Source organism: Pseudomonas guariconensis (genome assembly GCF_024127895.1).
GTDB classification, from domain to species: Bacteria; Pseudomonadota; Gammaproteobacteria; order Pseudomonadales; family Pseudomonadaceae; genus Aquipseudomonas; species Aquipseudomonas guariconensis_B.
The window spans coordinates 1-105,670 of sequence record NZ_JAMYBK010000018.1 but is presented as its reverse complement, the minus strand read 5'-3'; the positions used below and the strand labels follow the sequence as shown (position 1 = coordinate 105,670).

General features: G+C 65.4%; 102 protein-coding genes and 4 pseudogenes. 49 read left to right on the top strand and 57 right to left on the bottom strand.

Annotation, left to right across the window (positions count from 1 at the left end):
- A pseudogene (locus NJF35_RS18030) lies at positions 1-439 on the top strand (PAAR domain-containing protein); the annotation flags it as partial.
- A complete protein-coding gene (locus NJF35_RS18025) occupies positions 432-830 on the top strand; it encodes a hypothetical protein (protein WP_225790830.1) in 399 nt (132 codons plus the stop codon). The pseudogene NJF35_RS18030 and the gene NJF35_RS18025, both read left to right, overlap by 8 nt.
- A gap of 167 nt (positions 831-997) precedes the next feature.
- On the opposite strand, the gene NJF35_RS18020 is transcribed toward NJF35_RS18025, so the two are convergent.
- Both NJF35_RS18020 and ribBA read right to left on the bottom strand, forming a co-directional pair.
- On the bottom strand, positions 998-2,287 hold the full coding sequence (locus NJF35_RS18020) for a hemolysin family protein (protein WP_225790829.1): 1,290 nt from the start codon (positions 2,285-2,287) through the stop codon (positions 998-1,000).
- A 397-nt stretch (positions 2,288-2,684) separates the two neighbouring features.
- Positions 2,685-3,797, bottom strand: coding sequence for a bifunctional 3,4-dihydroxy-2-butanone-4-phosphate synthase/GTP cyclohydrolase II (ribBA, locus tag NJF35_RS18015; RefSeq protein WP_225790828.1), 1,113 nt, complete (start codon positions 3,795-3,797; stop codon positions 2,685-2,687).
- A 77-nt stretch (positions 3,798-3,874) separates the two neighbouring features.
- Between ribBA and NJF35_RS18010 the strand changes: the two genes are divergently transcribed.
- Positions 3,875-4,168 (top strand): DUF1330 domain-containing protein, encoded by a 294-nt coding sequence (locus NJF35_RS18010; protein WP_253091340.1) that lies wholly within the window; start codon positions 3,875-3,877, stop codon positions 4,166-4,168.
- 49 nt (positions 4,169-4,217) lie between these two features.
- Here the strand turns inward: NJF35_RS18010 and NJF35_RS18005 are convergent.
- Positions 4,218-5,572 (bottom strand): annotated as a pseudogene (locus NJF35_RS18005) (SPFH domain-containing protein).
- Positions 5,573-5,752: 180 nt separating this feature from the next.
- Positions 5,753-7,165, bottom strand: a complete 1,413-nt coding sequence (locus tag NJF35_RS18000; RefSeq protein ID WP_253091339.1) for a purine-cytosine permease family protein — start codon at positions 7,163-7,165, stop codon at positions 5,753-5,755.
- Between the two features lie 239 nt (positions 7,166-7,404).
- On the opposite strand from NJF35_RS18000, the gene NJF35_RS17995 reads away from it, so the two are divergent.
- Both NJF35_RS17995 and NJF35_RS17990 read left to right on the top strand, forming a co-directional pair.
- On the top strand, positions 7,405-7,938 hold the full coding sequence (locus NJF35_RS17995) for an antitoxin Xre/MbcA/ParS toxin-binding domain-containing protein (protein ID WP_225790824.1): 534 nt from the start codon (positions 7,405-7,407) through the stop codon (positions 7,936-7,938).
- Positions 7,938-8,408, top strand: a complete 471-nt coding sequence (locus tag NJF35_RS17990) for an RES family NAD+ phosphorylase (protein WP_253081625.1) — start codon at positions 7,938-7,940, stop codon at positions 8,406-8,408. Before NJF35_RS17995 ends, NJF35_RS17990 begins: the two co-directional genes overlap by 1 nt.
- Before the next feature lie 46 nt (positions 8,409-8,454).
- On the opposite strand, the gene NJF35_RS17985 is transcribed toward NJF35_RS17990, so the two are convergent.
- The 10 genes from NJF35_RS17985 to NJF35_RS17940 form a co-directional block, all read right to left on the bottom strand.
- Positions 8,455-10,641, bottom strand: coding sequence for a response regulator (locus NJF35_RS17985; protein ID WP_253091338.1), 2,187 nt, complete (start codon positions 10,639-10,641; stop codon positions 8,455-8,457).
- Between the two features lie 243 nt (positions 10,642-10,884).
- Positions 10,885-11,448 (bottom strand): NUDIX hydrolase, encoded by a 564-nt coding sequence (locus NJF35_RS17980; RefSeq protein WP_225790821.1) that lies wholly within the window; start codon positions 11,446-11,448, stop codon positions 10,885-10,887.
- Between the two features lie 2 nt (positions 11,449-11,450).
- Positions 11,451-12,203, bottom strand: a complete 753-nt coding sequence (locus NJF35_RS17975) for a GntR family transcriptional regulator (protein ID WP_225790820.1) — start codon at positions 12,201-12,203, stop codon at positions 11,451-11,453.
- 90 nt (positions 12,204-12,293) lie between these two features.
- A complete protein-coding gene (locus NJF35_RS17970) occupies positions 12,294-12,683 on the bottom strand; it encodes a carboxymuconolactone decarboxylase family protein (RefSeq protein ID WP_253091337.1) in 390 nt (129 codons plus the stop codon).
- Between the two features lie 102 nt (positions 12,684-12,785).
- Positions 12,786-13,271 (bottom strand): flavin reductase family protein, encoded by a 486-nt coding sequence (locus NJF35_RS17965; protein WP_225790818.1) that lies wholly within the window; start codon positions 13,269-13,271, stop codon positions 12,786-12,788.
- A 15-nt stretch (positions 13,272-13,286) separates the two neighbouring features.
- Positions 13,287-14,768, bottom strand: coding sequence for an aldehyde dehydrogenase (locus NJF35_RS17960; RefSeq protein WP_225790817.1), 1,482 nt, complete (start codon positions 14,766-14,768; stop codon positions 13,287-13,289).
- Complete coding sequence (locus tag NJF35_RS17955; RefSeq protein WP_253091336.1) at positions 14,765-15,598, bottom strand: alpha/beta fold hydrolase; 834 nt, start codon at positions 15,596-15,598, stop codon at positions 14,765-14,767. Before NJF35_RS17955 ends, NJF35_RS17960 begins: the two co-directional genes overlap by 4 nt.
- Positions 15,599-15,668: 70 nt before the next feature.
- The gene (locus NJF35_RS17950; RefSeq protein ID WP_225790815.1) at positions 15,669-16,265 is read right to left on the bottom strand and encodes an amino acid synthesis family protein; all 597 of its coding nucleotides are present in this window, start codon (positions 16,263-16,265) and stop codon (positions 15,669-15,671) included.
- Positions 16,266-16,548: 283 nt separating this feature from the next.
- Positions 16,549-17,592, bottom strand: a complete 1,044-nt coding sequence (locus tag NJF35_RS17945) for an LLM class flavin-dependent oxidoreductase (protein ID WP_225790814.1) — start codon at positions 17,590-17,592, stop codon at positions 16,549-16,551.
- Positions 17,593-17,681: 89 nt separating this feature from the next.
- Positions 17,682-18,167, bottom strand: coding sequence for a flavin reductase family protein (locus NJF35_RS17940; RefSeq protein WP_225790813.1), 486 nt, complete (start codon positions 18,165-18,167; stop codon positions 17,682-17,684).
- Positions 18,168-18,483: 316 nt separating this feature from the next.
- Here NJF35_RS17940 and NJF35_RS17935 point away from each other — a divergent pair, with 316 nt between their 5' ends.
- The 4 genes from NJF35_RS17935 to NJF35_RS17920 all read left to right on the top strand — a co-directional run bounded on the left by NJF35_RS17935 (position 18,484) and on the right by NJF35_RS17920 (position 21,796).
- A complete protein-coding gene (locus NJF35_RS17935) occupies positions 18,484-19,887 on the top strand; it encodes a purine-cytosine permease family protein (protein WP_225790812.1) in 1,404 nt (467 codons plus the stop codon).
- A gap of 93 nt (positions 19,888-19,980) precedes the next feature.
- Entirely contained in the window at positions 19,981-20,460 is a 480-nt protein-coding gene (locus NJF35_RS17930; protein ID WP_225790811.1) for a VOC family protein, read from the top strand.
- A 108-nt stretch (positions 20,461-20,568) separates the two neighbouring features.
- Positions 20,569-21,495: a universal stress protein gene (locus NJF35_RS17925; RefSeq protein WP_253081620.1), complete on the top strand. Its 927-nt coding sequence runs from the start codon at positions 20,569-20,571 to the stop codon at positions 21,493-21,495.
- Between the two features lie 88 nt (positions 21,496-21,583).
- Positions 21,584-21,796 (top strand): PLD nuclease N-terminal domain-containing protein, encoded by a 213-nt coding sequence (locus tag NJF35_RS17920; protein WP_225790809.1) that lies wholly within the window; start codon positions 21,584-21,586, stop codon positions 21,794-21,796.
- Positions 21,797-21,800: 4 nt separating this feature from the next.
- Here the strand turns inward: NJF35_RS17920 and NJF35_RS17915 are convergent, their stop codons facing one another.
- Positions 21,801-22,487: a GNAT family N-acetyltransferase gene (locus NJF35_RS17915; protein WP_225790808.1), complete on the bottom strand. Its 687-nt coding sequence runs from the start codon at positions 22,485-22,487 to the stop codon at positions 21,801-21,803.
- A gap of 177 nt (positions 22,488-22,664) precedes the next feature.
- Between NJF35_RS17915 and NJF35_RS17910 the strand changes: the two genes are divergently transcribed.
- Together NJF35_RS17910 and NJF35_RS17905 are read left to right on the top strand one after the other, a co-directional pair.
- Positions 22,665-23,363 carry an MOSC domain-containing protein gene (locus tag NJF35_RS17910; protein ID WP_253091335.1) on the top strand — a complete coding sequence of 233 codons (699 nt, stop codon included), beginning with the start codon at positions 22,665-22,667 and terminating at the stop codon, positions 23,361-23,363.
- 42 nt (positions 23,364-23,405) lie between these two features.
- Positions 23,406-24,341, top strand: coding sequence for a 5'-nucleotidase (locus NJF35_RS17905; RefSeq protein ID WP_225790806.1), 936 nt, complete (start codon positions 23,406-23,408; stop codon positions 24,339-24,341).
- 3 nt (positions 24,342-24,344) lie between these two features.
- On the opposite strand, the gene NJF35_RS17900 is transcribed toward NJF35_RS17905, so the two are convergent.
- The 3 genes from NJF35_RS17900 to NJF35_RS17890 form a co-directional block, all read right to left on the bottom strand.
- Positions 24,345-24,995 carry a TIGR04211 family SH3 domain-containing protein gene (locus NJF35_RS17900; protein WP_253091334.1) on the bottom strand — a complete coding sequence of 217 codons (651 nt, stop codon included), beginning with the start codon at positions 24,993-24,995 and terminating at the stop codon, positions 24,345-24,347.
- A gap of 187 nt (positions 24,996-25,182) precedes the next feature.
- Positions 25,183-26,556 (bottom strand): nucleotide 5'-monophosphate nucleosidase PpnN, encoded by a 1,374-nt coding sequence (ppnN, locus tag NJF35_RS17895; RefSeq protein ID WP_225790804.1) that lies wholly within the window; start codon positions 26,554-26,556, stop codon positions 25,183-25,185.
- Between the two features lie 105 nt (positions 26,557-26,661).
- Positions 26,662-27,723 carry a YeiH family protein gene (locus NJF35_RS17890; protein ID WP_253091333.1) on the bottom strand — a complete coding sequence of 354 codons (1,062 nt, stop codon included), beginning with the start codon at positions 27,721-27,723 and terminating at the stop codon, positions 26,662-26,664.
- Between the two features lie 109 nt (positions 27,724-27,832).
- Between NJF35_RS17890 and NJF35_RS17885 the strand changes: the two genes are divergently transcribed.
- Complete coding sequence (locus NJF35_RS17885; RefSeq protein WP_225790802.1) at positions 27,833-28,723, top strand: LysR substrate-binding domain-containing protein; 891 nt, start codon at positions 27,833-27,835, stop codon at positions 28,721-28,723.
- A 31-nt stretch (positions 28,724-28,754) separates the two neighbouring features.
- On the opposite strand, the gene NJF35_RS17880 is transcribed toward NJF35_RS17885, so the two are convergent.
- Together NJF35_RS17880 and NJF35_RS17875 are read right to left on the bottom strand one after the other, a co-directional pair.
- Positions 28,755-29,297 (bottom strand): cytochrome b, encoded by a 543-nt coding sequence (locus NJF35_RS17880; protein WP_225790801.1) that lies wholly within the window; start codon positions 29,295-29,297, stop codon positions 28,755-28,757.
- The gene (locus NJF35_RS17875) at positions 29,294-30,346 is read right to left on the bottom strand and encodes a catalase family peroxidase (RefSeq protein WP_225790831.1); all 1,053 of its coding nucleotides are present in this window, start codon (positions 30,344-30,346) and stop codon (positions 29,294-29,296) included. Before NJF35_RS17875 ends, NJF35_RS17880 begins: the two co-directional genes overlap by 4 nt.
- A gap of 123 nt (positions 30,347-30,469) precedes the next feature.
- On the opposite strand from NJF35_RS17875, the gene NJF35_RS17870 reads away from it, so the two are divergent.
- Entirely contained in the window at positions 30,470-30,985 is a 516-nt protein-coding gene (locus NJF35_RS17870; protein ID WP_225790800.1) for a sigma-70 family RNA polymerase sigma factor, read from the top strand.
- Positions 30,982-31,734: an anti-sigma factor family protein gene (locus tag NJF35_RS17865; protein ID WP_253091332.1), complete on the top strand. Its 753-nt coding sequence runs from the start codon at positions 30,982-30,984 to the stop codon at positions 31,732-31,734. The genes NJF35_RS17870 and NJF35_RS17865 overlap by 4 nt, the downstream gene beginning before the upstream one ends.
- Positions 31,735-31,797: 63 nt before the next feature.
- Here NJF35_RS17865 and NJF35_RS17860 read toward each other — a convergent pair whose 3' ends face one another.
- The 5 genes from NJF35_RS17860 to NJF35_RS17840 all read right to left on the bottom strand — a co-directional run bounded on the left by NJF35_RS17860 (position 31,798) and on the right by NJF35_RS17840 (position 38,532).
- Positions 31,798-32,685: a hypothetical protein gene (locus tag NJF35_RS17860; RefSeq protein ID WP_225790798.1), complete on the bottom strand. Its 888-nt coding sequence runs from the start codon at positions 32,683-32,685 to the stop codon at positions 31,798-31,800.
- A 3-nt stretch (positions 32,686-32,688) separates the two neighbouring features.
- Positions 32,689-35,676, bottom strand: coding sequence for a T6SS effector BTH_I2691 family protein (locus NJF35_RS17855; protein WP_253091331.1), 2,988 nt, complete (start codon positions 35,674-35,676; stop codon positions 32,689-32,691).
- A 214-nt stretch (positions 35,677-35,890) separates the two neighbouring features.
- On the bottom strand, positions 35,891-36,475 hold the full coding sequence (locus tag NJF35_RS17850; protein WP_225790297.1) for a TetR/AcrR family transcriptional regulator: 585 nt from the start codon (positions 36,473-36,475) through the stop codon (positions 35,891-35,893).
- Positions 36,476-36,487: 12 nt separating this feature from the next.
- Positions 36,488-37,336: a 3-hydroxybutyryl-CoA dehydrogenase gene (locus NJF35_RS17845; protein WP_225790298.1), complete on the bottom strand. Its 849-nt coding sequence runs from the start codon at positions 37,334-37,336 to the stop codon at positions 36,488-36,490.
- Positions 37,337-37,347: 11 nt separating this feature from the next.
- Entirely contained in the window at positions 37,348-38,532 is a 1,185-nt protein-coding gene (locus NJF35_RS17840; RefSeq protein ID WP_225790299.1) for an acetyl-CoA C-acyltransferase family protein, read from the bottom strand.
- 169 nt (positions 38,533-38,701) lie between these two features.
- Here NJF35_RS17840 and NJF35_RS17835 point away from each other — a divergent pair, with 169 nt between their 5' ends.
- The gene (locus NJF35_RS17835) at positions 38,702-39,712 is read left to right on the top strand and encodes an AraC family transcriptional regulator (protein ID WP_253081073.1); all 1,011 of its coding nucleotides are present in this window, start codon (positions 38,702-38,704) and stop codon (positions 39,710-39,712) included.
- 129 nt (positions 39,713-39,841) lie between these two features.
- Here NJF35_RS17835 and NJF35_RS17830 read toward each other — a convergent pair whose 3' ends face one another.
- Complete coding sequence (locus NJF35_RS17830) at positions 39,842-40,279, bottom strand: carboxymuconolactone decarboxylase family protein (RefSeq protein WP_225790301.1); 438 nt, start codon at positions 40,277-40,279, stop codon at positions 39,842-39,844.
- Between the two features lie 208 nt (positions 40,280-40,487).
- Here NJF35_RS17830 and NJF35_RS17825 point away from each other — a divergent pair, with 208 nt between their 5' ends.
- Both NJF35_RS17825 and NJF35_RS17820 read left to right on the top strand, forming a co-directional pair.
- Entirely contained in the window at positions 40,488-40,946 is a 459-nt protein-coding gene (locus NJF35_RS17825; protein WP_225790302.1) for a nucleoside deaminase, read from the top strand.
- Positions 40,943-42,136 (top strand): cyanate transporter, encoded by a 1,194-nt coding sequence (locus NJF35_RS17820; RefSeq protein WP_225790303.1) that lies wholly within the window; start codon positions 40,943-40,945, stop codon positions 42,134-42,136. Before NJF35_RS17825 ends, NJF35_RS17820 begins: the two co-directional genes overlap by 4 nt.
- Here NJF35_RS17820 and NJF35_RS17815 read toward each other — a convergent pair.
- From NJF35_RS17815 to NJF35_RS17795, 5 genes are all read right to left on the bottom strand, one after another.
- Positions 42,129-43,562: a PLP-dependent aminotransferase family protein gene (locus NJF35_RS17815; protein ID WP_225790304.1), complete on the bottom strand. Its 1,434-nt coding sequence runs from the start codon at positions 43,560-43,562 to the stop codon at positions 42,129-42,131. The two genes, NJF35_RS17820 and NJF35_RS17815, sit on opposite strands and share 8 nt — an antisense overlap.
- A 90-nt stretch (positions 43,563-43,652) precedes the next feature.
- Positions 43,653-43,991: a hypothetical protein gene (locus NJF35_RS17810; protein ID WP_225790305.1), complete on the bottom strand. Its 339-nt coding sequence runs from the start codon at positions 43,989-43,991 to the stop codon at positions 43,653-43,655.
- A gap of 233 nt (positions 43,992-44,224) precedes the next feature.
- Entirely contained in the window at positions 44,225-45,457 is a 1,233-nt protein-coding gene (locus tag NJF35_RS17805; protein ID WP_225790306.1) for a M20/M25/M40 family metallo-hydrolase, read from the bottom strand.
- A 72-nt stretch (positions 45,458-45,529) separates the two neighbouring features.
- Complete coding sequence (locus tag NJF35_RS17800) at positions 45,530-45,847, bottom strand: DUF2388 domain-containing protein (protein ID WP_225790307.1); 318 nt, start codon at positions 45,845-45,847, stop codon at positions 45,530-45,532.
- A 146-nt stretch (positions 45,848-45,993) separates the two neighbouring features.
- Positions 45,994-46,653, bottom strand: coding sequence for an HAD family hydrolase (locus NJF35_RS17795; RefSeq protein WP_225790308.1), 660 nt, complete (start codon positions 46,651-46,653; stop codon positions 45,994-45,996).
- 93 nt (positions 46,654-46,746) lie between these two features.
- Here NJF35_RS17795 and lexA point away from each other — a divergent pair, with 93 nt between their 5' ends.
- Genes lexA through NJF35_RS17775 form a run of 4 tightly spaced genes read left to right on the top strand, consistent with a single transcriptional unit; the run spans position 46,747 to position 52,487 of the window.
- Complete coding sequence (gene lexA / locus NJF35_RS17790; protein ID WP_225790309.1) at positions 46,747-47,364, top strand: transcriptional repressor LexA; 618 nt, start codon at positions 46,747-46,749, stop codon at positions 47,362-47,364.
- A complete protein-coding gene (gene imuA, locus NJF35_RS17785; RefSeq protein WP_225790310.1) occupies positions 47,364-47,984 on the top strand; it encodes a translesion DNA synthesis-associated protein ImuA in 621 nt (206 codons plus the stop codon). Before lexA ends, imuA begins: the two co-directional genes overlap by 1 nt.
- A 7-nt stretch (positions 47,985-47,991) precedes the next feature.
- Positions 47,992-49,410: a Y-family DNA polymerase gene (locus NJF35_RS17780; RefSeq protein WP_225790311.1), complete on the top strand. Its 1,419-nt coding sequence runs from the start codon at positions 47,992-47,994 to the stop codon at positions 49,408-49,410.
- Positions 49,407-52,487: an error-prone DNA polymerase gene (locus NJF35_RS17775; RefSeq protein WP_253081076.1), complete on the top strand. Its 3,081-nt coding sequence runs from the start codon at positions 49,407-49,409 to the stop codon at positions 52,485-52,487. Before NJF35_RS17780 ends, NJF35_RS17775 begins: the two co-directional genes overlap by 4 nt.
- 75 nt (positions 52,488-52,562) lie before the next feature.
- Here the strand turns inward: NJF35_RS17775 and NJF35_RS17770 are convergent, their stop codons facing one another.
- Together NJF35_RS17770 and NJF35_RS17765 are read right to left on the bottom strand one after the other, a co-directional pair.
- The gene (locus tag NJF35_RS17770) at positions 52,563-53,384 is read right to left on the bottom strand and encodes an aldo/keto reductase (protein WP_225790313.1); all 822 of its coding nucleotides are present in this window, start codon (positions 53,382-53,384) and stop codon (positions 52,563-52,565) included.
- The gene (locus NJF35_RS17765) at positions 53,372-54,277 is read right to left on the bottom strand and encodes a LysR family transcriptional regulator (protein WP_225790314.1); all 906 of its coding nucleotides are present in this window, start codon (positions 54,275-54,277) and stop codon (positions 53,372-53,374) included. The genes NJF35_RS17770 and NJF35_RS17765 overlap by 13 nt, the downstream gene beginning before the upstream one ends.
- Before the next feature lie 123 nt (positions 54,278-54,400).
- On the opposite strand from NJF35_RS17765, the gene NJF35_RS17760 reads away from it, so the two are divergent.
- The 5 genes and pseudogenes from NJF35_RS17760 to NJF35_RS17740 all read left to right on the top strand — a co-directional run.
- Positions 54,401-55,099 (top strand): CoA transferase subunit A, encoded by a 699-nt coding sequence (locus NJF35_RS17760; protein WP_225790315.1) that lies wholly within the window; start codon positions 54,401-54,403, stop codon positions 55,097-55,099.
- A gap of 34 nt (positions 55,100-55,133) precedes the next feature.
- Positions 55,134-55,790, top strand: a complete 657-nt coding sequence (locus NJF35_RS17755) for a CoA transferase subunit B (protein ID WP_253081077.1) — start codon at positions 55,134-55,136, stop codon at positions 55,788-55,790.
- An 88-nt stretch (positions 55,791-55,878) separates the two neighbouring features.
- Complete coding sequence (locus NJF35_RS17750; RefSeq protein ID WP_253081078.1) at positions 55,879-57,345, top strand: short-chain fatty acid transporter; 1,467 nt, start codon at positions 55,879-55,881, stop codon at positions 57,343-57,345.
- 234 nt (positions 57,346-57,579) lie between these two features.
- Positions 57,580-59,805 carry a TonB-dependent siderophore receptor gene (locus tag NJF35_RS17745; protein WP_225790318.1) on the top strand — a complete coding sequence of 742 codons (2,226 nt, stop codon included), beginning with the start codon at positions 57,580-57,582 and terminating at the stop codon, positions 59,803-59,805.
- 51 nt (positions 59,806-59,856) lie between these two features.
- Positions 59,857-60,222: pseudogene (locus NJF35_RS17740) on the top strand (AraC family ligand binding domain-containing protein); the annotation flags it as partial.
- A gap of 1 nt (position 60,223) precedes the next feature.
- On the opposite strand, the pseudogene NJF35_RS17735 reads toward NJF35_RS17740, so the two are convergent.
- A pseudogene (locus NJF35_RS17735) lies at positions 60,224-60,403 on the bottom strand (LysE family translocator); the annotation flags it as partial.
- Positions 60,404-60,662: 259 nt separating this feature from the next.
- Between NJF35_RS17735 and NJF35_RS17730 the strand changes: the two are divergent.
- The gene (locus tag NJF35_RS17730) at positions 60,663-62,234 is read left to right on the top strand and encodes a TerC family protein (protein ID WP_225790319.1); all 1,572 of its coding nucleotides are present in this window, start codon (positions 60,663-60,665) and stop codon (positions 62,232-62,234) included.
- Here the strand turns inward: NJF35_RS17730 and rarD are convergent.
- Both rarD and NJF35_RS17720 read right to left on the bottom strand, forming a co-directional pair.
- Positions 62,197-63,084 (bottom strand): EamA family transporter RarD, encoded by an 888-nt coding sequence (rarD, locus tag NJF35_RS17725; protein WP_225790320.1) that lies wholly within the window; start codon positions 63,082-63,084, stop codon positions 62,197-62,199. The genes NJF35_RS17730 and rarD overlap by 38 nt on opposite strands.
- 33 nt (positions 63,085-63,117) lie before the next feature.
- Positions 63,118-64,701 carry an EAL domain-containing protein gene (locus tag NJF35_RS17720; RefSeq protein ID WP_253091330.1) on the bottom strand — a complete coding sequence of 528 codons (1,584 nt, stop codon included), beginning with the start codon at positions 64,699-64,701 and terminating at the stop codon, positions 63,118-63,120.
- Between the two features lie 304 nt (positions 64,702-65,005).
- On the opposite strand from NJF35_RS17720, the gene hppD reads away from it, so the two are divergent.
- The gene (gene hppD, locus NJF35_RS17715; protein ID WP_225790322.1) at positions 65,006-66,082 is read left to right on the top strand and encodes a 4-hydroxyphenylpyruvate dioxygenase; all 1,077 of its coding nucleotides are present in this window, start codon (positions 65,006-65,008) and stop codon (positions 66,080-66,082) included.
- Between the two features lie 18 nt (positions 66,083-66,100).
- Here the strand turns inward: hppD and NJF35_RS17710 are convergent, their stop codons facing one another.
- Positions 66,101-66,907 carry a CSS-motif domain-containing protein gene (locus tag NJF35_RS17710; protein ID WP_253081079.1) on the bottom strand — a complete coding sequence of 269 codons (807 nt, stop codon included), beginning with the start codon at positions 66,905-66,907 and terminating at the stop codon, positions 66,101-66,103.
- Positions 66,908-67,035: 128 nt separating this feature from the next.
- Complete coding sequence (locus NJF35_RS17705; RefSeq protein ID WP_253091329.1) at positions 67,036-67,725, bottom strand: type 1 glutamine amidotransferase domain-containing protein; 690 nt, start codon at positions 67,723-67,725, stop codon at positions 67,036-67,038.
- Positions 67,726-67,888: 163 nt separating this feature from the next.
- Between NJF35_RS17705 and NJF35_RS17700 the strand changes: the two genes are divergently transcribed.
- The gene (locus tag NJF35_RS17700) at positions 67,889-68,332 is read left to right on the top strand and encodes a nucleoside deaminase (RefSeq protein WP_225790325.1); all 444 of its coding nucleotides are present in this window, start codon (positions 67,889-67,891) and stop codon (positions 68,330-68,332) included.
- A gap of 9 nt (positions 68,333-68,341) precedes the next feature.
- On the opposite strand, the gene NJF35_RS17695 is transcribed toward NJF35_RS17700, so the two are convergent.
- Together NJF35_RS17695 and NJF35_RS17690 are read right to left on the bottom strand one after the other, a co-directional pair.
- Positions 68,342-69,946 (bottom strand): ATP-binding protein, encoded by a 1,605-nt coding sequence (locus NJF35_RS17695; RefSeq protein ID WP_225790326.1) that lies wholly within the window; start codon positions 69,944-69,946, stop codon positions 68,342-68,344.
- 90 nt (positions 69,947-70,036) lie between these two features.
- A complete protein-coding gene (locus NJF35_RS17690; protein WP_225790327.1) occupies positions 70,037-71,092 on the bottom strand; it encodes a hypothetical protein in 1,056 nt (351 codons plus the stop codon).
- Positions 71,093-71,228: 136 nt separating this feature from the next.
- Here NJF35_RS17690 and NJF35_RS17685 point away from each other — a divergent pair, with 136 nt between their 5' ends.
- Positions 71,229-71,630: a hypothetical protein gene (locus NJF35_RS17685; RefSeq protein WP_225790328.1), complete on the top strand. Its 402-nt coding sequence runs from the start codon at positions 71,229-71,231 to the stop codon at positions 71,628-71,630.
- A 3-nt stretch (positions 71,631-71,633) separates the two neighbouring features.
- On the opposite strand, the gene NJF35_RS17680 is transcribed toward NJF35_RS17685, so the two are convergent.
- Positions 71,634-72,251 (bottom strand): LysE family transporter, encoded by a 618-nt coding sequence (locus NJF35_RS17680; protein ID WP_225790329.1) that lies wholly within the window; start codon positions 72,249-72,251, stop codon positions 71,634-71,636.
- Between the two features lie 168 nt (positions 72,252-72,419).
- Here NJF35_RS17680 and NJF35_RS17675 point away from each other — a divergent pair, with 168 nt between their 5' ends.
- The 4 genes from NJF35_RS17675 (at position 72,420) to NJF35_RS17660 (ending at position 75,087) form a co-directional block, all read left to right on the top strand.
- Entirely contained in the window at positions 72,420-72,641 is a 222-nt protein-coding gene (locus tag NJF35_RS17675) for an MbtH family protein (RefSeq protein ID WP_225790330.1), read from the top strand.
- Between the two features lie 9 nt (positions 72,642-72,650).
- Entirely contained in the window at positions 72,651-73,370 is a 720-nt protein-coding gene (locus NJF35_RS17670) for a thioesterase II family protein (RefSeq protein ID WP_225790331.1), read from the top strand.
- Positions 73,371-73,447: 77 nt separating this feature from the next.
- Positions 73,448-73,999, top strand: a complete 552-nt coding sequence (locus tag NJF35_RS17665) for a hydrolase (RefSeq protein ID WP_225790332.1) — start codon at positions 73,448-73,450, stop codon at positions 73,997-73,999.
- Positions 73,996-75,087, top strand: coding sequence for a DUF1615 domain-containing protein (locus tag NJF35_RS17660; protein WP_317235058.1), 1,092 nt, complete (start codon positions 73,996-73,998; stop codon positions 75,085-75,087). Before NJF35_RS17665 ends, NJF35_RS17660 begins: the two co-directional genes overlap by 4 nt.
- A gap of 68 nt (positions 75,088-75,155) precedes the next feature.
- On the opposite strand, the gene NJF35_RS17655 is transcribed toward NJF35_RS17660, so the two are convergent.
- The 9 genes from NJF35_RS17655 to NJF35_RS17615 all read right to left on the bottom strand — a co-directional run bounded on the left by NJF35_RS17655 (position 75,156) and on the right by NJF35_RS17615 (position 82,877).
- Positions 75,156-76,058, bottom strand: a complete 903-nt coding sequence (locus tag NJF35_RS17655; protein ID WP_253091342.1) for a metal ABC transporter substrate-binding protein — start codon at positions 76,056-76,058, stop codon at positions 75,156-75,158.
- A gap of 2 nt (positions 76,059-76,060) precedes the next feature.
- Positions 76,061-76,960, bottom strand: coding sequence for a metal ABC transporter permease (locus NJF35_RS17650; RefSeq protein ID WP_225790333.1), 900 nt, complete (start codon positions 76,958-76,960; stop codon positions 76,061-76,063).
- Complete coding sequence (locus tag NJF35_RS17645) at positions 76,960-77,706, bottom strand: metal ABC transporter ATP-binding protein (RefSeq protein ID WP_253091328.1); 747 nt, start codon at positions 77,704-77,706, stop codon at positions 76,960-76,962. Before NJF35_RS17645 ends, NJF35_RS17650 begins: the two co-directional genes overlap by 1 nt.
- Entirely contained in the window at positions 77,703-78,620 is a 918-nt protein-coding gene (locus tag NJF35_RS17640) for a metal ABC transporter substrate-binding protein (protein ID WP_253091327.1), read from the bottom strand. Before NJF35_RS17640 ends, NJF35_RS17645 begins: the two co-directional genes overlap by 4 nt.
- Positions 78,621-78,636: 16 nt before the next feature.
- Entirely contained in the window at positions 78,637-79,206 is a 570-nt protein-coding gene (locus NJF35_RS17635) for a DUF6162 family protein (protein ID WP_225790336.1), read from the bottom strand.
- Complete coding sequence (locus NJF35_RS17630) at positions 79,203-79,523, bottom strand: hypothetical protein (protein WP_225790337.1); 321 nt, start codon at positions 79,521-79,523, stop codon at positions 79,203-79,205. Before NJF35_RS17630 ends, NJF35_RS17635 begins: the two co-directional genes overlap by 4 nt.
- Positions 79,520-80,059 carry a thiamine pyrophosphate-binding protein gene (locus tag NJF35_RS17625; protein ID WP_253091326.1) on the bottom strand — a complete coding sequence of 180 codons (540 nt, stop codon included), beginning with the start codon at positions 80,057-80,059 and terminating at the stop codon, positions 79,520-79,522. Before NJF35_RS17625 ends, NJF35_RS17630 begins: the two co-directional genes overlap by 4 nt.
- Positions 80,056-81,255: a PepSY-associated TM helix domain-containing protein gene (locus NJF35_RS17620; RefSeq protein WP_225790339.1), complete on the bottom strand. Its 1,200-nt coding sequence runs from the start codon at positions 81,253-81,255 to the stop codon at positions 80,056-80,058. The genes NJF35_RS17625 and NJF35_RS17620 overlap by 4 nt, the downstream gene beginning before the upstream one ends.
- 287 nt (positions 81,256-81,542) lie before the next feature.
- The gene (locus tag NJF35_RS17615; protein ID WP_225790340.1) at positions 81,543-82,877 is read right to left on the bottom strand and encodes a lysine N(6)-hydroxylase/L-ornithine N(5)-oxygenase family protein; all 1,335 of its coding nucleotides are present in this window, start codon (positions 82,875-82,877) and stop codon (positions 81,543-81,545) included.
- A 193-nt stretch (positions 82,878-83,070) separates the two neighbouring features.
- Here NJF35_RS17615 and NJF35_RS17610 point away from each other — a divergent pair, with 193 nt between their 5' ends.
- On the top strand, positions 83,071-83,493 hold the full coding sequence (locus tag NJF35_RS17610) for a hypothetical protein (RefSeq protein ID WP_225790341.1): 423 nt from the start codon (positions 83,071-83,073) through the stop codon (positions 83,491-83,493).
- Positions 83,494-83,542: 49 nt separating this feature from the next.
- Here the strand turns inward: NJF35_RS17610 and pbpG are convergent, their stop codons facing one another.
- Positions 83,543-84,469 (bottom strand): D-alanyl-D-alanine endopeptidase, encoded by a 927-nt coding sequence (gene pbpG / locus NJF35_RS17605; RefSeq protein ID WP_225790342.1) that lies wholly within the window; start codon positions 84,467-84,469, stop codon positions 83,543-83,545.
- Positions 84,470-84,710: 241 nt separating this feature from the next.
- Positions 84,711-84,893: a hypothetical protein gene (locus NJF35_RS17600; RefSeq protein ID WP_225790343.1), complete on the bottom strand. Its 183-nt coding sequence runs from the start codon at positions 84,891-84,893 to the stop codon at positions 84,711-84,713.
- A gap of 231 nt (positions 84,894-85,124) precedes the next feature.
- On the opposite strand from NJF35_RS17600, the gene NJF35_RS17595 reads away from it, so the two are divergent.
- Positions 85,125-85,949: a shikimate 5-dehydrogenase gene (locus NJF35_RS17595; protein ID WP_225790344.1), complete on the top strand. Its 825-nt coding sequence runs from the start codon at positions 85,125-85,127 to the stop codon at positions 85,947-85,949.
- Positions 85,950-85,984: 35 nt separating this feature from the next.
- Here NJF35_RS17595 and NJF35_RS17590 read toward each other — a convergent pair whose 3' ends face one another.
- The 3 genes from NJF35_RS17590 to NJF35_RS17580 all read right to left on the bottom strand — a co-directional run bounded on the left by NJF35_RS17590 (position 85,985) and on the right by NJF35_RS17580 (position 87,442).
- Positions 85,985-86,233 (bottom strand): hypothetical protein, encoded by a 249-nt coding sequence (locus NJF35_RS17590; protein ID WP_225790345.1) that lies wholly within the window; start codon positions 86,231-86,233, stop codon positions 85,985-85,987.
- 94 nt (positions 86,234-86,327) lie between these two features.
- Positions 86,328-86,855 (bottom strand): lactoylglutathione lyase, encoded by a 528-nt coding sequence (gene gloA, locus NJF35_RS17585; protein WP_225790346.1) that lies wholly within the window; start codon positions 86,853-86,855, stop codon positions 86,328-86,330.
- Between the two features lie 224 nt (positions 86,856-87,079).
- Positions 87,080-87,442 (bottom strand): histone-like nucleoid-structuring protein, MvaT/MvaU family, encoded by a 363-nt coding sequence (locus NJF35_RS17580; protein ID WP_225790363.1) that lies wholly within the window; start codon positions 87,440-87,442, stop codon positions 87,080-87,082.
- Between the two features lie 360 nt (positions 87,443-87,802).
- Between NJF35_RS17580 and NJF35_RS17575 the strand changes: the two genes are divergently transcribed.
- Together NJF35_RS17575 and cobF are read left to right on the top strand one after the other, a co-directional pair.
- The gene (locus NJF35_RS17575) at positions 87,803-89,092 is read left to right on the top strand and encodes an OprD family porin (RefSeq protein WP_225790347.1); all 1,290 of its coding nucleotides are present in this window, start codon (positions 87,803-87,805) and stop codon (positions 89,090-89,092) included.
- Between the two features lie 63 nt (positions 89,093-89,155).
- The gene (gene cobF / locus NJF35_RS17570; protein WP_225790348.1) at positions 89,156-89,899 is read left to right on the top strand and encodes a precorrin-6A synthase (deacetylating); all 744 of its coding nucleotides are present in this window, start codon (positions 89,156-89,158) and stop codon (positions 89,897-89,899) included.
- Here cobF and NJF35_RS17565 read toward each other — a convergent pair.
- Together NJF35_RS17565 and NJF35_RS17560 are read right to left on the bottom strand one after the other, a co-directional pair.
- The gene (locus NJF35_RS17565; protein WP_225790349.1) at positions 89,871-91,187 is read right to left on the bottom strand and encodes a glycosyltransferase; all 1,317 of its coding nucleotides are present in this window, start codon (positions 91,185-91,187) and stop codon (positions 89,871-89,873) included. The genes cobF and NJF35_RS17565 overlap by 29 nt on opposite strands.
- Before the next feature lie 71 nt (positions 91,188-91,258).
- Positions 91,259-91,609 carry a response regulator gene (locus NJF35_RS17560; RefSeq protein ID WP_225790350.1) on the bottom strand — a complete coding sequence of 117 codons (351 nt, stop codon included), beginning with the start codon at positions 91,607-91,609 and terminating at the stop codon, positions 91,259-91,261.
- A 246-nt stretch (positions 91,610-91,855) separates the two neighbouring features.
- Between NJF35_RS17560 and NJF35_RS17555 the strand changes: the two genes are divergently transcribed.
- The 11 genes from NJF35_RS17555 to NJF35_RS17505 form a co-directional block, all read left to right on the top strand.
- Positions 91,856-95,329, top strand: coding sequence for a response regulator (locus NJF35_RS17555; protein WP_225790351.1), 3,474 nt, complete (start codon positions 91,856-91,858; stop codon positions 95,327-95,329).
- Positions 95,326-96,147: a CheR family methyltransferase gene (locus NJF35_RS17550; protein WP_225790352.1), complete on the top strand. Its 822-nt coding sequence runs from the start codon at positions 95,326-95,328 to the stop codon at positions 96,145-96,147. The genes NJF35_RS17555 and NJF35_RS17550 overlap by 4 nt, the downstream gene beginning before the upstream one ends.
- Entirely contained in the window at positions 96,144-96,719 is a 576-nt protein-coding gene (locus tag NJF35_RS17545; protein ID WP_225790353.1) for a chemotaxis protein CheB, read from the top strand. Before NJF35_RS17550 ends, NJF35_RS17545 begins: the two co-directional genes overlap by 4 nt.
- A complete protein-coding gene (locus NJF35_RS17540) occupies positions 96,713-97,939 on the top strand; it encodes a hybrid sensor histidine kinase/response regulator (protein WP_225790354.1) in 1,227 nt (408 codons plus the stop codon). Before NJF35_RS17545 ends, NJF35_RS17540 begins: the two co-directional genes overlap by 7 nt.
- Before the next feature lie 44 nt (positions 97,940-97,983).
- Positions 97,984-98,361: a response regulator gene (locus NJF35_RS17535; RefSeq protein WP_225790355.1), complete on the top strand. Its 378-nt coding sequence runs from the start codon at positions 97,984-97,986 to the stop codon at positions 98,359-98,361.
- 39 nt (positions 98,362-98,400) lie between these two features.
- Positions 98,401-99,300, top strand: coding sequence for a LysR substrate-binding domain-containing protein (locus NJF35_RS17530; RefSeq protein WP_225790356.1), 900 nt, complete (start codon positions 98,401-98,403; stop codon positions 99,298-99,300).
- Between the two features lie 82 nt (positions 99,301-99,382).
- Positions 99,383-100,300: a hydroxymethylglutaryl-CoA lyase gene (locus tag NJF35_RS17525; RefSeq protein WP_225790357.1), complete on the top strand. Its 918-nt coding sequence runs from the start codon at positions 99,383-99,385 to the stop codon at positions 100,298-100,300.
- A 39-nt stretch (positions 100,301-100,339) separates the two neighbouring features.
- Positions 100,340-101,539, top strand: a complete 1,200-nt coding sequence (locus NJF35_RS17520) for a CaiB/BaiF CoA transferase family protein (protein WP_253091341.1) — start codon at positions 100,340-100,342, stop codon at positions 101,537-101,539.
- A gap of 61 nt (positions 101,540-101,600) precedes the next feature.
- Positions 101,601-102,923 carry an MFS transporter gene (locus NJF35_RS17515; protein ID WP_225790358.1) on the top strand — a complete coding sequence of 441 codons (1,323 nt, stop codon included), beginning with the start codon at positions 101,601-101,603 and terminating at the stop codon, positions 102,921-102,923.
- A 165-nt stretch (positions 102,924-103,088) separates the two neighbouring features.
- Positions 103,089-105,362 (top strand): FdhF/YdeP family oxidoreductase, encoded by a 2,274-nt coding sequence (locus NJF35_RS17510; RefSeq protein WP_225790359.1) that lies wholly within the window; start codon positions 103,089-103,091, stop codon positions 105,360-105,362.
- Between the two features lie 205 nt (positions 105,363-105,567).
- A partial coding sequence (locus tag NJF35_RS17505; RefSeq protein WP_410896958.1) for a transposase occupies positions 105,568-105,670 on the top strand: 103 nt, incomplete at its 3' end.

The window sequence follows — 105,670 nt, the reverse complement described above, 5'->3', positions numbered from 1 at the left end:
TCTTGGGATTTCGTCCAAGCGTGTGGTGCATCACTGGAAAAAGGCCGGTGGGCCGGGGCAGATACCGGGGTATGCGACGCATTTGGAAGAAGTGGCGAAGACGGCGCGGTATTTGAAATATGGTGGATATGTGGCGATTGGGTTGGGGGCTTCTTCGTCCTACTTGAAAGTGCAGGAGGTTTGTAGGGCGGGAGAGACGCAGGAGTGTAAACAGGTTCGTTTTATTGAAATAGGTGGTTTTGCTGGAGGTATCACTGGTGGTGTCGTAGGGGCAACGATAGGGAAATCGGCTATTAAAGTAGTTTGCGGTTTCGGTGTATGGGGGCGAGCATTCTGCGGAATCGCAATGATTGGGGCCGGATCTTTTGCAGGAGGAGTCGCTGGAGGAATTGGCGGGGAAGAACTGGGTGAGTTTATACATAAGGTTGAATATGATTGATTTGAGTGAGTGGCCCTCGGCCTTAAAGATCGCCTCGCTCTTTACACCGTTTCTGATTATGTTGGTGGGGCTGGCAATTGAGCTGCATATCGCTGCGTCGAGGCACTTCGAGGTGATGTGTGCAGCACTCCAACGGAGCAGAGGGCTTCACGATGAGCTCAAAAATGGAGGTGCACTGACCTTGAAGCTCCGGTTGATGACGGTGAGTGCCATGACGGCGGGAATGATGTGGCCCAACTTGAGTATTCGCCAAGGTTGGTTGGATCCAGAGGACAGTCGACTCTTTCCGGCCTATCTCAAGAGGCGAATGAAGACAGGTATGTACTGTATGTACATTGGCATGGGGTGGATTGCCTTCGTCGTTTTTCTGGTCGAATTCAAGCGAACATGATGTTGTGCGGATATAAACGAAAATCCCTGCTGGAGAACAATACCGTTCAGTTAAGCATTTCAGTTGTCATTTGGTCTGCAAGGCAGCCCCAACAATGACGAAGCGCCGCTTGTGTAATGGCGAAACACCTCGCGCTCGTTCCGTCCATTGCGGCCATCCAATTCATCTCATTCCGGTGTTTCAACAGGAGTCGCCAGCACCTTGTCGATGCGTTTGCCGTCCATGTCGACCACCTCTAATATCCAGCCGTCCCACTCTACCCGGTCGCCAGTGACCGGCACCCGGCCAAGCAGCAGCATGACCATGCCGGACAGGGTGTGGTAGCGGCCCCTGTTTTCCTCGGGCATTGTCTTGAATGCCAGGCGATCCTTCATCTCCAGGATCGGGATGGCGCCATCGAGCAGCCAGGAGCCATCGTGCCGCTGGACGGCCCAAGCATCGTTTTCATCGTCAGGGGTGAACTCGCCGGTTACGGCTTCCAGTACATCCTGCAGCGTGACGATGCCTTGCAACTCACCATATTCGTCGATCACGAACGCCATGTGCATGCCATTGGCACGAAATTGCTCCAGCAGCTCCATGCCGGTGAGGGTTTCAGGCACGAACACGCAGGGAGGGAGTTGGTCGGTGAAGTTAGGCTGCTCGCCCTTGGCCAGGCAAGCAAAGGCCTGCTTGGCATGAATCAGGCCGAGCAGGTTGTCCAGGCCACCGTCGCAGACCGGAAAACGAGAGTGCTCGGACTCGATCATCACCTGGACGTTCTCTTCCGGGGGCCTGCGAATGTCGACATAAACCAGGTCTGAACGCGGGATCATCAACGAGCCGAGTCGGCGGTCGTCCAGGCGGAACACATTGCGTACCATTCGGTGCTGATGGTGTTCGATCACTCCAGCCTCGGAGCCTTCTTCGAGCATTGCCTGGATTTCTTCCTCGGTGACGCTCGGATTGTCGAGCGGACGCACGCCCATGATGCGCAGAATGGCCTGGGTCGACCAGGACAGCACGGCCACGAAAGGACGCGTCAGGAAAGCGAGGGTCACCATCGGCCGCGCGACCAAGCGGGCAATGCCCTCTGGATTGATTTGCCCGATGCGCTTGGGCACCAGTTCACCGATCACGATGGAGACGTAGGTGATCACGATCACCACACCTGCCGTGGCTCCGAGGCTTGCTGTAGCGCTCGGCACACCCAGGGTTTGCAGCCATTCGGCCAAAGGGGCGGCCAATACAGCTTCACCGACGATACCGTTGAGGATGCCAATGGAGGTGATGCCAATCTGCACGGTCGAGAGAAACCGGGTCGGGTCCTCGCCAAGCTTGAGGGCTACCGCGGCTGATGAGTCCCCTTCGGCCACCAGCCTCATCAACCGTGCTTTCCTCGCTGCCACCAGGGCGATCTCCGACATGGCAAACAGGCCATTGAGGACGATCAGCAAAGCCAGTATGAAAAATTCCATTGCTGTTCTCCTACGTACACCACCGAGGCAAGTTCCATGCACTCGTTTTCTGTCGGTACGGGCAGCCAAAGCGCACGTGCGGTAGGCGCAGCACGCCACCGAGGCGGGATCGAAACAGGAAAGCTGGCGTGATGGGGCGGCTGGTCAGAGGCCGTGCGGAGCGCTCTGCTGGGGGGGATAGTTCGCAGTATGGGCCTTTCTCGTCAGGGAAGGCGCAACTGGGTGGCTCCGATGAAGTTGCCATGCAGGAAATAGGGAGGCCAAGGGAACTTAATGTTAACCACTGCTATTTCGGGTGTGGAGGACATTGTTTTACAAGCTGTGTGATTCGGTCGCTACCTCGCATGCTCAATCTGGGGCCTCACTCGCGATGAGGCCCACACAGATACCGCGAAAATCAGCAGCCCTCGAACGGAATGCTCTGCACCACCTCCAACTCATACCCTGCCAACCCCGCATACTTGAGCGGCGGGCCAAGGTGGCGCAGCTTGCCCACGCCCAGGTCCTGGAGGATCTGGGCGCCGGTGCCGACTTCCGAATACACCTTCGATTGGCCCCTCTGGTACGGACGCACCGGCTGGGTCAGTTGCGGCACGCGCTCGAGCAGGGCCTGGGAGGATTCGTGGTTGGCGAGGATCACGACCACGCCGGCACCTTCCTCGGCAACCTTCTCCAGCGCCGCCCACAGTGTCCAGTTGGCCGGGCCGGCATACTCGGCGCCGACCAGGTCGCGCAGCGGATCGATCACATGCACCCGCACCAGGGTCGGCAGGTCGCGGCGGATGTCGCCCATCACCATGGCCATGTGCACGCCGCCTTCGATACGGTCCTCGTAGGTCACCAGGCGGAAGGTGCCGTGCACGGTCGGCAGCTCGCGCTCGCCGATGCGCTTGATGGTCTGCTCGGTGCTCAGGCGGTAGTGGATCAGGTCGGCGATGGTACCGATCTTGATGCCGTGGCGCTCGGCGAACAGTTCCAGGTCCGGACGGCGGGCCATGGTGCCGTCGTCGTTGAGCACCTCGACGATCACCGAGGCCGGGCTGAAACCGGCCAGGCGCGCCAGGTCGCAGCCGGCCTCGGTGTGGCCGGCGCGGGTCAGCACGCCGCCTTCGCGGGCGCGCAAGGGGAAGATGTGGCCGGGCTGGACCAGGTCTTCGGGGCGGGCGTGGGGGGCCATGGCGGCGGCCACGGTGCGCGCCCGGTCGGCGGCGGAGATCCCGGTGGTGACGCCCGTGGCAGCCTCGATGGAGACGGTGAAGGCAGTGCTGAAGGCGCTGCCGTTGCTCGGCACCATCTGCTCCAGGCCCAGGCGTTGGCAGTGCTCGTCGGTCAGGGTCAGGCAGATCAGCCCACGCGCCTCGCGGGCCATGAAGTTGATGGCCTGGGCGTCACAGCGCTCGGCGGCGATCAGCAGGTCGCCCTCGTTCTCACGGTCCTCGTCGTCCACCAGCAGGACCATCTTGCCTTGCCGATAATCCTCGAGGAGTTCTTCGATGCTGTTGAAAGCCATGCTGCACACTCGCTGTGGTAGGGTGGTGTTTATGGTATACCATCATACACAAATATCCCTGTAGAGGAGAGCGACGGATGAAGGCCTACTGGATCGCCCATGTGGACGTCACCGACCCAGAGCAGTACCAGCAATACACCCAGCGCGCCCCGGGGGCCTTCGCCGCGTTCGGTGGCCGCTTCCTGGCCCGTGGCGGACGCAGCGAGGCGATGGAAGGGCGGCCTACTCCCCAGCGTAGCGTGGTGATCGAGTTCGAGTCGTACGAGCAGGCGCTGGCGTGCTATCGCTCGCCGGCGTACCAGGAGGCGTGCCAGTTTCGACAGGGAGCGGCCAGGGCCGAGGTGATCATTGTCGAGGGCGCTGCGCCCTGAACGCAGGCTCAGGCTGCAGGATGCAATCGAACAGGAACCTGGGTGGGGCTCAGGGCGCCTTGAGGTCCAGTGCCAGGTCCCTGGCCGCTTTGGTGGCCAGCACGCTCATGAGTTTGTTCATTTCATCCTGACGCCCGATACCACCCTCTGCGCTGCCCATCATTACACCTGGCACCGGGGCCCGAGCTGCGGCATCGGCCCAGGCACGGTTGATCTGCACCAGTGCGTCGAGCTTGGTTTGCAGGGCGCCGTCGGCCTTGAGCGATGCCTCACGGGCGTAGGCCTCGGCGTCGGCCGTGATCTTGGTCGCTTCGGCATTGACCCTGGCCTTGTCCCGCAGCAGTTCGGCGGTTTGCTTGTCGATCTCGGCACGCCGGTGCTCCCGTTCGGCATTGATCAGCGTGAGCTGCTTCTCCGTTTCGGCTTCGGTGGTGCGTTCGATCTGCTGACGCAGGCTTTCCTGGCGCTTGGCTTCGACGTCCTTGGCGCCGCGGGCGGAGACCAGCTCCTTCTCTTCTTCCTCCTTGAGGCGGTTCTGCCGGGCCACCGCCAGCTCCGCCGTGCCTGCTGCACCCGTACCATCCGTTGCTGGTACTGCGGGTTGGGGTCGATATGCGTCACCCGCGCATCGACGACCTCGACACCGAACAGGCGAAACTGCTGTTGCTTGCGCAGCTCCTGACCATCCTTGTCGAGCTTCTTCTCGATGATGAAGCGGGTCGAGGAGTTGTCACCGAAACTGCCCTGGTCGGTGCCGGCCTGGAGAATGGCGGTCTGTGCCGGGAAGTTGTCACGTTTGACGCGCACTTCCTTGCGGCTGGTCAGGTACAGGCCATTGCGCAGCTGGTTCTCGAATTCGGCACCGAAGTGGCTGCGGTTGCCTGCGTAGTAGTCGTCGGCGCTCATCAGCGAGGCCGTGGCCTGGAGGGTTTCCTTGACCGCTGGCAGCAATGCCCGCTGGAGGAAATTGTCCGGCGTCCGGTATTCCTGGGCGATCTTCAGGAACGCTTCCCCCGAGGGCAGGCGAAACTGGGTGCTGAATTCGGCCTTTGCGTCGACATTCCCCAGGAAGACGATGGGCAGGTTCTGCAGGACCACCGCAGGTTGCCCACGAGGGGTGTCCTCCTGCTGGTCCACCTGCAAGGCCGACTGGACGCCGATGGTACGGCGCCAGACGGTGCTGCGGCCAAACCATTTGGTCGCATAGCCGACGTCCTCGACCACTTTCTCTTCGCCGAAAATGGTGCGCACGTGGGTCATCTGACCTGCCTCGTTGTAGAAGAACACCTTGTCGAAAAGTATTGCGAGGGCGCCAAGGGCGAGTGCCGGGAGAGCGATGCTGGTGACGAGTTTGCGGTGCTTGCGCAGGAAGGCGGCGGATTCAACCAATGGATTCGTATGCATGGGAACTCCTTATCCGGGGGAGCGGGCATGCTGGCGATGGACACGGCTCATTTCCATCAGGTGAATCGGTTGTCTCTGTGGGAGGCGTCCCAAGGCTCTGTCAGTCGATACGTTCAGCGGCCATTGGGGCTGCAAAGCAGCCCCAATACGCCTAACTGATTGAATTGCGTAGCGGCGGCGTCAAGCCCCCGCGGCGAGCTTGGCACTCATCTGCCGACGACGATAGGCACTGTCGCGGGTCGCCAGCCACCAGTACAGCGGCGAAGTCACTGCCAGCCCCACCAGCCACGACAGGTCGGCACCGTTGATGTGCGCGGACACCGGGCCTACGTACAGCGGCGTGTTCATGAACGGGATCTGCACCGCGATACCCACGGCATAGGCGATCAGGGCCTGCGGGTTGTAGCGCCCGTAGATACCGCCATCGACCTTGAAGATCGACTGGATGTCGTAGTCGCCCTTGTGGATCGCATAGAAGTCGATCAGGTTGATCGCCGTCCACGGTACCAGCACCACCAGCAGCACCAGGACCATGTCGACGAAGTGGCCGATGAAGTCCGCCGAGGCGAACACCGCCACCACGCAGCAGGCCGCCAGGACGATCAGCGACAGCACCGCACGGCTCTTGGCGGTGGGGATCCAGCGGTAGGCGAAGGTCTGCACCAGGGTGATGATCGACAGCACCGCGCCATACAGGTTGAGGGCGTTGTGGCTGATCACGCTGAGCAGGAACAGCACCAGCATCAGCGGGCCGATGGCACCGGTGGCGAGTTTGACCGCGTCCATGGTGTCCATGCCCGCGGGGATCGCCAGCACCGCCACCGCACCGAACACGAACGACAGGCTCGAGCCCAGGGCCGAACCCAGGTAGGTGGTCCAGAAGGTCGACGACACCTTCACGTCGGCCGGCAGGTAGCGCGAATAGTCCGACACGTACGGGGCGAAGGCGATCTGCCAGAGGGCCGCCAGGGACACCGTGGCCAGCCAGCCGGAGATGTTGAAGCCACCGCGGGTGAGGAAGTCGTCGCTCTGGATGTGGCTGAAGATGTAGCCGAAGCCGACCACGATGCCGATGCCCAGCACCCAAGTGCCGATGCGGTTGAGCACGTGGATGAAGCGGTAGCCGATGATGCCGATGATCCCCGAGCCCAGGGCACCGATGACGATGCCCACCGGCACCGGCACGGCCTCGACCACCCCATGCAGGGACTTGCCGGCCAGGACGATGTTGGAGGCGAAGAAGCCGATGTACATCACCCCGGCGATCACCACCACCAGCAGCGCGCCGAGGGAGCCGAACTGGGCGCGGCTCTGGATCATCTGCGGGATGCCCATCTGCGGGCCCTGGGCCGAGTGCAGCGCCATCAGCACGCCGCCGACCAGGTGGCCGACCAGGATGGCGACGATGCCCCAGACGAGGTTCAGGTTGAACAACTGCACGCCCAGCGCGCCGGTGACGATGGGTAGAGGCGCGATGTTGCCGCCGAACCAGAGGGTGAACAGATCCCCTACCTTTCCATGGCGGTCCTGCGGGGGCACGTAGCCGATCGTGTGTTTTTCTATGAGGGGTGCCGATGTGGCTGCACTGGTCATGACGGACTCCAAGGCAAGGAGGGGCGCGCGGGCGTGCCCGGGTGCGTGCCGGCAAGGGGCGACGCGTTCTTGTTGGCGCGATCATGCGGGGTGCGGGAGGATCGATAAATTAGTAAATATGTACCCATAAGCGTTAAAAAAACTAAGGCCGGCAAACGGTTGGAAACGGGCGGGTGCAAGGCCCTGTCGGACGGTGTATCCTTCATTTGATGTAGATATCCCGTCAAATGAGGTTATCCATGGCCGAGACGACAGAAAAACCACGTGTCCGCCGCTCCGCGCCCGCCAGGCGAGGCGCTGACGGGCGTTATGTCGCGATCGAGGGCGGGCGCAAGGCAACCGTCGAAGCCCGCGAGGCCAGCGGTGTGTTCTGGGGCTACTCCAAGGCCCATGACCAGCTCACCGAGGCAGAGCGCCTGGTGCAGATCCGCGACGGCTTGCCCGCCAGGCTCTACCAGGAGGTCAAGCGCCTGTTCAGCTTGCCGGAGAAGCAACTGGCCGAGCTGTTCAATGCGTCGATTTCCACGCTCGAGCGCCGCGTGCGCGATAACCAGCCACTCGATGCGGTGGCCTCTGAGCGCCTGGACCGGATCGCCGAGATCACCCACCAGGCGGTGGCGGTGTTCGAGAGCGAGGCCGATGCCATCGCCTGGATGTCCCGGCCCAACGATGCCCTGGGCGGCACTGCGCCGGTCATGCTGTGCGAGACCGGGATCGGCGCCAAGCAGGTGCGCCGGGTGCTCAATGCCCTGGAGTGGGGCGGCGTCGCCTGATGCTGGCCTGGCGCGTGGCCAAGGCGTCGCGGGCGGACGACCTCAGCGGTCGGGGCGCGGCCATCGTGGGAGGGCGCTGGAACCACGTCGACGTCCCCGCGCTGTACATGGGCCTGACCCCGGCCATCTGCAGCCTGGAGACCTTCGTCCATGCGTCCGGGCGCCCGCAGTTTCCACTCAAGATCACCTGCTTCGAGTTGCCCGACGATCCCGCCCTCTATCTCGAGCCCGGGCCTGCCGAGCTGCCCGCGGGCTGGGATGCGCTGCCGGTCGATAGCCCGAGCATGGCCTATGGCACCCGCTGGCTCCAGGCGCGCAGTCACCTGGGCCTGATCGTGCCCTCGGTGGTGCTGCAACTGGAGCGCAACCTGGTGGTCAACCCGCTGCACCCGGCGATCGGCGAGGTCCGGGTGCGGGAGGTGTTCGACTTCGTCTATGACGAGCGGATGTTCAAGGTGCGCAGCAGATGAGCCGCGTAATGCCTACGGGAGCAGCTTTACCGGGGCGCCGTATCGTTCAGGAGGCGCCGAGCACCTTGCCGAGCAGTTGGCACACCTGCTCGGCGGAGTAGGGCTTGGCGAGGAAGTCGAAGCCCTGGTGGCCGCCTTCGGCGATGGCGTCGCTGTAGCCGGAGGTGAGGATCACCGGCAAATGCGGGTGGCGCTGTCGCAGCTCCCGGGCCAGTGCCAGGCCGCCCATGCCCGGCATCACCACATCGGAAAACACCGCATCGAAGCTGCCCTGCGTACCGTTCAACTGCTCCAGGGCGTCCTCGGCCGAGGTCGCCCAACTGATCTGGTAGCCATGGTCCTTGAGGATCTGCGCGGTGAAACTGCCGACATCCGGGTTGTCCTCCACCACCAGGATGCGCCGCCGGCCGTCGTTGCCATGGAGCGTGACGCAGGTTTCGGGGGTGGTGTGTTCGTCCTGGAGCTGCGTCACCTGCGGCAGGTAGAGGGTGAAGGTGGTGCCCTGGCCCGGCACGCTGGCGACCTGTATGTCGCCGCCGGATTGCTTGACGAAGCCGAAGACCTGCGACAGCCCAAGGCCTGTGCCCTGGCCTGCGGCCTTGGTGGTGAAGAATGGATCGAAGATACGCTCGAGCAGCTCCGGAGCGATGCCGACACCGCTGTCGATCACCGAGATGGCCGCGAACGGCCCAGGTTGTGCAGGTTGCCCATGCAGGCTGGGCATGGTTTGGTCCGGCGACAGGCGCAGACGCAAAGTGCCTTCGCCGGCCATGGCGTCGCGACCGTTGATCATCAGGTTGATGATCGCGGTTTCCAGTTGGGCGAGGTCGGCGCGGATATGGCAGGGCGCGTCGGGCAGTTCGAGGATCACCTTGATCCGCGCGCCGGTGGCGGTGGCGAGCATCTCGCTCATGGCTTCCAGCCGGGGGCCGGCCTCGAACACCTGGGGGCTGAGGGTCTGGCGGCGGGCGAAGGCCAGCAGTTGGCCGGTCAGCTTGGCGCCACGATCGACCGTTTCGGCCATGGTCCTGAGGTAGCGCTGGCGGCGTGTTTCGTCGAGGTCTGGGCGCTGCAGGAAGTGCAGGGACGAGCGGATGATGGTCAGTAGGTTGTTGAAGTCGTGGGCCACGCCACCGGTCAGCTGGCCGATGGCTTCGAGTTTCTGGGCCTGGCGCAGCACCGCCTCGGTGTGCAGCAACTGCAGGGTGCGCTCCTGTACCCGTTGCTCCAGGGTGGCGTTGAGCGCTTCCAGTGCCGCTGCCGCCTCGCGCATCTTGGCATGGGCCTGGGCCCGCTGGATATGGGCCCAGCAGCGTTCGGTAACCTGCCCGATCAAGGATCGCTCGTAGTGGGTCCAGGTGCGCGCGAGCTTGTCGTGAATGGACATCAAGGCGGTCAGGCGGCCGTCCTTGATCAAGGGCATGCAGATGCTGGCGGTGATATCCAGGGCCTTGAACGCCGCCGCATCCGCGGCGGGCAACTGCCGAAAGGTGTCGTCGATCACCAGGGCCTGGCCGGCGCGCAGGCGGTTGACCACCTGTTCGCCGAAGTCGGAGATGCGATACCGGCCGACCAGGCGCGGCTGGCCTGGCGCCACCCAGTCGCCGCAGACGGTGACACCGTCCTCGTCGGGGTCCACCACAGCATAGGCGCAGCTGGACAGCTGCAGGTGCTCGCCGAGCATGCATGTGGTGACGGCCATGATCCGCTCAGGGTCGGTGACGTGGGCCACAGCCCGGCCCAGGCTGTCGAGAAAGTGCAGGCGCTGGTTGCTCACCACGCTGGTGGTGGTTTCGGTCACCGTGTCGAGCATGCCCACGACCTTGCCGTCCAGGTCGCGGATAGGGCTGTAGCAGAAGGTGAAATAGGCTTGCTCGGGGCCGCCGCGGCGATCGATGACCAGGGGAAAGTCCTGGATGTACACGGCTTGGCCGGCCAGGGCCAGTTGCGCCATGTGGCTGATCTCGCTCCAGGCTTCCTGCCACACGTCGCTGAACGGGCGACCGAGGGCGGACGGTTTTTCACCGAGGATCTCGGAGAAGGCGTCGTTGTGCAGGGTGATCAGTTCCTGGCCCCAGAGCACGGCCTGGGGGAAGCGCGAGGTCAGGCACAGGGCCACCGAGGTCTGCAGCACATGTGGCCAGGTGTCCAGCGCCCCCAGGGGCGTGGCTGCCCAGTCGTGGTGGCGGATGCGTTCGGCCATGAGCCCACCGCCTTCTAGCCATTTCGCCATGTGCGCTGCCGCTCCTTTGCATGGGGATCAATAGGGTGCACCCGCAAGCGGCGGTTGGCGAGAGATTTTATGCAGGCTGTGGCGCAGTGCCAGTCAGTTGAGCGGCGCTTTGTCATTTTTGGGGCGGCCTTGCAGACCATCGCTGGCAAGCCCCACAAGGTGTGAGTCGACCCCAAAATGATACGGTTTGCAGGGACCATGGGGAGCCGGCTTGCCGGCGATGGGGCCACCACGACTGGCGAGTCAGCGAATGAAGTGCACCTTGCCGGTATCGTCGTTGCCCATGTAGATGCCATATACCCCGGCCTGGCGCTCGAGGATGTAGCGCTCGAGGATCTGCCGGATGGCGGGGTAGTAGATCTCGTCCCAGGGGATCTCGTCGGGCCCGAAGAAGCGGTAGGCCAGGGTCTCGGGGCCGTGCTGGCCGGTCTCCTGCGTGGCGATGGCGCGGAAGATGATGTACACCTCGCTGATCCTTGGCACGCTGAAGATGGAGTAGGGCGAGACGATCTCGGCCTGCACGCCGCTTTCCTCCCAGACCTCGCGCAGGGCTGCCTGCTCGGTGGTCTCGCCGGCCTCCATGAAGCCTGCGGGGAGGGTCCAGGTGCCGGGGCGCGGGGGGATGGCTCGCTGGCACAACAGGTACTTGCCGTCGCGCTCGATGATGCAGCCGGCGATGATCTTCGGGTTGATGTAGTGGACGTAGCCGCACCCCGTGCAATGCAGGCGTTCGTGGGTGTCGCCGTTGGGAACGCCCCGGGCCAGTTCCGTGGTGCAGTGCGGGCAATAGCGCGGGGCGTTGGGCATGGTCAGCGGCCTATGCGAGGGTCTTTGAGGACCAGCGGCTCGACGATCGCACGCACCGTGCTGTTGTCGTCCTGCTTCTGGCGCAGGTAGTCCAGGGCCACCTTGGCGGCGGCGCGCACATGGTCGACCGAGGCCTGGTGGGCGGCCTGTGGGTCGCCGCTCTTGATCGCCTCGACGATCTTCTCCATCTCGCGGTTGCTGGCGCCACGGCGGTTCTCCTGGGACACCGAGGTGGCGCGCAGGTAGCTGATGCGCGCTTGCAACTGGCGCAGCTGGGTGGCGGCGACCTTGTTGCCCGAGCCTTCCAGGAGCACGTCGTAGAAGCCTTGCACCGAGTCGAGCACCTGCTGCAGCTCGCCTTCCTCGAGGGCCTCGCGGTTCACTTCCAGGGCGCGCTCCAGGGCGCGGATGTCCTTGGCCTTGGCGTTGAGGGTGAACAGCTGGACGATCAGGCCTTCGAGCACGCAGCGCAGCTCGTAGATGTCGCGGGCGTCTTCCAGGGTGATGATCGCCACCCGTGGGCCCTTGGCGTCGGCGAACTCCACCAGGCCTTCGGACTCCAGGTGGCGCAGGGCCTCGCGCACCGAGGTGCGGCTCACGCCGAGGCGGTCGCAGAGGTCGCGTTCGACCAGGCGATCGCCGGGCAGCAGGTGGAAGTTCATGATCGCCCCGCGCAGTTTGTCGAGCACGATTTCGCGCAGGGTAACGGGGTTGCGGTTGACCTTGAAGCTGTCGTCGAGGGGCTGGCGTTTCATCGAGTGCGCTCTGAATGAGGCTGCCCGGCCGCAACCGCTGGAGCACCACGAACCTGGGGCGCTCCATGCAGGGGTTCGAACAGCCCGCTGTTAACGGGTTGGCTCCGCATCGGCTTCTGCGAACGCTTCGCGGGCCAGGCGGAAGCTGTCCACCGCCGCGGGCACGCCGCAATAAATGCCGACCTGGAGCAGGATCTCGCGAATCTGTTCACGGCTCAGGCCATTACGCAAGGCGCCGCGGATGTGCAGCTTGAGCTCGTGGGGCCGGTTGAGCGCGGAAATCATGGCCAAGTTTATCATGCTGCGCTCTTTGAGCGACAAGCCGTCGCGGCCCCAGACATGGCCCCAGCAGTATTCGGTGACCAGTTCCTGCAAGGGCTGGGTCAAGTCGTCGGCGTTCTGGATCGAGCGGTTGACGTAGTCCTCGCCCAGCACCTGGGTGCGGATCGCCAGGCCTTTTTCGTACTTCTCGTTGCTCATGTGCCGTGTTCCTGCATGGTTGAAAAAAGGGGGGCCGCAACCGAAGGTGAGGGGGACAGTGCGGCCCTCCCGGAAACAATGGGGCTGCTGTGCAGCCCCGGCTCAGCCCAGCGAGGGCAGGGCGCCGAGCTTGCCCTTGTGGTAGACCATCGGTGTCACCGGCTCCTGCGGCAGGATCAGGTTCTTCACCTGGCCGACGATGATCGCGTGGTCGCCGCCGTCGTACTCGCGCCACAGCTCGCACTCGATGATCGCCGTGGCCTTGGCCAGCAGTGGGTTGCCCAGCTCGCTCAAGTGCCAGTCGATGCCCTTGGCCTTGTCCTTGCCTTTACCGGCGAAGGCGTAGGCCTCAGCGGTCTGGTCGGCGGACAGCAAATGGATGGCGAACTGCTTGCTGTCGCGCAGGATCGGGTAGGTGTCGGAGGCGTAGTTGGGGCAGAACAGCACCAGTGCCGGGTCGATCGACAGCGCGCTGAAGGCGCTGGCGGTGATACCGACGATGGCGCCGTCGGCGTCCAGGGTGGTGACCACCGTGACGCCGGACGGGAAGGAGCCCATCACGTCTTTGTAGATGCCGGGTTCGATCATCTTGTGCTACCTCGATCAACGCATCACGAACGGGTCGGGCATGGGCGCCGTGGACAGGTTGATCCACACCGTCTTCAGCTCGGTATAGGCCAGCACCGAATCGATGCCGCTCTCGCGGCCGTAGCCGCTGTTCTTGAAACCGCCGATCGGCGCCATGGCCGAGACCGCGCGGTAGGTGTTGACCCAGATGATCCCCGAGCGCACGTCGCGGGCCAGGCGGTGGGCGCGGCCCAGGTCGCGGGTCCAGATGCCGGCAGCCAGGCCGAACTGCGAGTCGTTGGCGATGGCCAGCGCCTCATCCTCGGTCTTGAAGCGGATCACTGCCGCCACCGGGCCGAACACTTCTTCCTGCATGATCTTCATCGAGTTGCTGTCGCACTCGAACAGGGTCGGCTCGTAGAACCAGCCGTCGCCCTCGACCTCGGCACGCTTGCCGCCCAGGCGCAGCTTGGCGCCTTCGGCCTGGGCCGCGGCGACCAGGCCCTCGACCACGGCCAGTTGCTGGGCGGTGGCCATCGGGCCCATTTCGCTGGCGTCGTCCTGCGGGTTGCCGATGCGGATGCGCTTGGCGCGCTCGACCAGGCGCTCGACGAAGGTGTCGAAGATCTCGTCCTGCACCAACAGGCGCGAGCCGGCCACGCAGCTCTGCCCGGAGGCGGCATAGATGCCGGCCACCGCGCCGTTGACGGCGCTGTCCAGGTCGGCGTCGGCGAAGATGATGTTCGGCGACTTGCCGCCCAGTTCCAGCGACAGCTTGGCGAAGTTCTCGGCGCTGCTGCGCACCACGTGGCGGGCGGTGGCGGCGCCACCGGTGAAGGCGATCTTGCGCACCAGCGGATGGCGGGTCAGCGCCGCGCCGGTGCTTGGGCCGAAGCCGGTGACCACATTGACCACGCCGGCCGGGAAGCCGGCCTCGAGGGCCAGGCGGGCCAGCTCGAGGATGGTCGCCGAGGCGTGTTCGGACGGCTTGAGCACGATGGTGTTGCCGGCGGCGAGCGCCGGGGCCAGCTTGATCGCGGTCAGGTACAGCGGGCTGTTCCAGGGGATGATCCCGGCCACCACGCCGATCGGCTCGTGCACGGTGTAGGCGAACAGGTCCGGCTTGTCCAGGGGCAGGGTGCCGCCCTCGAGCTTGTCGGCCAGGCCCGCGGTGTAGTGGAAGAACTCCGGCAGGTAGCCGACCTGGCCGCGGGTCTCGCGGATCAGTTTGCCGTTGTCGCGGCTTTCCAGCTGGGCCAGATGTTCCTTGTTCTCGGCGATCAGGTCGCCCAGGCGGCGCAGCAGCTTGCCCCGCGCGGTGGCGGTCAGGCCGCGCCAGGCCTTGCTCTCGAAGGCGCGCTGGGCGGCTTGCACGGCCAGCTCCACATCGGCTTCATCGGCGTCGGGCAGTTGCGCCCAGGCCTTGGCGGTGGCCGGGTCGAGGCTGTCGAAGGTCTTGCCGCTCTGGGCATCGCGCCATTGGCCGTCGATGCACATCTGGAAACGAACGAGGGTCATGCAACAATCCCCTTGGCGGATTCGGTGAGGGTGTGGGCGTGCTTGAGGAAGTCCAGCAGCATCTTGTTGACTTCACGCGGCGCTTCCACCGGCATCATATGCCGTTGTTCGGCCAGGACCACGCTGCGAGCGCCCGGGATGCGCGCGGCCAGCTGGCGGGTCATGTCCGGGGTCGACCCCAGGTCGTGCTCGCCGGTGGCGATCAGGGTCGGCACCTGGATGCTGCCGAGGTCATCGGCGCGGTACATGTCCTGGGTGGCGAACAGCTTGTAGGTGGTCAGGTAGCCCTGCGGGTCGTTGCTGGCCAGGGTCTGGCGGATGGCCGCGACCTGCGCCGGGTTGGCCGCCTGGTACTCGCGGCTGAACCAGCGTGCCAGGGCCGCTTCGGCATTGGCGTCGGGGCCGTGTTCGGCGGCTTGGGCGGCGCGCGCGATGACCCCGGCGCTCTGCTCGGGGCTGCGGTTGAACACGCTGTTGAGCACCACCAGCGCCGCCAGGCGCTGTGGATGGTGCAGGGCGAAGGCGCGCGCGACCAGGCCACCCATGGAGAAGCCGATCACCGTGGCCTGCGGGATCTGCAGGTGGTCGAGCAGCTCGGTCAGTTGCGCGGCATAGCCTTGCAGGTCGGTGTCGGCAGCGGGTCGTGGGCTCTGGCCGTGGCCGAGCATGTCGTAGGCGATGACGCGGTAGTCGCCGGCCAGGCCGACGAACTGCCCGCCCCACATTTCCTTGTTCAGGCCCACGCCGTGGATCAGTACCACAGGCTGGCCCTGGCCGAGGCTCAGGTAACTGGTCCCGGCCGGTGTACGTTCAGCAACAGGCTGAATCATGGAGGGCGCTCCTCGAGGTCGGGCGTGGCGGCAGTGCTTGCACGCAACGCCCCGGCCCGTCTGGTTGTTGTTATTGAGCGTTGGCTTTCTCGGCCGCCAGTTCTTCCAGGTCGATGTAGCGGTTACCGATGCGCGGGTGCAGGCGGCCGCCATCGGAGGCGCCCAGGACCACGACGATCTCGTCGGCGCGGGGGGCGTCTTCGATCTGCATCTCCAGGGTGATGTAGTGCGAGCGCAGGCCTTCGTCGTCCTTCTGCATCATCGGGATCTGGATCGAGGTGCCCGGGCCGCCGCGCTTGTTGGTGAAGCTCAGGTAGCTCTTGGCCTGGACCGCTTCGCGGTAGTGGTTGCCGAAGCGCAGGGTATGGATCACCGCGGAAGCGTGCTCGATCTCGCCGTCAGCGCCGACCACGGCGGCCTTGCCATAGGCTTCGATCTTGTCGGCACCGCCGATCGCCGCGCACAGGCGCTCGACCATCAGCGCGCCCAGCTCGGAGCAGTTGGCACGGATTTCGGGCTTGAGGTCTTCGACGAAACCGCGACCGGCCCACGGGTTCTTGATCACCACGGCCAGGCCGACCATGGTCACCGGCTTGTCGGTAGCCTTGCCGCCTTCGATGCGGGTCTCTTCGGAGTAGGTGACGATCTTGCGGATTTCGAAACTCATGAGCGGCTCCTGTGGAGGGTTATCAGGTCTTGTTGTCTGATGGTATACCATAATATCGATAGCGCAAGAGGCGGGACGAAAATTTCTCTAGGGCGGCTGCACGCTACAAGTCGCAAGCTGCAAGCGAAGCGCGTCGGCTGAACCTTCGCGCTCGCTACTTGCGATTTCGGGGGGACGGCGCGTACCGCTTTTACTTGCAGCTTGCCGCTAAAAAAACGCCCGCTCCCGAGAGCCACGGGGCCCCAGGAGCGGGCTGGTCCCGCGCTATTGCTGGTGAGGGGTGTCAGGCGAACGCCGGCACCACTTCCTTGATGAACAGCTCCAGCGACTTCTTCTTCTCGGCATGCGGCAGGCTGTTGTCGCACCAGAAGCTGAACTCGTCGACGCCGAGTTCCTGGTAGTACTTGATGCGCGCGATGATCGCTTCCGGGGTGCCGATCATGGTGTTCTTGCGGATGTTCTCCAGCTCGAACGCCGGCACCTCGGCGAACTTCGACTCCGGGCTGGGCTCCAGGAAGCCGTTGACCGGCGTGGTCTTGTTGCCGAACCAGGCATCGAAGGTGCGGTAGAAGCGCGAGATGGCTTCGGCACCGACCCTCCAGCCTTCCGGCTCGGACGGGCTGTGCACGTGGGTGTGGCGCAGCACCATCAATTGCGGGCGCGGCACGTCGGGGTTGTTGTCCAGGGCAGCCTGGAACTTGTTCTTCAGGTCCAGGACTTCCTCGTCACCCTTCATCAGCGGGGTGACCATGACGTTGCAGCCGTTCTTCACCGCAAAGTTGTGCGAATCCGGGTCGCGCGCGGCGATCCACATCGGTGGCAGGCTTTTCTGCACCGGCTTGGGCACGCTGGTGGAGGTCGGGAACTTGTAGACCTCGCCTTCATGGGCGTAGTCGCCTTGCCACAGCTTGCGTACCACCGGGACCATCTCACGCAGGGCCTTGCCGCCGTCGGTGGCCGGCATGCCGCCCGCCATGCGGTCGAACTCGAACTGGTAGGCGCCACGGGCCAGGCCCACTTCCATGCGGCCGTTGCTGATCACGTCGAGCAGGGCGCATTCGCCCGCCACGCGGATCGGGTTCCAGAACGGCGCGATGATGGTGCCGGCACCCAGGCGGATCGTCTCGGTGCGCGCGGCCAGGTACGCCAGCAGCGGCATCGGGCTGGGCGAGATGGTGTATTCCATGGCGTGGTGTTCGCCGATCCATACGGTGCTGAAACCGCCGCGCTCGGCCATCAGGGTCAGTTCGGTCAGGTCTTCGAACAACTGGCGGTGGCTGACCTGTTCATCCCAACGTTCCATGTGCACGAACAACGAAAATTTCATGGGGCTTTCCTCGGAGCTTGAAAGTGTCGCCTGTCGGGACAGGCGTCAGGAGTCTCGACGGATGCCTGGGCACCCGTCATAAGGTGACTTCAGGCGAAGGCCGGCAGGCTGGCCATCTTGCCGCGGCAATAGACCATCGGCCGCGGCGCCTCTTCAGGGACGATCAGGTTGTGCACCTTGCCGACCATGATGGCGTGATCGCCCCCTTCGTATTCGCGCCACAGCTCGCACTCGATGATCGCCGTGGCGTTGGCCAGCAGCGGGTTGCCGAGTTCGCTCAGGGTCCACTGGATGCCGGCGGCCTTGTCCTTGCCCTTCTTGGCGAAGGCATAGGCCTCGGCTTGCTGCTCGCCGGAGAGCAGGTGGATGGCGAAGCGCTTCTGCTTGATCAGCACAGGGTAGGAGTCGGAGCTGTAGTTGGGGCAGAACAGCACCAGCGGCGGGTCCATGGACAGGGAGGAGAAGGCGCTGGCGGTGAGGCCGACGATCGAGCCGTCGTCGTCCAGGGTGGTGATGACCGTGACGCCGGACGGGAAGGAGCCCAGGACGTTCTTGTAGACGGTTGCGTCGATCATGGCGTGTTCCTCGGAAGGGGCTGCGGTGGTCCGCGGTTGTTATCGTTGATGTGTCTGATGGTATACCGTAATACCTGTTTTGCAAGCGGAATTTTTTCTCCCCTGGTGCATGCGATGAACGGTACAGGCCCCGTATTCCTTGGCGTGGCTCCATCTACGGGCGCTGCCGGGCCGGGCGCGAGGCAGATCAGATGCACTGAAAAAGCGCAGCTCAGTGTTGTCAAAGTTTTGGAATACCATAATATGGTGCGCAGCTGAGAGGCCGCCTCGAGCGGTTTCCTTACAAAGATAAAAACGACCTTTCGAGCTGAAACCTATGTCCCAACCGTCGTCGCAACACCAGTTTGTCGAAAACCACACGGTCGATTACGTTCCACCCGCCGAGCGCCATGGGAAGGCGCGCGACCTGTTCACCCTCTGGTTCAGTACCAACATCGCGCCACTGCCCATCGTCACGGGGGCCATGGTGGTCCAGGTGTTCCACCTGAACCTGCTGTGGGGCCTGGTCGCCATCGTGCTGGGTCATCTGCTGGGTGGCGTGGTCATCGCCCTGGCCTCTGCGCAGGGACCGCAGCTGGGCATTCCGCAGATGGTCCAGAGCCGTGGCCAGTTCGGCCGCTACGGCGCCTTGCTGATCGTGTTCTTCACCGCGCTGATCTACGTCGGCTTCTTCATTTCCAACATCGTCCTGGCGGGCAAGTCGATCCACGGCATCGCCCCCAGCGTGCCGATGCCCACGGCCATCGTCATCGGTGCCCTGAGCGCCACCGCCATCGGGGTGATCGGCTACCGCTTCATCCATGCCCTCAACCGCATCGGCACCTGGGTCATGGGCTCGGCGCTGCTGGCCGGCTTCATCATGATGTTCGCCCAGCAACTGCCGGCCGACTTCTTCAGCCGCGGCGCGTTCAACCTGTCCGGCTTCATCGCCACCGTGTCTTTGGGCACCATCTGGCAGATCAGCTTCTCGCCGTACACCTCCGACTATTCACGCTACCTGCCGCGCGAGATCGGCATCGGCAAGCCATTCTGGGCCACCTACTTCGGTGCGACCCTGGGCACCATCCTGTGCTTCAGCTTCGGTGCGGTGGCGGTGCTGTGCGTACCTGAGGGCACTGATGCCATGGCTGCCGTGAAGCAGGCCACCGGTTGGCTGGGGCCGATCCTGATGGTGCTGTTCCTGCTCAACATCATCAGCCACAACGCCCTCAACCTGTATGGCGCGGTGCTGTCGATCGTCACGGCGATCCAGACCTTCGTCGCCCACTGGACACCGAGCGTCAGGGTGCGGGTCGCCCTGGCCTCGGTGATCCTGGTCGGCTGCGGGGTAGTCGCGTTGAACGCCTCGGCGGACTTCATCGGCCAGTTCATCGGCCTGATCCTGGCGTTGCTGCTGGTGCTGGTGCCCTGGGCGTCGATCAACCTGATCGACTTCTACCTGATCAAGAAAGGCCAGTACGACATCGCCTCGATCTTCCGCGCCGATGGTGGGATCTATGGGCGTTTCAACCACCACGCGATCGTCGCCTATGCCTGCGGCATTCTGGTGCAACTGCCGTTCGCCAACACGTCGTTGTATGTGGGGCCTTATTCGAATCTGGTCGAAGGAGCGGACCTGTCGTGGCTGTTCGGGTTGCTGGTGACCTGCCCGCTGTACTACTGCCTGGCGACCCGGAGCCAGCAGCAGAAGGTGGCAGGGGTGGTCGGGGCGAGCGAGTGAGCCTGTCCTGATCGCGCTCCCGATGGCTTGCAATGCGCTACCCACCGTGAGGGCTAGACTGAAACCTTTCCAACCCGTCCACGGAGCACGACCATGACCAGCAAGAACACCCTCTGTCTCTGGTACGAAAAGGACGCGCTGGAGGCGGCGACCTTCTATGCCAAGACCTTCCCCGACAGCGCAGTGGGGGCGGTGCACCATGCACCAGGCGACTTTCCGTCGGGCAAGGCGGGCGATGTGATCACCGTCGAGTTCCGCGTCATGGGCATCCCCTGCGTAGGGCTCAACGGTGGGACGGCGTTCAAGCATACCGAAGCGTTCTCGTTCCAGGTCTGCACCGAAGACCAGGCCGAGACCGACCGCCTGTGGGACGCCATCGTCGGCAACGGCGGCCAGGAGAGCGTCTGTGGCTGGTGCAAGGACAAATGGGGCGTGTCATGGCAGATCACCCCCAGGGTCCTGCTCGAGGCCATCGACAACCCCGACCGGGCCGCGGCCAAACGGGCATTCGACGCCATGATGGGCATGACCCGGATCGATGTCGCGGCGATCGAGGCGGCGCTGAAGGGCTGAAAGGGCGAGCGAAGGTGGGCGTGCAGCGACACCTTTGATGCAGGTCAAGCGGTCCCCCGCGTACAGAGGCACGATCAGGGCATCCTTCCCTTGCCTGCGAGGTGTGCCATGTCCGATCAACAACGCCTGATGCTCGTCGTCTCCCCGCTGATGCGGCGTACCTCGGCCTACGACCGGGCCGTGGCCCTGGCCAAGGCCAAGGGCATGGCGCTGCACATCGTCGCCTTCGACTACCTGGAGGGCCTGGCCACCGCCGGGCTGGTCAACCCCCAGGCCCTGGCGGCGTTGCGCCAGGGCTATGTCGAGCAGCACCGGCAATGGCTGGAAAGCCAGGCTGCGCCGATGCGCCGCAATGGCCTGACGGTCACCACCGAGGTGGTCTGGGTCGAGGATGCGCTGGAGGAGATTCTCGTGCACCTGCGCGAACACCCCTTCGCCATGCTGATCAAGGACATCGAGCACGAGTCCCGCCTGATGCGGGCCTTGTTCACGCCCCTCGACATCCAGTTGCTGCGAGAGTGCAAGGTGCCCATGCACTTCGTCGGCCAGAGCCGCCATGCCTTGCCGCAGCGGGTGCTGGCAGCGGTCGACCTGTCGCGCCCGGCGCAGCAGTACGAAGGCTTCAACGAACGCATCGTCGGCGAGGCGGCGAAGCTGGCCATGCAATGCGGCGCCCAGCTCGACCTGCTCTACGCCTATGACCTGGGGGCGCTGTACGATGAGGCCGACGACAGTGGTCGGCGTTCCTTCCTGTTCAGCTCCAACCTCTCCGAGACGCTGTACACGGCCCAGCGCGAAGCGTTCGACGAACTGGCCGAGCGCAACGGCATCGCCCTGGAGAACCGCCACATGATCACCGGCGACCCGGCCAAGGTCCTGGGGCAGTTCGTGGAGAACCATGGCATCGACATCGTGCTGATGGGCCGCACCCACCATCGCGGGCTGGCCAAGTACATCGGCAGCACGGTCGAGCGGGTGTTGTACAAGCTGCCAGGCAGCGTGCTGGTCATCACGCCGGACGCCGCCGACGGTTGAGAACCCAAGGCACCCTCGGCGCAGGATCCGACTGAACCCTCGCGGCCCGTGGCTACCCAACGCATTACATGCTCACGGGAGAACGCTCATGGAGATCGGAACGATCTGGATCATCATCGCCGCCATCGTCATCCTGCTGGAGATGTTGGCCATCTGGCACATCATCGGCAGCGAGCGACGCGCCGAACGCAAGATGCTGTGGATCGTCTTCGTGGTCTACGCGCCGATTCCCGGCCTGATCGTGTGGGCCTGGATGGGGCCACGGGCGGTGAAGGGCAGGGCCGTACTGCAGGAAAAATGACGACTCAATGCACCGTCTTGCGCTGCCTGACGCAGTCCTGGGCCTGCTCCCCCAGCGCGTCCAGGCGTGCATCCCGCTGTTGCTCCGCCTCGATCATCGCCGCCTGGCCATGCTGCTTGAGCAGGTAGGCATGGATCTGCCGCACCTCGAGGGTGCGATAGATCGGTGCGATGTCCAGGCGGCCGACCAGCGCTTCGCTGGCCTGGCCGGTGCTGCTCATCAGCACCTGCGGTCCATTGGCGGCCACCACCTGCATGCCCATCGTCTCGAACCAGGGCACCAGGCTGGCGAAGACGTTCAGCTCCACGCAGGCATAACGTGATTGCAGGTCGGCCAGCAGCGCCCGGGCGATCCCCTGGCGGCGATGGCTCGCGGCCACGGCAAGGAAGGCCAGGGTGCAGGCCTGGTCGTTGTCCTGGGCGGGCAGCGACAGGGCGAAGCCGAGCAGCCGCTGCGGAGCCTCGGCATCCAGGGCCAGGGTCAGTTCCACCGCCAGGCCGCGGGTGCCGTCCATGGCCTGCAGGTATTGGTGGACCTCCAGGCCGACCCCGTACTGGTACAGCGGATAGAGCGGATTGTCCGGGCTGATGGCAACGCTGCTCAGCTCGCCGACATGGTCGATCACCAGTTGGCGGATCTGGTTCTGGAAGGACTCGGGGGGCACGCCGTCAGGGCGGCTCAGGATGAACATCGGGGCAGGCTCCGGCATCTGTTGGGTCTTCCCACGCCGGGTGGGGCGGGGTGCACAGTCTAACCATCGGGTGGCGCGGGGCAAGCCCGCCACGGCGATCGCAACGCACGAAGCGTTCCGATCGCCCCCGGCTCTCAGGTAAGCTCGTCTTTCCAGCGAGATACCGCGAGAACCCGCATGACCCCGACCTACCTCACCCTCGACAGCCTGCTCACCGGTCGCGCCCGGCCTTTCACCCGCCCCGGTTCGTACAGCGGCATCGACAAGCATCCCCGGCAAGGGCCGCTCAAGGTGACGTTCCTGGGCCTGGAGGGAGACGAGCAGGGCGACCTGCGGGTTCACGGCGGGGTGGAAAAGGCCCTCCACCATTATCCGCGCGAACACTACGCCCAGTGGGCCGAGGCGCTGGGCGGGCATCCGCTGCTGGCCCAGCCCGGCGCCTTCGGCGAGAACTTCAGCAGCACCGGCTGGCGTGAGTCGGACGTCTGCCTGGGCGACCGTATCCGCGTGGGCTCGGCCCTGCTGGAGATCTCCCAGGGGCGTATGCCTTGCTGGAAGCTCAATGATCGCTTCGGCGTGGCGCAGATGGCCTTGCAGGTCCAGCAGAGCGGACGCACGGGCTGGTATTACCGGGTGCTGGAGGAGGGCACGGTCGAGGCCGGCGACGCCTTGCAACTGGTCGAGCGCCCCCACGGCGACTGGTCCGTCGCACGGCTGTCGGCGGTGCTGTTCGACAAGTGCCTGGAACCCGAGTTGTTGCGCGAGTGCCTCGCGCTGCCCTTGGTGCCATCCTGGCGCAAGACCTTGCAGCGGCGCCTGGAGCAGCACCAGGTCGAAGACTGGGCGCCACGCCTGCAAGGCAGGCCCGCATCATGATCGCCTTGTCATTCTCGTGTGCCGAAGGAGAAGGAGCAAGCCATGGCCTATGACGTGGACGATCGCCTGGTGATCGGCGTGGCGTCGAGCGCGGTGTTCGACCTCAGCGACTCCGACGCGGTATTCCGTCGCGAGGGCGAGGCCCAGTACCGCAAGTACCAGGAGCAACACCTGCACGTGCCGCTGGGCAAGGGCATCGCTTTTCCCTTCATCAAGCGCCTGCTGGCGCTCAACGACCTGCGCGACGACCCTGACGATCCCTTGGTAGAGGTCGTGCTGTTGTCGCAGAACGACCCGGACACCGGGCTGCGGGTGATGAAGACCATCGAGCACTACGGCCTGAACATGACCCGGGCGATCTTCATGCAGGGCCGTTCGCCCTACGAGTACATCCCGGCACTGAACATCGCCCTGTTCCTTTCCGCCGACAAGGCCCATGTGGACGCGGCGATCCAGGCCGGCTACCCGGCCGGGCAGGTGCTCGACTCCCGGTTCGACGACGATGAGCATGACACCGGCCTGCGCATCGCCTTCGACTTCGATGGCGTGCTGGCCGGCGACGAGTCGGAGGCGGTGATGCAGCGCGATGGCTTGCAGGGCTTCCATGCCCATGAGGTGACCAATGTCGCCCAGCCCCACAACCCTGGGCCGCTCAAGGAGTTCTTCGTGCGCATCGCGCGGATCCAGGCGGTCGAGGAACGCTACAAGCTCGACCACCCCGGCTACGAGAACCGCCTGCGGGTGTCCATCGTCACCGCGCGCAACGCGCCGTCCCATGAGCGTGCGCTGACCACCTTGAAGAGCTGGGGCGTGATGGCCAACGATGCGTTCTTCCTCGGCGGCATCGAGAAGCGCCGGGTGCTGCAGGTACTCAAGCCGCACATCTTCTTCGACGACCAGTCGGGCCACCTGCAGGGCACCAGTACCGTGGTGCCCTCGGTGCATGTGCCGTTCGGCGTGGTCAACCAGCCGGCCTGAGCCTCAGAACCAGCGGTCGTTGCGCTTGCGCCCGCGGGTCAGGGCCGGCAGGATCAGGCCCGCGAGCAGGCCGGCACCGGCGATGCTGCCGCCGTAGACCATGTAGCGCATCATCACCTGCTTGTTCTCGTCGCCCAGGCGTGCCTGGGTGTCACGCAACGACGACTGGGCCTGGTCGAGCTGCTCGTTGAGCGCCTTGTTGCGCGCCTCCAGCTCGTCGATCAGCGCCTTGCGCGAGTCCAGGGTTTCCTGCATGCCCTGCACGCGGTTCTTCCAGCTGTCGTCGATGGTCTTGAGCTGCTCGGAGAGCTGGGCGACCTGGGCGTCCAGCTGGGGCAGGCGCTCGGCCTGGCCGGGCACGGCCTGCAGGTCGCTGGTGAGGATCCACACCAGGTCGCCGTTCTGCCCGCGTACCTGGCTGTAGCTGCCCTGGGTGCCGATCAGCGTGACCTTCTGCCCGGCCTTGAGCGTGCCGACGATGCGGTGGCCGTTGGTGGGGCCGCTGCGTACGTAGGTACTCAGGGTGTCGCTGACCCAGCGTGCGTCGCTGGCCGGTTCTTCGGCATGCACGGGGGCGGCGAGGGCGATCAGGGCGGCGATCAGGCTGCCGCGCAGGGCGGGAAGGGCGGAGGAGGCTGGGCGCAAATCAGGCATGGTGGTCTTCGCTGAAACAGGACGGAAAAAGGCCCGGGTCACGGGGCCGTCGAACCGGTCGGTGGATTGACCGTCAGCGAAAGACCGTTTTTATCGAGGCAGGTTCACTGCTTGGGGTAGGAAATGTCTACAGGATGTTGCGTCGTCCCGGACTTCAGATAGGGGGGGCGCAAGCGCCCCCGTAGCCTCAGGTCACGACCTGGTAGCAGGGCACATAGTCGGCCCCGCCCGGCAGCTTCATCCGGTGCTGGTCGACGAACGCCTGCAGCAGCCGGCCCAGCGGGTCGAGCACTGCGCTGTCGCCACGGATCTGGTACGGCCCGTGCTCCTCGATCAGGCGGATGCCCTTGTCCTTGACGTTGCCGGCGACCACCCCGGAAAACGCCCGGCGCAGGTTGGCGGCCAGCTCATGGGGTGGCAGCTCATGGTGCAGCTCGAGGTTGGCCATGTTCTCGTGGGTCGGGTCGAACGGGCGCTGGAAGCTTTCCTCGATCTTCAGCAGCCAGTTGAAGTGGAAGGCATCGTTGCGCTCGCGGCGGAACTGCTTGACCGCCTTGAGGCCCTCGACCATCTGCCGGGCCACCTCGGCCGGGTCGTCGATGATGATCTGGTAGTGGCTCTGCGCCGCCTCGCCCAGGGTGGCGCCGACGAAGGCATGCAACTGCTGCAGGTAGGCCTCGGCGCTGCGCGGGCCGGTGAGGATGACCGGGAACGGCAGGTCCTGGTTGTCCGGGTGCATGAGGATGCCCAGCAGGTACAGGAACTCCTCGGCGGTGCCGGCGCCGCCGGGGAAGATGATGATGCCATGCCCGACCCGCACGAACGCCTCCAGGCGTTTCTCGATGTCCGGCAGGATCACCAGCTCGTTGACGATGGGGTTGGGCGCCTCGGCGGCGATGATGCCAGGCTCGGTCAGGCCCAGGTAGCGGCTGCCGTGCATGCGCTGCTTGGCATGGGCGATGGTGGCGCCCTTCATCGGCCCCTTCATCACGCCCGGACCGCAGCCGGTGCAGACGTCCAGCTTGCGCAGGCCCAGCTCGTGGCCAACCTTCTTGGTGTACTGGTATTCCTCGCTGCTGATCGAGTGGCCGCCCCAGCACACCACCATCTTCGGCTCCACGCCGGGGCGCAGGGTGCGGGCGTTGCGCAGCAGGTGGAAGACGTAATCGGTGATGCCCTGGGAGCTCTCCAGGTCGATGCGCTGGCTGGCCAGCTCGCTCTCGGTATAGACGATGTCGCGCAGGGCGCTGAACAGCATCTCGCGGGTGCTGGCGATCATCTCGCCGTCGACGAAGGCATCGGCCGGCGCGTTGAGCAGTTCGAGGCGCACACCGCGGTCCTGCTGGTGGATACGGACTTCGAAATCCTGGTAGGCCTCGAGGATGGTCTTGGCATTGTCGACATGGGCGCCAGTGTTGAGGATGGCCAGGGCGCACTGGCGGAACAGGGTGTACAGGCTGCCGGTACCGACTTCGCTCAGTTGCTGGACTTCACGTTGCGACAGCGTCTCCAGGCTGCCTTTGGGGCTGACGGATGCGTTGATGACATGGCGTTGGGGCATCTAAGTCTTTCCTGTGCGTATGGAACTTCCTACTGGGATACCACCATACCGACAAATGCGCGCCGCAACGAGAGGGGGGCCCAAAAAGCTTGGCTCCCCTGCCATTCATCCGAACAGGCGCTGTACGCCATGGACGATCGCCAGGCCACCGCCGACCAGCCAGAGGTTGAGAATCGCCCCCGTGAGCAGGGCGCGAGGGCCAGCCTGGCGGATTTGACTGAAACGGGTCTCCATGCCCAGGGCGGTCATGGCCATGGTCAGGGCGAAGGTGTCGAGACCGTTGATCGTGGTGACCAGTGTGGTGGGCAGTATGTGCAACGAGTTGACCAACACCAGCAGGAGGAAGCCAAAGGCGAACCATGGTACTGCGATCCGGCCGCCCCCCTGGGCTTGGTCGTTCCGGCGCGAGTGGCTGATCCACACGCCGACCACCAGCAGTACCGGCACCAGCAGCAATACACGGGTCATCTTGACGATGGTGGCGATGTGGGTGGCCTCGGGGCTGACGTTGCTGGCCGCGCCGACGACCTGGGCCACCTCGTGGAGGGTGCCACCGAAGAACAGGCCCACGCCGACGGTATCGAGGTGTATCCAACCGGCAGCGACCGCCAACGGGTAGAGGAACATCGACAGGGTGCCGAACAGCACCACGCTGCCCACCGCCATGGCAGCCTTGTGCGGTTGGGAGCGCAGCGCCGACTCGAAGGCCAGCACTGCCGCAGCGCCGCAGATCGCGCTGCCGGCTGCGGTGAGCAATGCGGTGTCGCGGTCCAGTTTCATCAGTTTCATGCCGACCCACAGGCCCACCAGCAGGGTGCTGGCGACCACCAGTAGCGAGACCGTCAGGCCCGACCAGCCGACCTGGGCGATTTCCTGCAGGCTCACCCGCAGGCCGAAGAACGCCACGGCCAGGCGCAGCAAGTTGCGCGCGGAGAAATTCACCCCCGCTGCCCAGCTTTCCGGCAGCCCATGGCGCAGGCCATTGCCGTACAGGGCACCAGCGACGATGCCGACGATCAGCGGGCTGATGCCTAGGCTGGAGATGGCCGGCAGGGCAGCCACTTGAGTGACCGAGAGCGCGAACAGAGCAACGAACAGGATGCCGTTGAGCCGCCCACGGGTGGTGTGGGTAGGCGCAAGGGCGGGGGCCGAAGGGGTCGTGGTCATGGTAGGACCTCCGATCTGGGGTGATGAGGCCTACGTTAATTCAGTTATAAGCTTATAAAAAATCGTCATTTGGAATGCCAGATATCCATTTTGCTGATACTTTGTCTTCATGACCCCTGAACAACTGATAACCTTCGCCACCGTCGCCGAGCATGGCAACATCAGCCATGCCGCAGCAGCCCTGCACCTGTCGCAGCCGGCCGTGTCGGGCCAGCTCAAGCTGCTGCAGGAAGCCTTCGGCGAACCGCTCTACCAGCGCGCCGGGCGCGGTGTACGCCTGACCGCTGCCGGCGAGCAATTGCTCGAGCATGCCCAGCGGTTGCGCGAGACCTTCCACCAGGCCCAGGCCCTGCGCGATGCCCTGCGCGGGCTGGAGCGCGGTACCTTGCGCATCGGCGCGAGTACCACCCCGGCCAGCTACCTGTTGCCGTACCTGATCGCGGATTTTCATGCGCGCTATCCGGACGTGGCGGTGACGACCACCAACGGCAACACGGCGGAGATCGTCGCTGCCCTGGGGACGCTGGACATCGCCTTGATCGAGGGGCCGCCAGGGCAGGAGCTGCCGCTGGGCACGGGCGTCACGGCGTGGCGCGAGGACGAGATCGTGGCCATCGTCCCGAGCGATCACCCGTTGGCCAATGGCGCCACTGCGCAGACACTCGAGGCGCTGGGCGCCTATCCGTTGGTACTGCGCGAAAGCGGCTCGGGGGTGCGCCGGCTGGTCGAGCGTGCCTTTGCCCGCGACGGCGTGGCGATGCGCGTGGCCCTGGAGATCGCCGGGGTGGAAGGAGTGAAGGAAGCGGTGCGTGCAGGGATGGGCATCGGCTTCGTTTCGGCGATGTCGATCCGTCATGAAGACAATGCGTTGTACCGGTTGGGTATCGCGCCGCAGCCGTTGACACGGCATTTCTCGATCCTCATGCCCCATGCCGCGACGCCGTCCCGGGCAGCGGCGCGGTTCATGGAACTGTGCCTGGACGCGACAGTGGGCGGTTGACCCTGGTCGATGTCGAGCCGCCCATGGATGTTCAATCGCCGCGTGACAGGGGGCCAGGCCACATGCTGCGCAGCACGCTGTCCCGGCGTACCAGGGCATGCACCAACGCGGCGCCCAGGTGCAACAGGATGGTGGCGTACAGCAGGTAGCCTGCCCAGCCGTGTGCCTGGCGCAACACCGTATAGAGTTGCAGGTCGTGGGGCGCGATCGCGGGCAGTTGCAGCGGGCGAGGGTAGCCGCCAGCCGAAAGCATGGCCCAGCCCAGCAGCGGCATGGCCAGCATCAGTGCGTAGAGCAGCAGGTGCGAAGCCCCCGCCGCGAGCCGTTGGAGCGCCGGCAGGTCACGTGGCAATGGTGGGTGGGGCAGGGCCAGGCGCAGGCCGATGCGCAGCACCACCAGGGCGAGCAGGGCCAGGCCCGTTGCCTTGTGCAACTCGACCAGCACTGGATGACGCGGCGACAGGTCGCCGACCATGCTCACGCCGATGAACAGCATGGCCAGGATCAGTACGGCCATCAACCAGTGCAGCAGGCGGGCCAGCGGGTGGAAGGTGGTGGGGGCGAGCTTGTTCATGGGCGGCCTCCGGTGCCGAGGGACTCGCGGCTGCGACGGTTGAAGGATTCCGAATAGGCCGCCGAACGGGCGGCGAGGATAGGGTCGGCGGACGGTTCGATGCCGGGGGGCAGGATCAGCGGGTCGAAGTTGATGTCACGGCAGGCGCCTTGCTCCGGGGCATCGACTTGTTCGATGACCAGGGTGCCCGCGTCGATGCTGCGGCGTTCGGTGGGCCAGGGGCGGGACGGGTCGTCCACCGGGTCGTCGGGCTCGGCCAGTGTCAGGCGCAAGGTCCAGCGCAGTGGGCCGTGGGCCAGGCGCCGTTGCAGGTCGTGCTGCAGGTAGCGTTTGTCCTCGACCTCGCTCGGCAGCGGGGCGAAAGGCGTGCCGGGCTCCAGTTGCCAGCGCACCGGGCGGGCCTTGCCGCCATCGTCGACCAGGTAGAAGGCATTGATGCTGTGGTACGCGGTGCTGGCGAAGCTGTCGCTGGGCGTGTAGCCGGCTGCCCACTGGCGGAACGCGGCACTCTCGGGGTGGGCGGCGAAGAACGCCTGCATCTTCGCAGGGTCCGGCTTGCCTGTGGCGGGGTCCGGTGCCGCAGCCAGGAGCTGTTGGTAGAAGGCCTCGGGCGTAGCGATCGCCAATACCGGCGTATTGTTCATGCCGGTTCGCCAGACGTGCCCATCATCGCTGCTGAACTGCAGGGCCAGGCTGCGCACCGGCACACGGGTGTCGGGGCTGAACGGGTTCGCCCCACCGATGGCGAAGCGGCCGATCACCGGCACCCGAGGCTGGCTGAAGACCCGTGCGCTGGACAGTGGCTCGGCCAGCCCACTGCTCTGGAAGTAGCCACTGACGCACAGGCCCTTGGCGTGGTTCTTGCGGTAGCCAGGATGATGGCCGGCTTGGGCTTCGAAGGTGTCGACGATGCGCTGCGGGGTCAGCGACGGGCCGCCGATCCAGCCGGCGGCGTAGGCAAAGCCTGCGCCCAAGGCCAGCAGGCCGGCACCGATGGCGGCCAGGCGCAGGGCCTTGGCGGGGCCGTGCAGGGGTGTGTTCATGGTCAGGATCCGGTCAATGAGTGAGCCGGTACGACGTGGGGTGGAAAAATTTATTCCCGGCCAGGGAATGGATTTCGTCCCTGGCCGTCTGCCTCTTACACTGCAAACCCAGAAGGCCGGGACCTGACCATGCATGATCTGGATGACCAACAATGGCACGAACTGCTCCAGCGTTTGCGTCGCTTCGCCTTGTGGCTGACCCGCGACCCAGGCAGCGCCGATGACTTGGTCCAGGCCACGGTCGAGCGTGCCCTGAGCCGCCGTGGGCAGCAGCGCGAGGCCGACAGCGTGCGCCCGTGGCTGTTCACCATCCTGTATCGGCTGTTTCTCGACGGTAAGCGCCGCGAGCGCCTGCACGCCCGTTGGCTGGCATGGTTCGGGCGTGCCCAGGAAGAGGCGGTGGGGGGCGAGACGGAGCGGATCGTCATGGTGCACGCCGACCTGCAGGCGTTCGCCCAGCTACCGACCGAGCAGCGGGCGCTGCTGTTGTTGGTCAGTGTCGAGGGCTTGAGCTACAAGGAGGTTGCCCAGGCCCTGGGTATCCCTATCGGTACGGTGATGTCGCGCCTGTCGCGTGCCCGTGCCGCCCTGCGTGAACTGGCCGAGGGCCATCCGACACCCCCGGCTTTGCGGAGACTGAAATGACGCAACTGACTCCCTCTGAGCATGAGTTGCATGCCTATGTCGACGACCGGCTGGACCCAGCACGCCGGGCTGAGGTGAAGGCGTGGCTGGCGGCCAACCCACGGGAGGCGGAGAGGGTCGAGGCCTGGTGCAGCGATGCCCGGCGGCTGCGGGCGGCCCTGGCCGGCTTCGCCGAGCGGCCTGGCCATGCGCAACTGGACTTGGGGCGCCTGCGACAGCGCCTGCGCCAGCGGCGTCGCCGGCAGTTGGCATCGGCTGCGGTGTTGTTCCTGGCCTTGGGCGTGGGAGGCGTGGGCGGGTGGCAGGCCCGCGAGGCGACGCTGGTGGCGCGTAGCCTGCCGATGGCGGATGCCGTCCAGGCACATCGCCTGTTCGCTGGCAGCTCGGCGTTGGATGTCCAGGCGAGTGATCCGGCGCAGCTACAGGCTTGGCTGGCGCGGCATTTCGATCAACTCGGGCAATTGCCAGATCTGGGGAGCTATGGGTTCCGTCCCGTGGGTGCGCGGTTGCTCAGCAATGAGCAAGGGGCGGCGGCACTGCTGGTGTTCCAGGATGGCAGCGGGGAGCGGATCAGCCTGTTCCTGCGCTCGCCTGGAAGTCGGCATGAGCGGATGCCCAGCGGGCAGCGCACGGAGGGGACGCTCGAGGCGCGCTACTGGTCCCATGGGGCCTACAACTTTGCGTTGGTCAGCGCAGTGGATGATACGCGGGGGGAGCAGGTACGGCAGGCGTTGGGGGTGGGTTTGTAAGGTCAATGTTCTTGAGCCTGAACCTGCTGTGGGCTGAGCAGCGGGGTTCAACCCACATCATTGTCATTTCCTCTTACCGCGTCGAACGGAAGCATCCTCCAAGGCCTCTGGAGGCGGTGGGGCTGCGCGGACGTTGAAGAGGCGGCAGATGACGTACCAGCAGAGGGCAACGGACAGGTTGTAAGGGAACAACACGGCCCAGAACGGCAGTTGCCAGTTTTTCTTGCCCTGCATTTCACCAGGCTCGCCGGTTCGCCAGGGAGCGTAGTGCTGCCAGGCTTCAGCGGGTGTCAGGCAGATCTGATGCAGGGGCTTGTACCACCAGTTGGGTTCTCCGGGGGGCGGTAGTTTGTCGGGGCCGTGGTCCATGAAGTGGCGGAGGTATTCCCAGACTTCGGCGACGTGTTTGATGCCGGGTTCGGTCGGTTCGTTGCTGTCGACCCAGAGGCAGTCTTTCTGATGGAGGGTGCCATCTGCTCTGCGGGGAGCGAAGGCGAGTGCATAGCTGGTAGTGGAGGATGCACCGCCAAATTCGGTGCGTTTGAAAAGACCTCCTTCGGTTTTGGTCCAGTCAAAGGTGATGAGTTTTTTTCCTCGTTGGTAATGAATTTTTTTTGTAATACGGTTGAAGTAGAATCCTGAGAGTCGTTTTATGCAATATATTCGATAAAGTAGGGGGATGAAAAAAGGCATCGGCATCAGCGCTTGGCCGGCTATGAATATTAGGTCTAGATTATGAGGCGCCCATGTGTCTTTGGTAAATAAATTTGGATAGAAAGCCAGGGCTACAGTGAAGACAAAGGCTGTGTATAGTTTTCCCATGAATACCGAGTCTGTTACCCAAGGATTGCGCAAGCAGAGAATATTTTCGGTTAGGTTTGTTTTTTGGTCGGCTATGGCAGGCTTGTAGTTGGTGCTTGAGCCGGTTTTGAAAGTCCATGTGATTGCCATGTGTTATCGCTCTATTTTGAATTGGATTTGAATTTCGAGGCTTTTATCCAGTACGTGGTTAGGTCGATAGTTGAGGGTTAGGGTTGTGTAGCTGTGATTGTTTGTTTTATTTTTGAGATAAAGAATAATTCCGGACTTTGCTATGTGGCACTCTGGGTTGAGTGGGAGTACAGTCGCTCCTCGAGTAGAGTGCTGGCTCAAAGTTCCTGACCACTCGCTTTGCCCGATAATGAATCCAGGCAACAGAACAGTAAACTCAACTGTGGGCAGAGAGACAGAAATATCGTTATGGGTGATGGCTGTCCAGTTGGGAGGTGTCCAAGCATCGTTTTCTTTCCAACCACTGTTTAAATTATTTATGCCGTGCAGTTGTGAGTCTTTCGCTGTCAGTAGTCTTGGGGTGTATGATTCGAGGTGCCAGGCTCTTAATTCTTCTCTTAGGGTTTCAAAAAGAGGGAGTTTCTTTTCGTGATCAAGAATTATGTTGGGACGGAATTCGCCATCATTTAAGCGGTTGCCGAAGATGCTTCGGGCTGTCCAAAGCTCAATAGAGGTATGCAGACGTTCATGTGCCTTGGAATGAAGATATAATCCCCCAGCAACCACTGCTGCACCGAGCAATACAATCGCGGCAGCAGCCCATCCAGCAAAAGGTATTACAGATGTGGCTCCAGCGATCGCAAGCCCTCCCTCCAGGGTTAGGATGGAGCCAGCGGTTAAAGAAATACCTCCATACAATGTATATTTTGCAGAGGTTGAGTCTCCATTTTCTTTTTGACGCGCTGCTTTGAAGCCGTCAGAAAAGAATCCGAGAAATATTGCTGGGTATCCTGCTAAACGTGCGAATAAATTACTTCCCAGAAATCTGATAAATCCATTGCCAAACGCCATCCCAGGCGCAGTGGAACTCAACCTCAACATCAGCGCCTTTTGCATCGCCCGAACGCTCACCAGTGTCCCCGCCGCTGCGCCTATTACCCCGAAGATCGACGCGGCGAACCCCGCCGTGTATTCCGGTGCATCGCTTTTCTGCAAGTTCTGGTAGGCCGCTTTGAGCGAGATCACGTTGAACCACAGCATGCCGCTATTCAAACCGGTTCCAACCCCACCGGTGAGTAGCCCGACAAAGGTCGGCTTCACACGCAATGTGGTCGTGAGTTCGACCGCCACCGTCCGGCTCCCCGTGACCCGCAGCTGTTTCATCTCCTCGACTTGGGCCATTCCGCTTTTCAGGTACCGTTCCACCTCCTGGCTGAACGGATTCTCGCGTACGGCCTGGTCGGTGATCCGGTAGCGCGCCGCCAGCAGCCCCAGGGCTTTCTCGGCATTGGCTTCCTTGGCGGCCATCAGCACTTGTTGGCGCAGGGTGTGGCTGGCGTCCCAACGGGTGCGGCCGCGCATGCGCTTGAGCACCACGGCGCTGACGGACTGGGCGGTGAGGTCGGTGATGTCGGCAATGGCCGGGAAGCGCCCGGCCAGGCCCTCGATGACATTGTCGCTGCCACCCAGCAAGGTGCCGACCGTATCGGCTTTTTCCCTGAAGGGGTTGAACGGCGCCAAGGCCGTGTAGAGGGGGCTGTCGTGCTGGTCCAGCCATTGCTCGAGGCGCTTGAAGCGTCGGTCGTGGTCTTCGGTGCCGGGGACTGGCTGGGCCATGGGGTGGATCAGCAGGGCCAGGGCGATCTCCAACCCACGGGCGCAGGTCGGCTCGTCACGGTCATAGGATGACAGCGCGGCCGCCAGGCTGTGCGGGTCATCGATGTGGTGGGCCTCAGCGGTGGCCAGCCAGGTGTCGTGGTCGTCGCTGGCCTGCAAGGCAAGGTCCTGCAGGGCCTTGATGCGCTGCTCCAGTTCATCGCGCTCGGCCAGGAACTGCCGGTACTTGGCCGTGTCGATGCGTTGCCCCAGGCGTGCGCCCATGGAGGAGTAACGTTCATCGGTGAGGGCGCGGTAGCGGGCCTCGGCCCGGGACAGCGTACGCCCGGTCGCCTCTGACTGAAGCCGCTGCGCGGCCAGCTCCGGGGATGGGGATTCTGGCGGGTACAGGCTTTCCAGGGTCTTGTTCAGCAGCATGGCCACCAGGTTTCGATGATGGAAATCCCGGCTCTGCCGGCTCAGCCGTTCTGCATCGAGTTGGTAGCAAGGCGGTACGCCTGCCTGCTCGGAACCTTGTGCCGGCCTGGTGTGTTCAAGCTGCTCGACCGGCATCAGGTCGCGCAGTTGATGTTGGTAGGCCGAAACGGACAAGCTCAGGTCCAGGGTCATGCCTTCGGCATCGCTCAGCGCCACCACCGCCGGGATTTTCGGCTGGGTGCTGGGGTAGTGCCGGGCCATGGCGCAGAGGCTGCCGATGGGTAAGGTGTCGGTGAGCGGGTGGCTGCTCCAGGCCAGCGACATGCGCCGGTCCGTGGGCTTGAAGTCCTCGACCCAGGTTTGCAGGGCACTGACCGGCAATACATGGGGCTGGGTGGAAGGCGAGTGGTTGCCGGCGATCAGCTCGGCCATGTCCAGCGGGCGCATGTGCCGTTTGCGCAGCGCCACCGAAGCGCTGATGCGGGCGGTCATGGCGTTGCTCCACAGGTGTGGGCTGTAGCCGATCCACACCTCCTTGGCGGTGTCCTCGCAGGTGTCGGCCCATACCCAGGGCATGGTCCGGCTGGACAGATAGCGGTCGCGGCGGTGGTAGTGCTCCAGCCCTCGGTACCTGAGTTCCTTGTAGTAGCCCTCGCCATCGTATTCATGGATGACCAGCTTTTCGCCCAGGGGACCTTTCATGAACACGTAGATGTAGCCTGGGCGCAGGGCACGTAGGGTGTAGGCGCAGTGGTGCAGCGGGGCAAACCCTTGCTCCAGGTTGAAGCCCGAATCGGCGTAGCGGCAGGGTGGAGCATCGCCCATGCGTGGGACGATGGCGTAGCGCACGGGCAGGATGGGTACCCGTGCACTGCAGGCAGGGCCAGAGGTGGCGCTGCTGACGGAGGCGTCAGTCATGGGTGTTTTCTTCCTTGCAGTGGATCAGTGCTTGCAGCTCACGCAGGCGGGCCTGTGGCGGCTCGTCGAGGTGACCGAAAGCTCCGGACACTAGCGAGGAATCATTTTTAGAAGGAGCTTTGCGCTTCCTAAAATGCTGTGGGAAATTTCGTTTTTGATTTGAGCAAGGCGATATGCTCGTGGCATTTGCCCCTTTTAGCCGGAGTCTCGAACCTTACCTCAGCGTCCGCTCGATCCCTCCGAGCAGCAGGCTCTCCATCAGGCCAAGCCCTTCGCCCTCATCCAGGCTCCGTTCGCGCAACAACCCTGGCAGTTGATTGAGCAGTGTCGCCAGCACATGCCCTGTGGCCGCCAGCGCCTCTCCCTGCAACCGCGCCTGCGGTGCGATCAAGTGCAGCAGCCCCTTCTCGTACCGCTTGCGCAGCGCCGCCAGGCGCGCCTGCTGGTCCTCGTTGAGGCAGCAGAAATCCCGCTCGGCCAGGCGAAACTGCAAGGGCCGCTCGGCGTGCAATTGCCAGTGCGCGGCAATCAGGCAGGGCAAGGCCGCCTGCCCGCGGGCCAATGCCCGGCGGCCTTGGTCGAGGGTGGCCTGCAGTTCCTCGTAGAGCTCCTCGATCAGGTCGTAGAGCAGGTCTTGCTTGCTGGGGAAGTGGTGATACAGCGAACCTGCGGTCAGGCCGACATGCGCGGCCAGTTCACGCATGCTGACCTGGCCGAAGCCCTTCTCGGCGAAGAGCGCCATGGCCTTGTCGCGGCGCTCTTCGAAGCTCGCACAGCGCAGGGCGGCGTTGATCGGCATGGCGCTCGCTCCTCAGTAGGTGAAGAAACCGCGACCGCTCTTGCGCCCCAGGTAACCGGCGGCAACCATCTCCTTGAGCAGCGGGGCGGGGCGGTACTTGCTGTCGTTGAAGCCTTCGTGGAAGGCCTCCATGATCGCCAGCAGGGTGTCCAGTCCGATCAGGTCGGCCAGGGCCAGCGGCCCGATCGGCTGGTTGCAGCCCAGGCGCATGCCGGTGTCGATGTCCTCGGCGCTGGCCAGCCCTTCCTGGCGGACGAAGATGGCCTCGTTGATCATCGGCACGAGGATACGGTTGACCACGAAGCCTGGGCGGTTGCCGGCGGTGATCGGCGTCTTGCCCAGCTTTTCGGTGACCACCAGGGCCTGGGCATAAGTGCTGTCGCTGGTCTGCAGGCCTCGGATGATTTCCACCAGCGCCATCATCGGCACCGGGTTGAAGAAATGCACGCCAATGAAACGCTGCGGCTGTTCGATGCTGGCGGCCAGCTCGGTGACCGACAGCGACGAGGTGTTGGTGGCGATCAGGCAGTCGCTGGCAACGTTGGCCGCCACCTGCTGGAGGATGCGCTGTTTAAGCGCCAGGTTCTCGGTGGCGGCCTCGATCACCAGTTGCACGCCGCCGAGTTGGGCGTAGTCGGTGCTGGTGCGGATGCGCGCCTTGGCTGCCGTCGCCTGGTCGGCGTCGAGGGTGCCCTTGTTGACCTGGCGTTCCAGGTTCTTGCCCAGGGTCGCCAGGCCACGCTCCAGCGCGGCATCCGAGACATCGATCAGCAGAACCTGGTAACCCGCTACCGCGCAGACCTGGGCGATACCGTTGCCCATGGTGCCGGCGCCGATCACGGCGATATGTTGAATGCTCATGCGACGACTCCTCAAACGCGCTCGAAGACCACGGCGATGCCTTGGCCGCCGCCGATGCACATGGTGGCCAGGGCGTAGCGGCCCTGGATGCGGTGCAGTTCATGGATGGCCTTGGTGGCGATGATCGCCCCGGTGGCCCCGACCGGGTGGCCGAGGGAGATGCCCGAGCCGTTGGGGTTGACCTTCTCCGGGTCGAAGTCCAGGGCGCGGGCCACGGCGCAGGCCTGGGCGGCGAAGGCTTCGTTGGATTCGATCACGTCCAGGTCGTTCACCCCCAGGCCGGCTTTCTCCAGCGCCTTGCGGGTGGCCGGGATCGGGCCCAGGCCCATCAGCTCCGGCTCGACCCCGGCATGGGCATAGGCCACCAGGCGGGCCAGCGGCTTGAGGCCCAGGCGGCGTACCGCCTCGCCCGTGGCCAGGACCAGGCCGGCGGCGCCGTCGTTGATGCCGCTGGCGTTGCCGGCGGTGACACTGCCGTCTTTCTTGAACACCGGCTTCATGCTGGCCAGTTGTTCGGCGCTGGACTCGCCACGCACATGCTCGTCCACGGCGAACTGCACGCTGCCCTTGCGGGTCTTCAGCTCCAGCGGGACGATCTGGCTGTCGAAGCGGCCCTGGGCGATGGCGCGGGCAGCGCGGCGCTGGCTGGTCAGGGCCAGTTCATCCTGCATTTCCCGGGTAATGCCGTGCTTGGCCGCGACATTCTCGGCGGTGATGCCCATGTGGAAGTGTTCGAACGGGTCCTGGAGGATGCCGACCATGTAGTCGATGCCCTGTATGTCACCCATGCGCGCGCCCCAGCGTGCCTGGGGCAGCAGGTAGGGGCCACGGCTCATGGACTCGGCGCCGGCGGCCAGGGCCACGTCGGTATCGCCCAACAGCAGGCCCTGGGCCGCCGAGACGATCGCCTGCAGGCCCGAGCCGCACAGGCGGTTGACGTTGAAGGCCGGGGTTTCCTTGGGAACCCCGGCGTTCATCGCGGCGACCCGGCCCAGGTAGGCGTCGCGGGGCTCGGTGGGGATCACGTTGCCCATCACCACGTGGCCGATCTGCTCGGCGGCCACGCCCGAACGTTCGATGGCGGCACGGCTGATCGCGGTCGCGAGGTCGGCCAGGGCCAGGTCCTTGAGGGAACCACCGAAACCGCCGATGGCGGAACGGACTGCACTGACGACGTAGATTTCTGCGTTGCTCATTGGAGGCTCCGATTGCGAAGGCATGGCGGGAGCGGGCCAGGCTCTGCGAGAATGACCGGCGTTCCCGGGATGGGTCGAGTCTAGGCAAAGGCCAGGGCATGGCCTATGCCGGATCTGTTCAGTCAACCTGGCATTTTTTGCCACTCAGCATAGACAGCGAAAACCAGCCATGCGCGATAGCGATTCGGTCGCGGTGTACTTCCTCAATGCCATGGTCCACACCCTGCGCGAGCGCCCTGGCGAGCGTGACGAGCGCCTGCGTGCGGTGGGTATCGACCCGGCCCTGCTCGACCAGCCCCAGGCCCGCGTGCCGGCCAAGGCCTTCGCCCGCCTGTGGCTCGACCTGATCCATGCCCTGGACGACGAATTCTTCCGCCTCGACAGCCACGGCATGCCCCTGGGCAGCTTCGCCCTGATCTGCCGCGGGCTGATCCAGGAACCGAACCTGGAAAAGGCCTTGCGCCAGTGCCTGGGCAACTTCGCCCTGTTCCTGCGTGACTTGCACGGGACGTTCTCGGTGCGTGGCGGGCGCGCGGTGATCAGCGTGCAGTCGGACATCGCCGATCCGTTGACCCGTGTGTATGCCGAGGAGACCTACCTGGTGCTGGTGGTCGGCCTGCTGTGCTGGCTGGCCGGCCGGCGCATCGCCATCGATCGCACCGAACTGGCCGTGGCGCGTCCGGCGCAGGACGACGACCTGCTGCTGTGGGGCCCCGACCTGCGCCTGGGCAGTGGGCGCACCGAGGTGGAGTTCGACAGTGCCTACCTGCGCTTGCCGGTGGTGCAGGACCTGGCGGCGCTGAAGACCTTCCTGCGCAGCGCCCCCCAGGGGCTGGTGATCCGCTTTCGCAACCAGAACGGCCTGGTGGCCGAGGTCTACCGGCATTTGCGCGCCCGCCGCTACGGGCAGTGGCCGACCCTGGCTGCCATGGCCGGTCAGCAGGGCATCAGCGCCAGTACCTTCCGCCGCCAGCTGGAGCGCGAAGGGCGCTCGTACCAGCAGATCAAGGACGAAGTGCGCCGGGCCATGGCCTTCGAACGCCTGCGCGAGGGGGTGTTGAGCATCGCCGAAATCGCCGAGCAGACCGGCTTCCAGGAGCCCAGCGCCTTTCATCGCGCGTTCAAGAAATGGACCGGTCATAGCCCGGGCAATTACCGCGCGCGGCTGCTCGGGCGTTGAGCTGGGGCTGTGCTGGCGCATTGGGAGCGGGCGGTGGGCACGGCCTATGGGCAAGCGGCCCTGGATGGAACTGAAGGCCCCAATTGAGCGGGTTCGACCGCGAAGGGGCCTGCCCTGGCCGCGATCCGATCAGGCCGGCACCATGGCGAAACCCACGCCGAAGCGGTTCCAGGCATTGATGGTGGCTATGGCCAGGGTCAGGTTGGCCACCTCGGCCGGTTCGAAGTGTTCCAGCAGCGCTTCGTACTCAGGCTGCGGAGCACCCCGCTCGGGCAACCGGGTCAGGCTCTCCAGCCAGGCCAGGGCCGCGCGCTCACGGGGCGTGAAGTAACGGGTTTCCCGCCACACGCTCAAGGTCTGCAGGCGCGCCTCGGTCTCCCCGGCCTTGCGTGCATCGTTGGCGTGCATGTTGACGCAGTAGGCGCAGCCGTTGATCTGCGAGGCACGCAGGCGGACCAGCTCGAGCAGCGAGTGTTCCAGGCCGCTGTTGGCCAGGGCCTGTTCCAGGCCGATCATGGCCTGGTAGGCCTGCGGGGCGTGCTTGGCCCATTCGATGCGGTTGTGCATGGGGTACCTCCAATGGCTTGAGGGGTTGTACAAGGTGTGGGGAGTACCTTAGCGCCGCGCCGCGACCGGCCCGATAGCCAATCCCGCACTTTGCCAGGAGACCAATCTGCTCATTCGGCCGAGCACTGACTTGCATCCAATCTCTTCATTTCAGCCTGGGGCCCCGAGCCGGGATAATGACCGGGTCTTGCACCAGGAGAACGACCCCATGTCCGAAGAACGTTTCATGCGCGAAGCCCTCGACCTCGCTCGCGCCAATATCCAGGCCGGCGGCCGGCCCTTCGGTGCCGTGCTGGTGTACCAGGGGCAGGTGGTGGCCCGTGCGGTCAACGAGATCCACAGCACCCAGGACCCGACCACCCACGCCGAGATGCAGGCCATCCGCAAGGCCGCCCAGGCCCTGGGGCGGGCACGCTTGGATGGCGCGCAGATCTATGCCAGCGGCCACCCATGCCCGATGTGCCTGGCCGCCATGCACCTGTGCGGTATCGAGCGGGCCTGGTTCGCCTACGACAACGACGAGGGCGAGCCCTATGGCCTGTCCACGGCCGAGGTCTACGCGCAGATGGCCCGGCCACCCCAGCAGCAGAGCCTACCCCTGCGGCCGCTGAAGCCGGCCGGCGAGGCTGACCTGTACCGGCAATGGCAGCAGGCCCACCAGGCATGAGAAGCGCGCTGAACCTGCTGCTGGTGGTGCTGCTGGCACTGAACCTGCGGCCGATCCTCACCAGTATCGGCCCGCTGCTCGAGCCCATGCGCGCCAGCACCGGCCTGGGCTACCAGCAGGCGGCGCTGCTGACTGCGCTGCCGGTGCTGTGCATGGGCCTGGTGCCGCTGCTGCAGCCCTGGCTACGACGCTGGTTGAGCGAGCACGGCGGCATGCTCATGGGCCTTGCGGCCATCGCCTTGGCCTGCCTCTGGCGCCTAGAACTGGGCAGCGCCTGGGCGCTGATCGCCAGCGCGGTGCTCGCCGGGCTTGGTGTGGCCGTGGTCCAGGGCATGATGCCGGGCCTGGTCAATCGCTGGTTCCCTGGGCGCCTGGCGGCGGCCATGGGCGTGTACTCGGCGGCGCTGATGAGCGGTGGTGGTTTGGCCGCCGTGCTCGGGCCGCACATCAGCGGGTATTTCGGCCATTGGCAGGCCGGCCTCGGCGTCTGGGCGCTGCCGGCCGTGCTGGCGGTGCTGGCCTGGAGCGTCCTGCGTCCACGCCAGGGCCTGCCGAAACTGGCTGGCAGCGGGGGCGGGCACTGGTTCGGCAACCGTCGTGCCTGGTTGCTGGCGCTGTACTTCGGCCTGATCAACGGCGGCTACACCAGCATGGTGGCCTGGCTGCCGGCCTATCACCTGGAGCATGGCGGCACGGCCCAGGGCGGTGGTGAGCTGGTCGGCCTGATGACGATCTTCCAGGTTGCCGGTGCCCTGGGCCTGCCGCTGTTGCTGCGGCGCCTGGCGGACCGTCGGCCCGGCCTGTGGCTGGCGCTGTCGATCCAGCTGGGCGGCTTTCTCGGCCTGTTGCTGGCGCCGACGCTGGCCATGGGCGTATGGGTGGCGATGATCGGCCTGGGCCTGGGCGCCTGTTTCAGCCTGAGCCTGACCTTGACCCTGGAGCACCTCAGGACGCCCGCCGAAGCCGGTAGCCTGGCGGCTTTCGTCCAGGGCATCGGTTTCATCATCACTGGCATCGTGCCGTACATCACCGGTTGGCTGCGCGATACCAGCGGCGACTTCCAAGCGTCCTGGACATTGCTCACCGTCACGGTGCTGGCCATGTTGCTGGTGACCGCGCGCTTCGCCCCGCGTGGCTATTCCGCCGCCATCGCCCGGTCGCGGCCGGCGGCCCAGGCAGCGCTCAATTGAGGCCTTGCAGGGTATCGCGGACCCGGTCCAGGGCCGGGTCGATATCCAGCAGCTCGATGGCACCGAAACCCAGCAGCAGCCCCGGGCGCACCGGGGCCTCGCTGAAGAACGGCGCCAGGGAATAGAGACCGACCTCCACCTTGCGCGCCAGGCTGGCCAGCAGTTCCACGTCCACCCCCGGTTTGGCCAGGGCGCTGAGGTGAAAGCCGGCATTGGCCGGCACGGCCGTCAGCCAAGGCGCCAGGTCGCCTTCCAGGCGCATCAGGATCCGTTCGCGTCGGGCGCTGTAGATCTCGTGGCAGCGGCGGATGTGCTTGCTCAGGTAGCCTTCGCCGATAAAGCGTGCCAGAGCCCACTGTTGCAGGCTCGGGCTGTGCCAGTCGCTCAGGTGCTTGGCCACGCAGGCGGCTTGTAGCACGCTGGGCGGTAGCACGGCGTAGCCCAGCCGCAGCTCTGGCAGCAGCGTCTTGGAGAAGGTCCCCACGTAGGCCACCAGCCCATGCCGGTCGAGGCGCTGCAAGGCATCGTCGGGCGGCCCCTGGTAGCGGAACTCGCAGTCGTAGTCGTCTTCGATCACCACCGCCCCCAGCTCGGCGGCCCTGGCCAGCAAGGCCTCGCGGCGCGCTTGGCTCATCGGCATGCCCAGCGGGAACTGGTGCGACGGCGTCACGTAGATCAGCCGCGTGCCGTCGGCGATCCGCTCCACGCACAGGCCTTCGTCATCCACCGGTACCGACTGCAGGCGCGCGCCGAGGGCCAGCAGCAGCTGGCGCGCCGGTGGGTAGCCAGGGTCTTCCATGGCCACCTGGCAGCCGGGCTCGACCAGCACCCGGGCGATCAGGTCCAGGGCCTGCTGCGCGCCGTTGCACACCATGACGTCCGCGGTGCTGCATTGCACACCGCGGGCGAAGGCGATGTGATGGGCGATGGCCTCCCGCAGTTCGGGCAGCCCCTGGGCTGGGAACTGCCGCTGCGGGTGGCGCTGGCTGCGGCGCAGGGCGTAGTGCAGGCAACTGCGCCACTGGTCGAAGGGAAACTGCGCCTTGCTCGAGGCGCCCCCGACGAAGTCGTAGCGCGACGGCGCTTCCAGGGCCGGCCTGTCGAGCACGGTGGCGCGCTGGCGCCAACGCTCCAGGGTGTCGGCCGCCGCCAGGGGGATGGCCTGGGCTGCACTCGAGCGCAACGGCCGGCGTTGCCTGACGAAGGTGCCACGGCCGACCACGCCGCTGAGCAGGTTGTCGTAGGTCAGCCGCGAATAGGCTTCGGCCACGGTCTTGCGCGACACTCCCAGTTGCTGGGCCAGCAAGCGGGTAGGGGGCAGTTGGGTGCCGGCCGCGAGGTGGCCGCTGTCGATACTGGCGCGCAGTTGCTGGTAGAGCTGGTCGGCCAGGCCTTTGCGGCCTTGCAGGCGGATGTGCAGTTCCATGGAGCTGTCCGGGGCGGTTCGGGCCCCCAAGCTTCGAGCCTTGTGCCGCACGCTGCAAGCACAAACCCCGCGAGCCCGCTGGCAATGGCGTCAGAAGCGTGCCGTGCTGACCGTGATGTAGCCCTTCTCGGGCAGGGCGATGCGGATCACCGTCTCGTCGGCCGGTGCCTTGCGTTTTTGCTTGATGCGCACGCCGTCGACGGCGGCGGCGCGCATGCGTTCGGGGATGGCCCGGCCACTGGGGTCGAAGAAGATCTCGCTGGCCAGCAGCTCGATGCGCTCGATCAACTGGCGCGTACGTTCGTCGGTGGCGCAGAAGAACATCACGCCGGAGAGGTGCGGGTCGTCGTCGGGGTTGTTCACCTCATGGGCCAGGAGCTGGCGCAGGGCATCGCGCAGCTCGGCGGCGCAGCGGCAGTATGAATGCATGGCGGGAGGCCTCCTCTGGAAAGTGGGCTCGCGCCGGGCCGCTTGCTGCGGTCGCGACGCCATCCAGGGCGGATCATGTTTTCGTTGAGCTGTAGCGACAAGTAAGACGCTTCCCTACATGGCTTGGGAAATTTCGGAAGCTACCAGGCGAACGCCAGGGCCGGCCTTGATGCTGATCAAGACCAGCCCTGGCGTTCAGGTCGGGAGGCGGGGCCGGCTGGCGAGACACTTTTCTACTGCGCCAACCGCCTGATCATCGCCACCGTCAGGTACAGTCGTGGCGCGATGCTGGTCAGTTCGATGTACTCGTCGTCGGCATGCAGCCCGGCGCCGACCACGCCCATGGTTTCCAGCACCGCCGGTTTGGCACTGCCTGGCACATAGGCGTAGCCGGCATCGGTGCCAAAGCGCATGGCGATAGGTTCGAGGCTGCGGTCGACCTGGCCATACAGCTCGCGGGCGGTTTCGGCGAGCTGGCTGGAGCCCTCGTTGCGGGCCAGGGGTGGGCGGCCCTTCTCCAGGGTGACGGTGGCCTGGGTGTCCTCGATCAGCCGCTTTTGCGCGATGCGCGAGGCGTCGGCCGCCACCCGTTCGGTTTCGCCCAGGTCCGAGTAGCGCATGTCCGCCTCGGCGGTGGCCAGGTTGGGGATGATGTTGGCCTTTTCGCCAGCCTGGGCCAGGGTCCAGTTCACCGTGGTGCCTTTGCTGGCGTCGCCCAGGTCCTTGAGTTGCAGGAGCTGGTGCGCCAGTTCCGTCAGGGCGTTGCGGCCTTGCTCGGGCGCGGAGCCGGCATGGGAGGAGCGGCCCTTGACCTCCAGCTTCAGGCGGTTGATGCCGTTGGTGGCGACGGTTACGGCGTCCTTGTCTGGCGGTTCGTAGGAGAAGACGTAGTCATGCTTGCGTGCCAGCTCGGCGATGATCTGCTTCGAGCCGGCCGAGCCCATTTCCTCGTCCGGGTTGAACAGCACGGTGAGGGTGCGGTAGCCCTTGAACTGTTGCTCCTGCAGGAGCTTGAGCGCATGCAGGATCATCGCCACGCCGCCCTTGGCATCGGCGACGCCGGGCCCGTAGGCACGCTCGCCCTCGATGCGAAACGGCCGCTTGGCCGCCGTGCCGGGCCCGAACACCGTGTCGTAGTGGACCATCAGCAGGAAGTCTTTGCTGCCGTTGCCCTTGAAGGTGCCGACGATGTTGTCGCCCACCGAGGGCTTGGCCGGGTGGGTCTCGACGGTGGCACCCAGGGCGCTCAGGCGCTTGGCCAGCTCGGCACCTATCTCGGTCAGGCCGGGCTCGGTGCCTGTGCCGGTATCGACCGAGACCAGATGCTTGAGGGTATCCAGGTAGGCAGGTTGTTCGGCCTGGGCCTGTTTGAGCAGGTCCTGGGCGGAGGGTTCGGCGGCGATGGCGCCGGTGCAGGCGACGCACAGGGCAAGCGCCAGGCTCAGGGGTGGGCGTGATAGTGGCATGGGCCTCGATCCTTGATTGTATGGTCTTGTTGCCAGGTTCAGCCTAGACCCTGGCCTGGCCTTGGCCAGGCATTATTGATCGCTCAGCGGGCCGTCCTGCGCCAGCAGCGCCTTGGCCAGTTCCTCGTCGCTGGCCTGCAGGCCCGGGTTGGCCTTGCGTGCCTGCTCCAGTGCCGATTCCACGTAGGCACCGCGGATGGCGCCGCCGCTGGCGATGAAGGCCGACAGCTCGTCGCGGGCGGGAATGATCCGTTTGTCGTCCTTGAAGGTCGAGTACAGCGAGGCGGAGATCCCCGCCGAGGTGGCGACATCGCCCGCGTCCACACGGGCCAGGGCCGAGCCTGCGGGCAGCAGGAGCAGCAGCGAAGGGACGAGCAGTAAGTGGCGCATGGCAAGACCTCCGGAACGGGTGAAGCCCAAGGAATTTACTGCATGCAATTATGAGCGGGGCAGGGGCGTCGGAGTTCCCTTTGGCGTTTCGCCAGGCCAGGGGGCGCTGGGGCTGCGCAGCAGCCCCAATACCGCCTCAGCCGGCCTCAGCCCTCCATCCCCTCGATCAAGGCCCACAGCCGTGGATCATTGAAGTCCTCGATCACCAGTTGCGCCCCGGCGGCGAGCAGGCGCTCGCTGGATTGGCTGGTGGCGATGCCCACGGTGAAGATCCCGGCCCCGCTGGCGGCCTTGACGCCCGGCAGCGAGTCCTCGAAGGCCAGGGCTTGGCCGGCCTTGGCGTCCAGGCGCTGCAGGCCGGTCAGGTAAGGCAGGGGGTCGGGCTTGGGGCGCAGCAGTTCCTCGGCCACTAGCACATGCCTGAAGCGGCCCTGCAGGCCCATGGCCGCCAGCATGTGCTCGGCGTTGAGCCTCGGCGCATTGGTCACCACGCACATGCCGATGCTGCGCACCTGCGCATACTCCAGCAGGCGGGCAAGCCCCGGCATGGGCTCGAGGCGTGGGGACAATTCGCGGAACAGCGCCTCCTTGCGCTCGGCCAGGGCTTGGCGCAGCTCGGCGCTGGCCGTGGGGAACAGCTCGGCGAACAGCGCGCCATTGGCCCGGCCGCTGACCTGGGCATCGAACTGCGCCTGGCTCAACTCGCGGCCGTCGTGCTCGCGCAGCAACTGGCGGAAAGCCTGCAGGTGCAAGGTGTCGGTGTCGGTGAGGGTTCCATCGAGGTCGAACAGCAGGGCGGTCAGCATCGGGCATCCTGGCGGGGAAAACGTCAATGCTGGGCATGATAGTCAAAGCCGACGACGAAGGGGGCTGTTCACCGTTTCACGAAAAGAGTACAAATGTACTCCATGGACAACATGACCCCCAAACGCCGCGCCATCCTCGAGTTCATCCGCGAACGCATCGCCGACCACGGCCAGCCGCCGAGCCTGGCCGACATCGCGCAGCGTTTCGGTTTCGCCTCGCGTAGCGTGGCGCGCAAGCACATCACCGCCCTGTGCCAGGCCGGCTTCATCGAGGTCACGCCCAACCAGGCGCGTGGCATTCGCCTGGCCGAGCCTCTGCGTCGCCCCGAGATCCTGGAAGTGCCCGTGCTCGGCCAGGTAGCGGCCGGTGCGCCGATCGGCCCCGACCTGGGCATCCACGAGCAGTTGCTGCTCGACCCCAGCCTGTTCCGCCGTACCCCCGACTACTTGCTCAAGGTGCGTGGCGACTCGATGATCGACGACGGCATCTTCGACGGTGACCTGGTCGGTATCCGCCAGCAGGCCGAGGCACGCGACGGCCAGGTCGTGGTCGCCCGGCTGGACGGCGAGGTGACCATCAAGCGCCTGCAGCGCGTGCCCGGCGGCTACCGCCTGTTGCCGCGCAATCCGGCCTATGCGCCGATCGAGGTGGCGCCGGGCCGGGAGTTCTTCATCGAAGGCGTGTTCTGCGGCTTGCTGAGGCGCGACTGATGGGCGCGGTGGTCGATCTCGACAGGTTGCTCGACCAGCGTCGGGTATGGCGCGGTCGCCAGGCCCAGGCGCGCCCACTCGGCCAGCAGCCCACCGGCCATGCCTCGCTAGACGAGCGGTTGCCCGAAGGTGGCTGGCCGGCGGCGGCGCTCAGCGAATTGCTGTTGGCCAGCCCTGGGTGTGGCGAACTGCAGTTGCTCTGGCCGAGCCTTGCACGCTTGACCGGCGAAGGCGGCCGGGTGGTGCTGGTGGGCCCGCCCTTCATCCCCTATGCACCGGCCTGGCAGGCGGCAGGGGTGGACCTGCGCGGGGTGGTCCAGGTGCAGGCGCGGCAGGCCGATGCCTTGTGGGCGGCCGAGCAGTGCCTGCGCTCCGGCAACTGCGCGGCGGTGCTGTGCTGGCCCGAGCGTGCCGACGACCGCGCCTTGCGCCGCCTGCAGGTGGCTGCCGAGGCTGGTCAGGCCCTGGCCTTCGCCTGCAGGCCGCAACAGGCCGCGCACAATCCCTCGCCAGCGGCACTGCGCATCGCCATCGACGCCCGGCCGCCTCAGTGGCGAGTGCTCAAGTGCCGGGGCGGTCTGCCACCGGTCATGCCGATCGCCTGCCCGCAGTGGAGGTGACGGCGCCATGCTCTGGGCCTGTATCCTCTTCCCCCAACTGGCGTTGGACACCGTCCTGCGCGAGCGCGACGACCCCGATTCGCCGCTGGTGCTGATCGCGGGACCGTCCCAGCGGCGGGTACTGCAGGCGGTCAATGCGGCGGCCGCCAGGCTCGGCTTGCGTGCCGGGCAGACCTTGACCGCCGCCCGAGCCCTGGCCGATGGTTTCGCCTGCGTCGAGACAGACCCGGCACGCATCGAGCAGGTGCAGCAGCTGTTGGCGGCCTGGGCCTACCGTTTCAGCGGCCAGGTCAGCCTGCATTACCCGCGTGCCTTGCTCCTGGAGGTTGGCTCCAGCCTGCAACTGTTCGGCCCCTGGCCTTCGTTCGAGGCGCGCCTGCGTCAGGAGCTGGGCGCCCTGGGGCTGCGCCAGCGCATCGTCCTGGCGACCAACCCGGTGGCGGCGCGCATGCTCGCCAACGGCCACGATGGCCTGGCCGTGACCCGCCCCGAAGAGACCCGCGCGGCCCTGGCCAGCATGCCGGTCGGGCGGGTCGGCCTGCCCACGGAGGCGGCCGAGGCGTTCGCCCGCATGGGCCTGCGCCGGCTCGGCGAGGTCCTGGCGTTGCCACGCGATGCCCTGGCCAGGCGTTTTGCCGCCGACGTGCAATTGCACCTGGACCAGTTGCTCGGCCTGCGCAGCTTGGGGCTGGACTTCCATCGCCCGCCGGACCGCTTCGAGGCACGCCTGGAGCTGAACTTCGACGTCGAGTCGCACCAGGCCCTGTTGTTTCCCTTGCGCCGCCTGGTCAACGACCTGGCCGCGTTTCTTGCCGGCCGCGATTGCGGGGTGCAACGCTTCGAGCTGTACCTGGAGCATGCCGACGGGCCGGACACCCGGCTCAAGGTCGGCCTGCTGGCGGCCGAGCGCGATGCCGCGATGCTGTTCGAGTTGGCCCGTGGTCGCCTCGAACCGCTGCGCATCCCGGCGCCGGTGCGCAACCTGCGCCTGCTGGCCGAGGACCTGCCGCCCTTCGTGCCCCAGCATCGGGCGCTGTTCGAAACCCGGGCGCAGCAGGCCCAGCCGTGGGAGCAATTGCGCGAACGCCTGCGGGCGCGGCTGGGCGACGAAGCGGTCAAGGGCCTGCGCGCCGAAGCCGACCCGCGCCCCGAATGCGCCTGGCAGCTGGCAGAGCAGGGCGCCCAGGGGGCCGTGACGGTCGCGCCTGGCAGCCGCCCCGGTTGGCTGCTGGCCGAACCCCAGGTGTTGCCGCAGGCCGGCCTGCGCCTGCTGGGCCAGGCCGAGCGCATCGAGTCGGGCTGGTGGGACGGCGGCGATGTGCGTCGCGACTACTACTGCATCGAGACCCGCGATGGTTTGCGCGGTTGGGCCTACCACGACCTGGCCCGGCCCGGCCCGCTGTGGCTGCAGGGCTGGTTCGCATGAGCGCACCGGCCTACGCGGAGCTGCACTGCCTGTCGAACTTCAGCTTCCAGCGCGGTGCCTCCAGCGCCGACGAGCTGTTCAAGCGGGCCCATGAGCAGGGCTACCAGGCCCTGGCCATCACCGACGAATGCACTCTGGCTGGCATCGTTCGTGCCTGGCAGGCTGCTCGGCAACACCCACTGCATTTGATCGTCGGCAGCGAGGTGCGCGTGCACCAGGGGCCAAGGCTGGTCCTGCTGGTCGAGGACCTGGGCGGCTACCAGAACCTCTGCGCCTTGATCACCCAGGCGCGGCGGCGGGCGGAAAAGGGCGACTACCAGCTCCTGGCCGAGGACCTGCAGGCCCATTGCCAAGGCTTGCTGGCGCTGTGGATCGCCGATGAACCGAGCGATGCGGCGCCTGGGCAATGGCTCAAGAGCCTGTTCGGCGAGCGTCTGTGGCTGGGGGTGCACCTGCACCGGGGCAGCGACGATGCCGGCCGCTTGCAGCGCCTGCGTGCCCTGGCCGGGCAGTTGGGGATCCGTGCGGTGGCCTGTGGCGACGTGCACATGCATGTGCGTGGCCGCCGGGCCCTGCAGGATTGCATGACCGCGATCCGCCAGCACTGCAGCGTGGCCGAGGCCGGCCGCTACCTGTTCCCCAATGGCGAGCGCCACCTGCGCTCGCGCGAGCAGTTGGCCGAGCTGTACCCGGCCGACCTGCTGGCCGAGACCCTGGCCATCGCCGGGCGCTGTCGTTTCGACCTGGGCGAGCTGAAGTACCAGTATCCCCGTGAGCTGGTCCCGCAGGGTCACACCCCGGCCAGTTGGCTGCGCCAGTTGTGCGAGCAACGCTTGCCCGAGCGCTGGCCCCAGGGGCCGAGCGCCAAGGTGCGCAAGACCCTGGCCAGGGAGCTGGCTCTGATCGAGGAGCTGGGCTACGAAAGTTATTTTCTCACCGTCCACGACATCGTCGACTTCGCCCGGCAGCAGGGCATCCTCTGCCAGGGCCGGGGCTCGGCCGCCAACTCGGTGGTGTGCTTCGTGCTGGGCATCACCGAGCTGGACCCCATGCAGCACCGGCTGCTGTTCGAGCGCTTCCTGTCCCGCGAGCGCAACGAGCCGCCGGACATCGACGTGGACTTCGAGCACGACCGCCGCGAAGAGGTGATCCAGTACGTGTTCCGTCGCTATGGCCGGCACCGGGCCGCACTCACCGCGGTGGTCAACACCTACCACGCCGCCGGTGCGGTGCGCGACGTGGCCCGGGCGCTGGGGCTGCCGGCCGACCAGGTGGATGCCCTGGCCAAGTGCTGCGGGCGCTGGAGCGACCGCATCCCCGGTGCGCAGCGCCTGGCCGAGGCTGGCTTCGAGGCGCAGAGCCCGTCGCTGCGGCGCATCCTGGTGCTGGCCGGCGAGCTGATCGGGTTTCCCCGGCACCTGTCCCAGCACCCCGGGGGCTTCGTCATCTCCGAACAGCCGCTGGACCGCCTGGTGCCGGTGGAGAACGCCGCCATGCCGGAGCGCACGGTGATCCAGTGGGACAAGGACGACCTCGACCTGGTCGGCCTGCTCAAGGTCGACGTGCTCGCTCTGGGCATGCTCAGCGCGCTACGGCGCTGCTTCGACCTGATGGCCCGGCACCGTGACCGGCACCTGAGCCTGGCGACCATCCCGGCCGACGATCCGGCCACCTACGCCATGATCAGCCGTGCCGAGACCATGGGCGTGTTCCAGATCGAGTCGCGGGCGCAGATGGCCATGTTGCCCCGGCTCAGGCCACAGACGTTCTACGACCTGGTGATCGAGGTGGCCATCGTCCGCCCGGGGCCGATCCAGGGCGATATGGTCCATCCCTTCCTGCGCCGGCGCCTGGGGCAGGAGCCGATCAGCTACCCGTCGCCGGCGCTGAAGGCGGTGTTCAAGCGGACCCTGGGCGTGCCGCTGTTCCAGGAGCAGGTGATGGAGCTGGCCATGGTCGCTGCCGACTACAGCCCCGGCGAGGCCGACCAGTTGCGTCGCAGCATGGCCGCCTGGAAGCGCCATGGCGGCTTGGAGCCGCACCGCGAGCGGCTGGTCCGCGGCATGCTGCGCAACGGCTACGACCAGGCCTTCGCCGAACGCATCTTCGAGCAGATCAAGGGGTTCGGCAGCTATGGCTTTCCTGAGTCCCATGCCGCCAGCTTCGCCTTGTTGTGCTACGCCAGCAGTTGGCTCAAGTGCCACGAGCCGGCGATCTTCACCTGTGCCCTAGTCAACAGCTGGCCCATGGGGTTCTACAGCCCCGACCAGTTGTTGCAGGAGGCGCGTCGCCAGGGTGTCGAGGTGCGGCCGGTGGATGTGTGCCACAGCGAGTGGGACTGCACCCTGGAGCCGATGGGGCAGGGGGCGCTGGCGATCCGCCTCGGGCTGCGCCAGGTGCGCGGTTTCAACGAGGCCGACGCCCGGCGCCTGGAGCAGGCGCGGGCGCAGCGGCCCTGGCGGGACATCGAGGACCTGTGCCTGCGCGCTGGCCTGGACGGGCGCGCCCGTGCCCGCCTGGCCGATGCCGGTGCCCTGCGCACGCTGGCCCGTAACCGGCACCAGGCACGCTGGCAGGTGGCGGCGGTGCAGGCGCAACTGCCGTTGTTCGCAAGTGTGCAGGCCACGCCGGAAGCGCCGGTGGCATTGCCGGCGCCGACGTTGGGCGAGGACCTGCTTGCCGACTACGCCACCCTGGGCACTACTCTGGGGCCGCATCCGCTGGCCCTGCTGCGCTCCCGCTTGCGGGCGTTGGGCTGTCGCAGTTCCGGTGAACTGGCCGGGGTCGGGCATGGCGACAGCATCGCCGTGGCCGGGCTGGTGGTGGGCAGGCAGCGGCCACAGACCGCCAGCGGGGTGACCTTCGTCACCCTCGAGGACGAACACGGGATGGTCAATGTGGTGGTCTGGCGCGACCTGGCCGAACGCCAGCGCAGGGCGCTGGTGGGGGCGCAGTTGCTCAAGGTGAGTGGGCGGCTGGAGCAAGAGAGTGGCGTCAGGCACCTGGTCGCCCGACGGCTGGAGGACATCAGCCCCTTGTTGCAGGGGCTGGATGTGCGCAGTCGGGATTTCCATTAGGGCAAGCGACATTGCTCGCTTTTCAGGGTGTCAGGGCTGGCTTATTCGCGGGCAGGCCCGCCCCCTTGGTAGCCTTCAGACCATCGCCAACCGCTGCTTGCGCGTAGGCGCCGGAAACGCCCGGTCGATCGCCCGCAGGTCCTCGCTGGTCAACACCAGGCTTCCCGCCGCGGCATTGAGTTGCACATGCGCCGGCGCCACCGCCTTGGGTATGGCGATCACCCCGTCGTTGCGCGTCACCCAGGCCAGGCTGACCTGGGCCGGGGTCGCCCCGTGGCGCTCGCCGATCTCGGCCAGCACCGGGTGCTGCAACAAGCGCCCGGCCTGGGCCAAGGGGCAGTAGGCCATGGTCGGCAGTTGGCGCGCCTGGCTCCAGGGCAGCAGGTCGAACTCGATGCCGCGTTGGGCCGGGTTGTACAGCACCTGGTTGGTGGCGCAGTCGGGATTGTGCAGTTCGCGCAAGTCGTCGACATCGAAGTTGGAGACGCCCCAGCGGCGGATCTTGCCTTGCTCGCGCAGGCGCTCGAAGGCCTCGACGGTTTCCTCCAGCGGGTACTGGCCGCGCCAGTGCAGCAGGTACAGGTCGATGCAGTCGGTACCCAGGCGCGCCAGGCTGCGCTCGCAGGCGGCGGGCAGGCCACGGCGGCTGGCGTTGTGCGGATAGACCTTGCTGACCAGGAACACCTGGTCGCGGCGCCCGGCGATGGCCTGGCCGACCACCTGCTCGGCGCCACCCTCGGCGTACATCTCGGCCGTGTCGATCAGGCTCAGGCCCAGTTCGATACCCTGCTGCAGGGCGGCCACCTCGGCCGCCCGGTTGCCTGGGTCTTCGCCCATGTACCAGGTGCCCTGGCCAATGGCCGGAACCGTGGCGCCTGCCAGTTTCACGAAACGCATGTCACCTCCTGTGGTCGGGTGTGGGAAAGCAATACCTCGAGCAGCGCCTGGGCTGCGGTGGAGAGCTTATGGTCGCTCAGGGCGATGACCCCGATGCGTCGCTCCACGCTGGGCTCGACCAGTGGTACGCAGCGGGCACCGAGCTCCTGCATCTGGCCGATGCACAGCGCTGGCACGGCGCTGACGCCCAGGCCGTTGGCGACCATGCGACCGATGGTCGACAACTGGTGGCTCTCGAAGGCCACCGCCAGTTTGCCATGCTCGGCCGCCAGGTGCTGCTCCAGCAGCAGGCGTACCGCCGAGGGGCGTTGCAGGGCGATGAAGTCCTCGGCCAGCAGTTCGCGCCAGGTCACTTGCCGCTGCCCGGCCAGGGGCGAGTCGGCGGGCACCACGGCGACGAAACGGTCCAGGTACAGCGGGTGGAAGCGCAGGGCGTCGCTGCCTTCCGGTTCGAAGCCGATGCCCAGCTCGACGCGGCGATGGCGCACCAGCTCCAGCACCTGTTCGTTGATCACGTCGTGCACGGTGACGTTGACCCGCGGGTAGCGCTGGCGGAATACCTTGAGCGACTGGGGCAGCAGGTTGCCGGCGAAGGCCGGCATGGCCGCCACCGCGACCCGGCCCAGTTGCAGGGTGAAGCGCTGGCGCAGCATCTCCTCGGTGTCGTCCCAGTCGGCCAGCAGGCGCCGCGCCAGGGGCAGCAGCACCTCGCCCTCGGGTGTCAGGCTGACGCTGCGGGTGGTACGGGTGAGCAGGGCGCCGCCGAGGTTGTCTTCCAGGGCCTTGATGGTCAGGCTCAGGGCCGGTTGCGAGACGTGCAGGTGCTCGCCGGCCTGGGCGAAGCTCTTGTACTTGGCCACGGTGACGAAGGCGCGCAGTTGCTTGACGTTCATGGCAGGCTCGGTTTTGTTTTGGAAAAATTATCAATCGATGATTAAAACAAAATTAACAAATCAGTCGCCAGCGGTGAAGATGCCCACACATGCACTTCAACAACTACAACAGGGCGAATCAGCATGGCCGGACTGGACAAGCGCGTAGCAACCTATGAACAGGCCCTCGAAGGCCTGACCGACAACATGACGGTACTGGCCGGCGGCTTCGGCCTGTGCGGCATCCCCGAGAACCTCATCGCCGAGATCAAGCGCCGTGGCGTCAAGGGCCTGACCGTGGTCTCCAACAACTGCGGCGTGGATGGCTTTGGCCTGGGCGTGCTGCTGGAAGACCGGCAGATCCGCAAGATGGTCGCCTCCTACGTGGGCGAGAACGCCGAGTTCGAGCGCCAACTGCTCAGCGGCGAGCTGGAAGTCGAGCTGACCCCGCAAGGCACCCTGGCCGAGAAGATGCGCGCCGGTGGCGCCGGTATCCCGGCCTTCTACACCGCCACCGGCTACGGCACCCCGGTCGCCGAAGGCAAGGAAGTGCGCGAGTTCAAGGGCCGCAAGTACATCCTCGAAGAATCCATCACCGGCGACTTCGCCATCGTCAAGGGCTGGAAGGCCGACCACTACGGCAACGTGGTGTACCGCAACACCGCGCAGAACTTCAACCCGCTGGCCGCCACCGCCGGCAAGATCACCGTGGTCGAGGTCGAGGAGATCGTCGAGCCGGGCGTGCTGCTGCCCAGCGAGATCCACACCCCGGGCATCTATGTCGACCGGGTCATCGTCGGCACCTTCGAGAAGCGCATCGAAAAGCGCACCGTCAAGGCCTGAGCGCCGTCCACAGAACAACAAAGAGATCCTGACCATGGCACTGACCCGCGAACAGATGGCGCAACGCGTCGCCCGTGAACTGAAGGATGGTTACTACGTCAACCTCGGCATCGGCATCCCGACCCTGGTGGCCAACTACGTGCCCGCCGACATGGATGTGATGCTGCAGTCGGAGAACGGCCTGCTGGGCATGGGCGAGTTCCCCACCGAGGGCACCATCGATGCCGACATGATCAACGCCGGCAAGCAGACCGTCACCGCCCGCCGCGGTGCCTCGATCTTCGACTCGGCCCAGTCCTTCGCCATGATCCGTGGCGGCCACGTCGACCTCACCGTGCTCGGTGCCTTCGAGGTGGACGTGGAGGGCAACATCGCGTCCTGGATGATCCCCGGCAAGCTGGTCAAGGGCATGGGCGGCGCCATGGACCTGGTGGCCGGTGCCGAGAACATCATCGTCACCATGACCCACGCCTCCAAGGACGGCGAGTCCAAGCTGTTGCCGCGCTGCAGCCTGCCGCTGACCGGCGCCGGCTGCATTCGCAAGGTGCTCACCGACCTGGCCTACCTCGAGATCGAGGATGGCGCCTTCATCCTGCGCGAGACCGCACCGGGAGTGAGCATCGAGGAAATCATCGAAAAGACCGCCGGCAAGCTGATCGTGCCGGACGATGTGCAAGAAATGACGTTCTGACGGACGTTGTTGGCAAGCCCCCCATCGGAGGGTGAGCCCGTTCCCACAATGGACCACGCATCCATTGTGGGAACGGGTTCGCCCCCCGATGGGGTTTTCGTCGTTTCAGGAAAGACCAATAAGAAGGAAAACAACCGTGGCCGCTGAAATCCAAGACAGCCGCTCTGCTCGCTTTGCCCTGCGCTGCTCCAACTGGGCCGAACGCTGGTTCCCCGACTCCTGGGTGTTCGCCGCCCTGGCCGTGGTGCTGGTGTGCCTCGGCGCCCTGGCCATGGGCGCCCAGCCCACCGACACCGCCAAGGCGTTCGGCGATGGTTTCTGGAGCCTGATCCCGTTCACCATGCAGATGGCCTTCGTGGTCATCGGCGGTTACGTGGTGGCCAGTTCACCGCCCGCGGCGCGGCTGATCGACCGCCTGGCGCGCCTGCCACGCAACGGCCGCTCGGCGGTGTGCTGGGTGGCGCTGATCTCGATGCTGGCATCGCTGCTCAACTGGGGCTTGTCGCTGGTGTTCGGCGGCCTGCTGGTGCGCGCCCTGGCGCGCCGCCAGGACCTGAAGATGGACTACCGCGCCGCGGGTGCCGCCGCCTACCTGGGCCTGGGTGCGGTATGGGCGCTGGGCCTGTCGTCGTCCGCCGCGCAGCTGCAAGCCAACCCGGCCAGCCTGCCGCCCTCGATCCTGGCCATCACCGGGGTGATCCCGTTCACCGAGACCATTTTCCTCTGGCAGTCCGGCGTCATGCTGGCAGCGCTGGTGATCATCTCGCTGATCGTCGCCTATGCCACCGCGCCCGGCCCGAACAGCGCACGTACCGCCGAGGCCTGCGGCGTCGACCCAAGCTTCAGCGCGCCCCCACCGGCGCAACGCACCCGCCCTGGCGAGTGGCTGGAATACAGCCCGGTGCTGACCCTGCTGCTGGTAGTGCTGGCCGCCGGCTGGCTGTACCACGAGTTCGCCACCAAGCCTGCGATCACCGCGATCTCCGGGCTGAACACCTACAACTTCCTGTTCATCATGCTCGGTGCCTTGCTCCACTGGCGCCCGCGCAGCTTCCTCGACGCGGTGACCCGTGCCGTGCCGACCACCACCGGCGTGCTGATCCAGTTCCCGCTGTATGGCTCGATCGCGGCCATCCTCACCCAGGTCAAGGGCGTGGACGAACAGACCCTGGCCCACCACATTTCCACCTTCTTCGTGCAGATCGCCTCGCATGACACCTATGCCGTGCTCATGGGCGTGTACTCGGCGGTGCTCGGCTTCTTCATCCCCTCGGGCGGTGGCAAGTGGATCATCGAGGCGCCCTACGTGATGCTGGTGGCCAATGACCTGCAGTACCACCTGGGCTGGGCGGTGCAGATCTACAATGCCGCCGAAGCCCTGCCGAACCTGATCAACCCGTTCTACATGCTGCCGCTGCTGGGCGTGCTGGGGCTCAAGGCGCGGGACCTGATCGGTTTCTCGTTCGTGCAACTGCTGGTGCATGTGCCGCTGGTGCTGGTGCTGCTGTGGGCGCTGGGGACGACGTTGCAGTACACGGCGCCGGTGATGCCGTAGGGCGAGCGGGTTGTCGCGCGCAGCGCTCGCAGGGGCCGCTTCGTGAGGCGGCACCCATGCCGGTTCTGTCATCCTGGGGCTGCAAAGCAGCCCCAGGACTCCTCGACCGGAGCTGTCTTTCTTTTCGTTTCGATGACATTTCGATAACGAATCTCATACGAGATTCGTTTTCACATGACTGCCACCTCACGGCAGCCAAGGACTTTCATCGAACGAACAAGGAGAAAGGCCGCGATGTTCGCGCCCATCAGCCGTTCCATGACCCTGACCCTGGGTCTGTGCAGTACCGTCATCACCCCCCTTGCCCTGGCCGACGACACCTCGTCGAATCCCGACAATGGCGTATTGGAGCTCGGTTCCACCGAGATTCTCGCCCAAGGGCTGGGCAGCACCACGGAGCACACGGGGTCCTACACCACCGGCAGCATGAGCGCTGCCACGCGCTTGAACCTGTCGATCAAGGACACTCCGCAATCGGTCTCGGTGCTGACCCGCCAGCAACTCGACGACTTCCAGCTCGATACCCTGTCCGAAGCCATGGCCCACGTCACCGGCGTGACCGTGCAACGCAACGACTCGGAGCGGCCGACGTACTACTCGCGCGGCTACGCGATCAACAACTTCCAGGTCGACGGGATGCTCAACACCTTCTCGGGGCTCAAGTCGGACTCGGACACCATCATCTACGACCGCATCGAGGTGGTGCGCGGCGCCACCGGCCTGACCACTGGAGCGGGGGACCCGTCCGGGACCATCGCCATGGTACGCAAGCGCCCGACCCACGAGCTGGCGATCAAGACCGGTGTCAGTGCCGGCAGCTACGACAACTACTACAGCTACCTGGATGTCGGCGGCCCGCTGGGCTGGGACGGGCGCCTGCGCGGGCGCACGGTGCTGGCCTACCGTGACAGCAAGTCGTTCATGGATAAGTACGCCAGCCAGCGCGAAGTGGCCTACGGCATCCTCGAGGCGGACCTGACCGACAGCACCGTGCTGGCAGTGGGCTACGACTACCAGAACAAACATGTGCAGGGCTCGTCCTGGGGCACGGTGCCGTACTGGAACGCCGACGGTGGCAAGGCCGACCTGCCGCGTTCGACGAACTTCGCCGCGCCTTGGTCGTCCTGGCCACTCAAGGACAAGACGGTGTTCGTCACCCTGGACCAGCGCTTGGGTGACGACTGGCAGCTCAAGGCCGCCTACACCCATCGCCAGAGCGACAGCGACGGCAAGCTGTACTACGGCGGCAACGGTTTCCCCGAGGCCGATCGCAGTGGCATGACGGCCTGGACCGCGCATTTTGCCGGTGAGGAGAAGATGGATGCCATCGATTTCAACCTGGCCGGGCCTTACCAGCTGTTCGGGCGCAGCCATGACTTCATGATCGGCTACGGCGAGTCGGAGCGGCGCAACACCTCTCCCTACCTGGTCGGCCAGCCGCTACCGGATGGCTATACGCAGATTCCGGACTGGAAGTACATGGGCTCGATTCCCAAGTTCTACGACACCGATACCGGGCTCGACGAGTCGCGCGACTACACCCGGCAGAAGGCCGGCTACATCGCCACCCGGCTCAACCCCACCGAGCGCCTGCACTTCGTGCTGGGCAGCCGCTATGGCAGTTGGCGGACGAAAAGCCGCTCGTGGGAATACGACGCGGCGCTCAACGCCACGGAAAACCCAGCCAGCGAGCAGACCCAGAACGACCAGTGGACGCCCTATGCCGGGGTACTCTACGACCTCACCGAGGCGTACACGGTCTATGCCAGCTATACCGACATCTTCAATCCGCAGACGGTACGCGACGTCAACAGGAAGTACCTGGAGCCCATCGTCGGCAAGGTCTACGAGGTCGGCCTGAAGGGCAGCCTGCTCGAGGAACGACTCAACCTGAGCACGGCGGTGTACCGCTCCAAGCAGGACAATGTCCCCGAACAGGACGATTCGGTCCCGCCGGGAGACAATGGCGAGGTGTTCTACAAGTCAGGGGGCAAGGGCGTGGTCGTGGAGGGCTTCGAAGCCGAGATCGCCGGTGAAGTCATGCCCGACTGGCAGATGAGCCTGGGCTACAGCTACACCCATGCCGCGGCGGGCGATCATTCGCGCAAGAGTACCGAACAGCCCTTGAACCTGGTGCGCTTCGCCACGACCTACCAACTCACCCCGGCGCTGACGGTCGGCGGCTCCCTGGACTGGCAGAGCGGCAACTACAAGGCGGGGAAACGCCCGGTGGGGCGTGGCGAGGATGGCAGGATCATCACGGTTGCCGATACCATCAGCCAGAAGGCCTTCTCGGTGGTCGGCCTGATGGCCCGCTACCGCTTCGACGAGCACCTGTCGGCCTCGCTGAACGTGAAGAACCTGTTCGATGAGCATTACTACAACAACCTGGGGTTCTACAACGGCGTCTATCATGGTGAACCGCGTACCTTGATGGTCAGCCTGGACTGGCAACTGTAGCCGCGGCCCGAAGCGTTTCCCGGGGGCGGCGGTGGAGGAGGGGGAGAGGCGATGATCGAGGTATCGCGGTTCTGGCGGGACCCGGCATTGCCCTTCGTCGAGGCGCGCCGCGTGGGGGATGGGCGCAAGGTCTGCTATGCGGCCCATTCCCACGAGAGCTTCTCCATCGGCGTGATCACCGGTGGGCGTAGCACCTACCTGACGGGAGGTACCCGGCGAGAGGTCGCTGCCGGTACCACCGTGCTGATGAACCCAGGTGTGGTGCACACCTGCAACCCGATCGACGGGATGCCCTGGTCCTACCTGATGCTGTTCGTCGACCTGCCCTTGTTGCAGGCGCAGGGCTTCGTGCTGCCCGAGGTGACCTGGAGCACGTCGGCGGCGCTCTATGGTCGGTTGCTGCAGGTGTTCGCCGATCGTGCAGGCCCAGGCCGACCAGCACCAGCAGCAGGCAGAAGCCCAGGGTGGCGCCGAGGGCATGTTGCAGGCTGGCCCGCAGGCCATGGCGGGCGCCGCTGCCGAGGGCCACGAGGTTGACCGGACTAGGGGAAATGGACGTCGCCAGGGCGAAGGCTGCCATGGACAGGGACAGGCTCATGGGGCATACCTTGTTGTCGGTGAGGCCGCCATCTTGGCGGGCAGGCCGTGCCGAGGTATTGAAGAAAAGTCCCCCAGCAGCTCTGTGACAGCTTTTGTAATAGTTTCACGTTGCCAGAAAAAGCCGCTGTGATTGTAGGATCGTCTTTCGCAATCACTTACAAGGTATGTATGAGCACCTTCTCGGAGCCTCCCAGTTCCTGGCCGTCCCGGCCATCCTTCCCCCGTCCCCGTGACGCTTCCCATGTGAGTATCCGCTGATGGAATGGCTAGCCGACCCCACGGCCTGGCTGGGCCTGCTCACGCTCATCGTCCTCGAGTTGGTCCTGGGCATCGATAACCTGGTGTTCATCGCCATCCTCGCCGACAAGCTGCCACCGCACCAACGCGACCGCGCGCGGGTGATCGGCCTGACCCTGGCGCTGGTGATGCGCCTGGGCCTGCTGGCGAGCATCTCGTGGATGGTCACCCTGACCGAACCGTTGTTCGAGGTCTTCGGCAAGAGCTTCTCCGGCCGTGACCTGATCATGCTGTTCGGTGGTGTGTTCCTGCTGTTCAAGGCCACCATGGAACTGCACGAGCGCCTGGAGGGCCATGTCACCCAGGCCAGCGGCGCGGTGCGCCATGCTGCGTTCTGGCCGATCGTCGCGCAGATCGTGGTGCTCGACGCGGTGTTCTCGCTGGACGCGGTGATCACTGCGGTGGGCATGGTCGAACACCTGTCGGTGATGATGATCGCGGTGGTCTTCTCCATCGGCATCATGATCGTCGCCAGCAAGCCGCTGACCCGCTTCGTCAATGCCCACCCGACGGTGATCATGCTGTGCCTGGGCTTCTTGATGATGATCGGCTTCAGCCTCACCGCCGAGGGCCTGGGCTTCCATATCCCCAAAGGCTACCTGTACGCGGCGATCGGCTTCTCGTTGCTGATCGAGCTGTTCAACCAGTTGGCCCGTGCCCGCCGCAAGCGCAGCGTGCAGCAGCACCGGCCGCTGCGTGAGCGCACCGCGCATGCGGTGTTGCGCCTGCTCGGCGGGCGCCGGGTGGAAGCTGACGAGGTGGGCGAGGAAATCGCCGACCTGGTCGAGGGGGGTGAGGAGCAGGTGCTGTTCGATCGCCGCGAACGGGTGATGATCAGCGGTGTGCTGAACCTGGCCGAGCGACCGATCCGCACGGTGATGACGGTGCGCGCCGAAGTCGATGCCATCGACCTGGGGCTGCCGCCCGAGGCCGTCGCCCAGGCGCTGGCCAACTCGCCGTATTCGCGCCTGCCGCTGATCCGCGACGGACGCATCGACGAGCCACTGGGCTTCGTGCACAAGAAGGAGTTGCTCAAGGAGCTGCTGTCCGGCAGCCAGCCGGACCTCGAGCGCATGGCGCACCAACCGCTGAACCTGCTGGAGAGCTTCAGCATCCTCAACGCCCTGGAGCAGATGCGTGGCCAGTCGACGCACATCGCCTTCGTGGTCAATGAATTCGGTGACTTCACCGGCCTGCTGACCATGACCGATATCCTCGAGTCGATCGCCGGCGAGTTGCCGGACGCCAGCGAGGTGGCAGGGCCAGGGATCGTCGAGGAGGCCGACGGCTTCATCGTCAGTGGTGCCCTGAACCTCAGCCAGGTCCAGGCGCGCACCGGTTTCTGCGCCCGCGCCACCGACGACTACCAGACCCTGGCGGGGCTGGTGATGAGCCTGCTGGACCGTCTGCCGGTGGTCGGTGACCGCCTGGCCTGGAATGGCTGGACCATGACCGTGGTGGCGGTGGAGGAGCGTCGGGTGCGTCAGGTACGCCTTACACCGGGCGCCGACGTTGCCGCAGCAGGTGCTTGATGCCTTCGAGCACCAGCACCAGCACGGCGGCCCAGATCGGCAGGTAGGTCAGCCACTGGTCCGGGCCGATGGTTTCGCCCAGCAGCAGGGCGACGAACACCAGCAGCACCGGTTCGACGTAGCTGAGCAGGCCGAACAGGCTGAACGGCAACAGGCGGCTGGCCAGCACATAGGCGATCAATGCCGAGGCGCTGATCGCCCCGAGCAGCGGAATCAGGCCGTACAGCGCCGGATGTCCGGCCAGGTCGGCCGCCGATAGCGGGCTCTGGGTCACGAAGTACAGGGCCCAGGGCAGCAGCAGGCACATGTCGCACCACAGGCCGCCCAGGTGGTCGGTGCGGCAGCGGCGGCGCAGGACGAAGTAGATCGGGTAGCCGGTCATCACCACCAGGGTTTCCCAGGCGAAGCTGCCGTGTTGGTACAGCTCGTGGCCGACGCCGAGGGTGGCGCAGGCTACCGCGACCTTCTGCAGGCGCGACAGCCGCTCGCCATACACCAGCCGGCCGGTCAGGACCATGGCCAGCGGCAGGAGGAAATAGCCCATCGAGACCTCCAGGCTACGCCCGTGCAAGGGTGCCCAGAGAAACAGCCACAACTGCACGCCCATCAGCCAGGAGGTGCCGATCATCCCCAGCAACAGCACGGGCGTCTGTCGCACCCGGGCCAGCAAGCCGCCGACCCGCTTCCAGTCGCCGGTGACCAGCATGAACAGGGTGAGGCAGGGTAGCGTCAGCAGGGTGCGCCAGCCGAAGATTTCCTCGCCGTCCAGCGGCGCGAGCAGGGAGGTATAGAAGTACATCACGGCGAACAGACAGGACGCCATGACCGACGAAAGAATGCCTTTTGACACGAATGCCTCGGTTAAGGGAGTTGAGCGGGTGGATCAGCCGGGCATGATCTCAGGGGGCGCGCCCTGCGGCAACCGCGCGCTGGCATGCTGGGTCAGGGCCTGGAGGAAATCCTCCAGCGGCATCGGCCTGCCGAACAGGTAGCCTTGCTGGAAGTCCACCTGGTGGCGCGCCAGGTAGTCGCGCTGGACCTCGGTTTCCACCCCTTCGGCGACGATGCCGAGCCCGAGCTTGCCGGACAACTCGACGATGGTGTCGAGGATGTGCTGGGACAGGGCGTCACCCCCGATCATGGCGACGAAGCTCTGGTCGATCTTCAGGTAGTCGACCTTGAACTGGCGCAGGTAGTTGAGGCTCGACTGGCCGGTGCCGAAGTCGTCCAGGGCGATCATCACGCCCATTTCATGCAGTTTGCCGAACAGTTCCAGGGTCACCGGCGTGGCCTCGATCAGCTTGCGCTCGGTCAGCTCCAGGGTCAGTACCACGCGCCCCGGTGGGAAGTGCTGGAGGAAGGTACGGCAGTCGTCCAGCAAGCCCAGGTCGCGGCAATGGTCGGCGGTGATGTTGATGCCGATGTGAAAGCCGTCCTCCAGCAGCGCGGCATAGGGCGCCAGGCCCTGGGCGGTGTGCAGCATCAGGGCGCGGGTCATGGCGACGATCTGCCCGCTGTGCTCGGCGTAGGGAATGAACAGGTCCGGGCGCACCAGGCCTTCGCGCGGATGGTTCCAGCGCATCAGTACTTCGGCACCGGCCCAGCGGTAGTCGTCCTTGCGCACCACGGGCTGGAAGTATGGCAGGAACTCATCCGCCTCCAGGGCCCGGCTCAGTTCGGCGCGTGGGGAGGAGGCGCGGCGGATCTGCCAGCGGCAGACACCGCCGGCCAGGGCGCCGAGCAACAGCAGCAGGCTGAGCAGGGCCGGGTAGTGCTCGCGCATGAAGGCGTGCTTGATGCCAGGCCCGTAGCCGCCGTGCACACTGAAGGGGTAGCGGGTCGAGGCCTGCACCACGGCGGCGCTGGCCGCCACCGGTGGGACGCCGCTGCGGACCACGCCGTCCTTGCCCATCCAGTGCTCGCCGACCTGCAGTTGCAGGACCTCGTCGGGGCCGATCAGGCGCAGGGCGGTGAGCAGGTGGTCGCCATCGACCGTGGCGATGGCGCCGCGGTCGCCGTCGCTGGCGCGGTACACCAGCAAAGGATGGCCAGGGGTGACCGAGTTACCGTCCATCAGCCACAGGCGGCCGTCGGTGTAGTCGCGGGCATTGACCGGCTCATCGAAGTCGCCGAACAACGAGGTGCAATACAGGGTGTTGCGCCGGAACAGGTTGGTCGAGCGCACGAAGGCGTTGCGCGTGACGTGCCCGCGCAGCTCCAGTTGGGCCTGGGCGCACGGGCTGCCGGCCAGCGGCAGCAGTTCCTGGGTAGTTGTGCTGAGGCTGTCGAGGATGTGCTCGACGTGCTCGACCACCTGTCGGGCCGTCGCCTCGCTGCTGTAGTGCAGCTCCCGTTCGGTCTGCCAGTGCATGACCGCAAGGCCGCACAGCAGCGGCACCAGGCCCACGCCCCAAGGGAACAGGGTACGCCAACTCCAGCGGGCGGGACGTTTAGCCGTGAGGGGCATGCTGACCTAATCTATTGAAAGAAAAACCTGCTAATGATAGCCGTTTGCCCATTACCAGGGCCAACTAAAGCGCGACAAATGAACTTACGCACTGTAGAATCGCGTTACGAATACAAGAATAAGGTTCCCCGCCTTCCGGGGGATCAAGCCCTCCGAGAATGGGTCCATATGACATATCATGGGTTCAAGCTGATCATTGGTGACTTCCTGGCCCGCAGCGTGCGGGGCATCCCCTGTTCACCACCTTCCCTGTGCGACATCCACGGCAACTAACCGTTTTTTCGCAGCAGATGAGGACACGAACATGGCTGATATCTTCGACAACCCAATGGGCCTGATGGGCTTCGAATTCATCGAACTCGCCTCGCCGACCCCTGGCGTGCTGGAACCGGTATTCCAGATGCTGGGCTTCACCAAGGTGGCGACCCACCGTTCCAAGGATGTGCACCTGTATCGCCAGGGCGGCATCAACCTGATCCTGAACAACGAGCCCAAGAGCGTCGCCTCGTACTTCGCCGCCGAGCACGGCCCTTCGGTTTGCGGCATGGCGTTCCGTGTGCGTAATGCCCACGAAGCCTATGCCCGTGCCCTGGAACTGGGCGCCCAGCCGGTGGAGATCGAGACCGGGCCGATGGAACTGCGCCTGCCAGCGATCAAGGGTATCGGCGGTGCGCCGCTGTACCTGATCGACCGTTTCGAGGAAGGTAGCTCGATCTACGACATCGACTTCAAGTTCATCGAAGGCGTGGACCGCAACCCGGTCGGCGCGGGCCTGAAGATCATCGATCACCTGACCCACAACGTCTATCGCGGGCGCATGTCCTACTGGGCCGGTTTCTACGAGAAGCTGTTCAACTTCCGCGAGATCCGTTACTTCGACATCAAGGGCGAGTACACCGGCCTGACCTCGCGCGCCATGACTGCGCCCGACGGCATGATCCGCATCCCGCTGAACGAGGAATCGTCCAAGGGTTCGGGCCAGATCGAAGAGTTCCTGATGCAGTTCAACGGCGAAGGTATCCAGCACGTGGCCTTCCTCACCGACGACCTGCTCAAGACCTGGGACGCGCTCAAGGCATACGGCATGCGTTTCATGACCGCGCCGCCGCAGACCTACTACGAGATGCTCGAGGAGCGTCTGCCAGGGCATGGCGAGCCAGTCGGCGAGTTGCAGGCACGAGGCATCCTGCTCGACGGTGCCTCGGAGGCCAACGACAAGCGCCTGCTGCTGCAGATCTTTTCCGAGACGCTGCTTGGCCCGGTGTTCTTCGAGTTCATCCAGCGCAAGGGTGACGACGGCTTCGGCGAAGGCAACTTCAAGGCCCTGTTCGAATCCATCGAGCGCGACCAGGTTCGCCGTGGCGTGCTGAACGTCGAGTAAGCGCACGGGCGTACCCCCTCATGCTTCGGTCGAGGGGGTGCGCCGGGCGTTGTTGCGTGCCCTGAAAATCCCCCAGTAGGTGATGCCCGCCGTCAGCAGGCCCACCAGTGCCAGCGAAGGCAGGACCTGCAGCGTCGACTGGCGGATCTCCTGCGCGGTGAAGCCCTTGGGGTAGCCCCCTTTCGCCGTATAGCCGTGCTTGACCGAAACCGCGCGCTCGAAGAACTCCGATTGGGAGGGCGGGCTTTCGTCGCGGCTGTCCCCCATGCTCCAGATGTACTTGTCGCCAAACTCCAGCGTGAGCAGCAGCCCGTCCTGGAAGCCATGCAGTTCGTTACGCAACTCGATGCCATAGGCGGTCGCGATGACGCCGGGGTTGGCGTGGGCGAGCCGCAGCTCGACGACCACGCCATTGGGTGTGGTGGGGGAGTCGAAATTGAGCCGGACATGTTCGGTCGGGCTGGCGAAGGCCGGGGTCTTCACCTGGGCTTGCGGTACGCTGCCACAGTAGGCCTGGCCGTCCCGGGTGAGTATCAGGGCGCGGATGCGTGGATCACTGGCGGCGAGTTGCTTGAGCGGCCCCTGGGCCTCGGCGCATGGCCTGCCGGCCAGCGGCAGGGCGTTGATGGCGGCGACTTGCAGGTTGTCCAGGACCCGGTCGACGGCGAAGATGGCTTCCTGGACCGAGACACGGGCATTCTGCTCCAGCTTGCTTTCCAGCTGGTACACCATCACCAGCAGTCCCGACACCATGGGCACCAGGCCGATCGCCAGGATCAGCAGCAATTCCAGCAGGCTGCGCCCTGCATAGGTGAACCTCGACATTGGCTTGCGACCCTCCTGTCAGGTTGTCCGTGAGTGGACAGACGGCAGGAGGTTACGTCGGGCAAGAGGGGCGGGCTGTAGCCGCTATCCGTTTGTCGCGCGGGCTATCGGGCCGACTGCTGTCGGACTCATGCCGGCTTTCTCAGGCACTCCAGCACCCGTTCCGCCACCCGTTGGCTGGAGGCCGGGTTCTGGCCGGTGATCAGCCTGTCGTCGCAGACCACGAACGCCGCCCAGGGATCGTCGTGCTTGCTGTACTTGCCGCCGCGGGCCACCAGTTCGTTCTCGGTGAGGTAGGGCACTACCTTGTCCAGCTCCGCCAGTTTCTCCTCGGTGTTGGAAAAACCGGTCACCTGGCGGTCCTTGACCAGCAGGCTGTTGTCGCTGAGCTTGACGTTGAGCAGCCCGACCACGCCATGGCATACCGCACTGACCACGCCACCGTTTTCGTAGATGCGCCGCGTCAGGTCCTGCAGGGCAGGGTTGTCCGGAAAGTCCCAGATGACCCCGTGGCCGCCGGTGTAGTAGATCGCGCAATAGTCGTTGGCCTTGGCCTGGTTGGGGCTGAGGGTGTTGCCAAGGCGATTCATGAAGGCTTTGTCGTCGTACCATTGCCAGTCCAGCTCCGGGGCCATCTGCAGGCTGTGCGGATCGATCGGTACGTAGCCGCCCAACGGGCTGACGTAATCGACCGCATAGCCGGCTTTCTGCACCTCGTCGACGAAATGCACCGCCTCGCCCAGCCACAGCCCGGTGGCCCGGTGGAGCGTCGGGTATTTCGCCGTATTGGTCAGCACCACCAGGATCTTCTTGCTCATGGCCACACTCCCAACGGCTGGAAAAGGCCCCCGGTTGCTCGGAGAACGGGGGAAAGCCTAATGAGCATAGCCGGCAATGCCAGGAAAACCATGCCCTGATAGCGCTGTGCTAGCCTTGCCCGGAATCGTTTCCATATCGCTGAAAAACCAGGGGACAGGGGCTATGACGTCGGACACTTTCATGCAGGCCGCCATCGATGAAGCGCGCCAGGGACTGGCCGAAGGTGGCATCCCGATCGGCTCGGTGCTGGTGCACCAGGGGCGGATCATCGGGCGCGGGCATAACCGCCGGGTCCAATGCGCCAGCGCCATTCTCCATGGCGAAATGGATGCCCTGGAACGGGCAGGGCGTCAGCCGGCCGAGGTCTACCGGGAGGCAACGCTTTACACCACCCTGTCGCCGTGCGCCATGTGCAGCGGCGCGATACTGCTCTACGGCATCCGCCATGTGGTGGTGGGCGAGAACCGCACGTTCATGGGCGAGGAGCAACTGCTGCAAAGCCGCGGCGTGCGCCTGGAGGTGCTGCAGGATGCCGCCTGCGAGGGGATGATGCGGGACTTCATCGCCAGCCATCCGCAACTGTGGGACGAAGACATCGGGCGTTGAGACGCCCTATCATCCTTTCCCCAGCATCTGGGCGACACGAGCCTGCAGGTGCTTGAGCTCGAAGGGTTTGCAGATCAGTTGCATGCCCGGGTCGAGAAAGCCGTTGCGGGCCATGGCCGTCTCGGCGTAGCCGGTGATGAACAGTACCTGCAGGCCGGGCCGCAGCTTGCGGGCGATCTCCGCCAGTTGCCGGCCATTCATCCCAGGTAGCCCGACATCGCTGATCATCAGGGCGATCGGTTGTGGCGAGCGCAGTACTTGCAGCGCCTCGTTGGCATTGCAGGCGGTGTGGCAGGGAAAACCGTCTTCGCGCAGCGCCTGGCAGAGCAACAGGCGCACCGCCTCGTCGTCCTCGACCACCAGCACGTCGCGGTTACCGCCTGTGCTCGGCCCGGCGGTGCTGCAGGCCTGCGGCTGGGCCTGGTCAAGGTAGCGCGGCAGGTACAGGTCGACCCGCGTGCCCTGGCCGATCCGGCTGCGCAGGGACACATGGCCATGGGACTGCTTGCTGAAGCCATAGACCATCGACAGGCCAAGGCCGACGCCCTGGCCGACCGGCTTGGTACTGAAGAAGGGTTCGAAGGCCCGTTCCAGGGTGCTCTCGGACATGCCCTGGCCATCGTCGATGATGCTCAGGCACAGATAGTCGCCACTGGGCAGCCCACCTCCGCGAAAGCGTGTGGCATCGATCCGTTGGTTGCTCGCCTCGATACTCAGGTGGCCACCGCTTGGCATGGCTTCGCAGGCGTTGAGCAGCAGGTTGTCGAGGGCTTCGTGCAACTGTTTGTCGTCCGCTTCGACCAACCACAGGTCGGCTGGCAAGGTCAGGCGCACATCCACCGAGACGCCCAGGCGGGCTTGCAGGTCCTGCGGCTGCAGTAGATCGTGCAGGTCGACGATGCAGCTTTCCAGGGATTGGCGCGAGGAAAACGCCAGGAGCCGATGGGTCAGCCGGGCAGCCCGGGAAACCGCCTCCTGGCCCATGCGCAACACGCCTTCGAGTTGCTCGGTACGCCCTTGTTGCAGGCGCTTGCCGATCAGCTCGAAGCTGCCGCCGATACTGGTCAGCAGGTTGTTGAAGTCATGCGCGACGCCACCGGCCAATTGGCCGATGGCCTCCATCTTTCGGGTCTGGTGCAGCATCTGTGCATCGGCCTGGTGACGTTGCATCTCGTTTTCCAGGCGTTGCTGCAGGTCGAGCAACTGGTCGCGGGCCAGGTATTGGCGACGCCGGGTGCGCAGGGCTGCTTGGCTCAGGTTCGACAATTGCGCGGCGTCCAAGGGCAGGGGCAGCAGCCACACGTTGCCCAGCCGTGGATGGGGTGGGCCGGTGCTGGGCGAGTGCGTGTCGGCCAGTAGGACGATGGGCAGGTCCGACCATGGCGGCTGCTGGTCGATGAAACGCTGCAAGGGCGATTGCGGCCCGCATGGCAGGGCTTGCTCGGCGGCGACCAGCAGGCCGGCGCCTTCTGCCAGCCAATGGCCCAGGCGCTGCGGGTCGGTGGTGCACAGACACTCCACGCCCACGCTTGCCAGGACACGGGAAACATCTGCAGCGATCTGCGTGGGTGCCAGGATCAGGGCACGTTCGTCCACGGCTAACGAACCGGCCAAGGTAGCTCTCCTGTGACGATGGGCTGGCGGACCGATACCCACTGGACCACGGGACGACGACCAGGGTTCAACCCAAGGTGTACGATTCCTTTACAGCCCTTGCTGCAGCAGCGGGTCGTCGGGGTTCTGCCGCTCCAGCTCGGCCAGCAGTACCTGGACGTTCTGCAACTGGCCGGTTTCCTTCCAGTACTGGATCAGCAGCACCCGTGCACGACGGTTCGCCGGCTGCCGGTCGAGCAGGGTCTGCAGCTGTTTCTGCGCGGCCTCGACCTGGTCCAGTGCATGCAGGGTCACCGCCAGCACGTAGCGATAATCGGCGTTGTCCGGTGCCAGCTCGACGGCACGGGAAAGGGCCAGCAAGGCATATTCCTGTTGCTCGTGGCGTGTCAGCCACAGGCCCAGCTCGTGCTGCAGGAAGGCGGAGTCCGGCTGCAGGGCCAGGGCCTTGGCCAGTACCTGGCGGGAGGCATCGTGCTCGCCCTGGCGCTCCAGCAGGCGCACCTGGATGGCCAGGGCGTCGAGGTCATCCGGTGCGATCTCCAGGCTGCGGCGCAGGGCAGCGGCAGCGTGCTCGTAGTCGTGCTCGTGCAGGTAGAGGCGGGCCAGGTGAACCTGGGCGGCGGCATCGTCAGCTTGCGCCGTCAATGCCTGTTGGTACTGTTCCAGGGCATGCTGGAGCGGGCCGAAGTACAGGCCGATGGCGTCTGGGTCCAGGCCCAGCAGGGCGTCCACCGCGGCGAAGCGCACGCTCTGCTCGCTGTCCTCCAGCAACGGCCCCAGCACCAGGCTGCGCTGTGCCGGGGGCAGCAGTCGGCGGATGCTGGCGATGGCGGCGCGGCGTACCAGTGGGTCGCCGTGCTCCAGGTCCAGCCGGGCCAGCTTCAACGCTTGGGGCGAGGGGTAGTTGGGAAGTTCGACATACAGCGCCGCGCGGCGGATTGGCGCCAGGTCGTTGCGCTGCAGTTGCTGGTACAGGACCCGCGCCGCGCCGGGCTGGCCTTCATGGGCCTGGCGCAGGGCCTTGGCGTAGCTGTGGGGGGGAAGGCTGGGCTGGCTCGGTGGGGCCTCGCGCCACAGGTAGCCGACCAGCACCGATGCCAGGATCAGCAGCACCAGGGCGATCAGGTAGCGGCGGCGTAGGGGCATTGGCGGGTCCGGGTCGAAGGGAAGGGCAGAGCTTGGGACAGGCGGGCGGTAAATGCAACGGGGTGTCCTGGTGGACCGGCGTAGATGCAGGGTTACGCTGGATGAACGTGTGCGTGGAAAGCACTATGCTTGCCCCATGAGTACCCCCCATGCCCTTCGCCAACCCTGCCCACCAGGCGCCTGCAACTGCGGGCGCGAACGTCTGCACGAGGGGCCGCCCCAGGCCCAGCGCATCCTGCTGCTGACCCGCCAGGAAGAAAAGCGCCTGCTCGAGCGCCTGGAAAACCTCAGGGACCTGGCCGACCTCGAGCGCCTGCAGCTTCGCATGTACGAGCAGTTGGGCATCCGTGTACGCATTGCCCCCAGTTACAACGAAGTGCGCACCATGCGCGGCATCGTCATCGAGCTGGACGACCAGCCAGGCCTGTGCCGCAAGACCCGCCAGGCGATCCCGGCCGCCATCCGCCGGGGCCTGGAGCGCAATCCCCAGGTCGCCTTCCGCCTGCTGGACGCCCACGACCTGCTGCGCGACGCCTGAGCCTCAGCGCATGGCCACCAGCTTGATGCCGAACCCCACCAGGCAGGCCCCGGCCAGGCGCTCCAGCAGGTTGGCCACACGCGGGTTGGCGCGCATGCGCTCGGCCAAGTGATGGGTCAGCAGGACTGCTGCCAGGCCATAGAGGAAGGTCAGAGCGGCCACGGTCACCGCCATGAAGGCGAACGTCAGCGCGCCCTGGTGGCGCACCGGGTCGATGAACAGTGGGAAGAACGCCATGTAGAACATGATCGCCTTGGGGTTGAGCAGGGTGATCATCATGGTCTGGCGCAGGTAGCGACCACTGGCCATCCGGCTTTCCCGCGGCGCGCCCCCGGGCTTGCTCAGCACCATGCGCAGCCCGAGCCAGGCCAGGTAGGCTGCGCCGGCCCACTGCACCACATGGAACGCCGTAGGGTAGGCGGCCAGCAGCGTCGCCACCCCGGCCACGGCCAGCCACATCAGCACTTGGTCGCCGAGAATCACCCCGCACGTGGCGGCCAGGCCACCCTTGATACCGCCCTTGCCGGTGGCGGTGATCAGGGCGAAGTTGCCCGGCCCGGGGATGGCCAGGAGGATGATGAAGGCAATCACGAAAGCGCCGTAGTCGGTCACGCCGAGCATGGGGGATCTCCGGGTGGGCATCGTCGGGGGATGAATGGATATAGGCCATCATCCACCTCGCTTGCAAGGCGGACAGGGGATTTTCTAATTTTTCATGGGTGTCTTTCGTTTCCTTGGAAGCCGACCTGCGCGCCGCGCATCGGCCTTCATCATTCAAGGAGACAGGCAATGACTTCCGTTTTCGACCGCGACGACATCGTATTCCAGGTAGTGGTCAACCACGAAGAGCAATATTCCATCTGGCCTGACTACAAGGCGATTCCCAACGGTTGGCGCGCCGTGGGCAAGAGCGGCCTGAAGAAGGAGTGCCTGGCGTACATCGACGAGGTGTGGACCGACATGCGTCCCCTGAGCCTGCGCCAGAAGATGGCCGAAGCCCAGGCGCAGTGAGGCGGGCCGGTGAGCGCAGTGAACCTGTTGTGCCTGCCTTATTCCGGCGCCAGCGCCATGGTCTACAGCCGCTGGCGCCGCAAGCTACCGGCCTGGCTGCAGGTACGCCCGGTGGAGCTGCCCGGGCGCGGTGCACGCCTGGGTGAACCCCTGCAGACCGACATGCAGGCCCTGGCACGCCAGTTGGCCAGCGAACAGCGCCTCGCTGCCAGTGCCCCCTATGCGCTGCTCGGCCATAGCCTCGGCGCACTGCTGGCGTTCGAGCTGGCCCATGAGCTGCAGGCCCTGGGCTGCCCGGCGCCGCTGGCGCTGTTCGCTTGCGGTACCGCCGCGCCGACCCGTCGCGAGGACTACGACGGCAAGCACTGGCGCGACCCCAAGTGCGACGACGAACTGCTCGCCGAGCTGCGCGAGTTGCAGGGGACGCCCGAGGAGGTGCTGGCCAACCAGGAGCTGATGAGCCTGACCCTACCGATCCTGCGCGCCGACTTCCTGCTGTGTGGCCGTTACGCCTATCGTCAGCGCTCGCCGCTGCAGTGTCCCGTGCATGTCCTGGGCGGCGAGGACGACCGGGCCAGCGAGGAGCAGTTGCTGGCCTGGCGCAGGGAAACCGTGGGCGACTTCTCCCTGGCGCTGTTTCCCGGTGGACATTTCTTCATTCATGAGCACGAAGACCGCGTGCTCGGCAGGCTGGCCGAGTCCCTCGAGCCGCTGCGCCTGTCCGCCTGATTGACGTCGCCCCCACCCTTGGTGGATCGTTGTGGCCCATCGCGGGCCACTCCTATTCCCAGGCAAAAGGGCAGACAATGCTGATCGATCCTCACAACGCCACGCTGCTGGTCGTCGACATCCAGGAAAAACTCATCGGTGCCATGAGCGACCCGCAGGGTACCCGGGCGCGGGCCCGCTGGTTGCTGGCCGCGACAGCGGACCTCGCGCTGCCGACGGTGATTTCCGAGCAGTACCCCAAGGGTCTGGGCCCGACCCTGGCAGAGCTCAAGGCAGCCTCGCCGGCGGCCGAGGTGGTGGAAAAGCTGTATTTCTCCTGCGTGGCCGCCGAGTGCCTGCCCGCCAGCCTGATGGCGCGCGAGCAGGTCATCGTCTGCGGCATGGAGACCCACGTCTGCGTGCTGCAGACGGTGCTCGGCCTGTTGGCCCAGGGCAAGCAGGTGTTCGTGGTCGAGGACGCCTGCGACAGCCGCACGCCGGCCAGCAAGGCGGCGGGCCTGGCGCGCATGCGCGATGCCGGGGCGCAACTGGTCACCCGCGAGATGGTGCTGTTCGAGCTGATGGGCAGTGCCAACCACCCGCTGTTCCGCCATATCAGCAAGACCTACCTGGTGGGCGAGCAGCCTTGAGCGAAACCACCGTCTGGCGCCAGGTACTGCTGGGGGCGGCGATCCTGGCGTTGCTGCAGGGGTGTGCCACGCCCCGTGGCGAGCCGGTGGCCGACCCGGCCAAGGTGCAGGCCCAGGTCAAGCGCCTGCTGCCCGCGTCAGTGCGCGATCGCGACGGTTGGGCGCGGGATATCCAGACAGCGTTCAGTGCCCAGCGCCTGGCGCCGAGCAAGAGCAACCTGTGCGCGGTGCTGGCGGTGACCGAGCAGGAGTCGACGTTCAATGCCGACCCCCAGGTCCCCAACCTGGGGCGCATCGCGCGGGAGGAGATCGACCGGCGCGCCGCGCGCCTGCATGTGCCAGGCATGCTGGTGGAGGCTGCCTTGCAGACACCCTCGAGCAATGGCCAGACCTACCAGCAGCGGCTGCTCTCGGTGCGCAGCGAGCGGCAGTTGAGCGGCCTGTTCGACGACTTCATCGCCGGCCTGCCGCTCGGCCGTACCCTGCTCGGTGGCCTCAACCCTGTGCGCACCGGTGGGCCGATGCAGGTCAGTATCGATTTTGCCGAGCGCCATGCCGAGGGCTATCCCTATGCCTACGAGGGCTCCATTCGCCAGGAGGTCTTCACCCGGCGTGGCGGCCTGTACTTCGGTATCGCCCACCTGCTGGGCTACCCCAGCCACTACGAGCGCCAGCTGTACCGCTTCGCAGATTTCAATGCCGGGTGGTACGCCAGCCGCAACGCAGCGTTCCAGGCGGCGCTGAGCCGGGTGACGGGCCAGACGCTGGCGCTCGACGGCGACCTGGTCGCCCCGGGTGCGATCATGCCCGGCCATACCGAGCAGGCGGCGCGCAAGCTGGGGGTGAAGCTTGGGCTGCGCAACCCGCAGATCCGCAGCCAGTTGGAGGAGGGCGAGCGCCTGGCGTTCGAGGAAACGGCCCTGTACCGCAGGGTGTTCGCCCTGGCCGATGCGGCAGCGGGCAAGCCCATGCCTCGGGCGGTGCTACCGGGCATCGAGCTCAAGAGCCCGAAGATCACCCGCAAGCTGACCACGGCGTGGTTCGCGGGGAGGGTGGACGAGCGTTATCGGCGGTGCATGCAGCGGTGATCATGGGGCTGCGCAGCAGCCCCAGATGGCCCTCGATGAAAGCCCGCCTGCAACAAGGCCCCAGGCAATCAGAGGGTCAACGCTCCGACCACCTGGTCGACACTGGCCTTGAGCCCGGCCACGGCATCCGCCGGGTCACTGTCCACGACCAGCAGCCTGGCGCCGGCGGCCTCGATCACCTTGGCCACCGCTGGGTCCGGCTGGCGGTGATGCAGCACCAGGGCCACGTCCTGGGCCGCGAGGTTGTCGCCCAGGGCCTTGAGCGCCGCCTCGTCCCATTTGTCTTCGGCCGGCAGCGGCTGCTCCACCATGTCCAGGTTGAGGCCGCTGGCCAGGTAGCCCAAGCGTTTGGACAAGCTCACCACGCTGAGGTTGTCGGCCTCGGCCAGGCGTGTCTGGCTGCTGGCGGCCAGCTCCAGCAACTGGCGCTTGAGGCCGGCGAGGTTGGTCTGGATCTTCGCCTTGTCGGCCGGCGACAGGCGCTCGAGATCGTTGGCCAGCACATCGGCCATGCGCCCCAGGTTGGTCGGGTTGAGCCAGGGGTAGGCCGCGAAGGCGTCGTCGCCCTTGAGCGCGATACCCGGCAGGGCACCGTCCACCGGGCGCGCAGCGTCGATCTCGACGATGCGGATGTTGCTGCGCCGGGCCATGGGGTAGAGCGGGTCGTCGCGCCAGATCGAGCGCAGGCCGATCACTGCGTCGGCCTGCTGCGCCGCCTTCTGCAGGCTGGCGCCACCGCGGCCGCTGAAGTACGACGGTTGGCGGCTGGCCGGCAGGTTGGCCGGGGCGGCGCGCTTGAGCTGCACGGTGGTGCCGTCGAGCAGGGCGACCGCCAGGCTGTGGGTCACCGGCAGGGTGGTCAGCACTTGCGTGGCCGCGACCTGTCCGGTGCGCGCGGTCGGTTGTGCCGCCAGGGCGAGGGAGGGCAGGCCGGCCAGGGCGAGGGCCAGGGTCAGGTGCTTGAGGCTCAGGGTCATGCCGGGTTTCCTTGCAGGCGTGGAACGAGGGCGCGGGCCAGGGCGGCGAGGGCGAAGCATGCGCCGGCGACCAGGATGATCGCGGCGCCCGATGGCACGGGCAGGTCGAAGACGATCGGCAGGAGGATGCCGAGCAGGGTGCTCAGGGTGGCGATGACCACCGAGGCGAAGAAGAACCCCTTGAGCGACTGGCTGACCAGGCGTGCGGCAGCGGCCGGGATCACCAGCAGGGCGCCGACCAGGATCGCGCCGATCACCTTCACCGAGGCCACGGTGACCAGGGTCACCAGCACCACGAACAGGTAGTCCAGCGTCTTCACCGCCACCCCGCGCACCGCAGCCAGTTGCGGGTTGAAGCTGGCCAGCATGATGCGGTTGTACAGCGGCACGGCCAGGGCCAGCACCAGAAGTGCGACGATGCCCAGCACCACCAGGTCCTGGGCGCTGACAGTCAGCACCGAACCGAACAGCACGTTCTCCAGGATATGCACGTTGATCTTGCCGGCCAGCATCAACAACAGGCTCGCCCCCAGGGCCAGGGAGACCGAGAGGAACACGCCGATCAGCGTATCCGGCGACAGCCCCGTGCGGTTGCGCAGGAAGTTGAGCAGGATGCCGAACAGCAGGCAGTAGCCGAACAGGCTGCCATAGGGGCCGGTGTACGGCTCGCCGAGCAGGATGCCGATGGCCACGCCGGTGAGCGCGGCGTGGCCGACCGCCTCGGAGAAAAAGGCGAAGCGCTTGACCACCACCAGGGTGCCCAGGCCGCCGAGTACCGGGCCGATCATCAGGCCGGCGAGCAGTGCGTTGACCACGAAACCATAGGCCAGGGCCTCGGGCAGGTAGCCAGCCGTGGCCCAGTCCTGGACCAGCTGGCGGAAAGCTTCATAGCTCATCAGGCAAGGTTCTCGCTGCGAGGGTGGACGGAGAACAGCCCGAGCAGGCGCTCCGGGGTCAGGGCCTGGGCGGGCGGGGCATCGAACAGCACCTGGCGGCTCAGGCCCGTGACCCGGTCGGCCAGGCGCAGTACCGCCTCGAGGTCGTGCTCGATCCACAGCACCGTGGTGCCGGCCTGGCGCCAGCTGTGCAGCAGCTGTTCGAACACCTGGATACCGGCCTCGTCGAGGGCCGACATGGGCTCATCGAGCACCAGCAGTTGCGGCTCGGGGATCAGCCCCTGGGCCAGCAGCACACGCTGGCGCTCGCCACCGGACAAGGCGCCCATGCGCCGCTTGCGCTTGTCGAGCATGCCGACCCGCTCCAGGGCGGCGTCGATGGCCGGGCGGATGCGCCGGGACAGGCCGAGAAACGCCGGGCGGCGCTGGCACATGGAGGCCATGAAATCGTCCACGGTCATCGGCAGGCCACGGTCGAACTCCAGGGCCTGGGGCACGTAGCCGATCACCTCCTGCTCGCTTGGCCAGTGCAGGGTCAGTTGGCCTTGGTGCGGCATCTGCCCGAGCAGGGTCTTGATCAGCGAGCTCTTGCCGCCGCCGTTGGGGCCGACGATGGCGTGCACGCTGCCGGCGGCGACGCTGAAGGCGACCTGTTCGAGGATGCGCGTGCGGCCCAGGGTCAGGTCGATGCCGGCGAACTCGATGCGCGGCCCGCAGGGCGTGGCGAGGTTGGCGGCCGCGGTCATGCGCGGTTCTCCTGGATGGCCTTGACCACGGTGTCGAGGTTGCGCTTCATCTCCACCTCGTACTTGTCCTTGGTGTAGTCGCCATAGGAAATGTGGGTCAGCGGATAGATGTGCACGCCGGACTCGCGCTGGATGGTGTCCACGTAGGCGGACGGGAAGTCCATCTCCGAGAAGATCACCTTCACGTCCAGGGCCTTGAGCTGGTCGATGGTCTTCTTCAACTGCGCCGGGCTCGGCTCGATGCCGTGGGCCGGCTCGACCACTGCGGTGACCTCCAGGCCGAAGTCGCGCACCAGGTAGTCGTAGGCGGCGTGGATGGTGGCCACGCGAAAGTCGGCGTTGGGCGCCTCGGTGACCTTGGCCAGGGCCTCGGCGCGCAGGGCTCGCAGGCGTTTGGCGTAGGCGCGGGCGTTCTGCCGGTAGACGGCGGCGTTGTCCGGGTCGAGCTTGCCCAGTTCGCGGGCGATGTTGTTGACCTGGGCGATGGTGGCGCTGATCGACAGGAAGGTGTGCGGGTTGACCACCTTACCGGCGCCACGGGCGGCGATGCCGGTGGCGGCCAGCAGCGGCACGTTCGCGTTGGCCTCGATGGTCTTGATCTGGGGCTTCTCGCTGGCGGCGATCATGCGGTCGGCGAAGTCGTCGTGGCCGATGCCGTTGAGCACGACCACGTCCAGGGTGCCGATGCGCTTGATGTCCTCGGCGCGCGGTTCATAGGCATGGGGGTTGAAGCCGGCCGGGATCAGCGGCACCACCTCGGCCTTGTCGCCGACGATGTTGCTCACGTAGCTGTAGTAAGGGTGCAGGGTGATGCCGATGCGCAGGGGCTTGCCGTTGTCGGCCTGGGCCAGGGCCGGCAGGACGCAGGCCAGGAGCAGGGCGAGGACGCGGCGGGCGAGGGCGGAGCGGAACATGGAGGAGTCCTTGGGTTCAGTGGCGGTGTTGGCGGGTGACCCCGGCGTCGTAGTGGCTGACCACCTGCTGCCAGCCGGCGGCGATCAGGGCCTCCTGGCCCAGGTCGGCGGGTGGCGTGGCGGTACCGTCGCGGCGTAGCCAGACATCGGGGTGGCTGTCGCCGTCAGGCGGCAGGACCAGCAGGAAGCTGCCGGCCACCTGGGCATCCTGGCTGCGGCCGAGGTAGGCGCCGGCGTCGAGCCACTGCCATTGGTGGTTGCCACGGCTCGCGCTACTGGCGTCGGCGACGAAGGGCGGCAGGCCATCCTCGGCCAGTGCCTCGACCTGTGGCGCTTGGCTTTGCTCTTCGCGCAGCGCCTGGATTTCGTCGAAGGCGACCCACAGGTCGGTATAGATGCCCTGTTCCGCGGCATTGAGGTCGCGGCGCACATCGAGCTGGTGGCTGGCCACGGCCTGCTCGTCCTGGCGCTCGCCCCGCAACCCCACCACCGTGGCGGCGAGCACCACGATCAGCACGGCGGCCAACAGCACGTACAGGGTTTCATGCCCGGCGCCTGCCGGGCGCACCAACTGGGCGCGACTCATGGTTCACCGATATCGGCGTAGTCCACTTCCACCACGTGGCCGGGCCCAGCATCGAACAGCACGTAGAACTCGCCGTCGGGGCGCTTGAAGGTCAGGGTCGAGTCATCGCCGAGCTTGCCGCCGACCAGCACCTGTTCGTCGTAGCCGATCACGTCGAGGGTCACCCCCGGTGCGCCGCTGCCATCGGAGAAGCCGCCGGTGCACTTGATCTGGTCGCCGTCGACTGGCTCGCACTCGCACATGGGGTTGTGGGCCAGGGCGGGCGTGGCGGCCAGCATCAGCAGGGGCAGGGCGAGCCTGCGCATCAGGTGTTTCATTTCTTGCCTCCTTGTTTCTCGAGCCAGGCCACGGTGGCTGGCGACGCCTTGGCCAGCGGGACCGAGGCCTGGTGCATGCTGCCGTCCCAGCCTTCGATGGTGATCCAGATGTCGGCGTCGGGGTGGGTGCGCGGCGGGACCGGCAGCGAGGTACCCATGCGGTATGGCGCGCCGAAGAACAACGTGCCGGCGGCGCGCAGGCTGCGGGGCTTGCCGATGCGCAGGTAGACGGCCTTGGCGCCGTCGATGCAGGTCTTGCACAGTGCGGCGTTGAAGCTCTTGAAATAGCCCGCCGGGCCATTGGGCTGTGGTGGCTGGTCGCGTAGCTCGGCCAGGTCCAGGCTGTACGGGCCGACCTGGATGCCGCTGACCTGATTCACGCCCAACCCTGCCTCGCCGCGAAACAGCTTGGCGTCGGCGAAATACTTGGGCATGAAGCCCAGGGGAATGAGGATCAGCAGGATGTTCAGGTGGAAGCGCCACTTCAGCCAGAGCTGCTTCAGGGGGCTGGCGGGCAGGGTCTGTGCCTGGCTCATGGCTGGATCTCCACGGTGGTTTCGCTATGTGCCTTGCGTGGCCGGGCCTCGCGCTCGCCGCGCTTGAGGGCGGCGGCGGTGGCCTGGGCGGTGCGCTTGGTCCAGATCAGCAGGCCGCTGAACACCATCAGGGTCAGGATCAGGCCGAAGAACGCCCAGATAAGCTTGATCGGCAAACCGCCGAAGTCGCCGGTGTGCAGCGGGCGCATGGACTCGGTGACGAACTCCAGGGTCGAGCGGTCCGAGAGCAGGAACTGGCTGTCGACGTTACGGGTATAGGGGTTGACCTCGGCGGTCTGGAACATCAGCGGGTACCAGCCGCGCCCACCCATGCTGATGTGGCTGTAGGCGGTGCCTGGCAAGGAGATGAAGGTGATGTCCAGGCCGGGGATCGCCGTGGTGGCGATGCGCTGGGCCTCGTTCAGGTCGATGCGAGGGGCAGGGCTGCCGTCCTCGGTGCGGGGTACGTCCTCGCGGGCGATCACTGGCACCACGGGTTCGGTGGAGATCGTGATGTGGTTGTCGGCGAGGATCGCCTGGATCAGGAACCAGGTGCCGGTGATGGAGATCACCGCGATGAACCAGATCGACCAGACACCGGCCAGGCGGTGCAGGTCGCCCCAGAAGATCCGCGGCCCATGGCTACGCCGCGGCAGCTTGAAGAAGCCTTTCCAGAACTTCTTGTAGACCACCAGGCCGGTGACCAGCGAGGCCAGCATCGGCAGGCCCAGCAGCGAGACCAGGTACCAGCCCCAACTGTAGCCGTTGGTGAACGGCACCAGCCACCAGCCGTGCAGGGCGCGGGTGAAGGCTTCGAAGTTGAAGTCCGGCATCTTGCCCTGGATCGCGCCGGTATAGGGGTTGACGTAGAGCGTCCGTGACGTGCCGTCGGCGAGGGTGGCGCTGGCGGTCAGTGCGAAGTGCGAACCATCCGGCTGGCTCAGGGAGCGCACCACCATGTCCGGCTCGGCCTTGTGCATGGCGTCGAGCACCTGTTGGAAGCTCAGGCGCTCGGCATCGTCGTTGGGCTTGGTCGCACGCACGTCGGGGTTCGCCAGCCAGACGATCTCCTGGCTGACCACGGCCAGCATGCCGGTGAAACAGACGATCAGGACGAAGAACCAGATCGGTAGGGCGAGCCAGCTGTGGACGAGAAACCACAGCTTGGACTTGGATTTTTTCGTTTGTCGGGCCATCGGTCGGTCTTCTGAAAAATGAGGGTCGAGTCACGGCTCAACCTGGAGGCTGCATTTAATAAGACGAATGAGAATCGAAATCCTGCCACTGTAAATGAAAGCAAATATTTCAGCGATGGCCATTAGGGGCTTTCGGGCCTGCCTGGGCCCTGGTTTTTGCAGATTGTATCTGGGAGGGGTTGCCAACTGGGCATCAGCGGGCGGCACAGCGCCAGGAGGGGGCGCTGTGCATGGGGGAGGGCGCTTCAAGTTGAACAACATTGGGGCTGCGTTGCAGCCCCTGATATTCAGGCGCGGGTAAGCGCTACGACGTCATGTGCCCCCGTGGCTTGTTTGCTCAGGTGCTTGTACAGCGACTGACCGATTTCAGCGGCGCGTACCGGCAGCACAGACAGCAAGGTATCGCTCAGGCCATGGGATGCTTCGCAGAAGCCTTGTAGGTAGACACTGGCGCCGAACTCCGGGCTGGCCAGGGCGCGATAGTCGCGGTCCACGTCGAAGTCCTTCAGGTGCTGCTGCAGGGGGGCGAGCAGTTCGCGGTGGGAGCGGCGCTCGTAGCCGGTGGCGAGGATGACCGCGTCGTAGCGATGGGTCTGGCGTACGTTGGTGGCCAGGTCGCGCAGGGTCAGTTCGATACCTTCGGCGGTGTTCACCACATCTTCGATAGTGCGACGGCAAAGTACGGCATGACGGTGATTGTGGGCGACCTTCTGGCGATAGAGAATGCCGTAGATGCGTTCGAGCAGGTCGACATCGACCACCGAGTAGTTGGTGTTGTGGTACTCGGCGATGAGTTTTTCGCGCTCGGCGTGGGGCTGGTTGAACACCAGGTCGGTGTACTCGGGGGCGAAGATCTCGTTGACGAACGGGCTGTCGTCGGCCGGCTTGAGCGCCGAGGCGCGCAGGATCATGTCGACCTTGACCGATGGATAACTGTCGTTGAGGTCGATGAAGGCCTCGGCGGCGCTCTGGCCGGAGCCGACCACGGCGATGCGCATCGGCTTGCCCTCGGTGCAAGGCAGTTGCTGCAGGGCGCTCAGGTACTGGGAGTGGTGGAAGATACGAGGGTCGCCCTTGAAGGCGCGGAAGGCCTCGGGGATCTTCGGCGTGCCGCCACTGCCGACCACCACCGAACGTGCACGGCGCAGGTGTTCGCGACCCTGCTGGTCGCGAGATACCAGGCGCAGGTGATCGACGCGACCGTCGCGCAGTTCCGGTTCGATGCGCAGCACCTCTTCGCCATACACCGCCTGGGTGGCGAAATGCTCGGCGGCCCAGCGCAGGTAGTCGTTGTATTCCAGTCGGCAGGGGTAGAACGTACCGAGGTTGATGAAGTCGGCCAGGCGTTGTTTCTGGTGCAGGTAGTTGACGAAGCTGTATGGGCTGGTGGGGTTGCGCAGCGAGACCAGGTCCTTGAGGAAGGAAATCTGCAATTCGCTCTGGGTGGCCAGGGTGTTGCCGTGCCAGCGGTAGTCGCTCTGCTTGTCGATGAACAGGGCATCGAGGGCATGGCCGTTGGTTTCGGCGAGCTCTTCCAAGGCAATGGCCAGGGCCAGGTTGGAAGGGCCGAAGCCGACGCCGATAAGGTCGTGGATTTTTTCGGGGGAAGAGGTCTGGCTCATGGAGGCGTTCCTTGGATAGTCGTGTAGAGGCGCCGCGCAAGGCGCTCCGAGTCCTGCGCAAGTACACCGATTAGGACGAGCCGGAGGGTGGAGAATTTACCTGGGGGGGCTTGCGGCGGTCACTCGACTCAAGAAATGTCCTGGATAGCCGATAGAAGCGGGGTACAAGGACTCAAGTGAGGACATGGGGAACATGGTAGGAATCACCGCAATCAACATCCCCGCGGCATCGCTGCCCAATGCTGGCGAGGTGAGCGAGGCCGGGCAGGGGCGCCAGCGCGAAGGGCGCTTGCAGGTCGATGTGTCCGGGCTTCGTGGTGGCGAGCGAGCGCAACAGGCGCAAAGTGCCGAGGACAGCAGCGAGCCGCCGCACATCAAGCAATTGCGCGAGATGATCAAGAAGCTGCAGAAGCAGTTGGCCGAGGAGCAGAAGCAACTGGCCGAGCTCATGCAGCGGGAGATGGACGAAACCAGCAAGCTGGCGGCGGTCAGCGCCAAGCAGGCCAGCATCGCCACCCTCAATGGCGAGATCCTGGCGGCTACCGCCCAGTTGCTCGAGGCTCTGAGCAAAGCCGGTGGCAGCAGTGCTGGCGGTATGGTCAGCACCCAGGCCTGAGAGGGCCTGGGGTGTCACCTTGGGCTGCAACGCAGCCCTGGCTGCGCAGTCAATCCGCTGCCAGCCGCGCGCGGTTCTGGCGTTCGGCCTTGTACTGCATCGCCACCGCCGGCGCCGGCTTGGCCGTGCCGGTTTCCAGCCATTGGCGCATGCGGCTGGCATCGGCGAAGTGGGTGTACTTGCCGAAGGCGTCGAGGATCACCATGGCCACCGGGCGGTTGTCCATCTTGGTCAGCAGCACCAGGCAGTGGCCGGCATCGTTGGTGAAGCCGGTCTTGGTCAGCGTGATGTCCCAGTCGCTCTTGTTCACCAGGTGGTCGGTATTGCGAAAGCCCAGGGTGTAGTTGGGCTTGCGGAAGGCCACGGTCTTCTCGCGGGTGGTGGACAGCTCGCTGAGCATCGGGTACTTGCGCGACGCCAGCAGCAGCTTGGCCAGGTCGCGGGCCGTGGAGACGTTCTGGGTCGACAGGCCCGTGGGCTCGACATAGCGGGTCTGCGTCATGCCCAGGCTGCGGGCCTTGGCGTTCATCGCCTTGATGAAGGCGCCATAACCGCCCGGGTAATGGTTGGCCAGGCTATTGGCTGCGCGGTTCTCCGACGACATCAGGGTGATCAGCAAGGTCTCGCGCCGGTTCAGTTGGCTGCCCAGCCGCACCCGCGAATAGACACCTTTCATCTGTGGGTTGTTGGCGATGGTCATGGTGAGCATTTCGTCCATCGGCTGCCTGGCGTCGAGCACCACCATCGCGGTCATCAGCTTGGTCACCGAGGCGATCGGCACCACGCGGTCGGCATGGCTGGCGTACAGCTCCTTGTGGGTGTTCAGGTCGATCAGCAGGGCGCTGCCAGAGGCCAGGTGCAGCTTGGCGGGGTCGCGTTGTACCTGGGTCGAGGGTTGTGCAGCAGCGGTCGACGGAGGGATGGCGGTTCCTGTGAGCAACAGCAGCAGGCTGAGAATGGACAGGGGAGTTTTCACGTTGAGGCTCACTAAAGGTTGGTATGTCGTTGGCTGTGCAAGGGTTTCCCCCAGAAACCGTGCATTCTGGAGTATGGTCGAAGTGCTGTCGATTGCTCGTTGATCGCAGGCGCCGAAATGAAAAAAGCTTCATGCTGGAACGTTTCTCCCCGGCGCCGTTCGTCGGCTCGCCAGGTCAAAAAAAGCCCGCCAGGGAAGGCGGGCAACAGAGGCATAGAGAGCAACGCACAACAAAATTCGTTCAGGCGAGCAAGCTTGTAGCCTGCAGTCGTTCGGCAAGGGCCTGGGCCGAAGCCCGCGATGCCAGCGGGCCGCTGACCGCCTCGCCATTGCGCACCAGGTACCAGCAAGCCAGCATTCCCTGTTCACGCAAGGGAGCCGGGACGGCGCTGCCGATGACGGACATGATCTGGATAGTGGCCATTGGGTATCTCCTGTGGAACTTGGCCCTACCTTACGGAGCCATCGGCGCGTTTTGAAATCAACTTCCTCGATAGTGATCATTGCTTTTATCAACGATCGCCAGCGCAGTGGGTGTCCCCATGATGACAGCGGTGACCGTCAAGCGAGTAGCGGGTGCAGGGTAAAGGTTGTGTAAGGATGGCAGGCACTCTCTGTTACGCTGCATGAACGATTCAGCGAGAAGGAACAGGCAATGGCCATCCCACCCAGCAGAGACACCGTCCTGTGCATTTCCCTGGCCGGGCGGCCCGGCACCTTCGGGGTACGCTTTCACAACCACCTCTACCAGCAGTTGGGCCTGGACTATTACTACAAGGCCATGACCACCCAGGACCTGCCGGCGGCGGTGGCGGGCATCCGGGCCCTGGGTATTCGCGGTTGTGGCGTGTCGATGCCCTACAAGGAAGCCTGCATGGCGCTGGTCGACGAGATCGACCCGTCGGCGGCGGCGATCGAATCGGTCAATACGCTGGTCAATAGCGACGGCCATCTGAAGGCGTACAACACCGACTACCTGGCGGTGCGCCAGTTGCTTGCACGGCATGAGGTCGATCCGGGTACCGCGTTTGCCTTGCGTGGCAGCGGCGGTATGGCCAAGGCGGTGGCCAGCGCGCTGCGGGACGCCGGGTTCCGGGAAGGGATCATCGTCGCCCGCAATGAGCAGGCCGGGCGGCAATTGGCGGATGTTTGCGGTTATCGCTGGCAGGCCGAGCTGGACGACCTGTGCCCGCCGATGTTGGTGAACGTCACGCCGATCGGCATGGCGGGCGGGCCCGAGGCGCAGCAGCTGGCGTTTCCGGAAACTGCCATCGCGGCGGCCGAACGGGTATTCGACGTGGTCGCGATGCCGGCGCGCACGCCGTTGATCGCCCGGGCCGAGGTGTTGGGCAAGCCGGTCATCACTGGGTTGGAGGTCATTGCCCTGCAGGCGCTGGAGCAGTTCGTGCTGTACACCGGGGTGCGTCCGACGCAGGCGCAGGTGGACGCCGCGGTGGTCCATGCCCGGGGGCAGGATTGACGGGGCCGCTGTGCGGCCCCCCGGTTCACCAAGGCTCAGAAGGCCTTGCGATGGCCATCCAGCTGCTGGTCGACCAGCCACCGCCCATGGGCGAGCGCCGCATGCTGGGCATTTTCCAGGTCGCAGAGAAACGCCATCTTCAATGGCAGCGCGATGCGCCTGCTGGTGTGCCCTTCCGGGTCGGTGATCCGGCAGCCGGCGGCATAGGGCAGGGGGGAGTCCGGGTGAGCCATCACGCTGGCGGTGATGGTGTGGTCGCGGTATTCACAGTGAAGGGTTTGCATCGTCCTTACCTCGCTGTGGCTTGGAAGCGGTCATTTCCATATACCACAGCGAGGGGCCGGGAGTTCCCGGCCCGACGAGCGTACCGCGCAGGTTTCAGCCCTGGAGTTCGCCAGGCTGGATGATTTCCACCCAGTAGCCGTCCGGGTCCTTGATGAAGGCCAGGTGCTTCATGCGGCCATCGCTCAGGCGCTTCTGGAAGGGGACTTCCAGGGCTTCGAAGCGCTCGCAGGCTGCGCGCACGTCCGGCACCGAGATGCAGATGTGGCCGAAGCCGCGCGGATCGGTGTTGCCGTCGTGGTAGGCGAACTCGGGGTCGTTCTCGGTGCCGTGGTTGTGGGTCAGCTCGAGCACGCCAGGGATCGACTTCATCCATTGGTGGCGCTCGGCGTCGTCGGCCGGGATCCGGGCCGGGTCGACCAGAGCCAGGAAGTACAGGCTGAAGGCCGCTTCCGGGAAGTCGCGCTTGTCCACCAGGCTGAAGCCCAGGACACGTGTGTAGAAGTCCAGGGACTTCTCGATGTCCTTGACCCGCAGCATGGTGTGGTTGAAGACGAAGTTGGCGGTGGCGGCGTCCGGCTGGGCGGTGACGCCGGGCAGGGTTTGCAGGTCGTGCAGGCTCATGGGTACTCCAGGAACGGGGCTGGGCCGTGAGGCGCCAGCGGTAAAGACAGGTGCGTCATGATACGGCAGTCAGGTGGGCGCGCAAATGAAAACGCCCTGCACGAAGGCAGGGCGCTGGAATTAGAGGCCCGCATGTGCGGGCGCGTGATGGGGTCGCTAGTCCTTTAGCTGGTTCGATACTGGACCAGCCGCTGTGAAAAAAGTGTGAAGTGTGTGTTGATGTTTCATGAGCGCACCCAACTTTCCACGGTCTTGGCGCCGTACTGTTCTTTCCAGGCCTTCAAGCCACGATGGTTGCCGCCTTTGGTCTCGATCAGCTCGCCGGTGTGCGGGTTCTCGTAGACCTTCACCACCCGCGGGCGGCGTTGCTGTTTCGGCGGTGTGCCCGGGGCCTTGGCCGCCTGCTTCGGATCGAGGATGGCAATGATGTCGCGCAGGCTCTTGTCATAGCTCTTCATCAGGCCGAGTAGTTTCTGCTCGAATTCGATTTCGCGTTTCAGGCCGGCATCCTTTTTCATCGCTTCCAGTTGCGCCATCTGCTCCTGAAGCGCTTTTTCGGCAGCACGAAACTCTGCAAGTCTGGACACTGTCATCACTCCTGTAAGTCTGCCGTGGCATGACGTGACGAACATTGAAAAGCAATAAACGCCGGCCACGCGGTGGGGAAAAACTGTTCGCTGATAATGAGTGTAGTAGTCGTCGGCTAGTGGGTAAACCGCAAACTTTCAATTCATTATCCGGGAACTTTGCTAGTTTTTCGCGCGGTATTGGCCAAGGTGCGCGGCATGCCCTGCCAGGGTGTCTAGACCATGGTCCAATGGCCTGTCGTAGAGCGCCCGGGCGATCATAGCAGATGATGGCAGGGATCTTTTCCCGCAGTCTTGCAGTCCCGGGGGCAAACTGCGCTCCCGGTTGGTATTCGCCCTTCTTTTCGGATGTCCCCTCGCATGTTTGCCCCCTTTCCTCTGGCCCCTGGGCGCCGTGTTGCCGGCCTGTTCTTGCTGTGCGCCGCTATCGATGCCCAGGCCGCCGGTTTTCTTGAAGACAGCACGGCCAAAGTCGAAGCACGCACTGTCTATTTCAACCGGGATTTGCGTGATGGCCACAGCAGTTCCAGCCAGGGCGCATCGAAACGTGAAGAGTGGGCGCAGGGTTTCATCCTCGATGTTCGCTCCGGTTATACCCAGGGCCCACTGGGTTTCGGCGTGGATGCCCTGGGCATGGCCGGCTTCAAGCTCGACTCCAGCCCGGCAGACAGCAACAGTGGGCTGTTGCCCTCCAGTGGCCATGACCCGCGCCGTTCCGCCGACGAATACGCCAAGCTGGGCGTGGCCGGCAAGCTGAGGCTGTCGCGCACCGTGCTGCGTTATGGCTCGATGATGCCGGACATGCCGCTGCTCAAATACAACGATGGCCGCCTGCTGCCAACCCTGTTCCACGGTGCCATGCTGACTTCGCAGGAGGTGCGCGACCTGAAGCTCACCCTGGCACGCCTGGACAAGTACACCGCACGTGACTCCACCGACCGCCAGGACATTCGCGTCCACTGCAAGAACAAGCGCTACGCCTGCGGCATCGAGGCCGACCACTTCGACCTGGCCGGCCTCGACTACCGTTTCAATGACCGCCTCAGTGCCCAGTACCAGGTGGCGAAGCTGGAGAACATCTATCGCCAGCACTTCCTCGGCCTGGTGGCCAGCCAGCCGTTGACCCTGGGTAGCCTGGTCGCCGACCTGCGCCTGATCAAGAGCGACGACATCGGCAACGCCCGCGCCGGAGCGATCGACCACCGCGCCTTCAGTGGCATGCTCGGCTACAACCTGGGTGGCCACAAGGTCAGCGCCGGCTGGCAGCGCATGTACGGCGAGAGCGCGATGCCGTACCTCGACGGCAGCAATCCGTACCTGGTCAACTACGCCCAGGTCAACGACTTCGCCGCGGCCCAGGAGCGTTCCTGGCAACTGCGCTACGACTACGATTTCAAGGCTCTCGGCGTGCCGGGGCTGACCTTCTTCACCCGCTACATCAACGGCGACCATATCCGCGTGCCAGGCAGCACCGCCGAGGGCCGGGAGTGGGAACGCGACACCGAGCTCAAATACCAGGTGCAGGGTGGCACCTTCAAGGACCTCAGCGTGCGCCTGCGCAACTCCACCTACCGCAGCAACTACGCACAATGGGCGCGGGACATGGACGAGACGCGGATCATCGTTAGCTACAACTTCTCGATTTTGTAGGACGCTTTACCCGATGCGGGCGGACGGTCGACAATGGCCGCTGGTTTGCGGACGGGCGGGGCGATGAAACAACTCCTACTGATTGGCATCGGGCCAGGCGATCCTCGCCAGGTCACCTTCGAAGCGGTGGACGCGCTGCGGCGCGCCTCGGTGTTCTTCGTGCTGGACAAGGGCACCGACAAGGATGAGCTGGTGCGCCTGCGCAAGGCCATCCTCGAGCGCTACCGGCCGCAAGGTGGTTACCGCCTGGTGCAGGTCGAGGACCCGCGTCGCGATGGCCAAGCGCCGGACTATGTCGGTGCGGTGCAGGACTGGCACCAGCAACGTGCCGCCCTGTATGCCCGCCTGCTGGAGGACGAACTTGGCGTCGAGGATGTCGGCGCCTTCCTGCTGTGGGGCGAGCCGGGGCTGTACGACAGCACCCTGCGCATCCTCGACCTGGTCCGTGAACGGGGTGTGGCGCTGCGCCTGGAGGTGATTCCGGGGATCAGCAGCGTACAGGCCCTGGCGGCGCGTCACCAGATTCCCCTCAACCGTATCGGCGAGCCGCTCACCGTGCTGCCGGGCCGGCGCCTGGCCGGGCAGGCGCGTATCGACAACGTGGTGGTGATGCTCGACGGCCAGTGTGCCTTCGCCGAACTCGACGACCCGGGGCTGACGATCTACTGGGGCGCCTACCTGGGCAGCGCCGACGAGATACTCATCGCCGGGCCCCTGGTGGCGGTCAAGGCGCAGATCCTCGAGGCCCGCGAGCAGGCGCGGCGGCGCAAGGGCTGGATCATGGACACCTATCTGCTGCGGCGCTAGTGGCCTGCACGTCGGCCAGGCGGTTCTTCGCCTCGATCCATTGGGCCATGTACTGGGTGCTCTTGTGCTGGTGATGGCGCAGCATGGCGCCGGTGAAGTTGTACAGGCGCTGCTCGGCCAGGTGCGCCAGGCTGTGTTCGATCCGCTCGACCAGGGCCGGGCCGTGGCGACGCTGGTCGTAGCGCGCCTGGAGCAATGGCGCGCAGGCAGCTTGCGCCTGCTGCCAGGCTGCTTCGTCGCTGTACAGACGCACGGCGGCCTCGGCCAGCCCTTCGGCGGTGCTCGCCACCGCGCCGGGCCAGGGCAGTGGGCCATGCATGGCCTCGGCACCGATCGGCGTGGTCACGCTGGGTGTGCCGCAGAGCATGGCGTCGGTCAGCTTGCCCTTGATGCCGGCACCGAAGCGCAGCGGCGCGAGGCAGATGCGCGCGGCGCTCATCACCGCCAGGGCATCCTCGGCCCAGTCCTGCACATGGAAGCCTTCGCGCGGGTTGTGCAGGGCCGTGGCCTTGGGTGGGGTATAGGCACCGTACAGATGCAACTGGGCGTCGGGCAGGCGCCGGCGGATCATCGGCCAGAGGTTGTGCTTCATCCACAGCACCGCGTCCCAGTTCGGCGCATGGCGGAAATTACCGATGCTCAGGAAGTGCTGGCGTTCGGCGTACGGGCGCAGGCTCTGGGTGGCCGGGTCGAGCATCAGCGGGCACCAGTGCAGCAGGTAGTCCGGCACGCCGAAGCCGTTGACCAGCAGGTCGATCTCCACGTCGGAGATGATCAGCGACAGGTCGCTGCGGTAGATCGCCGCCAGTTCCCGCTGGGTCAGGTCGGCCGGCGCCATCTGGCGGAACAGGTCGGGGCCGCTGGTGTTGAACAGGGCGCGGAAATCGTTGGGGTCCAGGCCCTCCACCAAGCGCCGGCGCAGCAGCTGGTGGCGGGCCTCGCGCAGGCTCTGCAGGTCGGAGGTCTCCAGGACGCGCAGGGCCTGCGGGCAATGTTTCGCCACCCGCCAGCCGAACTGCTCCTCCATCATGAAACGGTCGAACAGCACGACGTCCGGGGCCAGGTCGACGACGAAGCGGTCGAAGCTTTCATCGTTGAGGGCGATGGCCTGTTCGGCGATACCCAGCGCGGCGAGGTCGGCCTTGTGCTCGCCGACGCTTGCCGGGCTGGCGAAGGTGATGCGCCAGCCGTGGGCCAGGAAGCTTTCGAGGATCTGCATCATGTGCCCGCCGGCGGCGGAGGAACGAGGCTCGGGCCAGACGTAGCCGATGACCAGGACGTGGAGCATGGGGGAGGGCCTTGGGGGTCAAAAGGTGCTATTTAATCATGAGTCGATGGGAATGGCCCTGTCCCCGCACCTCACGGCGTACCCAGTATCCCCACCACCTTTTCACGCAACTGCTCGATGCTGAACGGCTTGCCGATCAGGTGCATGCCCGGCGGCACCTCGACGCTTTCGGCATAGCCGCTGGCGAACAGCACCGGCAGTTGTGGCCTTGCCTGCCGCGCCCGGGCCGCCAGTTCCTCGCCGCGCATGTCTGGCAGGCCCACATCGGTCATCAGCAGGGCCAGGGGCTGCCCGGGATCCTCGAGGATCTCCAGCGCGGCAGTGGCGCTCGCTGCTTCGATGGCCGTATAGCCCAACTCGTCGAGCACTTCGACCATCAGCATGCGTACGATGTCGTCGTCTTCGACTACCAGAAGTTGCATGATCCGGGGTCCTGTTCAGGGAAAAGGGGATTTCTACTCAGTGCCTGCGGCGCTGGCAGAAGTTCCCCCAGCATAACGATCGGCACCTTTCCAGGGAACGATTGGCGCAGGGTACCTTCAAATACTGGCTAAGTGCCCTGTCAGACCTGGCAAAGCTGGTTAGACTCGCTATGAAGCCAGTGGGCGCAGCGGCAGGACCTGCCCACCAGGCCCTTCAATGGACTTTTTTCGCTCAGGCGTTTTCAGATGATTCAAGCAGCCTCGATGGATCAGCAAAGCTTTCGCAAGCTGTTGAGCCGCAACATCGGTCTCCCCCTGGGGGTGGGCCTGCTGGGCGCCGTGGCCTTCGTCGCGGTGATCAACTACCTGCTCTCGGCCATGCAGTGGGTCGAGCATACCGATCAGGTGATCGGCAATGCCAACGAGACGGTCAAGCTTTCGATCGACATGGAAACCGGCATGCGCGGTTTCCTGATCACCGGCGACGAGCGCTTCCTCGACCCGTACGAGGTGGCCAAGCCACGCATCTTCAGCAGCCTGCAGAGCCTGCGCGCCATGGTGGCGGACAACCCGCAGCAGGTCGAGCGCATCGACCGGCTGATCGCCTTGCAGCGCGCCTGGAACGACTTCGGCGGCGCCATGATCGCCCTGCGCCGCAACCAGGGCGACTACCAGAGCAGCATTGGCAACGGCCAGGGCAAGCGCCTGACCGACGAGATCCGCAAGGAGTTCGACGATCTCATCGCCAGCGAGCAGCAACTGCGCATGACGCGCAATGCGACGGTCAACACCGTCACGATGACGGCCATCAGCGTCTTCGTGGCGTTGATCGTCGCCCTGACCGGGCTGCTGGCGTACTTGGGCCGGCGTGACCTGCTGGCGCTGTCCGACAGCTATGTCGACAACCTGCAGGCCCAGCAGCGCGCGGCCGAGCGGCTGGAGCAACAGGCCTGGCTGCGCAACGGCCAGACCCAGTTGGCCGAGCAGGTGCTGGGCCAGTTGACCCTGCCCATGCTCGGCGACAATGTCTTGCGTTTCTTCGCCAGCTACCTGGGCAGCGTAGTAGGGGCCTTCTACATACGCGACGAGCAGGGGCATCTGGTTCGGGTAGCCAGCTATGGGCTGGATGCCGAGGAACAGGCCCGCGAGCAACGGCTCGGCAGCCAGGAAGGGCTGCTGGCCCAGGCGGTTCGCCAGTCGCGCCTGCTGCGCCTGGACGATCTGCCGCAAGACTACTACCGCCTGAGCTCCGGCCTGGGCAGCGGCCTGCCACGCAGTGCCTTGCTGATGCCGCTCAGCGATGACGGCCAGGTCAATGGCGTCATCGAGCTGGGCTTCTTGCGGCCGTTGCACGAACGCGACGGCGAGCTGTTGCAGCAGGTCGGCGGCAACTTGGGCATTTCCATCGAAACCGCCCGCTACCGCCAGCGTCTGCAGGAGGTGCTGGCCGAGACCCAGCAGCTCAACGAAGAGCTGCAGGTCCAGCAGGAAGAGCTCAAGACCGCCAACGAGGAACTGGAAGAACAGTCGCGGGTGCTCAAGGAGTCCCAGGCCCATCTGGAGACCCAGCAGGCAGAGCTCGAGCAGACCAACGAGCAGTTGGCCGAGCGCACCGAGGCCCTGGACCGCAAGAACAGCGAGCTGAACCAAGCCCAGCTGGAATTGCAGGCTCGCGCCGAGGACCTGCAGCGCTCGAACAGGTACAAGTCCGAGTTCCTCGCCAACATGTCCCACGAGTTGCGCACGCCGCTCAACAGCTCGCTGATCCTGGCCAAGCTGCTGGCCGAGAACGCCGAAGGCAACCTCAGCGAGGAACAGGTCAAGTTCGCCGAGTCGATCTACTCGGCCGGTAACGACCTGCTCAACCTGATCAACGACATCCTGGACATCGCCAAGGTCGAGGCCGGCAAGCTCGAGGTACGTCCGGAGCCCACCCAGCTCGAACGCCTGGTAGAAGGGTTGCAGGCCATGTTCCAGCCCCTGGCCCAGGACAAGGGCCTGGCCTTCAAGGTGCAGGTCGAGCCGCAGGTGCCGGCGACCTTGTTCACCGACCGCCAGCGCCTGGAGCAGATTCTCAAGAACCTGTTGTCCAACGCCATCAAGTTCACCGAGCACGGCCAGGTCAGCCTGGACATCAGCCAGCAGGCCGGGCAGGGCATCGTCTTCACCGTGCGCGACAGTGGCATCGGCATCGCCGCCGACCAGCAGCAGGCGATCTTCGGCGCCTTTCACCAGGTCGACGGCACCAGCAACCGCCGCTATGGCGGCACCGGCCTGGGCCTGTCGATCTCCCGCGACCTTGCCCACCTGCTCGGCGGACACATCAGCGTCGACAGCAGCCCTGGCCAGGGCAGCGTGTTCAGCCTGGTCCTGCCGGCGCGTTACGAGGCACCGGAGGAACAGGACCACGCGCACAGCCCGCGACCTGACGCCGATGAACCGCCGGCACCGCTGACGATGCCGGTGCCCGTGCCCGTCCAGGCGCCACGCCAGGCCCCGGCATTCGCCGACGACCGCGAGCGAGCGCCGTTCACCCGGCGCTGCATCCTGGTAGTCGAGGACGAGCCGAACTTCGCCCGTATCCTTTTCGACCTGGCCCACGAGCTGGGCTACGACTGCCTGGTGGCCCAGGCCGCCGACGAAGGCTTCGCCCTGGCCGTGCAATACACGCCGGACGCCATCCTGCTCGACATGCGCCTGCCCGACCACTCCGGGCTCACCGTGCTGCAGCGCCTCAAGGAGCAGGCCTCGACCCGCCACATCCCGGTGCACATCCTCTCGGTGGAGGACCGCGTCGAGGCGGCCATGCACATGGGCGCGGTGGGCTATGCGGTCAAGCCCACCAGCCGCGAGGAGCTCAAGGACGTGTTCGCCCGCCTGGAAGCCAAGCTCACCCAGAAGCTCAAGCACATCCTGCTGGTGGAGGACGATGACCTGCAGCGCGAGAGCATCGCTCGGCTGATCGGCGACGACGACATCGAGATCACTGCCGTGGCCCTGGCCCAGGACGCCCTGGCGCTGTTGCGCGAGCACGTCTACGACTGCATGATCATCGACCTGAAGCTGCCGGACATGCTCGGCAACGAGCTGCTCAAGCGCATGACCTGCGAGCAGATCCGCGCCTTCCCGCCGGTGATCGTCTACACCGGGCGCAACCTCACCCGCGAGGAAGAGGCCGATCTGCTCAAGTACTCGCGCTCGATCATCATCAAGGGCGCGCGCTCGCCGGAGCGCCTGCTCGACGAGGTCACCCTGTTCCTGCACAAGGTCGAGTCGCAGCTGTCCCACGAGCGCCAACGCATGCTCAAGACCGCGCGCAGCCGCGACAAGGTCTTCGAAGGGCGCAGGATCCTGCTGGTGGACGACGATGTGCGCAACATCTTCGCCCTGACCAGCGCCTTGGAGCACAAGGGCGCCATCGTCGAGATCGGCCGCAACGGGCGCGAGGCCATCGAGCGCCTGGAGCTGCACGAGGACATCGACCTGGTGCTGATGGACGTGATGATGCCGGAGATGGACGGCTACGAGGCGACCCGGCTGATCCGCCAACAGCCCCGCTGGCGCAAGCTGCCGATCATCGCCGTGACCGCCAAGGCGATGAAGGATGACCAGCAGCGTTGCCTGCAGGCCGGTGCCAACGACTACCTGGCCAAGCCGATCGACCTGGACCGGCTGTTTTCCCTGATCCGTGTCTGGCTGCCGCAACTGGAGCGAATTTGACTAGCGAACGTAACACCGATATCGAGATCCGGCTGCTGATCGAGGCGATCTACCTCAAGTACAGCTACGATTTCCGCGATTATTCCGGCGCTTCGATCAAGCGCCGGATCCTGCATGCCTTGCGCCAGTTCGACTGCCGTACGGTGTCGGCGCTGCAGGAGCGGGTGCTGCACGACCCGGGCATGTTCATGCAGCTGCTGCAGTACCTGACGATCCCGGTCAGCGAGATGTTCCGCGACCCGGGGCACTTCCTCGCGCTGCGCAACGAGGTGGTGCCGCTGCTGCGCACCTGGCCGTCGCTCAAGGTATGGATCGCCGGTTGCAGCACGGGCGAGGAAGTCTATTCGATGGCCATCCTGCTGCACGAGGAAGGCCTGCTCGAGCGCACCATCATCTATGCCACCGACATCAACCCGCACTCGCTGGAAAAAGCCAAGCAAGGCATCTACTCGCTGCAGGACCTGCACAAGTATGCCGAGAACTACCGCAAGGCCGGTGGGCGTCGCGACTTCTCCGAGTACTACACCGCCGCCTATGGCAACGGGATCATGGACGCCAGCCTGCGCGACAACGTGACCTTCGCCGACCACAGCCTGGCCACCGACAGCGTGTTCTCCGAGACCCAGCTGGTGTCTTGCCGCAACGTGCTGATCTATTTCAACAAGGACCTGCAGGACCGCGCCCTGGGCCTGTTCCACGAGTCGTTGTGCCACCGCGGCTTCCTGGTCCTGGGCAGCAAGGAGTCGGTGGACTTTTCCGCCTACGGCGAGCGTTTCGAGGCGCTGGTACGGCCCGAACGGATCTACCGCAAATCATGAACGGTGTAGAGGCGGTGGTCATCGGCGCTTCGGCCGGCGGTGTCGCGGCGCTGTTCAAGGTGCTCGGTGCCTTGCCGCCGGGGTTCGGCATCCCGGTGCTGTGCGTGTTGCACCTGCCTGACGACCGCCACAGCCAGCTGGCCGAGGTGCTGCAGCGGCGCCTGCACCGGCCAGTGCGCGAGGCCCGTGACAAGGAGCGCATCGCGCCGGGGCTGATCTACGTGGCCGGGCCTGGCTACCACCTGTCGGTGGAGCGTGACCTGACCCTGTCGCTGAGCCAGGAAGAGCCGGTGCATTTCTCCCGCCCGGCGATCGACTTCCTGTTCCAGTCGGCGGCCGATGCCTATGGCCCCGGTTTGCTTGGCGTGCTGCTCACCGGTGCCAACGAAGACGGTGCCCAGGGGCTTGCCTGCATCAAGAACAGCGGGGGCCGGACCGTGGTCCAGGACCCCCGCGACGCACAGGTCGCGCTGATGCCGGAGGCCGCACTGGCCCTGCATCGGCCCGACCATATCCTTTCCCTGAACGGTATCGGGCAACTGCTCGCGACCCTGGAACCCTGCGCATGCTAAGCCATATCATCGCCAAACTGCTGATCGTCGACGACCTGCCGGAAAACCTGCTGGCCCTCGACGCCCTGATCCAGGGTGCGGATCGCGAAGTGCACAGGGCCCAGTCCGCCGAGCAGGCATTGTCGCTGATGCTCGAGCATGAGTTCGCGCTGGCCATCCTCGATGTGCAGATGCCGGGCATGAACGGCTTCGAGCTGGCCGAGCTGATGCGCGGTATCGAGAAGACCAAGAGCATCCCGATCGTCTTCGTCAGCGCCGCCGGGCGGGAGATGAACTATGCCTTCAAGGGCTACGAGAGCGGCGCGGTGGACTTCCTGCACAAGCCTCTCGATACCCTGGCGGTGAAGAGCAAGGTCTCGGTGTTCGTCGACCTGTACCGCCAGCGCAAGGCCCTCAATCGCCAACTGGAAGCCCTCGAGCACAGCCGCCAGGAGCAGGAGCAGTTGTTGGCCCAGCTGCAGGTGGCGCGCAGCGAGCTGGAGCATGCGGTGCGCATGCGCGACGACTTCATGTCGATCGTCTCGCACGAGGTGCGCACGCCGCTCAATGGCCTGATCCTCGAGACCCAGCTGCGCAAGATGCACCTGGCCAGGGGCAACCTCGCGGCCTTCACCGAAGACCGCTTGCGCGCCATGGTCGAGCGTGACGAACGGCAGATCAACAGCCTGATCCGGCTGATCGAGGACATGCTCGATGTGTCGCGGATACGCACCGGCAAGTTGTCGATCCGCACCCAGCCGTTCGATCTCGGCCACCTGGTACGGGGGTTGGTCGAGAACTTCGCGGCCCAGGCCACCGCCCTCGACACCCACATCGAACTGGAGCGCTGCGAGGCATTGCCGGGGGAGTGGGATGAGTTCCGCATCGAGCAGGTGGTGGCCAACCTGTTGTCCAATGCCCTGCGTTATGGCGAGCGGCGGCCGGTACGGGTGCGGGTGTTCGAGGCGCACGGCATGGCCTGTGTGCAGGTTCAGGACCAGGGCATCGGCATCAGCGCTGCTAACCAGCAACGGATCTTCCAGCAGTTCGAGCGGGTCGCTGCGCAGCAGGCCAGTGGCGGCCTGGGGCTTGGCCTGTACATCTGCGAGCAGATTGTCCAGGCTCACGGCGGGCGTATCCAGGTCGACAGTGAGGAGGGCAAGGGGGCGACCTTCAGCCTGTACCTGCCGCTGGCGACGGCACGGCGAGAAAGCGACCAGGCGCAGGCAACCTCTGCGTGAGCCTGGGGTCAGATAGCCAACCTGTTGAATTGCAAGGCGCTGCCATGAGTGAAGATGCACAAGATGTCGTATTGATCGTCGAGGACGAGCCGGCGATTCGCATGATCCTGCGCGATTACCTGGCAGGCGAGGGCTACCATGTGCTGGTGGCCGAGGATGGCGAGCAGGCCTTCGCCATCCTTGCCAGCAAGCCGCACCTGGACCTGATGGTGACCGATTTCCGCCTGCCGGGCGGGATCTCCGGCGTGGATATCGCCGAGCCGGCGGTCAAGCTGCGGCCGGACCTGAAGGTGATCTTCATCAGCGGTTATCCGGCGGAAATCCGCGATTGCGGCAGCCCTATCACGCGCAAGGCGCCGATCCTGGCCAAGCCGTTCGACCTCGATAACCTGCGCGAACAGATCCAGGAATTGTTGCGCTGATGATGACACCGGGCCTGGGCAAGGCCCGTTAGGAAGACCATGTGGCAATTTGATCCGGTATCGCTCAGGCTCTTCATCGCCGCGTGCGAGGAGGGCAGTATCGCGGCGGCCGCGGCACGGGAGTTCATCGCGCCTTCAGCGGTGAGCAAGCGGATCTCGGACATCGAGTCGGCCTTCGCCACCGCGTTGCTGGTGCGCGGCAAGAAAGGCGTGGCGCCCACCCCGGCCGGGCAAGCGTTGCTCCGCCATGCACGAAAGTTCATGCGCGACATCGAGCGCCTGCAAGGCGAGCTGAGCGAATATGCCGAAGGTGCTCGCGGCCATGTGCGGGTGCTGGCCAACGTGTCGTCGCTCATGGAGTTCCTGCCCGAAGAGCTCGCCCGCTTCCTGGCCGAGAACGAACATATCCAGGTCGATGTCGAGGAGCGGTTCAGCTCGGATGTGGTACGTGGCATCGAGGAAGGGCAGGCCGATATCGGCGTCTGCCGCAAGTCCATGGCCGAAGGCGACCTGGAGTTCCATCCGTACCGCAGCGACCACCTGGCGGTCGTGGTCAATGCCCGCCACCCCCTGGCGGGCCGTGAAAGCCTCAGCTTCGTCGAGACGCTGGATTTCCATCACCTCAACATCTCGGCCTTTTCCACGCTCGGTACCCAGATGCAGAAACGGGCCCGTGCGGCGGGCAAGGACTTGCAGTACCGAACCTGCGTATCGTCCTTCGATGCGGCGCTGCGCCTGGTGGCCGCAGGCATGGTGCTGGCCATCTTTCCCCGCGAGGCGGTGGCGCGGTATGTGGAGCTGTTCGGGCTGCGAGTCATTCCGCTGACCGATGACTGGGTCACGGACGAGTTCGTCATCTGCGTGCGGGACAGCGCGAGCCTTTCGCTTGCGGCCAGGCGCCTGCTCGATCATCTCTTGGCCACACCTGTTTCCGCATAGGCAAGCGGCACCGCCAAAAACGTCTTTTCCGCGCTTTGCGAGCTCCTTAGGCTGGCAGCACTTCCTCTCGCCTGGGGCCGGCATGAACCACATCACCTTGAACGAAGTCGGCATGCGCGATGGCTTGCAGAGCCTTCGCAGCATCATGCCCACCGCCGCGAAGCTGAAATGGATCGACATGGCCTACGAGGCCGGTGTGCGGCACATGGAGGTCGCATCGTTCGTGCCCGCCAAGCGCCTGCCGCAAATGGCCGATGCCGACGCGGTCGTCGCCCATGCCCTGGCCTTTGCGGACCTGACCGTCACGGTGCTGGCGCCCAATCTGCACGGGGCACAGGCCGCGCTCGCCTCTGGCGCCCAGCGCATCATCGTGCCGGTGTCGGTCAGTGCCGCCCACAGCCTGTCGAACGTGCGCCGTAGCCCGGAGCAGATGGTCGAAGCGTTCGCCCGCATGTGCGAGCTGCGCGACCAGGCAGGCCATCCGGTGACGATGATCGCCGGCATGTCGACCGCCTTCGGCTGCACCTTGCAAGGGCAGGTTCCCCTGCATGACCTGCTCGCGTTGACAGCGAAGGTCGTGCAGGCCGGTTGCGACATCGTTTCCCTGGCCGATACCACCGGCCACGCCACCCCGGGCCAGGTCGAGCGAACGCTGCAGGCGGTGCGAGCCGTTGCCGGCGACAAGCTGCGCTCGGTGCATTTCCACGATACCCGCGGGCAGGCCCTGGCCAACTCGCTGGTGGCTGTCCAGCACGGCATTCGTGAGCTGGATGCGTCCCTGGGCGGCATTGGCGGGTGTCCGTTCGCCCCGGGGGTGTCGGGTAACGCCGTCAGCGAAGACCTGGTGTTCATGCTCGAGGGCATGGGCTTTCGAACCGGTATCGACATCGAGCGCTTGCTGGCGTGCCGGAAAGCCGTCGAAACCTCGCTGCCTGGCGAACAGCTGCATGGCCACCTCGCACGTGCCGGCCTGCCCAGGCGCGTTCCAACCTTTGCTTGATTTCACTTGGGCGTGAAGGCCTGTAACGGAGTGCATCCGATGTCAACGCTGCCGCTTGAAGGGATTCGTGTCGTCGAGCTGTCCCACATGGTGATGGGGCCTGCGTGCGGCATGGTATTGGCTGACCTGGGCGCCGAGGTGATCAAGGTCGAACCGCTGAAAGGGGATGGCACGCGGCACCTTCCCGGGGCGGGCGCGGGCTTTTTCAGGATCTTCAACCGCAACAAGAAGAGCGTCGCCGTCGACCTGGGCACGACGGCCGGCCAGGAAGCGATCCTGGCCCTGGTCGATAGCGCCGACGTGTTCATCGAGAACTTCAAGCCCGGGCGCATGGCCGGGTTCGGCCTGGACTACGACACGCTTCACGCGCGTAACCCCGCGCTGATCTACGTGTCCCACAAAGGCTTCCTGAAGGGCCCTTACGAACATCGCCTGGCATTGGACGAAGTCGTGCAGATGATGGGCGGGCTCGCCTACATGACCGGCCCCGCGGGGCAACCGCTGCGTGCGGGCAGTTCGGTGAACGACATCATGGGCGGCATGTTCGGCGCCATTGGCGTTCTCGCCGCCTTGCATGAGCGAAACCGGACGGGCAGAGGCAAGGCGATCCAGAGCGCCCTGTTCGAGAACTGCGTGCTGCTTTGCGCCCAGCACATGCAACAGTATGTCGTGACCGGCCAGGCGCCTGCGCCGATGCCCAGCAGGATCAGCGCCTGGTCGATCTATGACGTTTTCAGGTTCGCAGGCGATGAGCAGATGTTCGTCGCGGCAACCGGCGATAGGCAATGGGCTGCGCTGTGCAGGGTCCTGGGCCAGGAAGCGCTGCTGGACGATCCCAGCCTTGCGACCAACACGGCGCGTGTGGCGCAGCGCCCCCGGCTGCTCGCCCACCTGGCCGAGATCTTCGCCACCCTGGATGCCCAGGCGCTGGCGGTGCAACTGGAGCGCAATGGCATTCCGTTCGCGGCGATTCGTAAGCCCGAGGAACTGTTCAACGATCCCCACCTGCAGGCCAGCGGTGGCCTGGCCACGTTGCAGTTGGACGACGGTTCGCATACCGAAGTGCCGTTGCTGCCGCTGAGCTTCGATGGGAGGCGTTTCGGGCCTCGTCTTGCATTGGCGCGCGTGGGCGAACATACCGTCGAGGTCATGCGAGGCCTGGGGTATGACCATACCCGGATCGAGGGGCTGCAGGCGGCCGGTATCTTCAGCGCCGCCAACGAGCCTGATGCCGTTTAACTGACCGGCATTGGGAAAAGGACTTTTCATCTCGAACAATTAGAAAAACCGGAGAAACCCCATGGTCACCGTTACCAACGCTTCGGCCCAGCAGGCCTCGGGCGAGGATCATCTGAAAGAGTTGCTGCTCTACCGCCGGGTGGCCTGGCGCATCGTCCCGCTGGCCATCATCTGCTTCCTGTTTTCCTATTTCGACAGGATAAACATCAGCTTCGCCAAGACGCAGATGCAGGCCGAACTGGGGCTGAGCGATACGGCCTATGGCCTGGCCGCGAGCATGTTCTTCATCGGCTACGTGCTGTTCGAGGTACCCAGTGGCCTTGGCCTGAGGAAGTACGGTGCGCCGGCCTGGATCTGCCGCATCATGATCTCGTGGGGGCTGGCGACGGCTGCCCTGGTGTTCGCGTATTCGCAATACACCTTGTACTTCCTGCGCTTTCTCATCGGGGTCATGGAGGCAGGGTTCGGCCCGGCCATCCTGTTCTACATGGCGTGCTGGTTCCCCAAGAAGCAGCTGGCCGGCATCAATGGGATCTGGTTCCTCGCCATCCCCCTCTCCGGCGCTGTCGGCGCGCCGCTCGCAGGGCTGGTGCTCAACGGCATGGACGGTTTCCTGGGGTTGGCGGGGTGGCACTGGCTGTTCGTGCTCTCCGGCCTGCCGTGCTGCCTGATGGGGCTGGTCGTGCTGTGGAAACTGGACCGGGATATCCAGTCCGCCAAGTGGCTTTCCCAGGAAGAAAAGGACCTGCTGCAAAAGAATGTGGAAGCTGGGCGTGACAAGGTGCCCGAAAGCCATTCCTCGTTCTGGAGGGTGCTGGTGACGCGCGAAGTGGCGGTTTTCGCGTTCGTGTACTTCGGCATCAAGATGGCGAGTTATGGCCTGAACTTCTGGATGCCGCACCTGATCGCCCAGTCGGGCGTCAAGGACATGCTCCATGTCGGCATGCTGACCGCCTTGCCTTACGCGGTCGCCTGCGTTGGCATGCTATGGATGACGCGGCGATCCGACCGTACAGGGGACCGCAAGTCCTACCTGATGCTGTGCATGCTGGCGTCCACGGTCGGTTACCTACTGGCTTGCTGGTTCTTCGACAGCCCGGTCATATTGATGGCGGCCCTGGTGCTCGCGACCGCAGGGTCGTTCATCGCGATACCGATCTTCTGGTGCCTGCCCCAGTCGACGTTTTCGGGCATCGCCATCGCCAGTGCCGTTGCCGCGGTGAACTCCATGGGGCAACTGAGCGGCATGATCGCCCCGGCCATGGTGGGCTTGATCAACGACCTCACCGGGCAGACGTACATGGGCATGCTGGCGATCGTGCCGGTGTTGATCGCCAGTTGCTATGTGCTGGCGCGCTATGTGCGCAATCCTGCAATGGGCTGATGCCTGCCGCGGCCAACTGGGTTCATTTGCCTTTCTTCATCGAGGTTGTATCTTTTTACTGTTCTTGAAACATCAGCGGTATTGCCAGCGACCCCGCTATAACAGCGGTTGATAATCCAACTATCGACTTATAGCGTTATCGGATAAGTCGTGTAGGGGGTGACCATGGCGAATCGACGCAAGGTACCTGGTGTTCGCAACTACGATGGCCCGGCGGGAGGCTGGGGCGCACTCAAGGCGACTGCAACGGCGGTACGAGAGCAGATGGACACGCTCAAGGCGCCTATCACCCTCATGCGCACCAACCAGCCGGACGGTTTCGATTGCCCAGGGTGCGCCTGGCCGGACAAGGAGCATCGCTCGACCTTCCAGTTCTGCGAGAATGGCGCCAAGGCCGTGACCTGGGAGGCGACCAACAAGCGCGTCACCCCGGAGTTCTTCGCCAACCACCCGGTCGCCACCTTGCTCCATCGCACGGACTACGAGCTGGAAGATCTCGGCCGGCTGACCCACCCGATGGCCTACGACCGGGCCAGCGATACCTACAAGCCGGTCGAATGGGAGCAGGCATTCGCCAGGATCGGCGAGATACTCCGTGGCCTGGAGCCGAACCAGGTCGAGTTCTATACCTCCGGCAGGGCGTCCAACGAGGCGGCCTACTTGTACCAGTTGTTCGCCAGGGCGCTGGGCACCAACAATTTCCCGGACTGCTCGAACATGTGTCACGAGCCCACCAGCGTGGGCTTGCCGCGTTCCATCGGCATGGGCAAGGGGTCGGTGTCGCTGGATGACTTCGAGTCTTGCGAGCTGGTGATCTCGATCGGCCACAACCCCGGGACCAATCATCCCCGCATGATGGGGACCCTGCACGAAGTGTCGCGACGCAAGGTGCCGATCATGGTCTTCAACCCGCTTCGCGAGCGCGCGTTGGAGCGCTTCGCCGACCCGCAGAACATGATCGAGATGGCTACCTACGGCTCCACGCGGATCGCCTCGACCTACTTGCAGGTGAAGGCCGGCGGTGATGCGGCGGCCATCAAGGGCGTGATGAAATCGCTGCTGGAGTTGGAAGACGCTGTCGGGGGTGTGCTCGACCATGAATTCATCGAGCACCACACCAATGGTTTCGATGCGCTGAAAGCCGACCTGCTGACCACCGCCTGGCCAGACATAGAACAGGCCAGCGGCCTGAGCAAGGCGCAAATGGAGAAGGTGGCTGCAGCCTATGCCAAGTCCAACGCGACCATCGTCACCTATGGCATGGGCATTACCCAGCACAACGAGGGGACGGCCAACGTCCGGTTGATCTGCGACCTGCTGATGCTGCGGGGGAATTTCGGCAAGCCTGGCGCGGGGATCTGCCCGCTGCGCGGCCACTCCAACGTCCAGGGCAACCGGACGGTGGGCATCACCGAGAAGCCCTCCGCCAGCTTTCTGCGGAAGATCGAAGAGGTATTGGGCTTCAAGCCGCCAACCGCGCATGGCCACGACGCCGTGCAGGCCATGCAGGCGATGATCGCCGGCACCTCCAAGGCACTCATCTGCCTGGGCGGCAACTTCGCCGTGGCGCTGCCTGACCCGGGCCAGTGCTTCCCGGCCATGGGCAAGCTGGACCTGAGCGTGCACATCGGCACCAAGCTCAACCGTACCCACTTGCTGGTCGCCAAGGAAACCTTCCTCTTCCCGTGCCTCGGCCGCACCGAGCTGGATGTGCAAGGGGGCGTGCGCCAGTCCATCACCGTCGAGGACTCCATGTCGATGGTCCATGCCTCGGCCGGCAAGTTGAATCCCGCCTCCGAGTTCTTGCGCTCGGAACCGGCGATCGTGGCGGGCATGGCCCACGCGACCCTGCCTGACAGCCCCGTGCCCTGGCTGGCGCTTGCCGCGGACTACGACAAGATCCGTGACCTGATCGAGAAGACCATCCCGGGCTTTGACGACTACAACGAGCGCATCCGTGTTCCCGGTGGGTTCCGCATGCCGCTGCCTGCCACGGAGCGGGTGTGGATGACACCTTCCGGAAAGGCTGAGTTCTTCGTCTTCCCAGGGCTGCATGAAGACAAGGAAGTCGATGGCGACGATGTCTTGCGCTTGATCACCCTGCGTAGCCATGACCAGTACAACACCACCATCTATGCCATGGATGACCGCTACCGCGGTGTGTTCGGCCGGCGCGATGTGCTGTTCATGAACCCGGCGGACCTGGAGGCGCGTGGCCTGGCCCATGGCGACCTAGTGGACATCGAGACGGTCTCCCATGGCAGGAAGATGCGCTATGAGCGAATCACGGCCATCGAGTACAAGATCTCTGCTGGCTCGGTGGGGGCGTACTATCCGGAGGCGAACCAACTGGTGCCACTGGATTATATCGACGTGGACAGTGGCACGCCGTCGTACAAGTCGGTGCCGGTGCGGGTGATGCGTTCGGAGCTCAACTGAGCGAAGTGCTTTCGGTTGGTGGGGCAACTGCCATTAGGGCCGCTGCGCGCCCCTCGAGTTCGGCGCTATCCTGTGGGAGCCTGCTTGCCGGCGATGGGGCGCGCAGCGGCCCTAGGCTCTGTATGAAAACCTTTGAAACGCCACCAGAGCCGCTGAAAGCCTGATTTTCCGTAGAGTTCTCACCTTTTAGGCGAAGCATTCTGCCATGCCCAAGCGATACGAACTTTCCGACGCAGACTGGGAAATAGTCGCCGATCTTTTTACTGCCCCTCGGCGTACCGGACGCCCAAGAGCTGATGATCGCCTGA

Bases quoted from the DNA above. Each gene is read 5' to 3' on its own strand.
- NJF35_RS17820 (WP_225790303.1), top strand. From the start codon at position 40,943: ATGAGAAGCGCGCTGAACCTGCTGCTGGTGGTGCTGCTGGCACTGAAC.
- NJF35_RS17775 (WP_253081076.1), top strand. From the start codon at position 49,407: ATGAGCGCACCGGCCTACGCGGAGCTGCACTGCCTGTCGAACTTCAGC.
- NJF35_RS17995 (WP_225790824.1), top strand. From the start codon at position 7,405: ATGGCCGAGACGACAGAAAAACCACGTGTCCGCCGCTCCGCGCCCGCC.
- NJF35_RS17865 (WP_253091332.1), top strand. From the start codon at position 30,982: ATGACGCAACTGACTCCCTCTGAGCATGAGTTGCATGCCTATGTCGAC.
- NJF35_RS17970 (WP_253091337.1), bottom strand. From the start codon at position 12,683: ATGAGCAACGAGAAGTACGAAAAAGGCCTGGCGATCCGCACCCAGGTG.
- NJF35_RS17900 (WP_253091334.1), bottom strand. From the start codon at position 24,995: ATGCCTGATTTGCGCCCAGCCTCCTCCGCCCTTCCCGCCCTGCGCGGC.
- NJF35_RS18025 (WP_225790830.1), top strand. From the start codon at position 432: ATGATTGATTTGAGTGAGTGGCCCTCGGCCTTAAAGATCGCCTCGCTC.
- NJF35_RS17810 (WP_225790305.1), bottom strand. From the start codon at position 43,991: ATGCATTCATACTGCCGCTGCGCCGCCGAGCTGCGCGATGCCCTGCGC.
- NJF35_RS17860 (WP_225790798.1), bottom strand. From the start codon at position 32,685: ATGGCAATCACATGGACTTTCAAAACCGGCTCAAGCACCAACTACAAG.
- NJF35_RS17955 (WP_253091336.1), bottom strand. From the start codon at position 15,598: ATGATTCAGCCTGTTGCTGAACGTACACCGGCCGGGACCAGTTACCTG.
- NJF35_RS17780 (WP_225790311.1), top strand. From the start codon at position 47,992: ATGCTCTGGGCCTGTATCCTCTTCCCCCAACTGGCGTTGGACACCGTC.
- NJF35_RS17815 (WP_225790304.1), bottom strand. From the start codon at position 43,562: ATGGAACTGCACATCCGCCTGCAAGGCCGCAAAGGCCTGGCCGACCAG.
- NJF35_RS17760 (WP_225790315.1), top strand. From the start codon at position 54,401: ATGGCCGGACTGGACAAGCGCGTAGCAACCTATGAACAGGCCCTCGAA.
- NJF35_RS17960 (WP_225790817.1), bottom strand. From the start codon at position 14,768: ATGACCCTCGTTCGTTTCCAGATGTGCATCGACGGCCAATGGCGCGAT.
- NJF35_RS17665 (WP_225790332.1), top strand. From the start codon at position 73,448: ATGCTGATCGATCCTCACAACGCCACGCTGCTGGTCGTCGACATCCAG.
- NJF35_RS17845 (WP_225790298.1), bottom strand. From the start codon at position 37,336: ATGAGCATTCAACATATCGCCGTGATCGGCGCCGGCACCATGGGCAAC.
- NJF35_RS17930 (WP_225790811.1), top strand. From the start codon at position 19,981: ATGACCAGCAAGAACACCCTCTGTCTCTGGTACGAAAAGGACGCGCTG.
- NJF35_RS17940 (WP_225790813.1), bottom strand. From the start codon at position 18,167: ATGATCGACGCAACCGTCTACAAGAACGTCCTGGGCTCCTTCCCGTCC.
- NJF35_RS17905 (WP_225790806.1), top strand. From the start codon at position 23,406: ATGGCCTATGACGTGGACGATCGCCTGGTGATCGGCGTGGCGTCGAGC.
- NJF35_RS17530 (WP_225790356.1), top strand. From the start codon at position 98,401: ATGTGGCAATTTGATCCGGTATCGCTCAGGCTCTTCATCGCCGCGTGC.
- NJF35_RS18020 (WP_225790829.1), bottom strand. From the start codon at position 2,287: ATGGAATTTTTCATACTGGCTTTGCTGATCGTCCTCAATGGCCTGTTT.
- NJF35_RS17880 (WP_225790801.1), bottom strand. From the start codon at position 29,297: ATGAACAAGCTCGCCCCCACCACCTTCCACCCGCTGGCCCGCCTGCTG.
- NJF35_RS17510 (WP_225790359.1), top strand. From the start codon at position 103,089: ATGGCGAATCGACGCAAGGTACCTGGTGTTCGCAACTACGATGGCCCG.
- NJF35_RS17710 (WP_253081079.1), bottom strand. From the start codon at position 66,907: ATGTCGAGGTTCACCTATGCAGGGCGCAGCCTGCTGGAATTGCTGCTG.
- gloA (WP_225790346.1), bottom strand. From the start codon at position 86,855: ATGAGCCTGCACGACCTGCAAACCCTGCCCGGCGTCACCGCCCAGCCG.
- NJF35_RS17870 (WP_225790800.1), top strand. From the start codon at position 30,470: ATGCATGATCTGGATGACCAACAATGGCACGAACTGCTCCAGCGTTTG.
- NJF35_RS17920 (WP_225790809.1), top strand. From the start codon at position 21,584: ATGGAGATCGGAACGATCTGGATCATCATCGCCGCCATCGTCATCCTG.
- NJF35_RS17765 (WP_225790314.1), bottom strand. From the start codon at position 54,277: ATGAACGTCAAGCAACTGCGCGCCTTCGTCACCGTGGCCAAGTACAAG.
- NJF35_RS17535 (WP_225790355.1), top strand. From the start codon at position 97,984: ATGAGTGAAGATGCACAAGATGTCGTATTGATCGTCGAGGACGAGCCG.
- imuA (WP_225790310.1), top strand. From the start codon at position 47,364: ATGGGCGCGGTGGTCGATCTCGACAGGTTGCTCGACCAGCGTCGGGTA.
- NJF35_RS17975 (WP_225790820.1), bottom strand. From the start codon at position 12,203: ATGAAACGCCAGCCCCTCGACGACAGCTTCAAGGTCAACCGCAACCCC.
- NJF35_RS17610 (WP_225790341.1), top strand. From the start codon at position 83,071: ATGGTAGGAATCACCGCAATCAACATCCCCGCGGCATCGCTGCCCAAT.
- NJF35_RS17825 (WP_225790302.1), top strand. From the start codon at position 40,488: ATGTCCGAAGAACGTTTCATGCGCGAAGCCCTCGACCTCGCTCGCGCC.
- NJF35_RS17650 (WP_225790333.1), bottom strand. From the start codon at position 76,960: ATGAGCTATGAAGCTTTCCGCCAGCTGGTCCAGGACTGGGCCACGGCT.
- NJF35_RS17925 (WP_253081620.1), top strand. From the start codon at position 20,569: ATGTCCGATCAACAACGCCTGATGCTCGTCGTCTCCCCGCTGATGCGG.
- NJF35_RS17935 (WP_225790812.1), top strand. From the start codon at position 18,484: ATGTCCCAACCGTCGTCGCAACACCAGTTTGTCGAAAACCACACGGTC.
- NJF35_RS17565 (WP_225790349.1), bottom strand. From the start codon at position 91,187: ATGCTCCACGTCCTGGTCATCGGCTACGTCTGGCCCGAGCCTCGTTCC.
- NJF35_RS17910 (WP_253091335.1), top strand. From the start codon at position 22,665: ATGACCCCGACCTACCTCACCCTCGACAGCCTGCTCACCGGTCGCGCC.
- NJF35_RS17635 (WP_225790336.1), bottom strand. From the start codon at position 79,206: ATGAGTCGCGCCCAGTTGGTGCGCCCGGCAGGCGCCGGGCATGAAACC.
- cobF (WP_225790348.1), top strand. From the start codon at position 89,156: ATGAAACAACTCCTACTGATTGGCATCGGGCCAGGCGATCCTCGCCAG.
- NJF35_RS17675 (WP_225790330.1), top strand. From the start codon at position 72,420: ATGACTTCCGTTTTCGACCGCGACGACATCGTATTCCAGGTAGTGGTC.
- NJF35_RS17795 (WP_225790308.1), bottom strand. From the start codon at position 46,653: ATGCTGACCGCCCTGCTGTTCGACCTCGATGGAACCCTCACCGACACC.
- NJF35_RS17730 (WP_225790319.1), top strand. From the start codon at position 60,663: ATGGAATGGCTAGCCGACCCCACGGCCTGGCTGGGCCTGCTCACGCTC.
- NJF35_RS17625 (WP_253091326.1), bottom strand. From the start codon at position 80,059: ATGAGCCAGGCACAGACCCTGCCCGCCAGCCCCCTGAAGCAGCTCTGG.
- NJF35_RS17540 (WP_225790354.1), top strand. From the start codon at position 96,713: ATGCTAAGCCATATCATCGCCAAACTGCTGATCGTCGACGACCTGCCG.
- NJF35_RS17590 (WP_225790345.1), bottom strand. From the start codon at position 86,233: ATGCAAACCCTTCACTGTGAATACCGCGACCACACCATCACCGCCAGC.
- lexA (WP_225790309.1), top strand. From the start codon at position 46,747: ATGTACTCCATGGACAACATGACCCCCAAACGCCGCGCCATCCTCGAG.
- NJF35_RS17645 (WP_253091328.1), bottom strand. From the start codon at position 77,706: ATGACCGCGGCCGCCAACCTCGCCACGCCCTGCGGGCCGCGCATCGAG.
- NJF35_RS17560 (WP_225790350.1), bottom strand. From the start codon at position 91,609: ATGCAACTTCTGGTAGTCGAAGACGACGACATCGTACGCATGCTGATG.
- NJF35_RS17700 (WP_225790325.1), top strand. From the start codon at position 67,889: ATGACGTCGGACACTTTCATGCAGGCCGCCATCGATGAAGCGCGCCAG.
- NJF35_RS17805 (WP_225790306.1), bottom strand. From the start codon at position 45,457: ATGCCACTATCACGCCCACCCCTGAGCCTGGCGCTTGCCCTGTGCGTC.
- NJF35_RS17525 (WP_225790357.1), top strand. From the start codon at position 99,383: ATGAACCACATCACCTTGAACGAAGTCGGCATGCGCGATGGCTTGCAG.
- hppD (WP_225790322.1), top strand. From the start codon at position 65,006: ATGGCTGATATCTTCGACAACCCAATGGGCCTGATGGGCTTCGAATTC.
- NJF35_RS17720 (WP_253091330.1), bottom strand. From the start codon at position 64,701: ATGCCCCTCACGGCTAAACGTCCCGCCCGCTGGAGTTGGCGTACCCTG.
- NJF35_RS17685 (WP_225790328.1), top strand. From the start codon at position 71,229: ATGAGTACCCCCCATGCCCTTCGCCAACCCTGCCCACCAGGCGCCTGC.
- NJF35_RS17985 (WP_253091338.1), bottom strand. From the start codon at position 10,641: ATGGCGAAATGGCTAGAAGGCGGTGGGCTCATGGCCGAACGCATCCGC.
- NJF35_RS17575 (WP_225790347.1), top strand. From the start codon at position 87,803: ATGTTTGCCCCCTTTCCTCTGGCCCCTGGGCGCCGTGTTGCCGGCCTG.
- NJF35_RS17545 (WP_225790353.1), top strand. From the start codon at position 96,144: ATGAACGGTGTAGAGGCGGTGGTCATCGGCGCTTCGGCCGGCGGTGTC.
- NJF35_RS17990 (WP_253081625.1), top strand. From the start codon at position 7,938: ATGCTGGCCTGGCGCGTGGCCAAGGCGTCGCGGGCGGACGACCTCAGC.
- NJF35_RS17705 (WP_253091329.1), bottom strand. From the start codon at position 67,725: ATGAGCAAGAAGATCCTGGTGGTGCTGACCAATACGGCGAAATACCCG.
- NJF35_RS17830 (WP_225790301.1), bottom strand. From the start codon at position 40,279: ATGCACAACCGCATCGAATGGGCCAAGCACGCCCCGCAGGCCTACCAG.
- NJF35_RS17770 (WP_225790313.1), bottom strand. From the start codon at position 53,384: ATGCGTTTCGTGAAACTGGCAGGCGCCACGGTTCCGGCCATTGGCCAG.
- NJF35_RS17965 (WP_225790818.1), bottom strand. From the start codon at position 13,271: ATGATCGAACCCGGCATCTACAAAGACGTGATGGGCTCCTTCCCGTCC.
- NJF35_RS17620 (WP_225790339.1), bottom strand. From the start codon at position 81,255: ATGGCCCGACAAACGAAAAAATCCAAGTCCAAGCTGTGGTTTCTCGTC.
- NJF35_RS17950 (WP_225790815.1), bottom strand. From the start codon at position 16,265: ATGAGTTTCGAAATCCGCAAGATCGTCACCTACTCCGAAGAGACCCGC.
- NJF35_RS17855 (WP_253091331.1), bottom strand. From the start codon at position 35,676: ATGACTGACGCCTCCGTCAGCAGCGCCACCTCTGGCCCTGCCTGCAGT.
- NJF35_RS17515 (WP_225790358.1), top strand. From the start codon at position 101,601: ATGGTCACCGTTACCAACGCTTCGGCCCAGCAGGCCTCGGGCGAGGAT.
- NJF35_RS18010 (WP_253091340.1), top strand. From the start codon at position 3,875: ATGAAGGCCTACTGGATCGCCCATGTGGACGTCACCGACCCAGAGCAG.
- NJF35_RS17850 (WP_225790297.1), bottom strand. From the start codon at position 36,475: ATGCCGATCAACGCCGCCCTGCGCTGTGCGAGCTTCGAAGAGCGCCGC.
- NJF35_RS17885 (WP_225790802.1), top strand. From the start codon at position 27,833: ATGACCCCTGAACAACTGATAACCTTCGCCACCGTCGCCGAGCATGGC.
- NJF35_RS17755 (WP_253081077.1), top strand. From the start codon at position 55,134: ATGGCACTGACCCGCGAACAGATGGCGCAACGCGTCGCCCGTGAACTG.
- NJF35_RS17630 (WP_225790337.1), bottom strand. From the start codon at position 79,523: ATGAAACACCTGATGCGCAGGCTCGCCCTGCCCCTGCTGATGCTGGCC.
- ribBA (WP_225790828.1), bottom strand. From the start codon at position 3,797: ATGGCTTTCAACAGCATCGAAGAACTCCTCGAGGATTATCGGCAAGGC.
- NJF35_RS17980 (WP_225790821.1), bottom strand. From the start codon at position 11,448: ATGCCCAACGCCCCGCGCTATTGCCCGCACTGCACCACGGAACTGGCC.
- NJF35_RS17555 (WP_225790351.1), top strand. From the start codon at position 91,856: ATGATTCAAGCAGCCTCGATGGATCAGCAAAGCTTTCGCAAGCTGTTG.
- NJF35_RS17915 (WP_225790808.1), bottom strand. From the start codon at position 22,487: ATGTTCATCCTGAGCCGCCCTGACGGCGTGCCCCCCGAGTCCTTCCAG.
- NJF35_RS17945 (WP_225790814.1), bottom strand. From the start codon at position 17,592: ATGAAATTTTCGTTGTTCGTGCACATGGAACGTTGGGATGAACAGGTC.
- NJF35_RS17840 (WP_225790299.1), bottom strand. From the start codon at position 38,532: ATGAGCAACGCAGAAATCTACGTCGTCAGTGCAGTCCGTTCCGCCATC.
- NJF35_RS17890 (WP_253091333.1), bottom strand. From the start codon at position 27,723: ATGACCACGACCCCTTCGGCCCCCGCCCTTGCGCCTACCCACACCACC.
- NJF35_RS17615 (WP_225790340.1), bottom strand. From the start codon at position 82,877: ATGAGCCAGACCTCTTCCCCCGAAAAAATCCACGACCTTATCGGCGTC.
- NJF35_RS18000 (WP_253091339.1), bottom strand. From the start codon at position 7,165: ATGACCAGTGCAGCCACATCGGCACCCCTCATAGAAAAACACACGATC.
- NJF35_RS17520 (WP_253091341.1), top strand. From the start codon at position 100,340: ATGTCAACGCTGCCGCTTGAAGGGATTCGTGTCGTCGAGCTGTCCCAC.
- ppnN (WP_225790804.1), bottom strand. From the start codon at position 26,556: ATGCCCCAACGCCATGTCATCAACGCATCCGTCAGCCCCAAAGGCAGC.
- NJF35_RS17595 (WP_225790344.1), top strand. From the start codon at position 85,125: ATGGCCATCCCACCCAGCAGAGACACCGTCCTGTGCATTTCCCTGGCC.
- NJF35_RS17800 (WP_225790307.1), bottom strand. From the start codon at position 45,847: ATGCGCCACTTACTGCTCGTCCCTTCGCTGCTGCTCCTGCTGCCCGCA.
- NJF35_RS17750 (WP_253081078.1), top strand. From the start codon at position 55,879: ATGGGGTTTTCGTCGTTTCAGGAAAGACCAATAAGAAGGAAAACAACC.
- NJF35_RS17745 (WP_225790318.1), top strand. From the start codon at position 57,580: ATGTTCGCGCCCATCAGCCGTTCCATGACCCTGACCCTGGGTCTGTGC.
- NJF35_RS17640 (WP_253091327.1), bottom strand. From the start codon at position 78,620: ATGTTCCGCTCCGCCCTCGCCCGCCGCGTCCTCGCCCTGCTCCTGGCC.
- NJF35_RS17600 (WP_225790343.1), bottom strand. From the start codon at position 84,893: ATGGCCACTATCCAGATCATGTCCGTCATCGGCAGCGCCGTCCCGGCT.
- NJF35_RS17690 (WP_225790327.1), bottom strand. From the start codon at position 71,092: ATGCCCCTACGCCGCCGCTACCTGATCGCCCTGGTGCTGCTGATCCTG.
- NJF35_RS17835 (WP_253081073.1), top strand. From the start codon at position 38,702: ATGCGCGATAGCGATTCGGTCGCGGTGTACTTCCTCAATGCCATGGTC.
- NJF35_RS17680 (WP_225790329.1), bottom strand. From the start codon at position 72,251: ATGCTCGGCGTGACCGACTACGGCGCTTTCGTGATTGCCTTCATCATC.